We start from the raw sequence: 111,819 nt of genomic DNA, 5'->3' as shown, positions 1-111,819 counted from the left end.
GAACCGCGAAGGCCCCCGCCGTACCCAGACCCACCGGCGCCACCTCCGCGCCCGCGGCACCAGGCACCGCGACCACACACCCGAACCCCACCAAGACGGCAAGAACCCCCACCGACCAGGAACGGACGCCGTGTCGTCGCACGACACGAGAATTTTTGCTGTTCGTCACCAAATAATCCTTTTCTTTTGACATTTGTCACATCGGCACATTATTGATAATGCGCCGCAGCCTCCGATCTTATTAATTGCCATCTTCGTTCCCGTTGTTCGACATGCCGGAGACTCGACTCCTCATATCATTTATCAACATAAATAGAATTACATGCGTCATCGATGGACATGGCACCTCTTTCGGCAGGGCCGATTTCCGGGGTCTCCCCTCGAAAACGGCGCGGCCGTGTGACGAAACGCCTCGCCTCCGGTCCGGCCGCAGGTCGGCGACGTGCCGCGTCCCACGCCGTCATCCCGTCCTCCCGTCCTCCCGGGGACGGCATGCGGAATCCCCGGGACCGCGCACCGGCGGCGACCGCCCGGAAACGCCGAGAATCCCAGGCCGGTGAACCGGCCTGGGATTCTCGTCCAGGAAAGAGCGGAAGACCTCGCGGCCCCGGCGGCCTATCTGCCGTAGACCTCCAGCTCCCACAGGGAATAGCCGTACGGGGTCGCCCGCTGGGTGCCGTACACCCGCACGTAGCGGGCGCTGGTCGCGGTGAAGCTCACGTCGTCCACGCCGCCGTCACCGGCGGTCGTGGCGTGCGCCTGCGTCCAGGTCGTGCCGTTGGCCGAGGTCTCGATCCGGTACGCCCTGCCGTAGGCGGCCTCCCACTGCAGCCTCACCCGGCTGACCTGCCTGGCCGTGCCCAGGTCCACCGAGATCCACTGCGGGTCCGAGAACGCCGACGACCAGCGGGTGCCGCCGTTGCCGTCCACCGCGTTGCTCCCGACGAACGCCCCGTTCTCCGTGGAGGAGGTCGTGACCGGACGCCCGGACGACAGCAGCACGACACCCGGGCTCGGCGTGGGAGTGGGCGTCGGGGTGGGCGTCGGGTTCGGGGTGGTCCCGCAGTCGCCCGAGACGACCCCGGCCGCGTAGCGGAGCCCGCCGTACAGGTGCGCCCGGAAGTTCGGCTCGGTGTAGGAGGCGATGGTGTGGCCGAGGCCGGTGTACCAGGACCGGCCGCCCTGGTAGGCCTTGCACCAGGAGATCGGGTGGTCGGCCCCCATCGACCCGCCGGAGTAGGTCGACTCGTCCAGCGTGGCGAGCACGTGGGCGGTGGAGCGGGGGTTGGTGCGGTAGTTGTACAGCTCGTCGGTGCGCACCCAGTTCGCCGGGAGGTGGGCCGTCGAGGGGTGCGTGCGGTCCTCCACCTTCACGGTCACCTGCTGGATGGCGGGGTGGGAGGCGAAGTAGGCGCCGACGAGGCCGCCGTAGAAGGGCCAGTCGTACTCGGTGTCGGCCGCGGCGTGGACGCCCACGTATCCGCCACCGCCCGCGATGTAGGACTGGAACGCGGTCTGCTGCGTGGCGTTGAGCACGTCGCCGGTGGTCAGCAGGAAGACGACCGCCCGGTACTGGGCCAGGTTGGCCGTGGTGAAGGCGCCGGCGTCCTCGGTGGCGTCGACGGTGAAGCCGTTCTCGGTCGCCAGCCCGCGCAGCGCGGTGATGCCCGCGGGGATGGCGTCGTGCCGGAATCCGGCCGTCTTGGAGAAGACCAGAACCTTGTATGCCGGATCGGCTGCCAGGGCCGGAGCACCCAGACCGATCATGACGACGAACAACGCGGTGACAACCGCGATGATGTTACGCACCGTAGACCTCCATTTCCCAGAGGGAGTAGCCGTACGCGGTCGCGCGCTGGGTGCCGTACACCCGCACGTATCTGGCACTGGTCGCGGTGAAGGTCACGTCGTCCACGCCGCCGTCACCGGCGGTCGTCGCGTGCACCTGCGTCCAGGTCGTGCCGTTTGTCGAGGTCTCGATCCGGTACGCCGTACCGTAGGCGGCCTCCCACTGCAGCCTCACCCGGTTCACCTGCCTGGCCGAACCCAGGTCCACCGAGATCCACTGCGGATCGGAGAACGCCGACGACCAGCGGGTGCCGAGGTTGCCGTCCACCGCGTTGGACCCCGCCGAAGCGGCGTTCTCCGTCGAGGACGCGGTGACCGGGCGCCCCGCCGACAGCAGCGTGCCGGTGGGCGGGCCCGTCCCGGTGGTCAGGGTGAAGTCGTCCACGTCGAACAGCGGGCCCGTCCCCCCGGCGAAGACCAGGAAGAGCCTGGTGGTTCCCGCCGGGGCGTTCGTCAGGGTGGCGGAGACGTCGACGAACGTCTCCCACCCGCCGGTCGGTGCCACGGTGGCGGTGCCCAGCAGGGTCCCGGTCGCCGACCCCGCCCTGACCTGGATCGTCCCGCCGGCCCCGGCGGAGGAGACCCGGGCGGTGAGCCTGGTGGCGCCGCTCAGGACGTAGGGGTCGAAGGAGATCCAGTCGCCGTTCTCGATGCTGCCCACGGTCTTCGCCCCGTGCGCGGCCGGCTTGTCGTACTGGACCACCCCCTGGGAGGTGGTGTAGTGCTCGGCCTGCCGGTTCCTCGGCTGGGTGACGTGCTGGGTGTGGGTGGTGAGCGCGCCCGCGTCGGTGTACTCGGCGTCCCAGACCCCGAACAGGTTGGCGGCCCCGTCGTGCTCGCCGTTGCCGGGCGTCTGGATCGTGCCCGAGCAGCCGTTGGCGGTGGCCATCGGGTGCCCGTGGGTGTCGTGACCGAGGATGTAGGTCATCTTCACCTTCGCGCAGTCGATCGTCGTGTCCTCCGCGTCGGTCACCGTGATCCGGTACGGCACGGCGTCGCCGAAGCCGAACACCTGCCCGTTGAGCGGCAGGTCGATCCTCACGACGGGCGCGGTGTTGCCGACGTTGATCTCGACGTTGGCCGTCGCGGTGTTGCCGGTGCCGTCCCGCACGGTCAGCGTGACGATCCGCCTGCCGTCGGTGGTGTAGGTGTGGGTGGGGTTGGCCGCGGTGGAGGTGCCGCCGTCGCCGAACGCCCAGGAGTAGGTGAGCGCGTCGCCGTCCGGGTCGGAGCTGCCCGCCGAGGAGAACGCCACGGTCAGCGGCGCCTTCCCGGAGACCTTGTCGGAGGTCGCCTTGGCGATGGGCGCCCGCCCGCCGTCGCCGATGTGCTCGATGCGGTACAGCGCCGAGTCCTGGTTTCCGTTGAACCAGCCGGTGCCGTAGTCGAGCACGTAGAGGGCGCCGTCGGGGCCGAACGCCATGTCCATCACCAGCTTGCCCGACCAGGGGAAGGGCTGGATGGTGCCCCGGGTGCCGTTCGCGTTGACCTCGATGTCCTTGATCCACTGACGCTGGAGCTCACCGGCGAGGAAGTGCCCGTCGAGCGACTGCGGGAATTTGACCGGCGAGTTCAGCGCGGCGGAGTAGCGGTAGACGACGCCGCCCATCGGCGACTCGGCGCCGCAGCCGAACTCCGGAACCAGGGTGCAGCCGTCGTAGGTGATCCAGGCGGCCTTGGCCGCGGGCAGCTTGACCAGGCCGGTGTTCTTGCGCGAGGTGTTCTCCGGACCGCCCGCGCAGTCGTACTTCGCGCCGATCGTCGAGGTGTCGTAGTCGTAGCGGGCGTAGGTCTCGGCCGGGGTGTTGTCGCCGGTGCAGTACGGCCAGCCGTAGAAGCCGGGCCCGGTGATCCGGTTGAACTCGACCTGGCCGCCGGGCCCGCGGGGACCGGCGGTGCCGGCGTCGGGGCCGTAGTCGCCGAGGTAGACGACGCCGGTCGCCTTGTCGACGCTCATCCGGAACGGGTTGCGGAAGCCCATCGCGTAGATCTCCGGGCGGGTGTTCGCGGTGCCCGGGGCGAACATGTTCCCGGCCGGGATCGAGTACGACCCGTCGGCGTTCACCTTGATGCGGAGCACCTTGCCGCGCAGGTCGTTGGTGTTGGCCGCGCCGCGCTGCGCGTCGAGCGCGGGATTGCGGTTCGGCCTGTCGTCCAAGGGGGCGTAACCGTCGTTGAACCCGGGCTCGCTGTCGTCACCGGTGGTCAGGTAGAGGTTGCCCGCGGCGTCGAAGTCGATGTCGCCGCCGACGTGGCAGCAGGCGCCGCGACTCGCCCTCACCTCCAGGACGCTCTTCTCGCTCGCGAGGTCGAGAGTGCCGTCGGTGTTCAGCCTGAAGCGCGAGAGCCGGTTGACGCCGTCGAAACGCGCGAACTCCGCCGGGGTGCCGTCCGGCGGGGAGCCGTTCGGCGGCGTCGACAGCGGCGGCGCGTAGTAGAGGTAGACGAACCGGTTCGTGGCGAAGCCGGGGTCGACGCCGATGCCCTGCATGCCCTCCTCGTCGTTGAAGTAGACGGAGAGCTTGCCCGACACCTTGGTGTTCCCGGCGGCGTCGGTGATCCGGACCGTGCCGTCGCGGGCGGTGTGCAGGACGGAGCGGTCGGGCAGCACCGCCATCGTCATGGGCTCTCCCACTTCGGCGACCCCCTTGGCCAGCGTGACCTGCTGGAACTTGGCGGGGTCGACGGGCGGGGCGGCCGCGCTCGCCAAAGCCGCGCTGGTTGCCGTCGCGGTGGCCGGGAGCGGGTGCAGGAGGGCGGTGAGGGTGAGGAGAGCGGTCAGGGGTGGTAACCATCGGCGGAGCGAGGCCATGGGCGAGACTCCAGGTCTCTGTGGGGGGTGAAACCGGTGGTCAAGGTCTCGGGACGGGGGTTCGGGACCCCTGGCGGGGACACCGAGGAAAAAGCTGAGGGAGCGCTCTCCCAACCCGAGATTGCTCTTGCTCGACAATCCTTGTCAAGGGGCTGTTTAACCTGACGGAAACAGCCCGCACACGATGGGCGTACACCGGCGCGTTTCAGGGAACGTTCCCTGAGGGCCTTTTGTACCGTGCCAGGCGCCGCTGACCTGGCCGAATCGGGATCCCTTAGAGGAAGCGCTTTCCCGGTTTCGCCCGGCCTGCCGGCGGGCCGAGCGGGGGCCACCGTTGACAGGAAACGTGAACGCAATCACCCTTTGTCAGGGAGCGCTCTCTTCATGATCGCAAAAATCGTCGACGGTTACGCGCACGCCGCCCAGCCGTACGTCAAAATCGATCACGAACGACTGCCGGACATCGTTGTCCGGCGGATACACGCCCAGAACGGTATCGCCGAAATTGAGGGGCGGCGGCGTGGGCAGGACACGACTGTCACCCGCGGGTTCGACGAACGTGGCCGGAGAGTTTCCCGTTGGGGTCGAAACATTCAGGTGACAGTTCGCCAGACCGGAGGACTCGAAGCGCTCGGGCTGCAGGCATTCGACGACGGCCTGTTCCTGGCTCTTCGATGTCGAGGGTGAACGTCCCCCTCGACGTCGAAGCGCCCGAATACCTCCCATGGCCTGCGACGACACAGGACAATCACCTGGGTCCCACAGAATGCGAGGTGTTTCATCCAAAGACCCGACGGCCGGAGAATCAACCGAATCGCATTCCGAATAAAGCACATCAGTGGATATGGTGACGCACGCCGGTATCTACGGCAGAATCAGTGACCTGCCATGCGGCACGGCGAACAACATCGATCCCTGCGAGGTTTCATGGTTGTGGTGGCGGTTCCGAGCGCCTCCGGTCACGGGGTCATCAACATAGAGCTCGACGAATTCACGGCGAACGACCACGCCTCGATCTACGGCGACCAGACCCGAGGGGTACGGGAAAAGCCGTTGGAGATCGGCCGCCATCTGTTCAACGAGGCACTCCAGATGGTGGCGAACTGCGCCTACGAGGTGCGCGACCAGATCCAGGCCATGGAGGAGAAGGCGCGCCCCGACGAGTTCGAGATGCAACTCGCCGTGAAGGTCGACGGCAAGGTCGGCGCGAAGATCGTGGAGCTGAGCTCGGGGGCGCAGCTCATGGTGACGCTGCGCTGGAGGAAGCCCGCTCCATGACCAAGGTGCGGATTCTGCCCTACAGCCACGTCGTCGGACAGACCGACCTGCTCCGATGCCTGGAGCTGGCCTTCGTCGCACCGGGCATCGGCGGCGTGCTGATCAGCGGCGAGCGCGGTACGGCCAAGTCGACCACCGTGCGCTCCTTCAGCCTCATGGCCTACGGCGGGCTTCCGGTCACGCTGCCCATCAACGCCACTGAGGACCGCGTGCTGGGCGGCTGGAGCATCGACGCGCTGATGACGGGCAAGACCGAGTGGCAGGCAGGCCTGCTCGAAGCCGCCGACAAGCAGGGCCTTCTCTACATTGACGAGGTCAACCTCCTCGACGACCACCTGGTCAACATCATCCTGGACGTCACCTCGACCAACGTGCTCGTGGTCCACAGGGAAGGGCTCGACCGGCCGACGATCGCCGTCAAGTTCACCCTGGTCGGCACCATGAATCCGGAGGAGGGGTGGTTGCGCCCGCAGCTTCTCGACCGGTTCGGCCTGCTGGTGCCCGTGAGTGCCGAGACGACGGCCGAGCAGCGGCACGAGATCCTCCGCACGGTCCTGCGGTTCGAGGAGGAGATCACCAAGTCGAGTTCCCCGTGGCTGGAGAACGGCGCCAGGCAGGATCGGGAGATAAGGAAGCGGCTCGACCAGGCCAGGGCGAGGGTCGACGAGGTTGAGATGCCGGACGAGATCCTCGGCCTCTGTTCCCGGATCTCGGCGACGTTCGAGGTGGCCGGACACCGCGGTGAGAAGGTGATGGCACTGGCCGCCAGAGCGCGAGCGGCGCTGGAAGGACGTGACACCGTCACGCCCGACGACGTCCGCGCGGTCGCCGAGTTCGCCCTCGCGCATCGCCTGCCCGAGGCGGTGTACGGCGAGTCGATCACATGGACCGCCAAGGAGCGAGACCAGCTGGACACGATCATCTTGGGGTGACCATGGCCATGCCGACCGCGTCGCGTGTGAGGTACGTCCTGGCGTGCGCCGCGATCGATCCACGGCTTCGCGGGGTGCTCCTGTTCGACCTTGAGCCCGCCCTGCTGCTCGACATCGGGCAATGGCTCGGCTCGCTCCTCGGAAACCCCCACCCGTACGTGCTGGGAGCGTCGGCCGTCGCGGACAGCGCGTGGATCGGCCTGTCCTCCGGACCCACGTTCGGCGTCTCCCCCGGGCCACTGGTCGACAGGTCCGGCGGTCCCCCTCTCACCGTCCTCGTCTCCGATCTCGCGAAGCTCTCGCTCACCGGGCAGCGGGCCGCGCTCACCCTCCTGGACGCCGACGTGGCCCACCTGGAGCGCGAAGGGCTCGGCGTGACCTGGGCGCCACGAAGCCGGTGGGTGGCCGTCTGCGCCCGCGCCGACATCGGCCGGGTCCCGCCACATCTGCTCGACCGCTTCCCCCTGCGCGTCGACGCCTCGGGACTCTCCGCGGATCTGAAACCTCCGTCGGAGAATCTGGAACCTCCGTCGGAGAAGTGGCGTCACGCGCTCGCCGCCGGCCGGCTCGCGACCGTACCCGACGAGGTGGCGAGAGGGGTCATCGGCCGTACCGCGAGAGGCATGGCCGGTGCGCGCCGAGACCTCGCCCTCGCCAGGATCGGCCGAGCGCTGGCGACCCTCGACAACCGTACGCGGACCACGAACGCCGACATCGAGCGAGCGGCGTCGCTCCTGCGTCTCCCCCCACCACGCGACCGGGGTCACGGCGACGGCTCCGGTCCCGACGGCGCCCACGGGGGGCACGGGGGGCACGGTCTCGCGGGGGGCGGAAGGGCCGAAAGGCTCGGCGAGAAGGAGTCGTCCTCGCCCGAACAGGCGGACAGGTTCGACGTCGTGCCCCCGCCTCCCGCGGAACCACTCCCTCCGACCCCCACCCCTCCCGCCGACCTCGGCGGCCCCTACCCCGAGGACGACATCGAGCCGGAACGGGACCCGGGGTCGCTTCGCTCCCAGACGACGCGGCACTCCTCGTCACGGCCGAGCCACGGCAGGTCCATCGGGTCACGACCCGGCGCCTTCGGCGACCTGGCGATCGTCGCCACCATCCTCGGCGCCGCTCCCCTGCAGGCCAGGCGGTGCGATGATCACTATTCGCGTCCCCCGCACCCCCTGCACCTGATCCCGCCGGATCTGAGGGTCCATCGCCGCGGCGCCGACCCGGCCAGGCTCCTCGTTCTCGTCCTCGACCACACGTGCAGGGCGGGCTGGAACTGGCTCGACGCCCTCGCCCCCTACCTGCAGTGGGCCTATACCGGCAGGGCCGGCGTCTGTGTGATCGAGGTCGGCGCCGCGGGCGTCGCCAACGAACTCCGCGCCCAGCGGTTCAGCGCGTCCAGCCTGCTCGACCCGCGGGTCGTACGGGCCCTGGAACGACCCGTCGGCCGCTGCACCCCGCTCGCGCACGGACTCGACCTGGCCGTCGAGACACTACGCCACCGGCTCCACCTGGGAAAGGTGCCCGCCGACGACGTACTGCTCGTCATCGTCACCGACGGGCGCGGCAACATCCCGTTGCGCGCGAGCGCGACGGGCGAGCTGCCCGACCGCGTCGGCAGGGAGGGCGTGGAGGACGCGCTCGCGATGGCACGAGAGCTGAGCAGGATGAAACGGATCCATGCCGTCGTCCTCGATCCCGGGCCCCGGCCGGGCGCCGCCCTGACCCGCGCGCTGGCCGAGGCCTGCGGCGCCCGGCTTCAGCAGGGCGGTGAGCCCCGGTGACCGGCATGCCGAACGGGCTGCGCAGGGCACTGCTCAACGGCGGGCGTCCCTTCAACCCGCACGCCGCAGGACCGACGCGTGCGCGGACCCCCTCGATGGGGAATCCCGAGGCGGCGGGGGCGCGGGTTCCGCCGGTCGGTGACCCCGGGGCGGAGGTTTCCACGGCCACCGCCCTTCCCCCCGCCCCCGTCGACCCCACCGCCGGTCTGCCCCCCAGGACCGCCCGCCTGAACGTGTGGCGGGAGAGCGGCACCGGCAGGGAGAGTTACGGGCTCGCGGGGATCTGCTGCTGCGGCATCGCACTCACCTACCAGAGGCAGCCGCAGCAGGTGAGGCCTCCCAGGCTCACCCTGGGAGACCTCATCCACGGCGGCAAGGGAGGAGAGTCTCCGGCCAAGACGTTCCTGCGCCTCCGGAGCTGGTCCAAGGACGCCGGCGAGGGTCTCAAGAACTTCATCTCCGCGATCCGCCGGGCGCACGGCGACGACGTCCGTATGATCATCGAGGATTTCACGGGCTACGACCTCCCTTGGGAGTTGCTGCGGCACCGCGACAGGGGCCTGGCCGGTGAGTGGCTGGGCGCGCTGTTCCCGATCGCCCGCTCGGTGGGGACACCGCCCGCCCCGGTGACCGACTGCGCCGGCGAGATCCTCGCCTACGTCGCTCCCGACATGTCCGGCGACCGTGCCCTGCTGGATCGGTTCCGGACGACCACCACAGACGTCACCCTCAAGGGCCTGCTGAAACTCCTGGACACCGAGGGCGACCCCGTCTCGCTGGTCTACGTGGCCTGCCACGGAAGATACGGGAACACCGGCGACCCCTCCTCGGGAGCCGAGATCAAACTCATCGAGGGCTCCATCGACTCCAAGCAGGGCATCAGCCTCCGCGAGGTCCACGCGCACGATCTCCTCCGCCTGGAACGGACCGGCGGGCTTGTCTTCCTCAACGCCTGCCACTCCGCCAGGGAGAGGGTCGACCCCGACCTCGACAACACCGTCCTGCGTAGCTTCGCCAGGGTCTTCCTCGACGCGGGGGCCTCCGGGTTCATCGGGACCATGGGATATGTCGGCCTGGAGCACGGGTACGACCTGGCGAAGAACCTGCTCGACGCACTCTCCGAGAACCCGCGGACGCCCGTGGCCGTGGCCCTGCGCGACTATCGGAGAAGGATCTCGGCCTCGATCGTGGACATCCCCGGTGAGAACGAGGACGAGGCCGCCGCGAAACTGCTCCCGTTCTTCTACGCCTTCATGTACGCGTACTTCGGAAGCCCGGAGACCACCCTGAGGCCGACGCCACGCGGGGAGACCCGGTGAGCCCGCCCACCATCCAGCTGGAGCCGCTGGTCAGCTGGCCCCGAACCATGACGGTGGGCCAGGAGTATCTGGTCACGGTGGATCTCAGGCTCGCGCGGCCCGGCGACGAGTGGCCGTACAGGGAGGAGGAGTTCGCCTTCGGCTGCATGCTCGACGGCGGGGAGCGGATCGCCGTCGAGTCGGTGGACGACGTCTCGGTGATCCTTCACCGGTTCGGTGGCACGTACGGACCCGCCAGGTTCGTCGTGACCGCGCGAGGAGAAACCGGGGACCACGAGCTCCGGCTCAGCCTCAGTACCCAGAGGGGTGCCACCGTCAGGACCGACACCCTGCCCGTGCGCATCACCGCGCTCGCGTCCGATGAGGAGGATCGCCGGGTCGACCGCCAGGCGATATCCGGGGGTCCCGGGCCGGGGACCCCGTCGAGGCGGGAGAGGACCTGGGTCGCCGCGATCCATCGGGGAGACGATCCGAGGCCGGTGGGCGCCGGAGTCCTCGTCGGCGAGAACCGCCTGCTGACCTGCGCCCACGTCGTCGCCACCGGCCACCGGTCCACGGACCGGTTGTGGGTGACCTTCCCCTGGTCGAACACGCCGACGCGCCGACACGGCGCCCTGGTGGTCTCGGTGGCGGGGACCTCGGACGCGGTGTCGGAGACGTCTCCGGGCGACCCCGCGTTCCTGATGCTCGCGGATCCCCCTTCACCGGAGGTGGTCGCGGCGCCCCTGCGTCTGGAGGAGGTGGACGACCTGGTGGGGCGGCGGTGGCTGGTGGAGGGGCCGGCCGACGCCGAGGGCCGGAGTGTGATCGTCAGGGGGGTGATGGACCCCGCTCCCGCTCACGGGTGCGTCACGCTCACCACCGACCCCGGTCATCGGCTGGATCCCGGCCTCAGCGGCGCCGCGGTGTGGTCGCCGGGCTACGGAGCCGTCATCGGAATGGTCACGAACGTCGGCGGGCCGGGCGGCGGTGTGGCGATCACGATACGGGAGGTGAACGCGTTGTTTCCCGGACAGCTGCCCGAGGCGCCAGGAGGAAGGCCGGGCGGCCAGGGCTGGGAGAACGGCCCGAACCGCGGGGGACGCCTCGCCGACGTACGGGAACCCGTCGTGTCGTACCCCGATGTCGGTGTCCCGCCGCTCGTCGACGCCGATTTCCTGGACGAAGTCGCCAACTACCTGGACGAAGACGCCGACCTGCTGGACGAAACGGCCGGGCGGCCCGCCCCCGTCCTGCGGGAGCGGGCAGACGTGATCTTCGCCATCGAGATGTCCGGGGGGCACGAGGCGGTCCAGCGACGCAGGCAGCTGGCCTCGAACACCATCGAGCAACTGGCGGTCACCTACCCCGGCGAGGTGAACGTCGCGGTCATCGGCTACACCTACCACGACTACAAGCGTCGCGGCGACGGACGCCGGCCAGTGGTCACCGGCTCCTGGCTGGAACCCGCGGAGGACGCCCTGGCGTCACTGGCGGGTCTGGAGTCGACGTCGTCGGTCTTCCCCGGGGCGGCTCCTCTGGAGGACGCGCTGCATTACATCGATCAGCGCCTCCCCCTCGGTGAGCAGGACCGGCCCGTCGTCCTGCTGGTGATCGCGAGGCAACCGCCCCACCCGGCCAGGGCGAGCCGAGACGCCGCGCTTCCGTGTCCGAACCGCTACGACCATCGGAAGCTGACCGATCGGCTCGCCGAGCGCGGGGTGCGTCTCATGGCCGTCACCGACGACGTACCCCGCCGGGTGTCCCCGCAGCTGCGAAGGATCGGCGCCGACCACTCCGTGGAACTGCGGCGGGCCGACCCCGCCGCCCTCGTGGACGCGATGGCCATACGGCATGGCACGCCCGCAGGAAGACCCACGCGCAGGATCACCACCGATCCCGACCCGGCACCCGAAACCGGACAAATCGTGCGCCGCATCGGGCTGCTGGGCGCCACGGGCAGCGGCAAGTCGGCCTTTCTCGGCGCGCTCAACGTGGCGGTCCTGCGCCAGAACTCCGGCCTGTCGGTGCTGGGCGCCGACAGCGCGTCGGCCGCTCGGCTCGTCGAACTCACCGACATCCTCGTACGGGAACACAGGCTCCCCCCGGCGAGCGCCGACCTGGACGACATTGAGGTGACGATCCGGGCACGTCGGCTGTCCCGGGGCTTTTGGGGGATGGGACGCCGTGAGACCGGCGTCGTCCTCCATCTCGGCTCCATGGCCACCTCCGGCACGCCGCGCGAGAGCATGGCACGATGGCTGGCCGCCTGCGACGATCTGATCTATCTCTTCGATCCCCTCCGCGAATCGAGGTGGGACGACGCCTCCCGCTTCTTCCTGAGTACGCTGCCACGGCTCGGCCTGCCTCTCGACGAGGCCGGCCGCCTGCCGCACCGTCTCGCGGTCTGCGTGACCAAGTTCGACGACTTCAAGGTGCTGGAGACGGCGAAGCGGCTGAGGTTGCTCACGACCGACCCCGAGGATCCCTTCGGGTTTCCCCGGGTCGCCGACGAGGACGCCCAGGAGTTGTTCAGGAAGCTGTGCGGGTGGTCGGCCGACGGATCGGGCGTGTTGCCGAACGTCCTGGAGCGCCTGTTCCACGAGCACCGGACCAGATACTTCGTGACCTCGTCGATCGGCTTCTACATCGACCCGAGGGAGCGGCTTTTCACCATGGACGATTACCAGAACCTGATTCCGGTCACCTCCGGGCCCGCGGGTGGCCAACCGGCGCCCTCCTCGGAATCCGGCACCGCCCCCGGCCGCGAGGTCCGGATACGCGGCGAAGTGCACCCGATCGACGTGGAGAAGCCCTTCCTGTGGCTCGCACAGCCGTGAGACAGACCGGTCCGGGTCCTTCCTTCCCTGATCCGGGACCGGAGGCGTTCGCGGTAGGCGACCCCGAGACGGCGCGGGAGTGTGCTGCTCCTTTGGGATGTCGTCGCTAGAACTGGAACTTCTCGAAGGTCTTTGACGTGATGCCCCCCTGGTCGAGGAGCTCGCGGAAGACGAGCTGCGCGAGCAGCCGGCGGGCGGGGACGTCACACAGCAGTGCGAGCGCGGCGAGCCGCGGCACCGGCAACACCTCGGTATGAGAGGTGAATGCCTCCCGCAACTCGACGGAGTCGATGGATGAGCCGTAGTCGGCCACCAGCAGGACGAGGCATTTCTCGAACCGGCTGTCCGCGTCGGTCCCGTCGAGCCGCTCGATCGCGGCCCTGAGGCGTGCGCGCCCCCGCAACGCCGTGCCGATGCCGGCCCGCTGGGAGGGTTTGGCGCAGCGGGTGGCGAGTTCCGAGCACACCAGCCGCACGATGGAGGTGTCGATCGGCTCCCGCTCCCCCGCCTCGACCAGTTTCTCGACGGACAGCGACGCGAGGGCCGGCGCGGACCGGCGCGGGTCGAGGCGGCCGGCGAGCCTCACCGTGACGGCCGGGTCGGCGGCCGGCATCCGGGCCATCGCGGTCAGAAGCCGTGCGGGAACCGGATCCACGTCCTTGAGAATCTGCTCAAGCCCGTCCACGGTGAGCTTGGGCCCGTAGGCCACGCTCAGCACCAGGTCGTAGAGATGCTCCTGAACCGTCGGAGCGAGGACGGGACTCCTGGCCAGGAGGCGGCGGTCGCTCACGATGTTGCGACGGCGACGCACGCCGCCGTTCACGGCCGCCGAATCCCGCAGCGCGTCGAGCCGGGACAGGTGACCGGGGACGAGGCCGGCCTGCCCCTGCTCGATGCTGTCGGCGCAGGCGATCAGCAGGTCGTCGATCGACGTGTGGGAGGGCTCGCCACCGGACTCGACGATCGGCAGGACGGCCTCCAGGGTCTCCGTGGAGAACTTCCTCTGCCCGGTGTCGCGGGCGAACCGCGCGATCAGCCCGGCGAGCCCCTTCTCCATCCTGCTCGTCAGCAGCTCGTGGTAGCGGTGGGCGACGACGCGGCTTTCCGGAATGCTCACCTCCTGCCTCCAGGTGATGGTGAGCGCGTTCTCCGAGGGGTGGTCGGCGAAGAACAGCCTGTTGCGGTGGCCGGCCGCAAGGGGAGCCCAGGTCGAGGCGATCAGCTTGGTCCTGAAACCGTACGGGAGCAGCGCGGCCACCGTGTCCAGGAACCGGATCCGGTCGAGCAGCGACGCTCCGCCGCCTTCGACGACGCAGACCCGTTCCCCCGCGAGCAGGAGGGCCGCCGCGCCCATGACGGTCTGGTCCACGGCCTCGGCGGTGGCCTCGGCGTCCAGTGCCGGGGGATCGACGACGAGCACACCGCCGTCGGACGGCGGTTTTTGATCGTCCAGCGCCTGGTAGAGCCGCTCGTAGGAGACGGGGCCCAAGGCGGCCTGCGCGTAGGGCACGCAGAAGCAGCGGGTGACCGCTATCTCCCTGCCCAGCCCGTCAAATGTGCCGGACCACTCCTGGACGGCCAGGAAGATGTGCGCGTCATCGGCGGCTCCGGCCCTGGCGATCGTCACCTGGGGAAGCTGCCTGGGGGTCGTCATCGCGTATCGCTCGACGAGTTCGGAGAAGCCTGAGCGGGGAATCCGTCCCTGGCTGCAGGACAGAACCTCGGGCAGGCCCTTGCTTCCCGGGGGCATGCCCCACAGCGCCCACTCGACGTTTATCGGCATGACCGGCCTCCCACTCAGGGACCCGGGATGAGCATGAAGAACTCCACCAGCGCGATGAACGCGAGCACGATGATCACGCCGTAGAGGGTGAGGACGGGCACGGGACGCTCGGTCCTGTTGCCCCGGCGCCCGTGTCCGAACCACCGCCTCCACTTCTTCCTCGGCGGACCGGCGGCGATCAGGTGGCTCACACCGGACTCGGATTCGAGCAGCCGCCTCTCGACCCCTTCGAAGATCTCGCGGTCGAGCCCCGAATCGCGCACGAGGTTGATGGCGGACTTCTTCAGCGCCTCCCCCGCGCCCCCACCGAACAGGAACACCGCGGCGGCGAGCAGGGTCGGCGACTGCCCGGCCGGGGAGCGGATGACCTCCTCGAACTGCTTGTGGCCGAACTCCGGCCCGTAGGCCGCCCTCAGCAGGTCATAGAGCCGGTCGAACCGGGCTCGGTCTCCGGCCGGGTGAAGCCCGCTGATCGCGTCGGCGAGATAACCGTACTCGCGCAGGGCCTCGGCGATCTCCGGGTCCTCGGCATGGCCGCCGCCCCGGATGACGAGCTCGTCACAGGCGATCTCCACCACCCGCATGTCGTAGGGCTGCCGCGCGGCCACCGCGACCAGCTCCCTGGTCTGCAGTGGCCTGAGCATCTCCTCCCGCTCCTCCCTGCCCTGTTGGTACGCCGTCTTCATGGAGGCGACCGGATCGGGAGGGGATCTGCGGACCGTCGCCGTCGTCGACACCCTGGCCGGCGGGGCCACCTCCTGGGTGACCCCGTCCGTCCGCGGCGCGGACGTGGCCGCCGGACCGTATCCGGCCATCTGGATCACCGCGAGCAGGTAGGCCCGCAGTTCCTCGGGCAGTCCGTCCTTCGGCGGCAGCAGTCGGCGGTCCCTGATGATTTTCTGGTATCGAGCCCGCTCGTCGTCCGAGATCATCAGCCCGCGACTCGCGACAACGCCGTCCAGCCTGTCGAGAACACCCCTGATCTCGGCCGTCCCGCCGCGTTCGAGAATGTCGGCGCACTCGGTCAGCAACCCTTCCACCGGGTCCTGAGCGGGTGAGGGGGAGGGCGGGGGCATGAGCGCGAGTACGGGCGAGGGGTCGAACCCCCGCAGGAGGTCCAGCGCGCGGGCTCTGCCGTTCTTGCCGAACGTGAGCGGCTCGGTCCGCGAGGCGAGCCAGTCGAGCAGGCCGGCGTTCAGGTCCTGACGCGCCAGCAGGGTGAGGTAGCGGTAGGCGTCCTCCTCCTGATCAGGGATCTCCACCGGCTGCCCCCAGGCGACCGGATACGTCCCCACCGGGACGTGCTGGGTGAACGCGAGCCTGATCTTGTGGTCGGCGGTGCTGCTCGCCCAGGTCGACGCCGTCAGCCTCGCGCGCATGCCGTACGGGAGCAGCGCGGCCACCGTGTCGAGGAATCGCAGACGCTCGATCATCGGAACGGCCTCGCCACCCACGACGCAGACGGGCTGGCCGGTCATGAGCAGCGCGGCCGTGCACAGGGCCGTCCCGTCGATCCTCGCCGCGACCACGCCGGAGTCGAACGCGGGAACGGAGACCACGAGTTGCCTCTCCGTGGGCACCGGGAACGCCCCGAGAGCCTGATAGAGATCTTCGTAGGACACGGGGAAGGCGGGCTGGGTGATGTGGGCGTACGGCACGCAGAAGTAGCGGGTGCGGGCGATCCTGCGATGCCGTCTGTCCTCCTCGTCCGACCAGCTCTGGATGGCCAGGACCAGGCGCGCGTCATCTCCCTTGCCCACCCACGCGATCATGACCTGGGGCAGCTCCTCCGGGGTGCCGATCGTGTAGACCGTTCTGATGTCCTCGAAGTCGTCACGGCTGAGCAGCCCCTGGCTGCAGGCGAGGATCCTGTAGTCGTCACCGCTGCCGGGGAGCTTTCCCCCGACCGCCCATTCGAACGGCAGTCGCACCGTGCTCATCGGCCAGTCCTCCTGATCGGCTACGGCGCGGAAATCCGCTGCCCGAGCCAGAGCATCGGCTCCATCACGTTGATGGGACGCACTTCACCGCGTATCCGGATCTCGGTGTTGTATCGGGTCTCGAAGGCCGACTGACCGTCCACCGGCCGGAAAACCGTCGGAACAAGGTTCTGATAGTCGTCCATGTCGAAGAGTTTGTTCTTCGGACCGACGTAGAAACCAATCGACGAGGTAACAAAGTACCTAATTCGGTCTTCACGGAAAAATCGCCCAATAGCATTCAGGACCATATCTGCGTTTCCGCTGGCCGACACCCTGCACAGCTGCTGGAACAACTCTTTCGCGTCGTCGTTGGCCACCCGGGGAAACCCGAAGGGATCCTCGGGGTCGGTCGTGAGCAACCTCAGCCGCTTCGCCGTCTCCAGCACCTTGAAGTCGTCGAACTTGGTGATGCAGACCGCGAGATAGTGCGGCAGCTTGCCGTCCGTCACCGCGGATCCGGCGATCACCTGCTCGGCGAGCTGGGCGAGGGCCCCGTAGAAGTATTCGAACGCGTCGCCGTCCTCGTTCTCCCTGATGGGATCGAAGAGGAAGACGATGCCCCTGCTGTGCACCAGGTTGCGGAGCAGGTCCTGCTGTGAGGTGCCACCCCCTCGCTGGTTACTGAAGGCCCCACCGGGCGGGTCGAGGAGATTGATGCCGATCTTGAGGGCGCGGGCCGCCCTCGACCTGCGGAGCCAGCGTGCGCGCCGCTCGTGCCGCCCCACCAGGAACCAGTTGTAGTTGTCCAGGCCCTGCGTCGCCGGAGGGAACACCTTGTCCCGCGACAGCGCCGTGGTCTTCTCCGTCAGAAAGCTGGTGGACTGGGCATCCGCGCCCACGACGCTCCAGTCGCCCTCCTGGCGGAGCAGGGCGATGTTGAGCGCGGCGAGAAGCGTGGTCTTCCCGCTGCCCGGCGCACCCCACATCGCGATGTTCGGCAGCGAACGTCCGGATCCGAGGTCGGGAGCCGTGCGCTGCCCGCTCCACATGTTCGTCATGAAACCTCAATCAGGGGAAAGGGGATCGGTTGGTCCTGAGGCGCCGTCAGGCCGAGCTCGGCACCGAACTCGCGGATGTCCAGGGCGTCCAGCCAGGTCAGCGCGGTGGCACCCAGACGGGACCAGACGGGGTCGGTCTCTCCGACGTCTCGGTCGCAGATCGCCCCGAACGCCATGCCCGGATGCTGGGCGAGCCGGTACAGCAGCGCACGCCAGTCGTGCCGGTACGGGCAGGGCAGGATCGTCCCGTTCACCCTGGCCGGATGCGGCGGCCGATCGCCGACCGTGAGGAGCACCGTCCGCTCGGCATCTCCCTCACCGATCCGGCCGGCCACCACGGCGAGCATGTCCTCCAGCTGAGCACCGTGCGGATGGCCCTCCGGCGCCGGGTCGCGCTCCTCCAGGCGAGACAGCGAGGCGAGGGCCTGCCCGGGAGGGACCAGCCAGTCCGCGACCTCGACCTTCCCATCGGGAACCCTCCGGTCGTAGGAGTGCGCACCGTAGGCGACCAGCGACACCTGGAGGAACCCCGAGGGGTCGGCGGACATCTTCGTGATCATCTGGCGGATGCGGTCGAGCCGCCTCATGACGTCACCCGGAGCACCGCTGATCTCCACCGCGCAGATCAGGTGTCGCGAGCCGTCTCGGGTGTCGAGCCGGCGCGGCACCGCCTCGACCAGGTCGGCCCAGCTACGGTCGTCGTCCACCAGGCCCGGCAGGCCGAGGAAACGGACCCGGCCAGGTCTCTCCAGCTCGACCGTGAAATCGTGACGGCCGGGGACGAGCCTCGCCGACTGCACCGACAGCAGCAGCGGCCTCCGCCCCCAGGCCACCACCGCGAACGCGGTGCCCCTGTCGTCACCCGCCTCGCAGCGAGCGCTGACCTCGACGACCGCGCCGGGCCTGGCCCCGATGCCGAACAGCTGGTGGGCGGCGAGCTCGAGCCCGCCCGTCACCGCGCTCCGCTTCAGCACGACCAGCTCGTACGGACGGTCCAGCGGGTCGTTCCTGACGACCTCGCGCAGCAGCGCGTCGACCCGCACGTCCGCCTGGACGAAGGCCGTCGCCTCAGGACACGCCGCATGCAGCCAGGTCAGCGCCTGCCCGGCCAGCGGGCTGTCGGGGAAGGAGCAGACAAGGATCGGCGCGGCATCGGAGTGGACGCCCGCAGCGCGGATGACGGCCTCCTCTGTGGGGTCCTGCCGCGTGACGTCACGCCGCGCGGGATCCTGCCACGTGAGGTCATGTCCTACCGGATCCCGCCTCGCGGAATCCTGCCGCGTGACGTCACGCCGCGCGGGGTCGCGCCCGAGGTCGTCCCACCCGCGCTCACCCGGCAGAGAGGTCCACGGGATCACCGGGTTGAACCGGCAGCGCGGCCTGCCCAGGTCGTCGCGGCGCAGATCGAAGGTGGTGATGCCGTCGGCGGCCACCTCCACCACGGTCAGCCGCCCGGACTCGTCGAGCCCCGCGACCGCCCCGGCGAGGGCCTTGCGGAGCGGAACCTCACCCGGCTCGGTCACCTGCGGGCCTCCGTAACACGTCTAAAGAAGGGCATCGAGCAGTGTCGGCGCGACGGCTCCGCCCGCCCCCCGGAAACCCCCCGGCGAATTCCCGAACGCCTGCGGTGTAATTCTCTTTCTGTCCTTTGTCAAGGTCCTGACAGCCTCACAGTGATCATCTCCGGGACGTTCCACGGACTTGATTTCCCTGCGGTATAAGGAATCACACCTTACGGAATTATAATAGTGTCCCTGTCATGGCGACGCCCCGCGCTCATGATCTAAGGTTCATAACCGCTGGTTCGAGCGCCATTCGGAAGGGGAATAGATGAGGACACTCCTGATTACCCTGTCCGGCGCACGCCCAGAAATCTTGAAGCTCTGTCCGACCGAGCAGGGGAAATTCGAGGGCATCGGCGGAGCCGTGCTCACCACCAGCGTGCTGGCGGTCGTGTCGATGACCTTCGCCCTGAACTCCGCGCTCGACGTCCCCCTCCTCATCGCCATCCCCGCCAGCCTCGTCTGGGGCCTGGCCATCATGAGTCTCGACCGCTGGCTGGTCAGCACCATGCACGCCGACGGGTCGCGCCTCTGGAGGGTGGCCCTGCCGCGGATCCTCATGGCCCTGCTGCTCGGCATCGTCGTCTCCACCCCGCTGGTGCTGCAGATCTTCAAGTCCGAGATCGACGCGCAGATCGTCCAGATCAAACAGCAGCGCGCCAACGAATTCACCATGCGGCAGAGCGCGGGCAGCGTCGCCAAGGAGCTCGACCGCCTCCGCAAGGAGACGGCCGCTCTCCAGAACGTGATCACTTCGGAGGGCGACGTCCCGCTGGACCCCTCCAAGGACCCCAAGGTCAAGTCGCTGACCGCCGAGCGCGACACCCAGCAGAAGCAGGTCGAAAAGCTCTACGACGAGTGGCAGTGCCAGCTCTACGGCGGAAAGACGTGCCCGCGCAAGGGCAACGGCCCACTGGCTCAAGCCAGCGAGAGCACCTACAAGAAGGCCAAGAGCCGGGTCGACCTGCTCAACCGGCAGATCGAGGAGCGCAAGGCGGAGCTCACCGCCACGGACGAGAGCAGCAGGGCCGAGCGCCTCGCCCAGGCGAGGCAGGAACTGCCCAAGACCCAGGAGTTGCTCGACGCCGCCGTACGGCGCCAGAGCGACCTGCAGAACGCGTTCGACGCGGAGAACCGGGCCACCGACGGGCTGCTGATCCGGCTGCAGGCCCTCAACGAGGTGTCCGGCGAGGACGTCACCCTCAGGTTGACCCACCTCCTGCTGATCCTGCTGTTCCTGCTGATCGAGTGCCTGCCGGTCGCGGTCAAGCTGATGCAGAAGCCGGGTAACTACGAGAAGATCCTCAACCTCGCGGCGAAGCAGGAGTTCCGCGACGCGCGAGACAGCTACAGCTCCCAGTTCGGTTCCGCCGCCCCCTCGCCGGGTTCCGCGACGCGGCAGGACCCCGACGACGACTCCGCATCGATATGGGATATCTGGGAGGAGCCAGACCCGTTACGCGCCGCTCACAGGGAGCGGACCCCGGCCAGGCCGTCGAACACCGCGCGTATGCCGCGAAACCCGGACAGCGACCACTACTCCGGCGAGGACGACCTGCTGCGCGCGATGCCGAACACCCGGGTGTTCCGCGGATCCGACTCCGGCGACGGCCCTGCGGGCGAGCGTCCCGGCAGGATCGACCTGTTCCCCGATGACGACGACTGATCCTGCGTGACCCCCGAGACGAACGACCGCGTGGTCAACGGCCGCTACCGGCTCCTGTCCGTGATCGGCAGCGGCGGGATGGGCAACGTGTGGCTGGCCGAGGACGAGGTGCTCGGCCGCCGTGTCGCGCTCAAGGAGCTCGTCCTGTCCCCGAACGGAGAGCCCCTGTCCGTGCGCCGCCAACGCGTGCTGCGCGAGGCGCGGGCCGCGGCGCGGATCAGGCACCCCGGTATCGCCGAGGTCTACGACGTGTTCGTGGAGGACGACCTCTCCTGGATCGTGATGGCCTACGTCAAGGGCCACTCGCTCCAGGACCTGATCGAGCACGGCCCCCTCGACGAGCGCCGGATCGCCGAGATCGGCGGGCGGGTGCTGGCCGCGCTGACCGCCGCGCACCGGGCCGACGTGCTGCACCGTGACGTGAAGCCCGCCAACATCCTCCTCGGCGAGGAGGGCGAGGTGTTCCTCGTCGACTTCGGCATCGCCCACATCGTCGGCGAGAGCCGCCTCACCTCGCAGAACTCCTTCGCGGGCACCCTGGAGTACATGGCGCCCGAACGGATCAACGGCCTCCCTCCGGGACCGCCCGCCGACCTGTGGTCCCTGGGCGCCACCTTCTTCCACGCCCTGGAGGGACACTCCCCGTTCTTCCGCGGCAGCGTGCCGGCCACCATGAAGGCCATCACCTTCGACGACCCTCCTCCCCTCACCCGTACGGGGGCGCTGTCCGACGCGGTCGTCAGGCTGCTGCGCAAGGCCCCCGAGCGGCGGATGGACGCCCGGGAGCTCAAGGAGGTTCTCAGGTCGATCGTCGCCATCCCCCTGCCCCAGGCCTCACAGCACCGATCCGGGCCCGCCCCCTCGCCTCCCTCCCCCTCACCACACCGTCGCGAGGCCGCCTCCGCATCTCCCCCACCCGACCTCGCGTCCGCGTCCCCATCGCACCGTCGCGGGGCCGCCCCCTCACCTCCCTCTCCCCACCTCTCCCGCTCCCCCTCGCGCCGCCCCGCGCCCGGAGTCGCGGATCGCACGCCGGAGAGGTCCGTGGACCTCGGAGGGCTGGATCCGGCGGAAACCGCACGGGTTCTCGGCGCCATGGCGCCCTCACCCGCGGCGCGACTGCTCACCCGCCTTCCCACGGAGACCGTCCAGCGGGTGCTGATCCGGATGGAGCCGGACGTCGCGGCGGCGATCCTGCTGGAACTGCCCGTGGCGAGGGCCGCCTCGATCCTCGACGCGGCTCCTGCGAGAGCCGGCGGCGCCGTGCTGAACGTGATGGCGGCCAAGCCGCAGGAGGCCGCCGCGGTGCTGCGAGCGCTGGGGACAACCCGCGCGGGCCAGATACTGAGCCACGTCGACCCCCGGCGGGGCAGCGCGCTGCTGGGCGCCCTTCCCCCCGGCGAGGTCGCGAAGATCCTCGCGTGTACGGCCACCCGGACCACGGCCGGCATCGTCCGCGCCCTCTCCGCTAGCCCGCTCGCCGTCCGCCTGATCGAGACGATGCCGGTGAAAAGGGCGTGCAACGTGCTCGGTTACCTGCCCCCCGCCATCATCGCCGGACTGCTCGGATCCTCCTCCGACGGCCGCGCCGATCGCCTGCTCAGCGGGCTCGACGACGCCGTACGCGCTCAGGTCCTGCTCCACCTGCACCCGGCGAGAGAACAACGATCACGTGGGGAACGGGCTCGGCCAGAAAACCCGGGTGGGGGCCGGAAATGACCTCCTGGGGCCGGAAGACCCCGAGGGGGGCCGGAAATGACTGCGGGCACCTCCGCGATGCGGAAGGTGCCCAGGTCATCGGCTTCAGCCGGTGGTGCGCCGCCAGGGACTCGAACCCCGGACCCGCTGATTAAGAGTCAGCTGCTCTAACCAACTGAGCTAGCGGCGCTTGCAACGGAGGTAACTCTAGCAGCAGCTTCAGCGCGCTCGCACCCCGGTTGATCCCGGCCGGCTCCGGTCCGTCCTCTGGAGAAACCGGACCGGCCGGACGCCGTCCGGTCCTCCACAGACTCGGGGCCGGACAGTCCCCCAACTGTCCGGCCCCGGTCTCTTCGCGGGCTTTGCCGTCGTCTCCCCCAAGACTTCGGCGGCTCCGCTCAGGAACGCGATCCCCCTCGCGTTCTTATCCGGTGAAAAGTCTCTGCAACGCTCCCCCCGGGCTTCGCAGACCCCTCGACCTGCAACAACACTACCTAGCCAAATGTAACGGGCGCGTCATCCAAAGGTTGATTTTGCGCCTACACCCAACCTTGACCCGGTATCACCGAAGCGCCGTCAGCGGGTCACCCGGTGGGGACCGTCAGGGGAGTTCGAGGTCGATCTCCATGTTGTCCCGCAGAGCCCGGCTCACCGTGCAGTACTTCTCCTCGACGCGGTGGGCCACGGCGCGGAGGACCTCGGCGGCCTTCTCGTCCCCCTCGGGCAGCTCCACGTCGTAGGTGATCGTGATCGTCCCCAGCCTGGACGACTCGACCTTCTCCGCCTGGACGGTCATCGCCAGGCGGGTCATCCGATGGCCGCGCTGGGCCGTCAGCGGCTCCACGGTGACGATGTTGCAGCCGCCGAGCGCCGCGAGCAGCAGCTCGACCGGGGTGAACACCCCCTGCTCGTCACCGCCGCCCATGGCGACCTCGGCTCCGCGATCGTTGCGCGCCACGAACCCGTCGTCGGTCCGCTCCACTCTCACCTGTGCCATGGCGTTCCTCCCCTGAATCTGCGGATCACCCTACAGAGGCCCGCGAAGGGAGGAACGCCCGGGTGAGGGCCGGAACGAGGCCCGCCTCAGGCCTCTGGATGTTTGGACAGGTAATCGATGTAGAACGGCCGCAGCGCCTCGCCCAGTTCCCCGTGGCCCGAGGCCATCGCGTCGCTAAGCAGGGCCGAGACCCGGCTGAGGTCGTTGGTCGTCTGGTCCTCGTTCCCCGCGGACGCCTCCGCCGCGGGAATCAACGTGAGCAGCTCCCACAGGAAGCCGAGATCTCCGTGGTGCACGGCGTAGTGGACCGCGCGATCATGCAGTTCCTGGGCCGACAGCGACTCAAGCTCGTCCGTTTCCAACAGACCCACCCCCTCACGCCCCTTCTGCCCCGAGAATATGGCCATCATGCGCAATTGACGGTATGCACCGTCAGGGCACCAGCCGGACCAGCATCTTTCCGGTGTTGGCCCCGCGGAGCATGTCGATGAACGCCCGCGGGGCGTTCTCCAGGCCGTCGACCACGGTCTCGGTGAAGGTGATCTTGCCCTCGCGGAGCCAGGTACCCACCTCGGCGATCATGTCGGGCAGGCGCGCCTGGTGGTCGGACACGATGAATCCGCGCAGGGTGAGCCGCTTTCCCACGGTCAGGCCCATGTTTCTCGGGCCCGGGACCGGCTCGGTGGCGTTGTAGGAGGAGATCGAACCGCACATCGCGGCCCTGCCGTACGTCCTCAGCTCGTCGATGGCCGCCTCCAGGTGCTCGCCGCCGACGTTGTCGAAGTAGACGTCGATCCCTCCGGGGGCGGCCCTGGCGAGTTGCTCGCGGATTTCGCCGTCGCGGTAGTTGAAGGCGGCGTCGAAGCCGAGGTCGCGGATCAGGTGGGTCACCTTCTCCCGTGACCCGGCGCTGCCCACCACGCGCGAGGCGCCCTTCAGCCGGGCGATCTGCCCGGCCATGCTGCCCACCGCGCCCGCCGCGCCGGACACGAACACCGCCTCACCCTCCTTGAAGCGGGCGATGTCGAGCAGGCCCACGTACGCGGTGAGGCCGGTCATGCCCAGCGCGCCCAGGTAGGCGGAGAGCGGTACTCCGGGGATCTCCTCGACCTTGCGGGCCTCCTTCGCGTCGAGGACGGCGTACTCACGCCAGCCGTACCGGTGGGTGACGGTGTCTCCGGGCGCGAGGCCGGGCGCGCGTGACACGACGACCTCGCCGAGCGCGCCGCCGTCGAGGGGCTCGCCGACCTGGAAGGGCGGGATGTAGGACTTGCCCTCGTTCATGCGTCCCCGCATGTACGGGTCGACGCTCATGAAGAGGTTGCGGACGAGGATCTCCCCTTCGGCGGGGGCGGGCAGCTCGACCTCCACCGTCTCGAAGTTCTCCGGAGCCGGCCACCCCGAGGGCCGCGACGCGAGCCGGATCTCCCTGGAGACCGTACGTCCCTCCCCGCGCGGCGTACGGCCGGTGGTCCCCGTTCCCGGGTCGGGCCTTGTGCCCGGGGCGGGCCCCGTTCCCGGGTCGGGGCCGGGAGCGGGCCTGGGAGGGGGACCGGGCTTGGGCGGACCGGGCTTGGGCGGGGGGCCTGGCTTGGGGGGCGGGCCGGGCTTGGGGACGGAATGGGCCTCGGTTCCGGTTCCGGGCCCCGTCCTGGCTCCGGCGGACGGCTTCTCCGGTCGGCCGGTGAATGATCGGGCGTTGGACATGATGAGGTCCCCTCGGCGATTCGTGCTCCTCACCTGGGACTTTCCCACCCGGCGGCGTTTCTCCACGGCGGGGAGCGGCGCACCTGACATGATCTCGCCACTTTCATGACCGCATACGGTCACGGATGCGAAACTTTCCGCGGCAGCCGGGTCGGCTCACCGTCCCGGCGATCGCGGCGGCCGCCGCGTCCTCGTCGCCCGAGGTGACCGGACCGGTGGACACGCGGCCGACCGGAAAACACCTGTTATGCGTATATATCCACATCAGGGGCGCAAACCTACCGTCCGTCCGGCTATTCATGCGAGGATCCCGAAACGTGAAAGTAATCATCAAAATATTGGTCGTAGCAGCCGCTCTGTGGGCGGCGACCCGGTTCGTGGACGGCATCACGGTGTCCGCACAGACCCCGGTCAAGGAGATCGGCACGCTCATCGCCGTCGCTCTCGTCTTCGGGATCGTCAACGCGGTCCTGAAGCCGATCATCGCGACACTCGGCTGCGCCTTCTACATCCTCACGCTCGGCCTGTTCGCCCTGGTGGTCAACGCCGGGCTGCTGCTGCTGACCAGCTGGATCGCCGGCGAGCTCTCGCTGCCCTTCCACGTCGACGGCTTCTGGGCCGCGTTCTGGGGTGCGATCGTCGTCGGCCTGGTCAGCTGGCTGCTCGACCTGATCCTCGACGCGATCGTCGGCGACTGAGCCGATGACCGTCGTCCTTGACGGCGCCCACCTGACCTGCGAGCAGGTCGACCGGGCGGCCCACGGCTCCGGGATCGCGCTGGGCTCCACCGGCCGCGCGGAGGCGGCATGGCGGATGGCCGGCCTGCTCAACGGGCCCGTGTACGGCCGGACCACCGGCGTGGGCGCCAACAAGGACGTGGCGGCCGAGGACACCGGCCTGGACCTGCTCCGCAGCCACGCGGGCGGCGCCGGACCGGCGATCGAGGCGTTCCGCGCCCGCGCCACCCTCGTGGTCCGGCTCAACCAGCTGCTCGCCGGCGGCTCGGGGGTCGATCCCGCGCTCCTGCCGGTGCTCGCCGCCGCCGTCAACCGCGGCCTCACCCCGCCGATCCGCACCTACGGCGCCATCGGCACCGGCGACCTGACCGCCCTGGCCACGACCGCGCTCTGCCTCCTGGGCGAGCTTCCCTGGACCTCGCCCTCCGAGGACGTACGGACCGGGGCGCGGGACGGAGACACCGGAGACACCGGAGACACCGGCGTACGGAACGGGAATCCCCCGTCCGGGAGCGAAGCCGGGAGCGGAGCGGGGAACGCGGGGGGCGGCCCGCCGGGGACGCGGGCGGGAGATCCGGTACCCAGGTTCGCGCTCGCCTCCGGTGACGCGCTGCCGTTCATCAGCTCGGGCGCGGCGACCCTGGCGGACGCCGCGCTGGCCTGTCACCGCCTGGGCGTCCTGCTGTCCGCCGCCACGGCGGTCGCGGCCCACTCCTTCCGGGCGATCGAGGCCTCGCTCGAACCGCTCTCCCCCGTCGTGCAACGCGGCCCCGAGCAGACCGAGGTCGCGACCGAGCTGAGGGCACTGGTCGGCTCCACCAGCCCGCGCCGCGTCCAGGACCCGTACGGCTACCGCGCCTTCCCGCAGGTCCACGGGGCCGTCCTCGACGCTCTCGGCCGGGCGGAGCGGACGATCGTCGAGGAGATGAACGCGGCTCCGGAGAACCCGCTGATCGCCGACGGCCAGGCCTGGCACAACGGCAACTTCCACTCGGCGCGGGTCGCGCTCGCCCTCGACGCCCTGCGGGCCGCGCTCGTGCAGACCGCGACGCTGAGCGCCGCCAGGCTCGCCACCCTGAACGATCCGGCCCACACGGGCCTGCTCCCCTTCCTGGCCGAACGTCCCGGGCTGTCCGGGGTCATGATCCTCGAATACGTCGCGCACTCCGCGCTGGCCGAGCTGCGCCACCTGGCCGCGCCGGTCACCCTGGGCGGCGCCGTGCTCTCCCTGGGCACCGAGGACCACGCGAGCTTCACCCCGCAGGCGGCCCGCTCCGCGCTCGCCGCCGCCGAACCGCTGGAGATCGTCCTGGCGTGCGAGCTGGTGGCCTCGGTACGGGCCCTGCGGCGGCGCGGCCTGCCCTGCGACCTGCCGCTCGATCCCGCGATGGAGGACCGTCCCCTGGACGCCGACCTCGACGCGGCACGCGGGCTCCTGCCCGGCCTCGTTCCCCGAGACCTGTGAGTCAGCCGACCGAGCCGCGCTCGCGGAGCTGGGGTGCCTGGACGATGCGGCGGCGGCGCGTGTTGCCGTCGGCGGCCGCCACGACGATGCGGACCGCGGCCCGGACGATGCCGTCGATGTCCCAGTCGACCGTGGTCAGGCCGGGGGTGAGCAGACCCGACATGGGATGGTCGTCGTAACCCATCACGGACACCTCGAACGGGATGCCCAGCTTCCGCTCGGCCGAGGCCGCGTAGACGCCGTAGGCGATCGAGTCTGCGAAGCAGAAGAACGCCCGGTGGCCGGCGTCGAGCATCTCGCCCGCGACCCGGGTGGCGGGTCCCAGCGACTGCGAGGCGGTGACCATCTCGATGTCCAGGCCCAGCCGCCCGGCCTCGGCCAGGACGTGCACGTCGGCGGGCCGGTCGGGGGTGCTGGCCCGCGTCGAGGTGAGGACGGCCAGCCGCCGGTGGCCCCGCCGGCGCAGATGCTCCAGGGCGAGGGTCACCCCGGCACGGTTGTCGAAGACGACCTCACCCGCCGTGCGCGCCCCGGCGAGGGCGTCGCCGATCGACACCACCGGCAGTCCCTCGCACAGGTCGGCCCAGAGCGGCGCCGCGGGGTCGACCGGTTGCACGATCAGCGCGTCCACCCGCTGGTCACGGAGCTGCCTGGCGAGCGTGTTCTCCCTGGCCGGATCTCCCGCGGCGTCCAGGATCAGGGCGTAGCGGTCGTTGTCCTTGAGGGCCCGGCCGATGCCGACGGCCAGCGCCTGCTGCCAGAGGTCCTCCAGGGAGCCGCAGAGCAGGCCGATCATCCCGGTCCGGCCGCTGGCCAGGGCACGGGCGATGGGGTCGGCCTCGTAGCCGAGCTCGGCCGCGGCCTGCCGCACCCGCTCGATGGTCTCCTCCGACACCTGCAGGCCGCGCAGGGCGTACGAGACGGCGGCGGGCGAAAGACCGGTGGCCTTCGCCACCTCACGTATGGTCGCTCGTTTCCGGGGCCGGGACATCGGACCAGCCTATTCCCCGGGGCCTTCGAAGGCGCGTTCCCCGCGCGATCGGCGGCGTCGCGGGACATCGGGAGGTATTGACACCAAGCCAGGTGAAGCGGTTCACTGAAACGGTTCACTGAACCGTGTCACTGTTGGATGTGGCGAGGTGAAGGCGTTTACCCATATTCTAGGTAGGGAATGCCTTGAAGGCGTGAAAGGAGGGGACCCGCCGTGACCGTCGACGTTCACCAGCATCTGTGGACGCCCGCGTTCGTGGACGCGCTCAGACGTCGCACGACCGCGCCCCGGCTCGACGGCTGGACCCTCCACCTGGACGGCGAACCCGCCTACGAGGTCGACCCCGCCGACCACGACCTCACCGGTCGCCTCGCGCTGAACTCGGGGCTCGACCTGGCTCTCGTGTCACTGTCCAGCCCGCTCGGCATCGAGTCGCTGCCCCCCGACGAGGCCTGGCCGATCATCGACGCCTACCACGAGGACGCCCTCGCGCTGCCCGCGCCCTTCGGCGCCTGGGCGGCGACCTGCCTCAGCGAGATCGATCCCGCCAGGCTCGCCAAGACCCTCGACGCGCGGGACGGCGTACGGAACGACGCGAAGAACGACGGCCGCGCGAAGGACGAAGGCCGCGCGTGGGACGTGCGGCCGGGATTCGCCGGGCTCCAGCTGCCCGCGACCGCCGTGCGCGACGCCGCCGGCCTGGCCGGGGTCGCCCCGCTGCTCGACGTGCTCACCGAGCGCGACCTGCCGCTCTTCGTGCACCCCGGCCCCGCCGCCGAACCCGAGGGGCCCGGCTGGTGGCCCGCCGTCGTGCCGTACGTGCAGCAGATGCACGCCGCGTGGTACGCCTTCGCCGCCTTCGGCCGGACCCGCCACCCCCGCCTGCGGGTCTGCTTCTCGCTGCTCGCCGGGCTGGCCCCGCTCCACTCCGAGCGCCTGGCCAACCGGGGCGGCGAGAGCCGGGGACGGGTCGACCCCGACCTGTTCCTGGAGACCTCCTCCTACGGCCCGCGCGCCATCGACGCCGTCGTCCGCGAGCTCGGCGTCGACATCGTGGTCAGCGGTTCCGACCGGCCCTACGCCACCGCACCCGACCCCGCGCTCGGCGACGCCGCCTGGCACGCCATCGCGGTCACCAACCCGAACCGCCTGCTGAACGGAAAGGAGTCGCGCAAGTGAACCAGTACCAGGGCCGCGAGAGCTGTGTGCTCCCGGCGAGGAGAGCCGTGAGCGAACGGCCCGCGCGAGCCGCCGGGCCCGCCGACCGCGCCGGTCACGCCCGTCATGTCGGTCACGCCTGGCGAGTGGCCATCGCGGGCTTCTGGCCGTTCGGCGGTGAGACCTCATGAGCTACATGAGCTACGAGGCCCTGCCCGCCCGCGCCCTCGACCGGCGCGAGCTCCTCGACCTGGTCAACGATCTGGCCGCCGACCCGTCCACCTGGCAGAACCAGGTGGAGTTCCCCGAGGAGGGAGGGCGCCACTTCGCCTCCCTCTACCGCGACTCCCACGTGGACGTCTGGCTGCTGTGCTGGCGCCCCGAGGACGACACCGGCTGGCACGACCACGACACCTCCTCCGGGGCGGTCCGCGTCGTGGCCGGGACGCTCCTGGAGTGCAACCCCCGCATCGGCGGCGAGCACCTGGAGACCGTGATCTCGGAGGGCGAGTCCTTCTCCTTCGGCCCCGACCACATCCACCGGCTGACCGGCGCGGTGCACGGCAGCGTCTCGATCCACGCCTACTCGCCGCCGCTGTGGCGCCTGGGCCAGTACTCCATCAGCGACAGCGGCGTGATGCGCCGCGTCTCGGTGAGCTACGCCGACGAGCTGCGTCCCATGGACGACGTCGAGAGGATGGTCGAGGTCGCCTGACACGGGTTCCGTTGAAAATTTGACAAGAAGGTAATCCCGGACCGTTGCCGGATTTGATCAAAAACGCTTTGATCAAATCTGGTAACGGAAGGGGACCTGTGAACATCCCGACGATCGTCCGTAGCTCGCTGGCAGCCTTATGCCTTCTGGTTGCGAGCGCGTGTGCGAACGCCGACACCGGCAGCACCTCCGCGACGGGCTCCGGAGCGCCGTCCGCGCCTGCGGCGGCCACGAAAATCAACTATCTGACCTCGTTCAACGTCTTCGGGCGCGACGCCTACGCCTATGTCGCCCTGGAGAAGGGATATTTCAGGGACGCCGGGTTCGACGTCACCATCAGACCCGGCAGCGGCACGGCCGACTCCCTCAAACTGATCGCGAGCGGCCAGGCCGACTTCGGGATCACCGACCTGACCGGCTCCATCGTCACCCTGGCGGGGCAGAAGCTGCCGGTCACCGGCGTGGCGGCGATCCAGCAGCGGTCGCTCACCGCCGTCATCGCCCTTGAGGGCTCGGGCATCGCCGCGCCCAAGGACCTGGAGGGCAAGAAGATCGCCGACCCGCCCGGCTCGGCCGTGAAGCTCGTCTTCCCCGCGTACGCCAAGGCCGCCGGGATCGACCCGGCCAAGGTCACCTTCGTCCCCGCGCCGCCGCCGTCGCTCCCGCAGCTGCTGTCCTCCGGCAAGGTCGACGCCATCGGCCAGTTCGTGGTGGGCAGGCCGACCATCGAGCAGGCGGCCCAGGGACGCAAGGCCGTGGTCCTGCCGTACAGCGACCATGTCAAGGAGATGTACGGCAACATCCTCACGACCACCGCGAAGATGGCGGCAGAGAAGCCCGAGATGGTGACGAAGTTCCGGGACGCCCTGCTCAAGGGGCTGGAGTACGCCGTCGACAACCCCGACGAGTCCGGAAAAATCCTGAACAAGTATCACCCGACCCAGAACCCGGTCACCGCGGCCGCGGAACTGAAGGAGATGGCCGCCTTCGTACGGCCGTCGGAGGCCGGGGTGCCCGTGGGCGCGCTGGACGAGAGCCGTCTGGCCGCCGTCATCACCATCCTCGAAGACGCGAAGGTGATCCAGCCCGGTTTCAAGCCCTCCGACATCGTCACCTTCGGCCTGGCCCCCGGATCCTGACATGATCGAAATATCGGATCTGTCCTGCGTGTTCCCGGGCAGGGCCGGACCGGTGACCGCGCTGGAGGGAATCGGCCTGCGGGTGCACGAGCACGAGTTCGTGGCGGTGATCGGGCGCTCGGGCTGCGGGAAGTCGACGCTCCTGCGGCTGGTCGCCGGTCTCATCCCGGCGACCGGCGGGGAGGTGCGGGTCGCGGGAGAGCCGGTGACCGGGCCCCGTCCCGATGTCAGCCTCATGTTCCAGCGGCCCGCCCTGCTCCCGTGGCGGACGGTCCTCGGCAACGTGCTGCTGCCCGTGGAGTTCCTCGGCAGGTCGAAGGCCGCCCATCTCGGCCGCGCGCGCGAGCTGCTGCGCGTGGCCGGGCTGGAGGGGTTCGAGAAGCGGCTCCCGCACGAGCTGTCGGGTGGCATGCGGCAGCGGGTGGCCCTGTGCCGGTCGCTGATCTGCGAGCCGAAGGTGATGCTCATGGACGAGCCGTTCTCCGCGCTGGACGCGCTCACCCGCGAGGAGCTCTCCGCCGAGCTCCAGCGGATCCGGGCGGAGAGCGCCGCGACGGTCGTCCTCGTCACCCACTCCATCGAGGAGGCGGTACTGCTCGCGGACCGGGTCGTGGTGCTCAGCCCACGGCCCGGCAGGGTCAGGGAGATCGTGGAGATCGACGTGCCCCGGCCGCGCTCCCTGGGCCGCGACGCCCACGCGGAGCGGCTGGCCGGGTACGGCGCGGAGCTGCGCTCGCTGCTCGCCGAGCCGCTCGGCGAACGGACCGGCGAGCCGGCTCCCGGCTCGTCCGGGGAACCGACGGGGAGAACCGCCGGATGAGGGTCTGGGTGCTTCCCGCGGCCGGCGCGGCACTGACCGTGGCGGCCTGGTGGCTGGCCACGGTCGCCTTCGACATCGCGCCGTACGTCCTGCCCGCGCCTCCCGACGTGCTCGCCGTCTTCGGTGAGCACGGCGGCTACCTGCTCGACCAGACCTGGGTGACGCTGGTGGAGACGCTGCAGGGGTACGCGCTCGCCGTGGTGGCGGGCGTGCTGATCGCGGTCCTGATCGCCACGTTCCGGATCGTCGAGGAGAGCGTCTACCCGCTGCTGATCGCCGTGAACGCGGTGCCCAAGGTGGCCGTCGCGCCGATCCTGGTCGTGTGGATGGGATTCGGCCAGCTCCCCAAGGTGGTGATGGTCTTCCTCGTCTGCTTCTTCCCCATCGTGATCTCCACGGCCACCGGCCTGCGGTCCACCCCGGCGGAGTTCGTCGAGCTGAGCAGGTCGCTCCGGGCGAGCTGGTGGCGACTGTTCCTCCAGGTGCGCTTCCCGCACGCCCTGCCGCAGATCTTCGTCGGGCTGAAGGTCGCGATCTCGCTGGCCGTCATCGGCGCGGTGATCGGCGAGTTCGTCGGCGCCCAGGCGGGGCTCGGCTACGTCATCGTCCAGTCCGGCGCGAGCGCGGACACCGCGCTCGCGTTCGCCGCGATGGTCCTGCTCGGCGCGATGAGCATCGCGCTGTTCTACGTCCTGGTCGCGATCGAGCACCTCCTGTTGCCGTGGGCGCGCGAGACCACCGCCTGAACCCGGCTCTCCCGGCAGGCACCCGCCACATCATCCGAGTCGACACGGAGGTATCCGATGAGTGATCCAGAAGCGGGCGAGACCGGGCTGGGCCCGGTGGGCCAGCACGTCGTCTTCGAGAACGAGCTGGTCAGGGTATGGCAGATCGAGCTGGAACCGGGCCAGACCCAGCCCCTGCACCGGCACGACCACCCGTACCTCGTCATCGCGGTCGAGGAGGCCCTCAACGTCATCGAGACCGCCGACGGGCAGCTGATCGACGCGCCGGAACCGCGCGGTTCGGTGATCTTCAGGGATCCGGGCGCGGTGCACAAGCTGACGAACGTGGGAGAGACGAGATACGTCTCGCGCCTGGTGGAGCTGAAGAATGGCTGACCACCCGACCGTCGGCGAGCGGCCTGTCCCGGCCCCCGGTGAACGCCCCGCACCCGCCTCCGGTGAGCGGGCCTCGTCGGCCGGCGGTGAGCGGCCCGCTCCGATCGTCGTGGCCGGCGCGGGTCCCGTGGGGCTCATCACCGCGCTCGGGCTCGCCCACCACGGCCTCCCGGTCGTGGTGCTCGAGGAGGACGAACGACTGTCCCCGGACACCAAGGCCGGCTCGCTGCTCACCCGCAGCCTGGAGATCCTGCACCGGTACGGGGCGCTGCCCCCGGTGCTCCGCGCCGCGCTGCGCGTCGACGAGATCGGCGAGTTCGAGCGTGCCACGGGCCTGCCCAGGTTCCGGGTGCGTACGGACGCGCTGGCCGGGGACACCCGGTTCCCCTTCCTCGCCAACATCCCGCAGCACCACCTGGAGCCGGTGCTCCGCGACGAGCTGGAGCGCAGGGTGCCGGGCGCCCTGCGCATGGGACACCGCGTGACCGGTTTCCGGCAGGCTCCGGACGGGGTGGAGGTGACCGCGGAGACGGCCTCGGGGCCGCGGGTGATCCGCGGGTCGTTCCTGCTGGGCTGCGACGGCGGGCGGTCGTCCGTCCGGGGGGCGCTCGGGGTGACCGTCGAGGGCCGCACGCTGGAGGAGCGGTACGTGCTCGTCGACCTGGAGGTCGACCTCGACGTCGACACCCCGCGCGACTATCCCTACCTGGGTTACTTCTCCGACCCGGAGGAGTGGGTGGTCGTGGTGCGCCTGCCGCACTGCTGGCGCTTCGTCTACGCGCTCAAGCCGGGCACGCCGGAACCGGACGAGGCGGAGCTGCGGGACAGGGCGCTGCGCTTCCTCGGGGAGGTGGGCCCCTCGCGGCTGGTGGGCTGCAACGTCTACCGCGTCCATCACCGGATCGCGAGCCGCTGGCGTGACCACCGGGTCTTCCTGCTCGGGGACGCCGCCCACCTGATCACGCCGATGTGGGCCCTCGGCCTCAACACCGGGGCGCTGGACACCTCCAACCTGGTGTGGCGCCTGGCGTGGGTGCTGCGGGGGTGGGCGGACGACCGGCTGCTCGACGGGTACGAGAGCGAGCAGTTCCCGGTGGCCTCCCTGGGCTCGGGCAAGATGGCCGAGGCGGCCCGCGCCGTCATGGCCCATCGCGGTGCGGACGCCGCGGCCATGACGGAGGGCGGCTGGGGAACCGCCCAGACGCGCACGCTGCTGGGCGTGCGGCTCGACGTGGACGGCACCGGAGACTGGGGCATGGTCAAGACCGGTGACACCCCCGCGCCGGTGCGGCGCGGTGACCGCGCCCCGGACCTGCCGCTGTTCGGCCCCGCCGGGGAGGTCCACCTGCACGACCTGTGCGCGGACTCCTTCGTGGCGCTGTACTTCACCGACGCCCGGCGGGCTCCCCTGGTCCCGCCCCCCGACTCGCCCGCGCTGCGGCAGTACGTGGTCAGCAGGTGGGACGTGCCACCGGGCTCGGAGCTGCGTGACCGGCTCCTGCTCGACCCCGGCGAGCGGGTCCGCCTGCGGTTCGGCGTCCCCGACGACACGCTGGTGCTGGTGCGGCCCGACGGGCACATCACCGCGATCAGGCCGTTCGCCCCCCGGGGAGGCGAGGGCCTGGCCGAGGACCTCTACACGGCCGTCACGGACAGGCGGCCGCCGACCACCTCCCCCGTCCGCTAGCCGCGTTCCCGGCCCGCACGGGGTCCCGCCGTCGCGAGACCCCCGTGCGGATCGCCGTACCCGGGTGATCGGGGCCGGGGGATGCTAGAAGACGCGCTCCCTGACGGCGTTGGCCATGCCCGGGTCGTCGGCGAAGACGCCGTCGACGCCGAGGGAGTAGAGCCTCTCCAGCCAGCCCATCACGTTGCCGGTGGCGCGCGGGTAGGCCGGGCTCGCCGGGTTGCCGAACCGGAAGTCCACCGGGAGCTGCGAGTTCTCGTTCCTGACGGTCCAGGTGTGGACCTTCAGACCGGCCCGGTGGGCGTCCTGGATGAGCGGGGTGGGCGGCAGGAGGCGTCCGTCGGGGCCGGCGGGCACGATCCGCCTGGTGTCGACGCCGACGCCGTCCGCGTAGCTCGCCACGTCACGGAGCCCGGCGGGGGTGACCATGGTGTCGTAGGTGCGCGGGTCTCCGGCGGCGACCCAGTCGTACGGGGCGCCGGTGGCGGTGATGAGCTGGATCAGCGGCAGCTTGGTCCGCTTGCTCAGCTCGCGCAGGTTGGCGGTCTCGAAGGACTGGATGAAGACCGGGTCCCGGCTCCCGCGCCAGCCGTGCCGGCCGAGCACGTCGAGCAGCGGCTCCTCCAGGGAGAGGCCGATGGAGTCGAAGTAGGTCGGGTGCTTGGTCTCGGGGTAGACGCCGACCCCGCTGCGCTTGGCGAGCGCGACGACCTCGTCGAAGGTCGGGATCTCCGCGAGGCCGTTGAAGGCGGTGTTGTCCGGACGCAGGTCGGGAACGCGCTCCTCGGCCCTGAGCGTCTTCAGCTCCGCGAGCGTGAAGTCCTCGGTGAACCAGCCGGTGATCGGGGTGCCGTCGATGGTCTTGGTCGTCCGGCGCGCCGCGAACTCGGGGTGGTTCTCGACGTCCGTGGTGCCGCCGATCTCGTTCTCGTGCCTGGCCACCAGCACGTGGTCCTTCGTCGAGACCAGGTCGGGCTCGATGTAGTCGGCGCCGAGCGCGATCGCGGTCTCGTACGAGAGCAGGGTGTGCTCGGGCCGGTGCGCGCTGGCGCCCCGGTGGGCGATGACGAGGGGTTCGCGGCCGCGCGGCTCGGCGGTGGCGGGTTCGGGTTGTTGCAGCACAACGGCGACGGTACCGGTCGCGAGGACCGTCAGCGCCGCGGCCAGAAGCCTACGGATCATGTTCAGGAACGTAAGCCGCTCGGATGACCATTGGAACAACGACTCGCGAAGGGAACGGGACGTGCGGGCGGCCGATGATCCGCGCCGCCCCGAAGGACGGGCGGCCGATGACGCGTGCCGCCCCGGGGGGCGGGGCCATCGTGCCGTCGCCCCTCCCGGGAGGATGTCACTCGAACGATTCGAGGCGCAGAACCGCATCGAGGCTCTCGTTGTCGCCGTAGTCGACCGGCACGTCGACGACGACGGGACCCGGCGTGTCGAGGGCCCGGCGGAGTACCGCGGGGAGCTCGTCCGCGCAGGTCGCCCGCATCCCGGCCGCGCCGAAGCTCTCGGCGAAACGCACCGTGTCGATCGGGCCGAAGTCGACCCCCGACGTCCGCCCGTACTTCAGCCGCTCCTGGAAGGCGACCATGTCGTAGGTGCCGTCGCGCCACACCAGATGCGTGAGGTCGGCGCCGACGCGCACGGCGGTCTCCAGTTCCATGGCGGAGAAGAGGAAGCCTCCGTCGCCGGAGACGGACACCACCTTGTGGCCCGGCCGCACCAGCGCCGTGGCGACGGCCCGGGGCAGTGCCACGCCGAGCGTCTGCTGACCGTTGGAGAACAGCAGGCCGCGTGGCCGGTAGGTCCGGAAGTGACGGGCCATCCAGATGTAGTGGGAACCGACGTCGCAGACCACGGTGGTGTCGTCGTCGACCGCCTCACGCAGGGCGCGGACGATCCGCAGAGGATGGATCCGGCCCGGACGGGACTCGGCGGGCGCGCTGTCCAGGCCGGCGAGCCTGGCGCGCAGCCTCGCGACACGGGCCGCGGCGCCGCGTGCGAGGGCCAGCCCGTCCAGCCGGTCGGCCAGCGCCGTCACGGTGGCCGCCACGTCGCCGCGCAGCTCGACCGACGGCCGGTAGCGATTGTCGATCTCCGCCGGGCAGTCGTCCAGGTGGACGATCTCCGGTCCCGCCCCGGGTCCCGGGTTCCACAGCCCGGGGTCGTACTCGACGTGGTCGTACCCGACGGCGAGGACGAGGTCCGCCTGGCCCAGCGCCTCGTCCCCCGGCTGGTCGCGGAACAGGCCGACCCTGCCGAGGAAGCGTTCCTCCAGCTCCCCTCGCGGCACCACCCCGGCGGCCTGGAAGGTCTCCACCACCGGCAGCCCGGTGCGCGCCATCAGGCCGCGCACCGCCTCGGCCGTGACCCGGTCGCCGGTCCGGGCCCCGAGCAGCACGACCGGCGTCCGGGCCCGCCTGACGGCGTCCGCGGCCCGGTCGACCGCCTCCGGAGGGGCGGGCCCGAGCCGCGGCACGTCCGGAGCCCCGGCGGGTGACTCCGTGGTGGCGTCACCGAGGAGGTCCTGCGGGAGGATGACGGCCACGGCCCCGCGGGGCGAGGTGGAGGCCGCCCGGTAGGCGTTCGACACGACCTCGGGCAGGGCCGCCACGTCGTCCACCTCCCAGGTGGACTTGCAGACCGCCCGGAGCAGGCCGACCGGGTCCATCGACCGGCGCGTCCGCTTCAGCCGGTCGGCGCGGGGCACCGCCCCGGCGAAAGCGACGACCGGGTCGCCCTCCGTGGTCGCCGTCGCCAGGCCGGTGGCCAGGTTGGAGGTGCCGGACCCGGAGGTCACCAGCACCACGCCGGGCCGTCCGGTGAGCCGGCCGGCCGCCGCCGCCATGAAGGCGGCGTTCTGCTCGTGCCGGCACACCACCAGTCGTGGCCCCGCGCCGACCAGGGCGTCGAACACCGCGTCGATCTTGGCGCCCGGGATCCCGAAGACGTGCTCGACCCCCGACCTCTCCAGGCAGTCGACCAGCAGGTCAGCGCCGGTGGCGGGAACCCGCCTCACGAGCCGTCGCGCCGTCGCGACCATGTCCGCCCCCGTCCACATCGCGGGGAGCCCCGGTGACACGGGGTCGTCGTCGCGAAGAGAGTCGCAAAGAGACAAAGAGAATGCAATGACGGCCACCCCGGATCCGGGTGAACGCGATGCCGTACGGCGTGCCGCCGATCGCGGCTCCGCCCCTCGTCGTCCGGTGGCGGCCCCGTCCCACGCTACGCGCCCGCCAGGAAAGCCACAAGAGGCCGCTTAACCCCGCTGACCAGGGCTTTTACGGCACACAGGTCAGGCCAGGGAGGGCGAGCCCTCGGCCGGGCGAGACTCGCCCGCGCCGGACGGCGCGACCGGGCGCCCGGCCAGGAAACCGGCCGCCAGCTGCAGGCCGCACGCGCCGATCCCGGCCAGCAGCGGCAGCGTCCAGCCACCCGAGAGCTGGTGGAGCGCGCCGATCAGGAGCGGTCCGAGCGCGGCCAGCGTGTAGCCGACGGACTGGGCGACGGCCGACAGGGCGGTGACCGAGACCGGGTCGGGCGCGCGGAGCGTGATGATGAGCAGGGCCAGCGCGATCGAGGCGCCCTGCCCCACTCCGAGGACGATCATCCAGAGCCACGGCAGGGCGGCGGGGGCGATCAGCACGCCGAGGTATCCGGCGATCGTGAGAAGGGTCGCGGCGGTGACGTACGGCACCTGCGACCGGGCCCGGCCCGCGAGCACCGGGACGGTCAGCGTGGCCGCCACCTGGGCCAGGTTGGTGAGGCTGAGCATGTATCCGGCCTGGTCGGCGGGGAGTCCCGCGTCCTTGAAGATCGTCGGTATCCAGGCCAGCATGATGTAGAAGGTCAGCGACTGCAGGCCCATGTAGACGGTGACGTACCAGGTCACCCGGCTGCGGAGCAGCAGGGCGAACGGCCTGGGCGCGACCTTTGGACGGGCGGGGCGGCGTAGCGCCTGGGGCAGCCAGAGCGCCGCCGCCGCCAGTGCCGGGATCGCGGTCATCGCCGTCACCTCGCGCCAGCCGAGCCCGGTGGCCCGCTCGATCGGGACCACCGAACCGGACGCCACCGCGGCGCCCAGCACCAGGCCGGAGACGTAGATCGCGGTGAACGGCCCGACCCGCGTGGGGAAGTGCTGCTTGACCACGCCTGGCATCGCGACGTTCATCACGGCGATGGCCGTACCTGCGACGGCCGCGCCCGCGTAGAGCGCGGGGACGCTTCCCGTGCCGCGCAGCGCCACCCCGGCCGCCAGGATCAGCAGCCCGGCCATGAGCGTGCGGTCCAGGCCGAAGCGGCGGGCGAGCAGGGGGGCGAGCGGGCCGAGGACGCCCAGGCAGACCACCATGACCGTGGTGATCGCCCCGCCCCCGGCGGCGCTCAGCCCGAGATCGTCCATGATCTCGTCCAGTACCGGGGAGATGCCCGCCAGCGCGGGCCGCAGGTTGAGCGCCGCGAGCACGAACCCCGCGACGAGCAACACCCGCGACATCCACGACACCCGTGACACACCGACTCCCCGCTCGAGCATTGCCCAACTCTCCCATAGGCCTCACAGCGCATCATCGGGGGAGGTTATGCAGCCCGTCGGTAGGGAGTCAGAAGGGATACGTCGCGATATTTCCTTGCATCGTCACCCAGCGGGTCTCGGTGAAGGCCTCGATGTTGGCCCGTCCCCCGCCGAAGCGCGAGCCGGTACCCGACGCGCCGACCCCGCCGAACGGGGCCACCGCCTCGTCGTCCACCGTCTGGTCGTTGACGTGCACGATCCCGGTGGGAACGAGGTCGGCCAGCGCAAGGCCGCGCATCGCGTCGCGCGTCAGGATGCCCAGCGACAGGCCGTACTCGCTGTCGGAGGCCAGCGCGGCGGCCTCCTCGATCGTGGAGAACGGCACGACGGGCGCGACCGGCCCGAACACCTCCTGGACGTACGCGGGAGCGTGCGCGGGCAGGTCGGCCAGGACCGTGGGCCGGTAGAAGAGCCCCTCGTAGGTGCCGCCCGCGGCCAGCCGCGCCCCGGCGTCGACGCTCGCGGAGACCAGGCCGTGGACCTTGTCCCGCTGGCCGGCGTCGATCAGCGGGCCGAGCGCGACCTGCCCGCCCGCCGGGTCGCCGACCGGCAGGTGGTCGGCCTTCTCCGCGAGCCGCGCCACGTACTCCTCCGCGATCGAGGAGTGCACCAGGTGGCGTCCGGTGGTCATGCAGATCTGCCCCTGGTGCAGGAAGGAGCCCCAGGCGCCCGCCGAGACGGCGAGGTCCAGGTCCGCGTCGTCCAGGACGATCAGCGCGCTGTTGCCGCCGAGTTCCAGGTGCGCCCGCTTGAGCAGCCGCCCGCACGCCTCGCCGACCGCGCGCCCCGCCGAGGTCGAGCCGGTGAAGGAGATCACCCGTACCAGCGGATCGCCGACCAGCGCCTGCCCCGCCGCCACCCCTCCCGGCAGCACGTGGAGCAGCCCGGGCGGCAGGCCCGCCTCCTCGAAGACGCGGGCGACGGCGACGCCGCCGGAGACGGCGGTACGCGGGTCGGGCTTGAGGATCACCGCGTTCCCCAGGGCGAGCGCGGGGGCGACCGAGCGGATGGCGAGGACCAGCGGGAAGTTGAACGGGGCGATCACCCCGACCACCCCGGCGGGTACGCGGCGGGCCAGGCTGAGCCGCCGCTTGACGGTGGGCAGGATCTCCCCCAGCGGCTGGGACGCCAGCGCGGCGGCCTCGTGGCACTCCTGGGCGGCGACGTGCGTCTCCACGCCCGCCTTGGGGCGGATCGACCCGGCCTCGCGGACCAGCCAGTCCTGGATCTCCTCCGCGTGCTCCTCGAACAGCCTCCCGGCCCGCCGCAGCACGGCCGCCCGCTCCTCGAACGAGGTCGCCGCCCACTCCCGCTGTGCCCGTACGGCGCGCACGGCCGCCGCCGCCACGTCCTCGGGCCCGGCCACGCCGACCCGGCCGAGCTCCGCGCCGGTGGCGGGCTCGACCACGGCCGCGTCACCCGCGCGCGAGGTGATCCAGCCGTCCCCGAAAACCTGCCCGGTCCACGTCTTGGCATCCATCAGCGACATGGCGTCTCCTTTGTCATGTTGAGGCATGTTGAGGCATGTTGAGTCACGGCTGGTCATGGCCGGCCAGGAGGGCCGGGGAACGACGCGCGGAACCTTCCGGAGGGAAGAAGTTGGGAATGGGCGTGCGTTATGCGAACAAAGATTCCCTGAACGCACGATGCGTATCGCGGAAGCTACGCCCCGGCATCCGGCGTGTCAAGGAATGTCGGGCGGCTAAGTTGACCGCTCGAATGACACCTCAGTATGTTCATTTGGAGAACATTCGTACGCATGACGAACGTCCACCGATCCGGGTATCCAGGACGCGCGGGGAGGAACGATGGCCACGGTGGCCCCGCTCGCCGAGCCCCCGGCCGACAGGAGCCTCCGAACGTGAACGACGTCTACGTCCTCGACGCGGTCCGCACGCCCATCGGCCGGTACGGCGGGGCGCTGTCGGGCGTCCGCCCCGACGACCTGGCCGCGCACGTCGTCCGCGCGCTGGCCGACCGCGCCCCCGCGCTCGACCCCGCCGCCATCGAGGACGTGTTCTTCGGCGCGGCCAACGGGGCGGGCGAGGACAACCGGGACGTCGCACGGATGGCCGTGCTCCTGGCCGGGCTGCCGGTGACGGTGCCCGGCACGACCCTCAACCGGCTGTGCGGCTCCGGCCTGGAGGCGGCGATCGCCGCCTCCCGCGCGGTGGCCGTGGGCGACGCCTCCCTGGTGGTCGCCGGAGGTTCCGAGTCGATGAGCCGGGCGCCGTGGGTGATGCCCAAGCCCGCGCGGGGCTTCGACCGGGGAGAGCGGACCCTGCACGACACCGCCCTCGGCTGGCGCATGGTCAATCCCCGGATGCCCGCCGAGTGGACGGTCGCCCTGGGTGAGGGCGCCGAGATCCTCGCCGACCGCTACGACATCGGCCGCGAGGCCCAGGACCGGTTCGCGCTGCGCAGCCATCGGCGCGCGGCGGCGGCCTGGGAGCGCGGCGTCTTCGACCGCGAGGTGGTCCCGCTCGACGCCCTCGGCCACGACGAGTCCGTCAGGGCCGACTCGACCGAGGAGTCCCTGGCCGGTCTGAAGCCGGTCTTCCGCGCCGGCGGCACCGTCACCGCGGGAAACGCCTCCCCGCTCAACGACGGCGCGGCCGCGCTGCTCGTCGGCGACGAGGCGGGGGCCGCCCGGTCCGGACGGGCCCCGCTGGCCAGGATCGTCTCCCGCGCGGTGATCGGCGTCGAGCCGCACCTGTTCGGCATCGGGCCGGTCGACGCGGCCCGTACGGCCCTCAAGCGGGCGGGCGTCGGCTGGTCCGACCTGAGCGTGGTCGAACTCAACGAGGCGTTCGCCGCCCAGTCGCTGGCGTGCCTCGCCGAGTGGCCCGACCTCGATCCCGAGATCGTCAACGTCAACGGCGGCGCCATCGCGCTCGGCCACCCCCTCGGCTCCTCGGGGGCGCGTATCCTCGGCACCCTCGCCCACGAGCTGCACCGCCGGGGCGGCGGGTACGGCCTGGCCGCCATCTGCGTCGGCGTCGGCCAGGGACTCGCCGTCGTCCTCGAGGGAATCGGTTCCTGAGCGGCCATGACCGGCGTCCGAACCACCCGGAGGTGGACATGACCTCTCCCTCTCCTGCCCCCGCTCCCGCGAACGGCGGCCCGGTCTCCGGCCTGTTCTCCGGGATGTTCGCCAGGGGCGAGGCCTCGGCGGAGGTGTCGGACGTCGCGTGGCTGGCCGCCATGCTGGACGTCGAGGCCGCGCTGGCCGGCGCGCAGGCCGGGATCGGCCTGGTCCCCGCCGGGGTGCCCGCCGCGCTGGCGCGGGCCTGCCGCCCCGAGCTCTACGACGTCGCCGAGCTGGGCGGCAGGGCCGCGCGGACCGGCAACCCCGTCATCCCCCTGGTCGCCGCCCTGCGGGAGCGGGTCGAGCCCGGCCTGCGGCGGTTCGTCCACTACGGCGCCACCAGCCAGGACATCAACGACACCGCCGCCATGCTGGTCGCCCGCCGCGCGCTGACACCGATCCTGGCCGACCTGTCCGCCTGCGCGGACGCCTGCGCGCGGCTGGCGTCCGGCCATCGCGGCACCGTCATGGCCGGGCGCACCGTCCTGCAGCACGCCGTGCCCGTCACGTTCGGGCTGAAGGCGGCGGGCTGGCTGAGCGCGCTGGACCGCTCGCGGTCCTGGCTGGCGGAGGTGCCGCTGCCGGTCCAGTACGGCGGGGCGGCGGGCACCCTGTCGGTCCTCGGCGAGCGGGGCCACGAGGTGCCGCCGCTCCTGGCGGCCGGGCTGGGACTGGCCGAGCCGCTCGTCCCCTGGCACACCGACCGGACCCCGGTGGCCCGGCTGGCCTGCGCGCTCGGCACCGCGGCGGGGACGCTGGGCAAGGTGGCGAACGACGTGAAGCTGCTGGCCCAGACCGAGGTGGCGGAGGTCGCCGAGCCCACCGGGCCCGGCCGGGGCACCTCAAGCGCGATGCCGCACAAGCGCAACCCGGTGGGCTCGATGTCCGTGCTCGCCTGCGTCCAGCGCGTCCCCGGGCTGGTCGCCTCGATCCTGGACGGCATGGTCCAGGAGCACGAGCGCGCCGCGGGCCCCTGGCAGTCCGAGTGGGAGACGCTGGGCGAGCTGCTCCGGCTCACCGGCAGCGCCGCCTCCTGGCTCCGCGAGGTGCTGGAGGGCCTGACCGTCGACCCCGCCCGGATGCGCGCCAACCTCGGGGCGACCCGCGGGCTGCTGATGGCCGAGCAGGTCGTCGTACGGCTCGGGGGCACCCCGCAGGCCCGGCGGCTGGTGGACGCCGCCTGCGCCCGCGCCACCGAGGAGGGCGCGGAGCTGCGGGAGGTCCTGCTCGCCGATCCCGGCGTCTCCCTGACCCCCGGGGAGATCGACGCGGCCCTCGACCCGGCGGGCGCCCTCGGCTCCGCCGCCGCCTTCGTCGACCGGGCGCTCGCCGCCCACGAGAACCTCACGGGAGCCGGCGGATGAGCGGACGGGACACCGAGGAGAGACGAACGCCACGAACGGACGGGAGAGCGGGCGGATGAGCGGGGAGACCGCGGAGGCAAACGGCACGAACGGGCAGATCAGCGGGGAGACCGCGGAGGCGACCGGCACGACCGGGTGGGCGGCCGGGGACGCGACGCGCCGGGCCGTACTCGGCGACGAGCACGTGGACCGCGCCGTCGCGGGCACCACCCCGTTCACCGCGGACTTCCAGGAGTTCATCACCACGTACGCGTGGGGTGAGATCTGGACCCGTCCCGGCCTGGACCGGCGCACCCGCAGTTGCATCACGCTGGCCATGCTCGCCGCGCTCGGGCACGAGCACGAGCTGGCCATGCACGTGCGGGCGGCGCTCCGTGTCGGCCTGACCGAGGAGGAGATCAAGGAGGTGCTGCTGCAGACCGCGATCTACGCGGGTGTGCCCGCCGCCAACCGGGCGTTCGCGGTGGCACGGGCGGCGCTAGAGTTCGACCGGAACGAGGAGGGCGGGGATGGTCGAACCGGTTGACCGTGGCTCTGACCACGTGCAGTCGCTGGCACGCGGGCTCTCGGTGATCAAGGCGTTCAGCGCGACGAGCCCCGAGCTGACGCTCAGCGAGGTGGCCCGCGCGACCGGCCTGACCCGGGCCGCGGCCCGGCGGTTCCTGCTGACGCTCGTCGACCTCGGCTACGTCAGGACCGACGGGCGGCTGTTCGCCCTCTCCCCCCGCATCCTTGACCTCGGGTACGCCTACCTGTCCAGCCTCTCGCTGCCCGAGGTGGCCGAGCCGCACCTCGAACGCCTCGTCGCCGAGGTGCACGAGTCGGCGTCGGTGGCGGTGCTCGACGGCGAGGACGTCGTCTACGTTGCCCGGGTGGCGACCAGCAGGATCATGCGGGTGACCATCAACATCGGCACCCGTTTCCCGGCGCACTGCACCTCGATGGGCAGGGTGCTGCTGGCCTGGCTGCCGCCCGACGACCTCGACGCCTACCTCGGACGGGTCGAGCTCCACAGGTTCACCTCCAACACGATCACCTCTCCCGCCGCCCTCGGAGCCGAGCTCGACAGGGTGCGCGCCCAGGGCTGGGCCATGGTCGACCAGGAGCTGGAGGAGGGCCTGCGCTCGATCGCCGTCCCCGTCAGGGAACGCTCGGGACGGGTGACCGCCGCGATCAACATCTCCTCCCACGCGAGCCGTACGACCTCGGAGTCCGCCCGCCGTCACCTGCTCCCGCCGCTGCTCGCCACCGCCGCGCGGGTGGAGGCCGACCTGCACGCCTCGGGTGTCAGGGGCAGCGCCCTGTCCCCCCGCTGACCCCGGCCACCGCCCCCGGCACGATCCCGTCAAGGCGGCCAAGCCTCTCCAGAGGGCAAGAACGCATGGCCGCCCCACGGTTGTTCGATTCGCCTACCGTCCGCACGCTCACCCCTCGATGAACTGGTAGTCGGTCCGAATCCGGCCGTCCCCGCCGAGGACGAGAATCTCAAGACCGACGCCTACCGGCTCACCACCGCCCGCGGGCACCATCTCCCAGTTGAACTTGACGACATCGGCGAGACGATCGGCGTTGTCCCGCCTCCTGAAGAAGAACTTTCCGGGCGCGATGAACTCCTCGTACGAGCGGGCCACCCTGACCTCGAGTGCCTCGTGTCCGCGAGCCTCGAGGACGGGGGTGAGGCCCAGCACCGCGGCGCTCTCCCGGATCTCCTGAGGTGGCTGGAGTATCTGCACACCGTCCTCGGTCCACAGCTCGGCGACGGCCTTGCGGCGCAGCTCGGCGTCCGGCTCGTTCCAGACCGCCACGTAGCGGCCGACCAGATCCTCGACATCGATCACAGCTTTTCCTCCGTCGTGATGTGTTCGTGAACGCTGCCGATCCTGACCGCGACGCCGTGGCCCGACAATTCCCTCGAAGGAATGGCTGTACGCCGCTCACTGCGTTAGACAAGGTCAGGTGACCGGCACTTCGGAACGCGGCGGGTTCGCCGGTGTCCTGCGCGCGTGGCGCGGACGCCGCGGCGTCAGCCAACTGGACCTCGCCCTGCGCGCTGGGACCACGCAGCGGCACGTCAGCTTCATCGAGAGCGGCCGATCGACCCCTGGCAGGGCCATGGTCGTGCGGCTCTCCGAGTCGCTGGAGATACCGCTTCGGGAAAGAAACGCGCTGTTGCTGGCTGCGGGCTACGCCCCCGCCTACCCGGAGACCCCGTTCGACGACCCCGAGCTCGGACCGGTCCGCGTCGCGCTGGAAGGCGTCCTGCGAGGGCACCACCCGTACCCCGCGGTGATCGTCGATCGGCACGGCGATCTCGTCTCGGCCAACGACGCGTTCCGGGCGCTGACCGAAGGGGTGGCGTCCCATCTCCTCGCGTCGCCTGTCAACGTCCCCCGCTTGTTGCTGGATCCTCGAGGAATGGCGCCGCGGATCATCAACCTGGACGTATGGGCCTGGCACGTGATCGACCACATCCGGCTGGAAGCGGCCCGCAATCCCGACGACCGGCTTGAGGCGCTGGTCACCGAGCTCACGAAACTGGTACCCGATCGCCTCCGGAAACCGAGGCCGGATCATCTCGGCTTCGCGGTCCCGCTGCGACTTCGCTCCGGCGACGGCGAGCTTCGGCTCCTGACCACTCTGACCCACTTCGGGACCGCGGCCGACGTCACCGTCGCCGAGCTGCGGATGGAGGCCTTCCTGCCGGCCGACGCGGCGACGGCCTCCGCCCTCGCCGAACTCGGGCGGGCCGTGCCCAGCGGCGCCTCGGACAGGCCCTGACCAGGTGAACACCTCAGCTTCCACCGCCGGTGGCCGTCCTGGGACTGTCGGCGACGGCGATGACCGCGAGCGCCGTCCCGCTCACCGCGCCGCGCCCGACCGACCCGCACGAGTGGAGCGCGTCGTCACGGGTGTCCGACATCGTCCCGCACCTCCCCCACGGCCTGATGGCCACGACCGCGTACGACCGCCCGACCCGGCCCCCCGCGTGCACTGCCGTCGGCGCCTCTCCGGTGAGGGCGCCCACCGATCGTTCGCCCGTGGCGGATCCGATCAGGGCGACGCGGCGCGGCGAGCAGCATGTGACGCATGACGATAAGACTCACTAAATACGCGTCGTCGACGTGCCGACACTGCTGGTGCCCGGCCAGGCTCCCTGGATGACGGTTCCCGACATGATCGCCTACCTGCGGACGACGGCGCCCCGGCGCGCGTACGCGATCCACGACGGTTTGATCAACGAGTGGGGCGTCAAGGTGCTGGAGGGCGTGCTCGCCGGCGAGGCCGAAAGACTCGGGGCCGACATCCGGCGGCTCAGGCCCGGCGAGAGCGTCGAGCTCTGACCCCCGGACCGACCCCCGGACCCCGGCGGCCGAGACCTCGCCGGCGTGCCGCCCGGCGGCACCCATCACCGCTAAATCACGACATAACGCGAAAAACAGGAAGAGCCTTGCAGCCCACCCTGTTTTGTACGTAGGCTTATACGTATACGGGATGAGGATGGAACGATGCCCAATAAAACGATCTACGTCTCGGACGACGACCTGCCCCTGTTCCAGCGGGCGCAGGAGCTCGCCGGGGGCAAGCTGTCGACGGCGATCAGCGTGGCGCTGCGGCGCTACGTCGAGATGGAGGACGGCCGTCAGGAGGGCTACGACGAGATCATCGTGCAGGTCGGCCAGGGTGGCACGGGCCGCAAGCAGCGCTTCTCCGGGGTGCTGCTCGGCGAGTGGGGACGCACGACGGGAAGCCGGGTGGAGATGTTCCGGGTGTACCGCTCGCGCAAGGACAAATACGTCCTGCACGTGGACCGCTCGCCCGACTGGACGGACAGCCTGACGTCGGGAGCCGACAACTGGCTGGAGGGTCTCCTCTCGCGTGGCGCGTGGCGGAGCTATCTCGGCCTGGCCGACTCCAGCTGGGGCTTCATCCAGGGCGAGTCCACGCTTGAGGTCGTGAACACCTTCCAGGAACTGCGCGGCAGGATCCCGGACGAGTTCTACGACCTGATCGCCGACATGGCCGAACGTCCCGCCGTGGAGGACCTCGACATCTAACTCCATCCGACGAACGCAACCGGACGGTCGACAGGCGACCGCCCGCTACCCCCTCACGCCCTCATCCCGCTCATCCCGCTGTCCCCCCATGCCCTCATCCCGCTGTCCCCCGGCACGAACGAACGAAGGAGAAACCCACATGCCCCCCGCGATAACGGCCGAAGGGCTGGTCAAGAAGTACGGCGACGTCGTCGCCCTGGACGGGATGGACCTGTCCGTCCCCGAGGGCACCGTGTTCGGCCTGCTCGGCCCCAACGGTGCGGGAAAGACCACGGCCGTACGGATCCTGACCACCCTGTTGAAACCGGACGCCGGCCGCGCCACGGTCGCCGGGTTCGACGTCGTCGCCGACGCGTACCGGCTGCGCGCCCGCATCGGCGCCTCCGGCCAGTACGCCGCCGTCGACGACCACCTCACCGGTGCCGAGAACCTGGAGATGGTCGGCCGCCTCTACCACCTGGGCGTCAAACGCAGCAGGCAGCGGGCCCGCGAGCTGCTGGAACGCTTCGACCTGAGCGAGGCGGCCGACCGCCCCGTGCAGGGCTACTCCGGCGGCATGCGACGCCGCCTCGACCTCGCCGGAGCGCTCGTCGCCGCCCCGCCGGTGCTGTTCCTCGACGAGCCCACCACCGGCCTCGACCCCCGAGCCCGCACGAGCCTGTGGGACGTCATCTCCGAACTCGTCGCCGACGGCACCACCGTGCTGCTCACCACGCAGTACCTGGAGGAGGCCGACCGGCTGGCCAGGACGATCGCGGTCGTCGACCACGGCCGGGTGATCGCGCTCGGCACCGCCGACGAGCTCAAGGACCAGGTCGGCGGTGACCGCGTCGAGCTGACCATGACCAGCGCGGCCGACCTGCACACCGCGCGGCGCGTGCTCGCTCCCCTGGCCGTGGGTAACGCGCGGACCGACGACGCCACGCTCCGGCTCACGATCCCGGTCGCCGACGGCACGGCCTCGCTCACCACGGCCCTGGGCCACCTGGCCGCCGAACGCGTCGCCGTACGCGACGCCGGACTGCGGCGGCCGACGCTGGACGAGGTGTTCCTCACCCTCACCGGACACCCGACCGCCGGACCGACCACGACGAAGACGAAGGAGCACACCCGATGAACGCCCTCCAGCTGGCGGTCTCCGACGGCATCACGATCACCAAGCGCAACGTCCTCAAGATCAAGCGAGCGCCCGACCTGCTGGGGGGCGTGATCATCCTCCCGATCGTGTTCGTGCTGCTGTTCGCGTACGTCTTCGGCAGCATGATGGCGTTGCCGGGCATGTCGTACCAGGAATACATGATCCCCGGGATCTTCGTCCAGACGATCGTGACGAGCGCGCAGATCACCGGCTACACGCTCACCCAGGACCTGCAGAAGGGCATCTTCGACCGGTTCCGCACGCTGCCCATGTCCCCGTCGGCGGTGCTGACCGGCCAGACCTCCAGCGACGTCCTCATGAACGTGAGCAGCATCGTCGCGATGGCCCTCGTCGGGCTCGCCGTCGGCTGGCGCATCCACTCGGAGCCGCACCGGGCCGTGCTGGGCTTCCTGCTGCTCCTGCTGTTCTCGTACGCGTTCTCGTGGGTGACCGCGACGGTCGCGCTGGCCCTGCGCAAGCCCGAGATCTTCAACAACATCGCCACCATCGTGTCGATGCCGCTGGTCTTCCTGTCCAACGCCTTCGTCGACAGCACCCGCCTGCCCGGACCGCTGCGGGTCGTCGCCGAGTGGAACCCCGTCTCCACCGTCGTCCAGGCCGCCCGCGAGCTCTTCGGCAACACCAACACGGCCATGCCGGTGCCCGCCGCCTGGCCGCTCCAGCACGCGGTGCCGGCGACGCTACTGTGGTCGGTACTGCTCCTGGTCGTCTTCGTGCCCCTCTCCATCCGGCTGTACAAGAGGGCGGTCAGCCAGTGATCCGGCTCGACGAGACAGGGCAGGTGACGGAGCGGATGGAACCACGGATACGCGTCTCCGACGGAGAACGCGACAGGGTCGTGCAACAGCTCCAGCAGGCGTTCGCCGACGGTCGCCTCGGCCCCGGCGAGATGGAGGAACGGCTCGAACGCGCGCTCACGGCGAGGTCCCACGGCGACCTGCTGCCGCTGATCGCCGACCTGCCCGACGCCCCGGACGGCCCGGACGGCCCGGACGACGTCCTCCGGCTGACGTCCACGGGCGGACGCATCAAGCGGTCGGGCGACTGGCAGGTCCCGCGCCTGCTGCGCGTCGAGTCCGAGTACGGCGGGGTGAAGCTCGACCTGTCCCAGGCCCTCGTCCGGTATCCGGAGATCGACATCGAGCTCCGGCTCCCCTACGGCTCCGCCACGATCATCCTGCCGCCCGGCGCGACCGCGAACGTCGACAGGGTACGCACCGGGTGGGGCAGCGTGACCTGCGCGCTGCCCGGCCGTGCGCGTCCGGGCGCGCTGCACGTCCGGATCACCGGAGAGCTCGAATACGGCCGCCTGCGCGTCCGCACCTCGCGCGACCGGCTCGGTGCCCGCCGCTGAGACCACCTCTCGCCGGACGGGGGGCGCCAAGATCGTAGAGTGACCCGCGGGTTCCCGGAGTGCGGCGAGCAGATATGCCCGCCGAAGACGTCACGAGTGGGACCGAGAAGCTCACGAAGAACAATAGCGACGCGTGAGGAGCCGAGAGTGAGTGAAACCTGCGAGGCGCCGACCCGAGTGAGTGAACGAGACGGTGATCCCGCTGTTGCCCCCTCGGCCGTGCCACGGCCCAACGATGGAACCATCGACCCGCTCAGTCAACGAGCCCTGGGTAGGCGAACAGGTTCTCCTCGATCAGAGACAGGGACTGCGCGGGTAATCGTCCCAGGTAGTCGCCGAGTTCCTCCTTGAGGAACGGCTGGGCGCAGACCGTACGCACCCAGCACTTGCTCAGCAGGTTGCCGACTCCCTGGGCGAGCTTGACGCAGTATTCGGTCTTGAGCGTGGTCGACGTCGACGTGGGGACGACGTACACCAGGGGCCAGTCCGCCTGCTCGTTCTTCGCGTCACCACTGAGAACGATCACTGGTCGTTTCGGATGGAGGTTGCGCTGGTCGTTGGGAGGCATCGAGAGCGACCGGTCGGGCACGAGGTAGACGCCACCCTTACGGATGGAACCCTTCACTGATCATCCAGCGTATTCGCGTTGGCCCGACGAAGGCCGTCTCTTGTCTCCCGGAACTCCACCTCAAGCACATCGCCGACCCCCGGATCGTCCCGCTGCGGAGGTCGCGCTCCGCGCCGGGACTTGATGTCACGGTACTCCTGTCAGCTTTTGTCATCTCTGATCGGCGCCGGACCACCCCGGGGCGGGTCGCGACTCTGCGTTGAATCATCATCACGCTGAGATGCGTCGAAGTCAGCTGATTACGAAACCGTGCCCCCGCCGTGGGACGTCGTCACGCGGGTCGCTGTCCGCCGGCTCTCAGGGACCGGTGCAGGGCGAGGGCGGAGACGACGGTCGCGGCTCCCGTGAGGACGATGGCCATGTGCGGGGAGGTCAGCTCGGCGGCGACGCCGACCAGGGCGCCGCCCAGTGCCTGGCCGGTCATCATTCCCGCCGAGGCCAGACCGAAGGCCTGCCCCCTGACGGCTTCGGGGACCGCGTCCACGAACCACCGCTGCAACCCCAGCTGGCAGGCGGTCGACGCCGCCGTGGCGAGCAGCACGATCAGCGCGGCTCCCGCGAGTCCCGGCCGGGCGGCGAAGGCGAGCAGGGGAACGCCGGACACCACCGCGAAGGGAAACGCCAGCCGTTCCCGGCCGGCGGGCGAGACGAACCGGCCGACGACGAAGTTGCCGGCCGCCAGGCCGACTGAGGCGGCGGCGAGCGCGAACCCGGCGGCGTTTCCCAGGTAGGGGACCATCATCGCCTCGGCACCCACCACGAGCGAGATCGGCAGCCACTGCGCGAGCAGCAGGCCGCGCACCCGGGGGTCCGCCAGCAGGGCCCGGTTGACCCGCAGCGTCTCCCGTACGGGGCCGTCCCCCTTCGGGGTCGCATTCTCCGCGTTCCTGGCGGGGAAGTCGGGCAGGCCGTAACGCAGCACCACGGCCGCCAGGGCGGACAGCGCGGCGGTGACGGCCAGCGCCCCCGTGGGTCCCGCGAAGGCGAGGATGGCGCCGCCCGCCGCCAGGCCGCCGACCTGGGCCCCGGCGGCCGTCACGTTCAGCACGGACCTGGCCAGGACGAACGCGTCACCCGGCAGCAGGTCGGGCAGGAGTGCGCTGCGGGCCGCCCCGAAGACGGGCGAGAACAACCCGGTGGCCAGGACCAGGACGAGCATCGCCCAGACGGGCAGGCCCGTGAAGGCCAGGAGCAGGCAGGTCACCACCCGCACCAGCTCACCGGCGACCATCAGCGCACGCGGGCGGATCCGGTCGGCCAGCGAGAGCAGGAACGTCCCGCCGACGATGTAGGGCAGGAACCCCACCATGTACGCCGCCGCCGACAGCCCCGGCGAGCCGGTCCGCGCGTAGACCAGCGCCGACAGGGCCAGCATCTTGACCTGGTCTCCGGCCACCAAGAGGGTGAAGCTTCCGAACAGGACACGGAACTCCCGGTTCGCGAAGACCTCCGTGTAGGTCGCGCCGCGCTCTTGTGTGGTCATGGACACGATGGTGGGAGGTGCCCGGACGGCTGGCTAACCTTTCGGATATATCCGAAAGGTCGTTCCATGATCATCCGCATCGAGGTCACCCCGCAGGACATCATGGCCAGCAGGTTCGCCATCTCCCCGCTCATCGTGACCAAGCACGCGCTCTGGATCCTCTCCGGCAGGAGGGAGGCCGGGGAGTGGCGATCGTGGGCCGGCAGGATGCGGGAGCCGTACGGGAGACTGCTGCTCGCGCACCCCGGGCTGGGGCCCATGGTGGCGCTGTTCCGCGAGCGGCACTACAACGCCGACTTCCCCGCGCCGCCGCCGACCGGGGTGAACACCCCGGTCGAGGCGGAACTCGCGGTGGTGCGCGCCACCCCGGTGGCGCGGGCGCACGCCGAGATCGCCAGAAACCTGGAGGGAATGCCGCGCCTGCCGAGACCCGTCAGGGACGTGCTGTTCTCACCGGACGTCGTGCGGCTGTTCGCCGAGGCGCTGACCGCGATCTGGGAGGAGATCGTGTCCCCCGCGTGGCCGCGCTTCCACGCGATCCTGGAGCGGGACGTGGTCCAGCGGGCGGGCCGCCTGGCCACCTACGGCTGGGCGGCGGCACTGGACGACCTCACCCCCCGGGTCCGCTGGCGTCCCGACGGTGTCATCGAGGTGCTCTCCAGGGACGCGGACGAGACCTGCCGGCTCGACGGGCGCGGGCTGCTCTTCGTGCCGACCGTGTTCCCCACCGGGATCGGCTTCTACCTGGAGACCGACTGGCCGTACGCGATCAGCTATCCGGCCCGGGGCACCGGCATCCCGCCCGAGGCGCCGGACGGCCTGGCCGGGCTGATCGGCAGAACCAGGAGCCGCCTCCTGCTGGAGCTGGCGACCCCGGCGACCACCACCCAGCTCGTGACCCTGCTGGAGCTGAGCCTGGGCACCGTGGGCGGCCACATCGCCGCCCTGCGCAGGGCGGGCCTGGTCACCGGGAGCCGCACCGGCCGAGGCGTCCTGTACCACCGCACCGCGCTGGGCGACTCCCTGGTCAGCCCCTCGGGACTCCTGCCTTGAGGAACCACCCGGAAACGGACCCCCGGCGACACGAAGCCGGAGCGCCGAGACCGGTTCAACCTTCCGGAGGCCGCCAGGGCGTGGAGCCGGGCGAGAAACGGCCGAGGAGAGTGTGGACGGCCGTCGCGGAGACGGATGCGGGCGGGCCGGAGCACCGGGGCGCCGGAGGTCCCGTCCGCGACGACGCGTTCACGTCGTGTGCGACGGGAGCGGGACGCCGGTCAGCTTGGCACACGCGTCGAGGAGGCCGTCCTGCACCTCGGGCGACCTCGCGGCGGGGTGGGCGAAGCGCGTCTCCTGGTGGTGGAAGTAGCTACCGGTCACGGTGGCCTCGGGGTCCTGGCTCGTGGCCAGCCACACCTGCGTCACGGGGCCCAGGGAGAGGTCGTCGGGCGCGCCCGGACCCCCCATCTTCGTCGCGACCCAGCCGGGTTCGAGCGCGTTGGACAGCACGTCCGGCCATCGGCGGGCGACCGCGAACGCCAGGACGACGTCCAGCAGCTTGCTGTCGGCGTACGCCCGCGAACCGTCCCAGTTGCGGGTGCTCCACTGGAGGTCGTCCAGCTTGGGGTCCCCGCCGCGATGCATGCCGGAGCTGACGTAGACCAGCCGGTCGGGTGGGGTGATGAGCGCCGTGAGCAGGTACGGGGCGAGCACGTTGACCGCGAACACGTGGGACAGGCCGTCGGCGGTCTCGATCCTGCTCGGTTCCCGGTATCCGACGGCGGCGTTGTGGATGATCGCGTCGTAGCGGCCCAGCTCGTTGGCCTGAGCCGCCACGGACCGCATCCCCTCGATGGTGATCAGGTCTCCGACGACGACGGCCTCCGCCTCCGGCAGCGCGTCGCGCGCGTCGTCGGCGCGGGTGTCGTTGCGGGCGTGCAGCGTGACGTCGTGGCCGTCGTGAACCAGCAGCCGGGCGGCCATGAGCCCGAGGCCGTCAGTGGAGCCGGTGATCAGAATGCGCGCCATGAGAACGATCCCCTTTGCAGAACATGCTGGTCGTTAACTACCCAGGGGACGGGCGCACACGCCGTCGAACACACATCAAGCCAGTTCAGGACCCGGTCAGCCGCCTCCTGATCGCCTCAGACGCGCTGGACGGCCCCGTCGGACAGCGCCACGACGGTCACGCCGAAGTCGTGGATGGTCGCCGACAGCTCGTCGGGCGAGAGGCCGGGGGCCACGACGACGAGGGAGCCGCGCATCAGCGCCAGCCCGATCAGGGTCGTCATGGCCAGGCTGCACCGCAGGGGCCAGGTCACCAGCAGGACGTCGGACTTCCCCAGCTCGGCGCCCTCGTCGAGGACGTTCATCCGCACGATCAGGTCGTGGTGGGTGAGCACGCCCCCATCGTCGACCAAGAGGGCGGGCTGCACCGCCGGGTCGAGGAAGGGCAGCGGGACGGGCTCCAGGAGCAGCAGGTCGGCGAAGTCGACGGTGTCACGGGCCTGACCGAACGCGATCACCTGCCGGACCCGCGAGTCCTCCACGGCCCGCAACGACGCGTCCGCCAGGCGCGGGGTGGTGATGAGCAGCCGCGCGTCCCACTCGGCGAGCAGGTCGGCCATCTCCTCGCATCCGGAGGTGATCGGCGCCGCCACCCCGCCCGCCGCGATGACCGTGTGCACCGCCAGCGTCTGGGCCACCGCGCTGTCGACGTGGATCCCGGCCACCTGGCGCCGCCGAGCACCCCGCCTCACCAGGCCCGACGCTCCCCGCGTCACCTCCGCGGCCAGCCGGCGGTAGCCGTACACCACTCCGGCGCCGAGGTCGATCAGGGCGGGCCGGTCACCTCGACCGTGCGCGTAGCCGAACACCGCTTCGGTGAGGGTGCAGCTGGTGGACGGAGAGGTGGGTCTCATTCCGCCGACGGTAGGGCCGCTCGATCCACGCGGGCATCCGCAGATGTATGTAGATGACTGTGTATTCGGTCCCCTCGCCTTCGCCGGTGCCCGGTCCCACCCCTTCGGACAGTGCCCGCCTCCCCCCCTGGACGGCGTTTCCCTCTCCCGGAGGAGCGCCCGCCTCCCCCTGGATGGCGCCTGGTTCCCGCTCGGGTAACGCCCGGTTTCCCCTCGGACGGCGCCCGCTCCGCGGGTCCCGACGCCGCGGCTGAAAAAGGAGAAACCAGGACAAGAGCCTGGAAAAGCTATGGGCGGGCCCGAGCCCTGCGCGACTCGAGCCCGCTGTCACGTGACCCATGGCCAGGGCCCCCACCCCTCCGAGGAGACCCCGGCCATCAACGGGGACACGCGACGTCCGTAGCGTGCTCGACCGAGACGCCCGGGATGGTGTGGACCTGCCGTCCCGGGCCGGAACGGTGGCCGGCACGGTGCGGAAGGCTGGACGTCATCGGTCGAACACCAGGAAAACGTACGGTGTGCGGCGGGCACGACACATGCTCCGGACTGCGTATCCCGGGATGTATCTTCACCCCCGCGAAACCCCCGCGAATGTGTAGTCCGGAGTATGTAAAACTCACGGCCGCCGGGTGGGGCCTGTGAACGGGCGAGCCGGTCGCGCCGGTCAGGGGCGGTTCTGCTCGATGACCCAGGTGGCGACCTGCGTCCGGGAGGAGAACCCGAGCTTGGCCAGGATGTTGGCGACGTGCCGGGCCGCGGTGGCGGGACTGATCACCAGCTCGTCGGCGATGGCCTTGTTGCTCATCCCCCTGGCGATCAGCTCGGCGATCTCCCGTTCCCGGCAGGTGAGCGTGGTCATGGGGGCGACGACCGGATGCTTGCCGAGCAGCAGGGGCGTCTCGTGGGGCTCGTCGAACTGCAGCGCGTAGCGGACCGCCTGCTCCTGGGACATCTCCTGGCCGTGCGCCCACAGCTGCGCGACCAGCGCGTCGCCGAGGCGCACCCGGGCGGGCTGGAGCAGCTCCTCCATCCGCGCCCCGAACCCGGGCGGCAGCACGGCGCCGCCCATCGCGCTCCTGATCGCGGCGGAGGCCCCGGCCAGGCGCACCGCCCGGCGGTCGTCCTCCTCGGCGAGCGCGAGCTGCGCGAGCGTCTCGATGCGGCGGGCCACGCCGAGCCGCTGGCCGGTCCCGATGCAGAGCCGCAGGCTCTCGATCAGCCTGCCCCGCGCGGTGGGGAGGTCTCCTTGGGCCAGCGCGATCCGGCCCAGCCCCGACAGGCAGGTGATGGCCTGCCAGTGGGCGGTGATGTCCTGGAGCATGTCGAGGGCGCGCTCGTAGTGGGCGCGGGCCTCCACCAGGTCGCCGCGGAGCCAGGCGACCTGGGCCAGGCCGATGAGGGCGACCGGCGCGGCCCAGTGGTTGTCGAGCTCGTGGGCGATGGCGAGCGCGGCCTCGAAGGACCGCTGCGACTCCTTCGCCCTGCCCTCGGACAGCGCGAACGTGCCCTCCATGGACCGGATGACCGTCTCGTGCCAGGGGTCGTCGACCGTGCGTACGGCCTCCAGCGCGTCGTCCAGCAGGGATCTGGCCCTCTCGGGGCGCCGCTGGTAGATGGCCACCCAGGCGAGGATGGCGAGCGCGCCGCTGAGCGGTCCGTACAGGCCGGCCTCGCGGCACAGGCCGACCGCGGCGGCGCAGGCGATCTGCGCGGTGTCGGGGTCGCCCTGCCCGAAGGCCACCTGCCCGCGCAGCGCGAGCGCGTCGCCGCGCACGGCCGGCGTCAGGTCCTCGGGGGCGGCGTCGAGCAGGCGGTCGAGCCACTTGTCGGCCGGGGTGAACCTCCCCCCGGCGATGATCGGCCAGCGCAGCAGGACGAGGAGGCGCAGCGCGCTCTCGGGGTCGCCCGCCGACTCGATCGACCAGCGCACCGCGGCCCACACGTTGGCCTGGAGCTCGTCGAGCATGACGAGCATCGGGCAGATCTCGGTCCAGGCCGGGCGGGGGCGCCGGACGATCGTCCGGTGGATCCGGGCGGCGATCTCGATCATGTGGTCGCGGTGCAGCCGCCGGAACTCGGGCTCCTCGCCCGAGGCGTCGAGCTGCTCGGTGGCGTACTCGCGGATCGTCTCCAGCATGCGGTAGCGCGTCTCGCCCGCCACCTCGGCGTCGGCCAGGACCAGCGACTTGTCGACCAGGTCGCAGAGCACCCCCAGGACGTCCTCGGCCCACAGCGCGTTGCCCGCGCAGACCTGCTCGGCCATGTCGAGCGTCCACCCGCCGGTGAAGACCGCGAGCCGGCGCAGGAGGATCCGCTCGGGCTCGTTGAGCTGCTGGTAGCTCCAGTCGACGGTCGCCCTGAGCGTCTGCTGCCTGGCCGGGGCCGTCCTGTCGCCCGCCGACAGCAGCCGGAACCTGTCCCTGATCCTGGCGTTGATCTGCTCCACGGTCAGCACCCTGCACAGGGCGGCGGCGAGCTCGATGGCGAGCGGCATCCCGTCGAGCGCCTCGCAGAGCCCGGCGATGTCGGCCGCGTTCTGCTCGGTGACGGAGAAGGCCCGCGAGGCGGCGGTGGCGCGGTCGGCGAAGAGGCGCACCGCCTCGCTGGTGCCGAGGAAGAGCCGCACCGCCTCGCTGGTGCCGAGGTCGTGGCCGTCGCTCCTGGGCAGGGTGAGCGGCGGCACCCGCCACACGGTCTCCCCCGCCACCCGGAGCGGCTCGCGGCTGGTCGTGAGCACGCGTACGTCGGGACAGACGGTGAGCACGGCGCGGCAGAACCTCGCGGACTCCTCGATGAGCGACTCGCAGTTGTCCATGACCAGCAGCAGCCGCCGGTCGCCGAGCGCGTCGATCAGGGTGTCGGCCAGCGCGCGGGACGGCTCGGCCTTGACCCCGAGCACGGCGGCCACCCGGGGCTCGACCTGGTCACCGCGCACCGCGTCGGCCAGCTCGACCAGCCAGACCCCGCCGGGGAACTCCCCCGCCACCTGGCCGGCGACCCGGACCGCCAGCCTGCTCTTGCCGATGCCGCCCGCCCCGCAGAGCGTCACCACCCTGGCGACGCCCAGCAGGTCGGTGAGCTCTTCCACGTCGGCTTCACGCCCCACGAAGCCGTTGGGTTCGAGGGGAAGGTTGCCTCCGGTGAAGGAGGAGTGTGCGGTGTCCTGGGTCATCGGCTCTTAGAGAGGTCGCGGGTAGAACCGTCACAGAAAGTGTGACATCAATTACCGAACCATGCCCAGTCTTAGACCTTTTCCGGCCCATGTATTACCCTGCCCCGCCGTGACCGCCCACGGCCATCCGATGGCCATCGCCGGTGCGGCGACTCACACTGCTCCCATGACAGACTCCCCCGCCGGCCCGGTCCCCGAGATCGGCGAGATCAGCGTCTCCGGCTGGTACGCCCACACCGACAAGATGGCGAAGGTCGGCTTCCTGACCATCGCGCGCAGGCTTCCGGCGCTGGTGTCGCAGGCCGTCAGGCTGGCGTGGCTGGCCAGTCCCCGCGACACCGTCATCGCGATCGCCCTGAGCCTGCTGAGCGGGGTGTTCACCGCGTTCGGGCTGCTCGCCACGACCGGGGTGCTGTCGGCGCTGTTCGAGGCGGGGCCGACCCCCGAGCGGGTACGGGCCGCCCTGCCCAGCCTGATCCTGGTGGGGGTGGCCGCGACCCTGCGCACCCTCACGCAGGCGGGCGCGGGCTGGGCCCAGTCACGGCTGGAGCCCCAGGTAGGCCGGATCGCCGAGGAGCGCCTGTACGGGCTGACCGGCCGGGTCGGCCTCGCGTCCTTCGACGACCCCGACTTCCACGACGCGCTCCAGCGGGCCAGGTCGCGCGGGGTCGCGGTCGCGGACGAGGTGGTGGGCACGGCCATCAACACGCTGACCGCGGTCATCGGCATCGTCGCCGCGGCGGGCGTGCTGGGGGTGCTCCACCCGGTCCTGCTGCCGCTGCTGGTGCTGGCGGTGCTGCCCGACGCGTGGGCGGCGGTCCGCTCGGCGCGCATGCGCTACACGACGATGTACGCCCTGATCCCGGCCAGGCGCCGTAAGTGGATCATCGCGGAGCTGCTCGCGGACCGCGATCCGGCCGCGGAGGTGCGCTCGTTCACCATGCGCGGCTTCCTGATGCGGATGTACGACGCGGTGGCGACGGCCGAGCAGGCCGTCATGCTCGGCCTGGCCAGGCGGCAGGTCCTCGCGCGGGTCGTCGGCGAGGCGCTGGGCGGCGTCGGCACGGCCGTGGTCTACGTCGCCCTGGGCGTGCTGCTGGCGGTGGGGGCGGTCCCCCTGGCGGTCGCGGGCACCGCCGTACTGGCGATCCGTTCCGGCCAGACCTACCTGGCCAACCTGATGTACGCCACGAACCGCCTCTACGAGGAGGGCCTGTACTTCACCGACTTCCTCGACTTCTGCGCCGAGGCCGAGAGCAGGCTGCCCGCCGGACGCCCGGCGGGGGCGCCGGAGGGCTTCGAGCGGATCACCGCCGAGGACGTCGTCTTCACCTATCCGGGCTCCGAGAGTCCGGCGCTCCAGGGGCTCACGGTGACCATCGGCAGGGGCGAGGTGATCGCCCTCGTCGGGGAGAACGGCTCGGGCAAGACCACGCTGGCCAAGATCCTGTCCGGGCTGTACGAACCGGACGGCGGCCGGGTCCGCTGGGACGACACGGACCTGGCGGACGTCGATCCCGACGAGCTGCGCGACCGCATCGCGGTCATCGCCCAGGACCACACGCGCTGGCCGCTGACCGCCCGCTACAACATCAACATGGGCACCGACAAGGGAGAGCCCGCGCTCGTGGCGGCGGCCGAGGTCGCGGGCGCCGACCAGGTGGTGGCCGAGCTGCCGAACGGTTACAGCACCCTGCTCGACCGGCGTTTCAAGGACGGTCAGGAGCTGTCCGGCGGCCAGTGGCAGCGGATCGCGATCGCGCGCGGCTTCCACCGGGACGCCCCGCTGCTGATCTGCGACGAGCCCACCGCGGCCCTGGACGCCCGCGCCGAGCACGCCCTGTTCGAACGCATCCGCCAGCACGCCGACGGGCGTACCGTGCTGCTGATCACCCACCGGCTGGCGAGCGTCCGCTACGCCGACCGGATCTACGTCCTCGACCACGGCAAGGTCGTCGAGCACGGCACCCACGACGAGCTCATGACTCTCGACGGCCTCTACGCCGACCTCTACAGCCTCCAGGCCAGGGCCTACTCGGCCTGACCTCCCGGGACGGCCTCGACGACGACCTCGACGGCCTCCGTCACCCCCGGGCCTGGCCCTACTCGGTCTGGCCGCCCAGGAACGCCTCGATGACGGCCCTGGCGATGGGGGCCGCCACCCGCCCGCCCTGCCCGCCGCCCTCGACCAGGACCCCGACGGCGATCCGGGGAGAGACGGCCGGGGCGAAACCGGTGAAGATCGCGTGGTCCTCACCCGAGACGGCGTTCTCCGCCGTGCCGGTCTTCCCCGCGACCTTCACCCCCCGGACGGCCGCGGCGACGCCGGTCCCTCCCTTCCCGGTGACGGCGACCATCATCTCCGTGAGCCGTTCGGCCTCCTCTGCGCCGAGCGCGCGGCGGTACGCCGAGGGTTCGGTCACGTCGATCACCGTGCCGTCGGCGAGGCGGACCTCGTCCACCAGGTGGGGACGCATCAGCGAGCCGTCGTTGGCCACCGCCGCCGCGATCATCGCGATCATGAGCGGGGTGGCCCGGACGTCGAACCGGCCCAGCGCCGACATCGCGGTCTGCGCGTCGTCCAGCGCGGAGGGATAGACGCTTCTGGCCACCGGCATGGGCACCTGCAGGTCGTCGGTGTCGAACCCGAAGGCCTCGGCCTGCTCGCGCAGCGCGTCCTGGCCGAGGTCGACCCCCATCTTCGCGAAGGGGGTGTCGCACGAGAGCCTGAACGCCTGGAACAGCGGAAGGGCTCCGCCACCGCAGGCGGCGCCGCCGGCGTTGCGCAGGTAGGTGCCGGTGCCGGGGAGGCGGAAGGACTTCGGGGCGCTGACGCGGGTGCCGGGGTCGTAACGCCCCGAGCCGAGCGCCGCCGCGCCGGTGATGATTTCGAAGGTGGACCCCGGCGGGTAGTTCCGCTGGATCGCCCGGTTCAGCAGCGGGTCCTCGGGGTCGCCCTGCAGCCGCTTGTCCACCCGGTCGAGCTTGGCCGCGTCGAAGCTCGTGTAGAGGTTCGGGTCGTACGAGGGCAGGGAGACCATGGCCAGGATCGCGCCGGTGCGGGGATCGATCGCGACGACGGCGCCGGGCTTCCCGGTGGCGCGCAGCCCGTCGTAGGCGGCCCGCTGGGCGCCGCGGTCGACGGTGAGCCTGAGCGTGGCGCCGCCGCGGGTGCCGTCGACCAGCCCGCGCATCTTCACCCGGGGGTCGCTCCCGGACAGCAGGGCCTCCTCGGCCTGCTCGATGCCACCGGTGCCGTGGAGCGAGAAGTGCCCGGTGATCGCCGCGTAGAGCGGCCCGCCGGGATAGACCCTGCGGTACCGGTACGTGGCGTTCCTGGCCTTGCGGCTGGTCGCGACGACCGTGCCGTCGCGGAGCAGGATCCTGCCCCGGGGACTCTCGAAGCGCGCGATCATCGTCCGCTTGTTGCGCGGGTCCTCGTTGAGCCGCTCGGAGTCCAGCGCCTGGAGGTAGGTCACGTTGGCGAGAAGGGCGAACAGCATCCCCCCGCACATCAGCGCGACGTGGCGCAGCGGAATGTTGATCCGGCGCGCGCGCGGTGCGACCATGGCCCCTCCCCGGACACCCGACCTCGATACCGGTTTAACAGCCGGACCGAAAAGGGCACCTCGACCAGGGGCAAAGCCGCCGTACGGCTTCCGAACGGCCATAAGCCCCAGGGCTTGTGGCCGGCACGAACCGCGCGGCCTCTAGTCGACCACCGAGTGGTAATACGAGATCTTGTTGCGGATCGCCACCTGCTTCTCGCGCAGGTTCTCGACCTGCTCCTGCACCCGCCGGTCGTGGGCTTCGAGCAGCGCGATGCGGTCGCGGACCGTGTGGTCACCCGCCCTGGTCATCTCGGCGAAGCGGAGCATCTCCGCGATCGGCATGCCGGTGTCGCGCAGGCAGCGGATCATGCCGAGCCAGCCGACGTCCTCCTGGGTGAACCGGCGCTGCCCGGCCGCGTTGCGGCCGATCGGTTCGAGCAACCCGATGCGCTCGTAGTAACGAAGCGTGTCGAGGCTGAAGCCGGTCTCCTCCACCACTTGTCCTGGTGTGTACACACTCACATCGGGCAGCATTTCATCTGGAACCCACTCAAGGTCAAGTTCCGATGTTTCCCGGCGACCCACTTGCCCTGGAGTCCACTCCAGCATTCAGGGTGTCGTTCATGACACACATTCCCCTCGCCCTGGGCACCATCCCCTTCGGCACCGTCCTCGACGACCGGGCCGGCTTCGCGATCCTCGACCGGTTCGCCGACGCCGGAGGCGCCCTGCTGGACACCGCGAACAACTACCCGTTCTGGAACGAGGGCGCCACCGGCGACGAGAGCGAGCTGGCCATCGGCCGCTGGCTGGCCGCCCGGAACAACCGCGACCGGATGGTGCTGAGCACCAAGTGCGGCGCGCGCCCGACCGTCCCCGGCGACCGGACGCTGGACTCCGCCGAGGGCCTGTCGGCCACGGCGATCGCCGCCGCCGCCGAGGGCAGCCTGCGACGGCTGGGCACCGACCACGTCGACGTGTACTGGGCGCACATCGAGGACCGCTCCGTTCCCCTGGAGGAGACCCTGGGAGCCTTCGCCGAGCTGGCCCAGGCGGGCAAGGTCCGCGAGATCGGCGCGAGCAACGTCCCGGCCTGGCGCCTGGAGCGCGCCCGCGCCACCTCGCGGGCGAACGGCTGGCCGCTCTACACCAACGTCCAGCTCCGCCACACCTACCTGCGGCCCCGGCCCGGGGTACGGCTGCAGGAGGCGGGTCACGTCCTGACGCAGGACGACATGCTCGACTACCTGCGCTCGGAGCCCGGCCTGACCCTGTGGGCGTACAACACGCTGATGTTCGGCGCCTACACGCGCGAGGACCGGCCGATCCAGGACATCTACGATCACCCGGGCACCGAGCGCGGGCTGGCCGTGCTGCGGGAGATCGCGGGCGAGCTGGGCGCGACCGTCAACCAGGTGGTGCTGGCCTGGCTGATCGGCGGTGACGTGACGACGGTCCCGATCGTCGGTGTGAGCTCCATGGCGCAGCTGGAGGAGGCGCTGGGCGCGCTGGACCTCAAGCTCGACGGCGAGCACCGCGCCCGCCTGGACGCCGCCCGCTGACGGCGTCCACCTGCCGCGTCCGCCGACGACGGCAGGTGCCCCCGGCCCCGCCGACGGTGAGCACCGGCGGCGGGGCCGGGGGCCGGCGCCGTCACTCCTGCGGCAGGTGCGCCGACAGGTAGCGGCGGACCAGGTGCTTGCACTCGGCGATCAGCTCGGGGTCGCCGTCGGGCAGGGAGCGGAAGGCGAGTTTGAGCACCGCGTCGGCGGCCTCGACCGCGACGAAGAGCACCCGGTCCAGCTCGGGGCCGAGCGGGGCGCCCAGCAGCTCGACGGTGATCGTGCGGAGCCGGTCGGCCACGATGGCGTTGTTCTCCAGGGCGGCGTCGAGCATGCGGCGGGTCCCCATGAGGATGGGACCGCCGGGCGAGGCGAGCACTCCCCCGAAGTCGACGACCGCGAACCCCGGGGTGGACCGTTTCATCGCGACGAACTCGTCGATCGCGAGATCGACCATCTCCGTCCACTCGGACAGCTGCACCTCGGAGAGCCTGGCCGTGACCCTGCCGAGGAACGCCTCCAGATTGCGTAGTGCCAGCGCGCGTACGAGCCCCTGCTTGTCGGGAAAGAACTGGTAGAAAGTGCCGATTGGAACCTCTGCGCGGCGCGCGACCTCCTTGGTGGTCAGTGCCTCGTAGCCGACCTCGTCCAGTAACCGCGCACACTCGTCCAGCATGCGCTCCACCCGTTCCAGGCTGCGCCGCTGAGCGGGCCGGCGGCGAAGCGTTCCCCCGGAGACGTTCGTCATCTCCCCATCATCCCCTACGACAAGCCCGGGGGATTAACATGAGCCAGACTCACGCTAATTGGAGGCCGGGATGTTCCTCTGGGGTACGGCGACCGCGTCCTACCAGATCGAAGGCGCCGTCGCCGAAGACGGGCGGGGCATCTCGATCTGGGACACCTTCACCCGCGAGCCCGGCCGCGTCCGCGGCGGCGACACCGGCGACGTGGCCTGCGACCACTACCACCGCTGGCCGGAGGACGTCGCGCTGATGTCCGGCCTCGGGGTGAACTCCTACCGCTTCTCCATCGCCTGGCCGCGCGTCCAGCCCGAGGGGAAGGGCGCGATCAACCGGGCGGGCCTCGACTTCTACGACCGGCTGACCGACGCGCTCCGCGAGAAGGACATCGTCCCCGCCGCCACGCTCTTCCACTGGGACCTGCCCCAGCCCCTGGAGGACGAGGGCGGCTGGCTGAACCGCGACACCGCGTACCGTTTCGCCGAGTACGCCGCGGCCGTGGCCGACAGGCTCGCCGACCGGATCCCCCTGTGGATCACCCTGAACGAGCCCTTCATCCACATGGTCTTCGGCTACGCCCTGGGCACCCACGCCCCCGGCAGGACCCTGGTCCTGGACGCGCTCCCGGCCGCCCATCACCAGCTGCTCGGGCACGGCCTGGCCGTACGGGAGCTCAGGGCGCGCGGCGCGGAGAAGGTCCTGATCACCAACAACTGCACCCCGGTCCGGCCCGCCTCCTCCGACCCCGCCGACCTGGCCGCCGCCGACGCCTACGACGTCCTGCACAACCGCCTGTTCAACGATCCCGTGCTCCTCGGCGCCTACCCCGACCTGTCCGCGTACGGGGTGAGCCTCGACTGCGTCCGTGACGGCGACCTTGACCTGATCGGCACCCCTCTCGACGGCCTCGGCGTCAACTACTACAACCCCACCCGGATCGCCGCGCCCACCGGCGAGGGGCTCCCCTTCGAGGACGTGGGCGTCACCGGCTACCCCACCACCGCCTTCGGCTGGCCCGTCGTCCCCGACGGCCTGCGCGAGCTGCTCTCCGGCCTCAGGGCCCGGTACGGCGACGCCCTCCCGCCGGTCTACGTCACCGAGAACGGCTGCTCCCAGCCCGACGAGCCCGGTCCCGGCGGCACGGTCGACGACCAGGACAGGATCGCCTTCCTCGACGGCCACATCGGGGCCGTCGAGCGGGCGCGGGCCGAGGGGGTGGACGTGCGCGGCTACTACGTCTGGTCCCTGCTGGACAACTTCGAGTGGGCCGAGGGCTTCAGCCAGCGCTTCGGGCTCGTGCACGTCGACTTCCCCACCGGGACGCGCACCCCGAAGGCCTCCTACCACTGGCTGCGCGACCGCATCTCGCGGGGCCTGCCCGGCGCGCCCTCCCGGCCGTAGTCCGAAAGATGTACGGCGGCCTCGGTGTCGCGCAGGAGGTCATCCGGGTTCCGGCATCGCATGATCGGAGGTGAGGAGAACCGGAACCCGACCGATCACCCCCCCGTACCCGCTCCCACGGTCATGGCCGGAAGCGCCCGCGGATACGCGGGGCACGCGGGGCCACCGCGCCCCCGGCGTCACCGACGGAGAGCGAAGTTGACCATCGAACTGGTACTGACCCTGGGAGCCCTGGCGCTCGTCGACAGCACGAGCTTCGGGACCCTCGGCGTTCCCGCCTACCTGCTGCTCGCCTCGGACCGGTCACCGGCCGGCCGCCTGCTGGTCTACCTCGCCACGGTCGCCACCTTCTACTTCGGCGTCGGCGTCGCGCTGATGCTCGGGCTGGCCGCGGCCCTCACCGCCTTCGAGGAGGCGCTGTACAGCCGCACCGCCTACTGGGTCCAGCTGGTGATCGGCGTGGGGCTGTTCCTGCTCAGCTTCCGTTTCGACTCCAAGCGGCATAAGGGGAAGGAGAGGCCGAGCCGCTGGGAGCCCCGCCTCGGCGGGCCGGGGGCGATGGTCCTCCTGGGGCTGACCGCCGCCCTCCTGGAGGTCGCGACGATGCTTCCCTATCTCGGCGCGATCGGTTTCATGACCGGCGCGAACCTGCCCGCCGCCCAGTGGGTACCGCTGCTCGCGGGCTACGTGCTCGTGATGATCCTGCCGCCGCTCGTGCTGCTCGGCGTCAAGACCGTCGCCGGAAGCCGGCTGGACCCGAAGCTGGAACGGCTGCGCGACTGGATGCGCAGGAACTCGGCCTCCGCGCTCGGCTGGACCCTGGGCATCGTCGGTTTCCTGGTCGCCTACGACGCGGTGGGGCGCCTGTTCGGGAGCTGATCCCGGCGTTCTCCGGCCCGCCCCGGCCTCTCCCGCCCCGGCCCCAGGCCGGAGCGACGGCCGGGGCCGGGCACGTCCTCTCCCCGAGCCGATCCCACCGGCCACCCCGCCCGAGGGGAGCCGGCGGAAAACCCGTTGCGAAGTAACGAGACGGGCCGTACCGTCTAGTGCCATGTGCATATACTTCGCCTGCCACCTGGCCGGCTACGTGATCCGTCCCCGCGACAGCCGGGCTCTGGCCCGCTAGGGACGCGTCACCCCTCCTCCGTTCTCCACGCGTCCCCGATGCGCGCCCAGGGCCTCCGAGACCTTTCCTCACCTCGGACCCGAAAGGGCGAAAGCTGTGGCGCACTCCTTCGCGCAAGGAAACCATTCACACACCCAGAGAAAGGTAAGGAACGGCGGTGACCGCGACCGGGCCAGGCGCGCCCTGTCGCAGAACTTCCTCGTCGATCCGCGGGCCGTCCGGCGGATGGCCGGGGCGATCGGATCGCACGGGCTGCTCCTGGAGCCGGGCGCGGGCCAGGGCGCTCTCACCCTCGCCCTCGCGGAAAGCTGCGCCAGGGTCGTGGCGTACGAGATCGACCCGCTGTACGCGGGCAGGCTCGCCGCCCGTACCCGCGACGACGACCGGATCGAGGTGGTCAGGGGTGACTTCCTGACCGCGCGGGTCCCGCGAGAGCCGTTCGCGGTCGCCGGGAACATCCCCTACTCGATCACTTCCAGGATCGTCGACTGGTGCCTGCGCGCGCCCGCGCTCACCTCGGCGACCCTGCTCACCCAGCTGGAGTACGCGCGCAAGCGTTCCGGCGACTTCGGCCGTTGGAGCAAGCTGACCGTGCTGACGTGGCCCGGCCATTCCTGGGAGCTGGCCGGGCATGTCGGCCGCGAAAGCTTCCGGCCGGTGCCCGCCGTCGACTCGGCGATCCTGCGGATCGTGTCGCGCCCCGTCCCGCTGCTGGCCGGCGGCCGGGACGCGGCCTGGCGGGAGTTCGTCGAGTACGGCTTCACCGGGCTGGGCGGTTCGCTGCACGCCTCGCTGCGGATGCGGTACGCGGCCCGGCGGGTGGACGCCGCGTTCGCGCAGGCGCGGGTGAACCGTGACACCGTGGTGGCGTTCGTCCACCCCGACCGGTGGCTGACGCTCTTCGAGCTGCTCCACTGAGGCACCCGCCCGGTCGGACACCCGGGACCGCCCGGGTCCGGCCCGCCCCATCGGCCGGACCCGGGCTCCCACCTTCACGACGAACGGGAGTCCCCGGAAACGACATCTCCCGTCCACCGATCCTCGTCCGTCCACCCGGGGCTCACGGAGCCTCAGGCCCCCATGGCCGCCCGGCGGATTTTGGCCGCGCCGTACTCGCCGGGCGCGAGGCAGCAGGGACACGGACGCCTGCCGTGGGCGTTGGGCATGTATCTCCAGCCGGTCACCTGGTTCACGGCGCGGACGCGGTGGATCTCCTTCGCGGTGATCGCCCGGGGGATGAAGACCTCGTATCCCCGGGCGTCGTCGCACCCGGCGATCAGGGCGGCGGCCTCGGCGCTGGGAAGCCGCTCGTGCTCCCACCCGTAGTGGCCCACGAACACCGGCTCGTCGTCGGGCACCCGGAAGTCGACGGCCGTCAGCGTGCGGCGTCCACCGCGTTTCAGCTCGCGGACCCACTGGTGGGTGAGCTGGTAGGAGGGCAGGACCGGCAGGCAGAACAGACCCGGCAGACCGTCGCGGCCGCGGCTTCGCGCGCCGATTCCGGCCCGCCGCACCGATCGGATGTTCTTCGCCGCCGTGAGATGGACGAACATCGTCATGCGGTCACCCCTCCGGGATATGACGTCCGGTCTTCCAGAAGCGCCCCACCTCCTCCTTGAAGGCTCCGTGAAGGCTCCGTGAAGGTCCATGAGATCCGTGAAGATCGACCGGAGCGTGACGGCAGCCTAACCCGGTGTACGGCTGCGGCAAACGGATTTTCCGGCGGGCCCTACCCGGCGGTGACGCGCGGGCGGTCGCGGCGGGCGTCGTGCAGGACCGAGCCCCACCAGAGGAGCTGGTCGAGCAGCGCCTTCGCGGCGCGCTCGGGGCCCTCGGGATCCTTGAGGGCGCCGTCGGGGCCGAACAGCTCGTAGTACCGGGGGAAGGTGACGTAGTCGCGGACGGTGTGGGCGTGCAACTCGCCGAAGACCTGGCGCAGCTGCTCGACCGCCAGGAGGCCGCCGCTCCCCCCGCTGTAGCCGACGAAGCCGATCACCTTCGCCTCCCACTCGGTGTAGTGCCAGTCGATGGCGGCCTTCAGCGAGGCCGGGAAGCTCCGGTTGTACTCCGGCGTCACCACGACGATCGCGTCGGCCGCCCCGATCCGCCGGGTGAGGTCCGCCATCTCCGCCGGACGGGCCATGTCGGGTTCGAGCGCCGGCGGCAGGGACGGCAGTTCGAGCGGCAGCGGCGTGTCCGCCAGGTCGATGAGATCCACCGCGAACCGGCCGTCGCGCTCGGCCCGCTCGGTGAACCAGTTCGCGACCACCGGGCCGAACCTGCCCTCCCTGACGCTGCCGATGATCACTGCGAGGTTGAGGGTCTCACTAGGCATGGTTGTACTCCCTGTCGGGGGTTCGAGGTCCGAGGTGACCGTGAAGGTCACGTTCCCCAACCTGCCGGGCGGGGCGGAGACCAGGAAGACCGGGCCGAGACTGGTAGTGGCAGGGCCACGACCCCGGCGTCCACGGCTGTTACGTTCGAAACGTGAGCGACAACGAGCTGGGCATGTTCCTGCGCATCCGCCGCGAAGCCGTCACCCCCGCCGAGGTGGGGCTGCCCACCGGCCCCCGCCGCCGCACACCGGGCCTGCGCAGGGCGGAGCTGGCCACCCTCGCCGGAGTCAGCGTCGAGTACCTGACCCGCCTCGAGCAGGGACGCGACCGCCGCCCGTCCACACCCGTGCTGTCCGCGCTGGCGAGCGCGCTGCGGCTGACCACGAGCGAACGCGTCCACCTGCACCGGCTCTCCAAGTCGGCCGACGGCGGCTTCACCTGCATGGGCGCCACGATGCCGGCCCGCGAGGTCCGTCCCACCGTGCGGGCGCTGCTCGACCGGCTGGAGCCCGCCCCCGCCCTGCTGCTCAACCGGCTGAGCGAGATCCTCGCCTGGACGGCGGGCTACGAACGGCTGGCGGGACCGATCGGCATGCTGGACGGCAACCCGCCGAACCTCGCCCGCTTCGTGTTCACCGACGGCCGGGCGCGGACCGCCTACCCCGACTGGGACCATGTCGCCGACGAGCAGGTCGCCGCCCTCAAGCAGGGGCCGTTCCGGGCGGACTGGCACATCGCCACGCTGGCCGACGAGCTGGCCGTCACCGCCGGGGCGGCTTTCGCCGGGCGGGTGGACACCCTGCCCGGCCTCCCGAAGTCCAGCGGCGTCACGCGGCTGGTCCATCCCGACGCGGGTGAGCTGCGCCTGGCGTACGAAACCCTTGAGCTGCCCGCCGACGACGACCAGCGCCTCATCGTCCATCTCCCCGCCGACAGCGCCACCTCCGCCGCGCTCGACCGCCTCACCGGCCGCCACCCGGGTGCCCTGCGCGCGGTCTCCGGCTGACACGGGGCCCGCCGCCCGCCGGCACAGGCCGGGTGAGCACGCGATGACGCCGCCGGGTCGCCTCCTTCGGGGCGCGGCGCAACAGCCCCGACGGCCTCTCGTGTGAACGACGGCCCCGCAAACCCTTCCGGCCACGGCATCCGGGCCGGGGCCCCATCAGCGTGGCTCCCTCCGTTGCGCGCCCCGACCGGCATAATCGAGACGATCAGCCTGGTCAGGCCGCGCGACGCCCTCGTCCATGGCCGTCCCCGGCAGGTCCCCCCTCCACCGACACCCATGTCACACCACGTGACGACCGTACAGCGACCCGGGCGTCCGGCAGGAGGAACGTATGCGTCTCGCCATACGGATCGCGGTGGCGGCCGTTCTCACGGCGGGCCCGAGCGGCCCGGCCGGACCGGCCGCCCCGCCCCCGCCACCGACCCCGCCCCCGGCCCCGCCCACTCCCGCCCCCGCGCGTGCGCCCGCCGCCACGGCCGGCGTCGACGCCACCCCCACGCCCGCCGTCGCGCCCGGCGCCACCCCCATGCCCATGGCCACCCCGACCCCGGTGTCCACCTCCACGCCCATGGCCACCCCCACCCCGGCGGCCACCCCGACCCCGGCGGCCAGTGCCGGTTCCAGTTCCGGTGCCACCGCGACCGCGACCGCGACCCTCACCACCAGGACCGACCACACCGTCTCGCTGCCCCCCATGGGCGGCAGGAACACCATCCCCCCGTGGCTGAAGAAAGTCCCCTCGCTCCGCGTCCTGCCCCTGTGGCCCCGCCAGGCCGGCCACGTCCGGATATTCGTGCACTGCCCCCCGAAGTCGAACCACGCGCTCATCGGCTCCACCGCGTTCAACCTGAAGGGGTCGAGACGCGTCTACCGGGAGGTGGGGCTGGGGCTCTCCGACCGGGGGCTGGGGCACCGCGCCGCGTCCATCTCCTACTACGCCCTGCCGGGATTCCACGAGGCGTGCCTGACGTGTGTGAAGGTCACGATGAACCAGCAGACCCGCATCAGGCGGATCCGGGTGCTCGGCCGCGACTCCACCCCCCTCTACGTGCGAAGGTTCAGCATCTGGCAGTTCTTCGACTAGCGCGTGTCCCCTCCCGGCCAGGGGCGATGATTTTTCGGACCTCCGCGGGTTGTACGCGGTGACGGAACCCGTCGACCCACAGGAGGCAGGAATGGCACGCGCGGAGAGCCGGCAGACGGACCCCGGGCACGGAACCGCGCTCTGGTCGTCGGCGGCCTGGCGGCAGGGCGCGGTGTCATGGCTGGACGAGCGGCTCGCCGCGGCGGGGACGGAGCGGACCGGCGAGGTCACCCAGCCGCACCTGCGGCCGTGGGGGACGGTGCTCAGGGCGCCCACCACCCGCGGCCCGGTGTGGCTGAAGGCCCCCGGGCCGGACACCGCGTTCGAGGTGGCGCTCTACCGGCTCCTGCTGCGGGTCGCGCCGGAGCGGATCCCGCCCCCGATCGCCGTCGACGTCGAGCGCGGCTGGCTCCTGCTGCCCGACGGCGGGACGCCGCTCGGGGAACGCGTGGACGGCGCCGCCCTGGCCGACGCCCTGGTGACGGTCCTCCCGGAGTACGGCAGGCTCCAGCGCGACCTCATGCCGCACGTCGAGGACCTGCTTCCGCTCGGCGTCACCGACATGCGCGCCGCCGTCATGCCGCGGCGCTTCGACGAGGCGGCGCACGCGGTCGGACGGTACGTGGAGCGGTACGGCGACACGTCCGGCGAGGAGACCCACCGGCGCGTGACCGCGATGCGCGGCACCTTCGTCTCGTGGAGCGAGCGGCTCGCCGCCGCGTCCGTACCGCCGAGCCTGGACCACAACGACCTGCATCCCTGGAACATCCTGGTGACCGGGACGGCCCCGGCCCGCCGGGTGCGGTTCTACGACTGGGGCGACAGCGTCGTGGCCCACCCGTTCGCCAGCATGCTGGTCGCCCTGGGATTCCTCCGCCTCCGGCTGGGGCTCGCCTCCGACGACCCGGCGATCCTGCGCGCCAGGGACGCCTACCTCGACGTGTTCCGCGACCTCGCCCCGCACGCGGAACTCGTCGAGGAGCTGGAGCTGGCCTGCCAGGTGGGCAAGATCGCCCGTACCCTGGTGTGGGAGCGGTCGATCCGCGCCCAGGGCCATGCACGGGCGGGCGAGTTCGCGAAGGCACCGCTGAACTCCTTCGCGTCCCTGGCGGCGGACTCGTGGATCGCGCTGGGAGCCTGAAGGTGCCCGATCCCGCCCGCCGGGGCTCGCCGGTGGGGTTCCGCGAGATGCCGGTAGGGTTCCGCGAGATGAGCGAGACCGGGTGGGGATCCAAGGCCGGAGCGGCCGGAGCGGCCGGAGCGCGGCTGCTGGACGCCGCGAGGAAGGGCGACCCCGACGCCTTCGGGCGCCTGGTCGATCCGTTCCGCGGCGAGCTGCACGCGCACTGTTACCGGATGCTCGGATCGGTGCACGATGCCGAGGACGCCCTGCAGGAGACGCTGGTGCGCGCCTGGCGGAGCCTGGAGCGGTTCGAGGACCGCGGCTCGATCCGGTCGTGGCTGTACAAGATCGCGACCAACAGGTGCCTGACGCTGATCGAAAGCCGGGGCCGCCGGGAGCTGCCCACCGATTTCAGGCCGGGTGCCGCGCCGCTCGCCGAGACCTCGTGGATCGAGCCGTACCCCGACGAGCGGCCGGGCCCCGAGGCCCGCTACGTGGCGCGTGAGGGGATGGAACTGGCCTTCGTCGCCGCGCTCCAGCACCTGTCGGCTCGCCAGCGAGCCGTCCTGGTCCTGCGCGAGGTCCTCGGATTCCCGGCGCGCGAGGTCGCGGACCTGCTGGAGACCACGGTCGCGTCGGTCAACAGCGCGCTGCAGCGCGCCCGCAGTGCCCTCGGTGCCCGGCTTCCCGGCACCGGCCGGCGCTCCCCGGACGAGGAGGGGCTCCGGAAGCTGGCGGACCGGTACGCGGCCGCGTGGGAGGCCGGAGACGTCGAGGCCATCGTGGCGATGCTGACCGACGACGCCAGGTACGCGATGCCGCCGCTGCCGGAATGGTACGAGGGGCACGAGGAGATCAGGGCCTTCCTGGTCGAGGGGCCGCTGACCTGCCGGTGGCGCTTTCTGCCGGCGTACGCGAACGGGCAGCTCGCGTTCGGCACCTACGCGTGGGACGAGGACGGGAAGGTCTACGTCGCGGCCGGGCTCGACCTGCTCGCGCCGCGGGGCACGAGGATCGCCGAGGTCGTCTCGTTCCTGACGCCGGAGATCTTCCCCGCGTTCGGCCTCCCCGCCGAGATCGCGGGCTGATCCGGCCCCGGCCCGTCTCGGCGCGGGCCCTCGCCGCCTCCGGCCGGGCCCGCGCCGTGACGGGGGCGGCGATCGACACCACCCGCGGCGCGGTCCCGGGCCGGCGGCCGGGTCACGATCCGCCGGCCGGACCGGTGTCCGGCCGCCAGATCCAGTTCCGCCGGTTGTACAGCGTCCGCAGCCCGGCCGCGAGCATGTTGTTCAGCGACGGATTGGCCGAGCCCTCCGCCGGCAGCCCGGCCTCGGCGACGAGCCGGCGGCAACCCGCGTTCGCGGCCTCCTTGGCGCGGGCCGCCAGCAGGGCCGACTGCGCGCCGCGGTTGCGGTGGCCGGGCAGCGTCGAGGCGGCGTTCAGGGAGCCGGTCTCCCCGTGGACGAAGAGATTGGCTCCGGCGACCATCTCGTCGCCGTCCCAGACCGCGAACGGCCGGAAGGCCGGATGCTCGACGCTCGCCGCCAGCATCTCGGCGAGTCCCTCCTCGGGCATGCCGAACCCCCGCAGGACGACCGAAGCCCACTCCGCGGCGGCGTCGGGGCCGACCGGCCCGACGCGCATCTCGGTCCGGCCCGGCCGGAAGGCGTCGATCGGGCACGCCAGCTTCACCCAGGACGAGCCAGGAATGATGCCGTGGCCGGCGCGAATGTCGTCCCAGTCCGGCGGCAGCACGTCCGGGGCGACCTGGATGACCGCCCCCTCGCTGTCCTGCGCGCGGTAGAAGTCCACCACGCGGTCGACGAGGTCGCGAGTGATCGGCTCCTCGAAGCCGAACCCGAGCGCCTTGCTCCAGTAGCCCGTCACGTCGTGTCGCATCGACAGGGCGACACCACCGCCGATCCGCGTGGTGGTGATCCCGAGCAGGGACGCGGCGGACGGCGGTGCGAACGATTCGTACTGGTACATGAACTCCGCCTCGACGCCTTCGGCGAGAGCGGTCAACCGATCCTGCGACATGCTGTTTCCCCTCGGATGCATCGGATCCCTCGATATCCCCCACGGCCGCGTCTCACGTCCCGGGGCCTTACGCCTGCAAGATGCATCGGCCACCCCGGAAGTTCGATCCGTCGGCGAGATCAGATGAAATTGTGTGAAATTAGGGGAAATTGGGGGAAACGGCCGCACGCCGTCGTGCCCCGCCGTGACGGATCAGCGCGACGCACCCGGGACACCGGCGTCGCGCGGGAGATGGAACAGCCGGAACCGCCGTACCCGGCCCTCCTCCAGGAACTGCACCCACACGGCCGCCGGCGGGCAGTGGAAGGGGTCGTCGGGCGGGTTTATCAGGTCGGTCTCCCAGATGACCACCTCACGGCCGGCCACGACGTTGGCCAGGCGATGGCGCACGCCGTCGTCGAGATCGCGGTTCATCGCCCGTACGAGGTAGTCGAAGCCCTTCGTGCGCCGGCCCCGGGGCCAGGTGATCTCCACCTCCGGGGACCAGCGCGCCGCCAGGGCCTCGGCGAACGAGCCGCGGCCCGCGGCCCGCAGTGTCTCCTCGGCGTCCCGGCGGCGCGCCTCGGTCAGCACCGCCACGTCGTCGTGCGCCAGGCTCGCGGTCGCCAGCAGGGCCTCGGACAGTTTGGCGCGCGCCTGGTTGAGCCGGCTGCGCACCGTGCCGACCGGCACCGCGCACAGTTCCGCGATGTGCTCGTAGGCCGTCACGTCGGTGAAGTAGCGCAGCATCGTCACCAGCCGCAGGTTCGGGGACAGCTCCTCCATCGCGCTCCAGACCCAGTCCCGCGTGGCGTACCGGTCCAGGAGCTCCCCGGGATCGGGCTCACCACGCGGCAACACCAGCGACTCGAGATCGTCGACCGGCACCGCCTTCCTGCTCCGAAGGTGCATCCGGCAGACGTTGCGGACGATCGCCCGTAGCCAGGGCGCCACCGCACGCGGATCCCGGACGTCCCCGATTCGGCGCAACGCGACCAGGACGGCCTCCTGGACGGCGTCCTCGGCCTCGGGGACACGGCCCAGGACGCCCAGCGCCACCGCGCGCATGTCCGCCTGGTACCGGGCCAGCAGCAGCCCGAGAGAGCCGACATCACCGGCCTGCGCCTCGCGGACCAGATCAACCTCTGCCGGCGCCCCGTCTCCCATGCCCGCGAGGTTACCCACGGCCTCCTCACCAGCGGTAAAGGGCGCCGTCTGCGCGCCCGGCACGGGGGCCACGCCGCGAACCCGTCCTCGTTCCCGCGAAGCGGGCGCCGGAAGACCCTCCTCGTACGACGACGGCGAGAGATCGTCGCACGACGGCGGCGAAAAATCTTCGCACGACGGTGAGAGATCTTCGTACGACGACGGCGAGGGATCGAAGCCGGCACGGATCACCCCGCCAGGGCTTTTCGCACCTCAGGACACAGGATTTCACCTCACCGAAACCTAAGGGGACATCACACTGGGTAGATTTCCGCCATCCTCGACAACGTTGACCCCTTCATCGGCGTAGCGGCCACCGACCTGCCTCGGGCACACGGTCTGGCCGCCACTTGGTGGTGGCCGAAACCCCAGGTGGGCAACACCCACCCGGGTGCCACCTCGCCGCTGGGCATGGTGTCGGCCTGCGCCTACTCCGGCGCGTACCCGACCGGATACGGAAGGTACACGAAGAACACCGAGGGCGTGCCCGAGGAGATGTTCGGGCGGCTGCAGGCGTCCGGGTTCAGCCACTTCCAGCAGTCCGGCACCGGTGCGATCCGCAAGTACTACAACTACGTCCGGGTCACCCCGATGGTGCAGCCGCTGGACGCGCTGGGGGAGGCCTGGCCGCTGCGCGACGAGGTGGCGGAGGCGGGCTACTACGCGGCCACCCTGGACACCGGGATCCGCTGCGAGCTCACCGTGGGCACCAAGGTCGCCGTTCACCGATACACGTTTCCCGAGCACGGCAGCGCCCGCGTGGTGATCGACCTGTCCTGCGGTGGCCTGGCCATCGAGCACGGCCGTACCGTGCCGTTGCGGGCGCAGGTGGAGAGCATGGGCCACGGCCGGGCCCAGGGCACGGTGGTGATGGAGGGCGTCCCGCTGTCGGTGTACCTGGACGTCGACAGCCCAGGCTGGCGGCAGATGCTCTGGTACGACCGCCGGCTCATCGACGGCGGTACCCGCCTGGACTTCGACAGCATCCGGCACACCACGCTGCGCCCTTTCGGCATGCTCTTCATGGGCCCGACCGAGGCGGGGCAGACGATCGAGGTGCGGCTCGGGTTCTCGCTGCGCGGATGCGACCAGGCGCGGCAGAACCTGGAGAGCGAGTGCGGGCACGCGCGGCAGGCGTTCGACGCGGTACGCTCCCGGACCCGGGTGCGCTGGGGCGACCACCTCGGCCGCGTCCAGGTCGAGGGTGGCACGCCGGCCCGGCGCACCGTGTTCGCGACGGCGCTCTACCACTCGCTGATCAAGCCGTGCTTCGCCGACGACGAGAGCCCGTTCTGGCCCACCCCCGGGCCGTTCGCGTTCGACGTGTGCACCATGTGGGACATCTACAAGACGCAGTTGCCGCTGCTCGCGGCCATCGTCCCTGACCGGGCCGCGGACCTGCTGGAGTCACTGATCCGGGTCTGCGAGGAGGAGGGCAACTTCCCCGTCGGCTACCGGATGGCCCGCGGCGCCGACCGGTTCTACCGCCAGGGAAGCGCGCTCGCGCACACCGCGCTGGCGGACGCACACGCTCTCGGCCGGGCGGGCCTGGACTGGAACTGGGCGCTCGTGCACATGGTCGACGACCTTCGCCGCATGTACGGCGAGGAGTTCTTCGAGCACGGGGTGGTGCACCCGATCACCCACACCCTCGACCTCGCCTACGGCCACCACTGCACCGCACAGGTCGCCCGGGCGCTGAACGACCGGCGCCTGGCCGACGATCTCGAAGAGCGCGGCCGCCAGTGGTCCAACGCCTTCGACCCGGGCACCGGACTGCTGCGCGACTCGGAGTTCTACGAGGGCGGCAAGTGGAACTACTCGTTCCGGCTGCTGCACGACATGGCCGCGCGGATCGCCCTGGCCGGCGGCGACCGGGCCTTCGTCGGCATGCTGGACAGGTTCTTCGGCTTCGGCGCCGCACCGGTGACGCAGCCCGGCCTGCGCCCCCGGGCCGCGGAGATGGCGGCCGGATACGCCCTGAACCGGTTCGAGGGGTTGAACAACGAGCCCGACATGGAAGCGCCCTGGGCCTACCACTACGCGGGGCGGCCCGACCGTACGGCCCGGGTGGTCCACGCGGCGCTGACCTGGCAGTTCGGCACCGGGCCCGGCGGGCTGCCCGGCAACGACGACTCCGGAGGCCTGAGCTCCTGGTACGTCTGGGCCTCGCTGGGGCTGTTCCCGATCGCCGGTCAGAACCTGTTCCTGGTCAACGCGCCCGCGTTCGCCAGGTCCGTGCTCCGGACCGGTGACGGCGAGTTCGTCGTCGAGACCAGCGGGCACCGCGAGACGCCGATCGGTGTCGACGGCGTCGATCGCGACCTGCCGGCGCAGTACGTCCAGTCGGCGACCCTCGACGGCAAGCCTCTGCACGCGACGCACCTGAGCGCCGCCACCGTACACCGGGGCGGCGTGCTGCACCTGCGGCTGGGTCCGGAGCCGTCGGGGTGGGGGCGGGAGGCCCGCCCGCCGTCCCTTTCCGATCCTCCCGCCGAACCGAAGGAAGCACGATGACCAACCCTCGCCGCCGTCTCGTCATCGTTGTCAGAGCCGACCCGGTCATCTGCGGCCACTCCGGCGAGGCCCGCAACCTCGCCGAGGTGGCGCTGACCCGCGGTTTCGACGACGTACGGCTGTTGACCTGGACGATTCCGACGCTGCGGGCGGCCGGGCTGCCCCTCAAGCCGCTCGACCGGCTGCTGCCGTACAGCCCCGGGATCACCGTGGAGCGTCCGGAGGCGGTCGGGGACTACCGGGTGCCGGACGGGCGCCACCAGGCAGGCCTCACCGGCCGCCTCGTGGAGTTGCTCGCCGAACCGGTGCCCACGACCTGCCTGTCCATGTACACCGTCCCGCACGCCTCGATAGTCGTGGACGCGGTCGCGGCCGCGCGCGCGGCCGGGTTCGCGCCCGACGTGCACACCGTCGCGAAGGCGGTCGGCTCCGACGTGACCAACGTGATCCGGTCGTGCCTGCGGGAAGGCCGGTTCGGCGCGGCGACCGTGCTGTTCACCACGTTCCTGGCCAACGACGAGGTCGTCGCGGTCTCCGAGTACACCCGGGAGGAGATCGTCGCCTCGGCCGAGCAGGTGGACGCCCACTGCGGCACCACGTTCGCCGAGCAGTGCCGGCGCCGCGTGACCGTCAGCTACCCGCCGATCGACTCCGCCGCCTTTCTCGACCTGGACCCGGCGCACGTGGACGCCGCCCTCGCGGAACGCGGGCTGGAGCGTGACGGGTACATCCTGTTCCTGTCCCGGGTGACCCCGGCCAAGGGCGTCGACGACCTGCTGACCGCCTTCGGCCGGATGCGCTGCCGGTCACGCGTGAAACTGGTCGTCGCCGGCACCGGGCCCGCGCTGGAGGAGGTGCGGGCGATGGCCAAGGAGGACGACCGGGTGATGATCCTCACCGATGTCGACGACCACGAGAAGCCGATGCTCATGCGCGGCTGCGCGGCCTACGTGCTGCCGACCAGGCCCGAGCCCGACTTCGTGGAGACGTTCGGCATCGCCCTGGCCGAGAAGATGCTCGCCGGCGGCGGACCGATCGTCACCACCATGACGGGCGGGACCCTGGAGGCGGTCGGCGACACCGCCGTCATCGTCGAGCCCAGGGACATCGGCGGCCTGGCCGCGGCCGTGGACCGGGTGGTCCTGGACATGCCCGCCGCCGAGCGGCGGGACCTGGAACTCCGCGCCCGCACCCGCGCGATGGCCTTCGACCGGACCGCGGTGTTCGACGACCTGTTCCCCCAGGAGGTGCTCGCCGCCGGGGCCCGCTGACCTCGGCACGGCCCCGGCGGCCCATGGTCCCCCGGCCTCGGCACGACCCCGGCGGCCCGTGGTCCCCCGACCGCACCTCGGGCGCCCGTCTCGCCGATGCGGTTCCGGCCGGGGTGCGGTTCCGGCCGGGCGGAGTGACGGAGCGGCCGTGAGCCCCGTCATCGGCCCTTGCCGTTCTCGCTACTCGTCAGGCAGCAGGTACCGCCAGGACAGCATGAAGAGCGCCCCCGAACCGGTCTTGAAGAGTGACCTGCTGTGCTCCGGCCCGGCGGGCACCGCCTTGGTGATCGCGCCCACCGTCGCCCCCTCGACGTCCTTGCGCCAGACCGGGTCCACCGTGCCCGAAGGCTCCGGGACCCCCGCGGGCCACGGCGCCGGCGTGCCCTCCGCCGACGCGGCCCCCTCGGCGACCATCCGTGCGCGGGTGGCGACGTAGTCGGTGCCCGAGGCGGCGGCCCGGGTCGCCAGGCCGTCCATCAGCTTCTTCGCGTCCAAAAGCTCCTTCGGGTAGAAGCCCGCGACCTGGTCCAGTGCCGGGACCCGGACCTCCCGCATCTTCCCGTCCTTCCCCCTTACCCCGAGGACGGTGGCCGGCACGTCCGTCACCATCGGCGCACCCGGCCTGGGCGTCGCGGTCGGCGGCTGCCCGGCCAGGTACGTCTCCATCGACGCGACCGTCTCGTCCACCTCCGCACCGGTGAGTCTCAGCTGCCTGCGCGCGTCAACGATCACCAGCCCGTCGCCGTACAGCACCACCCTCGGCGGACGCAGCACGTTCGTGGTCGGGGTCACGAAGCCGCCTTCGGAACCCCACAGGGCGACCGGCTTCGCCGGCCCGTCATCGGCCGGGGTCGCCGACATATCCGCTTCCGCTCCTCCGCAGGCCGCGGTCAGCGACAACAGTGCGACAAGCAGGGTCATTCGTAGTCTCATGCCCCATAAACGTACTTTTCCCCCAGGTGGTTCAGCCTGCGTCGTTCGAGGTCAGGCGCTTCCACCGGCACACTTCCACCGGCACGCTTCCACCGGCGGGCGGACGTCGCGCCGGCCTCGCCGCGGAGGGCCGGTCCGCGCCCGCGGCCGGTCGGGGTCGACGGGGTTGGCGCCGCCGGCGGGGTCGGCACGGTCCGGCGGAGCCGGTCGAACCGGCCCCCTCCTTCCGCGCGAGGCGCCGGGCTTCGGTGCGACCACGCGCCGGGCTTCGGCGCGGCCACCGGACATGAACTTCTGTATTGGATCTCATCGTCGAAGATTCATCTCTTATGACCGGATTACGCCACACAGGAGGGATTTACTCCCGATTGATCGATTCATCGGATAACGGGAGGAAGTCCTGTCCAGGAAGCACGCGAACCGGGGACGTAGGGCGGCGCTCACGGCGCTTGTACCCGCATTGGTCCTCGGGCTCGCCGGAACAGCAAACGGGGCACCGGCGTCACCCGCCGACCCCGTCGCCGACACCGCGCTGCGGGCGTCTCTCGCCTCGTCCTACCCGCCTGCGTTCACCCCGTTGCTCGACACCTCGAGCAGCCCGGCCGCACCCCCCGGGGCCCGGTCCGGCCAGACGGCGCAGGCGACGCCGGGCAGCCCGATCGAGACCTACAGCTCCGGCCGGCCCGTGGCCCCCGGCGTGCGGATCGACTCGCTCGACACGCTGGACGCCCGCGGCTGGCAGCGGTCCGACGCGCTGTCCGTCGACCTCACCCAGGGCTCCACCGTCGGATACCTCGACAGTGGCGCGGTGGCCAAGACCGGCCGGATCTCGGAACTGGCGGACGCCAAGGGTGCGGTGGCCGCCGTCAACGGCGACTTCTTCGACATCAACAACTCCGGCGCCCCCGTCGGCGCCGCCATCGCCGACGGCAAGCTGGTCAAGTCGTCGTCGGGCCGCGACATCGCCGCCGGGTTCGACACCTCGGGCGCCGGCCGCATCCTCGACATCCTCTTCGAGGGCAGCGTGCGCGTGCCGGGCGAGGAGCGGCCGGTACCGCTCGCCCGCCTCAACAGCCACGACCTGCCCGCGGACGGCATCGGCGCCTACACCTCCCTGTGGGGCACCTACACCCGCACCCGCGCCGTACAGGGCGTGAGCAAGGTCACCGAGGTGCTGGTCGCCGACGGCAAGGTGCGGAGCGTCACCCAGGGCGCGGGCGAGGGCGAGATCCCGGCCGGCGCGACCGTGCTGCTCGGCCGGGACGCCGGGGCCGACCGGCTCGCGAAGCTCGTCCCGGGCGACGCCGTCGAGGTCGCCTACCGTCCCCGGACGTCCGACGGCTCCGAGCCGGCCACCGCGATCGGCGGCGGCACCTTGCTGGTCAAGGACGGCGTCGCGCAGAACGTCGACGACTCCACCATGGCCGCGCGCATGGCGATCGGCTTCAGCGCCGACGGCCACAAGATGTTCCTCGTCACCGTGGACAACCGGACGATCGACAGCCGGGGCGCCACGCTGAAGGAGATGGCCGGCCGGCTCGTCAAGATGGGCGCCCACGTCGGGCTGGAGATCGACGGCGGCGGCTCGGCGACGATGGTCACCCGCAAGCCCGGCGCCGGCAAGGTGCAGATCGACAACGAGCCGAGCGACGGCGAGGAACGGCTGGTCGCCAACGGCCTCGGCATCTACCGCAAGCAGGGCAGCGGCAAGGTGCACGGCGTGTGGGTCGAGCCCGCCGTCGACCCGGCCGCCGCGGCCGGAACCGGCCCGGTGCCCGGCGGCCGTCCCGACCGCGTGTTCCTCGGCCTCACCCGCACGGTGACCGCCACCCCGTACGACGAGGTGTACGGCCCGGTGCGGGGCGAGCCCGCGGTGCGCTGGACCGCGACCCACGGCGACGCCAGGGACGGCGTGTTCCGCGCCAAGCTGCCCGGCACGGCCACGGTCACCGCCTTCTCCGGCTCCAAGCACGGCAGCACGAAGATCGAGGTGCTCGGTCCCGCGGCCCGGCTCGACGCCACCAACTCCTCGGTGAACGTCGCCAACGCGACGGCCACCGCGAACTTCGGCATCGTGGGCTACGACCAGCATGGCAACTCCGCGCCGATCGAACCGTCCGACCTGCGACTGGAGTACGACGACACGCTGCTGAAGGTGACGCCCGGCGCGACCGGCGGCTTCACCGTCGCGTCCGCCAGGGAGTCCGGCGCGGGCCTGATCACGGTCAGGGCCGGCAAGCTCACCACCGTCGTGGCCGTCACGGTCGGCGTGGAGAAGAAGATCCTCGCCGACTTCGACGACGCCGCGAAGTGGACCGCGGGATCGGCGCGCGGCACCGCCAAGGTCACTCCCGTGACGGAGGGCGTCAACGGGCAGGGCATGAAACTGGAGTACGACTTCACCCAGTCCACCGCCACCCGCACCGCCTACGCCAACGCCCCGCAGCGCCTCGGCGTGAGCGGGCAGTCCCGGGCGTTCGGCATCTCGGTGTACGGCCACGGCCAGGGCGAGTGGACGGCCTTCACGATGATCGACGGGCTCGGCAGGTCGACGTCGGTCTACGGCCCCTACGTCACCTGGGAGGGCTGGCGCGAGATCGAGATCCCCGTGCCGGCCGGCCTGACCCAGCCGGTCAGCGTCAACCGCTTCTACACGATCGAGATCAAGGCCGACCGGAGCTACAGGTCCGAGGTCCTGCTCGACGACCTGTACGTCAAGGCCGCGCCCTCGATCGAGGCACCGCCCGCACCGCGCGTCCAGGACCGGCTGGTCGTCACCGACGGCACCGTGGACGGCGAGCCCTGGCGGTTCGCGGTCATGTCGGACGCCCAGTTCGTGGGCCGCAGCCCGGACTCCCCGATCGTGGCCGCGGCGCGCCGGACCATGCGGGAGATCAAGGCGGCCAAGCCCGACTTCATGATCATCGCCGGTGACCTGGTCGACGAGGCCTCGGAGGCGGACTTCCAGCTCGCCAAGCGGATCCTGGACGAGGAGATCGGCAGCTCCCTGCCGTACTACTACGTACCGGGCAACCACGAGGTCATGGGCGCGAGCATCGACAACTTCACGAAGTACTTCGGTGCGACGAACCAGACCTTCGACCACAGGGGCACCCGGTTCGTGACCCTCAACACCTCGCTGGGCACGCTCAACGGGGGCGGGTTCGACCAGCTCGAACGGCTTCGCCAGGCGCTGGACGACGCGGCGAAAAACGACCGGGTCAACTCCCTGGTCCTGGTGGAGCACCACCCGCCGCGCGACCCCACCCCGGCCAAGACCAGCCAGCTGGGCGACCGCAAGGAGGCGGCGCTGATCGAGAGGTGGCTGGCCGACTTCCAGCACGAGACCGGCAAGGGCGCGGCGTTCATCGGTGGCCACGTGGGCACCTTCAACGCCTCGAGGGTGGACGGCGTGCCGTACCTGGTCAACGGCAACTCCGGCAAGGACCCGTCCACCGCACCGGCTGACGGCGGCTTCACCGGCTGGTCCATGCTCGGCGTCGACCCGGTCTCCCGCGCGGAGCAGCTCCTGGCCCGGCTGCTGCCGTTCGGCGGCGGCCCGACCTGGCTCACCGCCCAGATCCGCCCGCACGTCGACGCCCTGGCCGTCACCGCACCGGCGCAACTCGCGCCGGGCTCCTCGGCGAAGGTCACCGCGACGATCACCCAGGGCGGCCGCCAGGTCCCGGTGGCCTACCCGGTGAGCGCCGACTGGAGCGCCGGCTCGAACGTCCACATCGGCGACCCCGGCAAGGCCCGCTCCTCCCATGTCGCGACCTTCGACCCCACCACCGGGACCCTGACCGCCCGCCGCGCGGGCAAGATCGTCCTGTCCGTGGTGGTCAACGGGACCAAGCAGGAGGCGGCGATCCGTATCGCTTCCTGACCAGACCGGCGAGACGGGAACGGGTGGAGGCCGCACGCCTCCACCCGTTCCGCCTGTTTCCAGGCAACCGCCTTTCCAGATGTCCGACCAGACGGCGAACCGACGAGCTTGCTGCGCGCAGGGCAGTGGCGAACGTCGGCGGCGGCGTCCACTCCGAGGTGTCAGCCCATGCTTTTGGCGCCGTCAAGGGACTCGCGGATGATGTCGGCGTGGCCGGCGTGCTGGGCGGTCTCGGCGATGATGTGCATCAGCACCCTGCGGGCCGACCACCGCGCGCCGGGCTCGAACCACGGGGCCTCCGGCAACGGCTGGGCGGCGTCCAGCCCGGGCAGGGCGGCGACCAGCTCGTCGGTCCGTTGAGCGACCTCGGTGTAGTCGGCCAGCACACCGGCCAGCGTCTCGCCGGGCAGCAGCCGGAACTCGTCGGCCCTCCGGGCCCAGTCGGCCTCGGTCATGGTGGCGAAGTCGCCCATCGCCGACGGGCCGTCCAGGATGAAGTCCACCCAGTTCCGTTCGACCGCCGCGACATGCTTGATCAGCCCGCCCAGGCACAGCTCGCTGGCGGTGGTCCGCAGCCCGGCCTGCTCGTCGGTGAGGTCACGGGTGGTGAAGCGCAGGAAGTGCCGGTGCTTGGCCAGCATCGCCAGCAGGTCGGCGCGCTCGCCGGTGACAGCGGGCACGCCGGAGGCGGGGGGCGCGCCGGTGATGTCGCGGGTGGTCAGCTCGTCAACGCTCGTGGTCTCGCTCACGGTCTTCGCCTTCCGTTGTTCCGTCGGTCAGGGCCCACGTTAGGCCGGATAGAGGTCACTTTCTGACCTGAATTGCGAAAGAATCAGACATGGCCAACATCGGCACCCGGATGCTGCGGCTGCTCTCCCCGGACGTGCGGAGTGTCGCGCGGGCGGAGCTACGGGCCGCGGGACTCGACGTGATCGGACCACCGGCCGTGACCGCGCCGGCCGACGGACTCAGCGGGCGGTTGCGGTCCGCCGCCACGGTGCTCGACGGTGATGCCGTCCTCTCCGCGATGCGGCCACCGGACTGGACGGTGCTGGCCGCCGAGCAGCGGCGGGAGCCCTTCGGCCGCGTGCAGCGCCGTGCCCTGATCGCGCGGCCCGACTGCCCCGACGCGCTGACCGGCGCCCTGCTCACACCGTGGGACTCCCTCGTCGCCGGTCGGCTGGTGGCCCGGCGGCAACCCGTTCCGCGGTGGACGTGGCAGGCCGCCCTGACCCGCATCGGTGAGACGCGCCCCTCGTTCCTGCGCCACGTGCTCTCGGACGGGACGGTGGAGGAGATGATCCTCACCACGCCGCGTCTGGACCTGCTGGTCCGGGCCGTCGACGGCTATGACCACAACCACCACCAGGCGGCACGGACCTTCTGGGAGTGTGCGGGAAGGCTGTTGCGACATCGGCTCGGCACCGACCGGTCCGCCTGGCCGGCAGCCGCCGCGGCGTTGCCGTCCCACCCGGGGACGTTCTCGAACCTGCTCCGCCGGGCCGGGAGGACGCCGGGCCCGGTGCCGGCGGAGCAGGCGGATCTGCGGATCCTGGCTCACGCGCCCGACGCGGTGCTGGCCGATGTGGTCGCAGGCCTCCCCGACCCGCTCCTGGCCCACATGGAAAGACGCGACATTCACCCGCGGCGGACCGGGGGGCACCTCACCTCCATGGTCCTGGACCGGTTCGTCTCGGCCGGAATACCCCCTCGCGCGCTCTTCGCCCGCTGGGCCTACAACACGCAGGCGTGCACGCCTGCGGCACGGGCGTGGGCACACGGGCTGAATCCCCTGCTGGACCGGGCCAACAAGCGTTCAGCCGCGTACGACGTGACACTGCGCCGGCTACTCGCGGCCGGCTCGTCGCCTCCGGAGGCGGTATCGGAAGCGGCACCGGACCCGGTCGTCGCGCTTCGGGCATGCGCCGACCCGATCGAGAGCGAAGCGTTGCTGACATCCGTACTCGATGAGAACGGTTCGCCCCCCTGGCGCGAACTCATCGACGCTCACCGCGATGCGGCGTTGCCGCCGCATCTCCTGTGCGCCCTGGCCGCCCGTGAGGGCTTCCCCGAGACACTCGCCCAGGCGCTGCCCGCCGACCTGCTCCCCATACTCGCCGGCCAGAGCCCTGCGGCCGCGCGCACCGCCGTGACCGCACTGCACCACATCCACAACCCCTGGGGACTCCTCCACCGAATCCGCGCCGCGCGAGTCCTCACCGACGAAGAACTGCTGGCGAGGAGCCGCCCCGCCAGGCAAATCCTCCAGTACGCCTCCACGCTGCCCACCTCCGCGCCCTCGTCCGAGGGCAAGCACGGCGACGAATTCCTCGATCACTGCGCTCGGCTGTTCGACACGGCCGCGCGGTCGGCACCGGCGGGGTTCTGGCCGGCACTGCTGGAACTGCTACCGGCGTTCGAGGGCACGCTCCCGGAACTGCTCGACGCCGCTGCCGCACGCCCCCGCCCCTCCCGCGCGCAACAGCCGGGCGACGACGCCGGCAGCTGACATACCGTCCGGACGTCCGTATACACCGGCCCGCTGCCAACCTTCCGAGCAGCACACCGACGCCGTACGACCCGCGTCACTTCTCGCTGGTTTTCGTGCTCTCACCGGACGGCGACGCGACAAGGACGTCATCCGCCGGGCGGCCACGATTGACCGGTCCGTAGGTTCATCGGTCGCAGGCGGCCCAGATCCTCGAAGAACTCACGCTCGCCGACCTCGTACGGAGCGAACTCGTCGAAATCCAGCTGAGCGTAGGTCAGACCGCCGTACCGGTCCTTGTCGTGCTCCGCGTCATAGGCGATCACCGTGCCGCCGGCGTAGGCCTCGACCTGCACGTGGGCATACCCCTCGTCATCGAGCGCCAGGTAGAACGTGGACGTTCCCCAGCTCGCGTACTCATCTCCCCGATTCTCGTCCCACCCTCGCCGGAAGTACCTCACCTCATCAGCTCCTTTGCCCACGGCCTCACCTCCACGAGGAGCCCGGAGGCTGGAGCGAGCAGCCCGGCCGATGAAATGCGATCTTGTCATAGGCGGTTGCCACCTTCCCGGCCATGGTGAAGGCCGGAGACGTCGCGGCCGTACCCCTTCCGCTGGGCGGCCACGGCGCGTGCCGGGTGGGCGGGATCAGCGCCGACGGCTGGGTGACGGTGTGCACCCTCGACTGGTTACTACGAGGTGATTGCCCATGCTGGACGACCTCGCCTCGGCCGGCCCGGTACGGGCTTGCCGCGGCCACCCTCGTCGACGACTGCTCGTACTGGCAGGTGGTGTGGCTGGACCCGCGCGCCGTACGTCTCCTCGACGTCCACGCGCCTGCTCGCCGGGTGCTCAGCTGGGAAGAGCTGCGGGAGAGGCCGGAGAGGCCGCCGGTAGATCCGATCGGGGCGTGGAGCCCGGTGCGGGAGGTGGCGGTCTCGGTGGCGCCGGCCCACCTGCTGGCCGCGTCGGGCGGTGCGCGGGTCGTGGTTCCCCACGGCCCCGTCGCGGTCACGGACATCGCCTTGGTTCCGCGGCGCCCGCAGACCGGGGGACATAGCCGTCCGGCATGGAGGCGGCGGTGCCACTGGCCGCCGACGTGGGGACGTATATGGCCTTCAGCCGCAATCGGCGACTCCGCCCTGCAAAGGAGACATCGCTGTCGGCACCGCTCGAGACCTGCCGAGGTCGTTCCGGTCCGTAGGACCATGTCCTCATGTCAGTGACCGAGTTCGCCGGCGTGACGAAGGACAAGGATCGCGGCATCACGTCCAAGGGAGGGCTGTACGAGTTCCGGACCGAGGAGGGTGCCCTCGTCCACCTTCATGACACCGACTTCAGGCGCCTGACCTATGAGCCCGGCAGGCCGCCAACGCTGGAGCTGGAGTTCGTCCACGACCCGCAGTGGACTCCGCCCGAACTGTCGGAGACGCCTGTCGTGGTCTTCCGGTTCGAGGACGTCCGCCTCGTCGAGTGGCACGAGGACCAGGAGGGTCAAGACCGCGTGAACGCCAATCCTGATGCTCCGCCGGGGCAGGTCGGGCAGTTCGACTGGGACGGCACCGACATGTTCACGCTGGACACCTTCACACTGCGCCTGGTCTTCCACGCGCCGCGAGCAGCGGTGACTGTACGCGCGAAGTAGAGCAGGGAACCCATCACGGCCTGTCCGCTCGAACCTCTCCGTTACGAGGTAGAACACGATCGTCCATAGCCGTCTTCCGGACCTGGTGGGGCGGGTCATCGGGATCCCTCAGCCCATGGTCATCCAGGTCCGTCCAGCCCTGTTGCCGGCATCCGCGTCAGCACGATGAATGTCAGGCGGCCAAAGTCAGCGCCGGAGGCAGGTAGGTGATGTCGCTGGTGGCGGTGTAAAGGCGCCAGTTCAGCGAAGCGGGGCGGCTGACCACGGTCACATGCAGTCCCGCCGCCGCCAGCCAGGCGGCCAAGTCGGCGAAGTACCCGTCTCCCGAACCGATGACGACTCGCTCGAACCGCAGGTCGATCCTGCCGCTCACGGCTGCTTCGGCGAGGGCGCTGTCAGCTCCGTCGGCGCCCGAGCGGATCAGCAGCTGTACCCCATGGATCGCGATTCCCACACTCACCATGGAGCGAGGATTCACCGCAACGACGAACTGATCCATGGGGCCGATCGGGACGTGTTCCCGATACTCGTTCATCGTCTGCCTCACCTCAGCCGTCGTCGGCAAGGAGGACGCCGTCAGGTTCTCGATGTCCAGAAGGTGGATCGACCGTCCGTCACGCATGGATCGCATAGCCCGCCCCACTCACTTCTCTCTGTGGCAAGTGCGTTAAGAATAGTTTCTGTGAACTTAGTATGCAACTTTTTTACCAATGATGTGTTCACAGTGAAGCTGCCTGGAGGCCGTGAACATCAACTGCTCCGCAGAGGGCCGACGCTCTGAGTCCTCGCGCAGACAGGAGGCGATGACGTCGCGAAGCGACGACAACAGGGCGTGAATTTCCGAAGGGTGATGCATGATCTGGCCGGCCATCGTGTAAGGCGAGGGACCGTCGCACGAAGAGGCTCACATCCACGGCTCCGTAACCAGACACGACGGTTCACAAGGTACGGCTTCGCAGCCAGTAAGCGGCGTGGGCGATCATGAACGGGAGCGTCGCTCCGTAGGAGAACACGGGCCCATAGCTCAGATCAGACTTCCCTGCCGCACGACGGCCCGGCACCCCACGTCCCCGACCCGGACCAAAAGCCGTGAGCCACATAAAGCGTTCGCCGCAGCGCGACGTGAACCCCTTACAGTGACCCTCGTGGATCGAACTGAGGTCGTCGTGCGAAGGCCACGGCAAGACGATGAACCGCTGCGCGTGGGAAAGGTCCTCGACCGAGCGGGAACGACCGCCACCGTTCAATGGCACGACGACGGCTCCATCGAGGAGAACGTACGGCTCGACAGTCGGAATCTGCTGGCCCCGGAAGGAAGCCTGCGCCACCTGTACCTGGTCGATTCGGCAGAGTTACAGAGGCGGTTCACGGCCGATCCGATGGGAATCGTCATTCATCTGCTGCGCGAACGCCCCAAGGGACTCAAAGGGACGGACATCAAATCGACGCTGGTGGGGTTCGGCCTCGAAAAAGCGACTGTCGACAAGAAGTGGAAGGTCCTCCAGCCTCAGCTCACCGGTCGGGATGACGTCACGTTCAACTCGAACGTCTATATGTGGAAGCCTTCCGGGAAAGCACCCGAGCCGGACGAGCCTCTGTCGCTCCCCGATTCCGGGGAACAACCGAGGAAGCGGCCGAGCGAACCGTTCGCGACCCGGTCGGGCAAACCCTTCGCGACCCGGCTGAGCGAACTCCTCGATGCCGCGCAGCCCCGGCCCGTCCAGGACTTTCTCGCCACGCCTCTCCGCACGGGCGTCCTACTGGGCCGACTGAACCACTCCGCGATCGACGAGCTGCTGTCAGAGCTGCAAGAAACCGATCGCCAGGCTTTCTCGGTCATGCTGCTCGCCGTACCGGGGAGAGCCCCGGGTGACCCGCTGTCGACGGAGATCTATCGTGACGTGCTCATCGCCGCGACGGCCGAGCTTCGGGCAGACCCCTCTCCGGCCCTACGTCCCGCCGTGGTATGGCTGCTGCGGAAAGTGGCGGACAGCGCGACGTTACCCGCCGAGGCGGTCGAGCCATTCGTCCAGCTGGCGCTCCTTCTGACCCAGGACCCGCAGAAAGCGGAGTTGAAAGCGTTGGAGGCCGCAGCATGTGCAATCAGCGGGGCGTTGCCCGCCACGCACCACGGCTTGCTCAGAATCGCCGAACGACTGCCGTTCACTCCCGAGGGCGGCCGGACCAAGCTGACGGCAGCGGTCGGAGAGAGATGGCCGACGGACGTTTTGGACGAGCGATGGTGGGCCGGGATGACGGTGCAAGACCTCGTCGACTGTGCCCAAGGGAGGTTCGGGCGGCTGACACGTTCGCCGGAGGTGGTCGAGGCGATCATCCGGCCGCTGCTGGAACGTGAGCTCGCCGGGGCGACAACTCGTGCGCGTCTCAGCCTCTTCCTGGGAATGCCTTCACAGTACGCCGAGCTTTTGCCGGTCCCCGCGGTCGCCGAGGCGTTCGCGAGGGTCGGGCAGCGGGACCCTCTCGCCGCCTCCTGGATTGACGCCCTGCGTGAGCAGGACCGGCTGGACGCACTTAAGGAGGACGTGCGGCGAGCGCGGGAGGAGGCCGCGGCGGCGGCCGAACGCGCCGAGGCAGCCGAAGAACGCCGCCGTGAGCTCGCCGACCGGCTCCAGCGGCTGGAGGAGGACCTGCGTGACTTGCAGGGCGCAGAGGTCACGATCCGGGCCGCCCAGGAACGCCAGATCAAAATAGACGTCATTCGAGCGCTCGCCGACCTGGCCGCGGAGGTCGAGGAACTCACCGCCGCGAAGGCCGCACCGGAAATCCTCGTGGAGCGGGTTCGCGGTCTGGCGGCCACGCATTCGCTGAGGCCGATCGGGAACGCGAACGGCGAGGTGATTTTCGACCTCGAACTCCACGAACCCATCTACGGCGCCCCGGAGCCTGGAGTCCCGGTTCTCGTGATTCGTCCGGGTTACATATGGAATGAACTAATACTCCAACGAGCTCTTGTCGACCCAAAAGAATAAATATGGAAAATGTCAGCCTCGTGCCGTAGTTTGACCGTGGTTTCCACAGGCGGACGACGGAGGTAACCGGGTGGCCGGGCGGCGTGTGATCGGTGTGGATTTCGGGACCTCGACCTCGTTGGTGGCCGAGCAGGTCGGCAGGACATCGGTGGAGATCACGCCGCTGGGGCGTCGCGGCACGCCGTGGTTCCCCTCGGTCGCCGGGTTCCGGGACGGATCCCTCCTGGTCGGTGAGGAGGCCGAGCTCCTGCCGGTCGGTCAGGTCATCAGGTCGGCGAAGCGGGCGATCACGGAGAACAGCGAGACACTCCGCGCGGGCGACGTCGAACTGGACGCCAACACGGTGATCGTCGCGCTTCTCGGTGAGATCGCGAGGCGCGCCAAGACCGCCGGCCTCTCCCTCTCGGACGCCCACGAGCTCCGGCTCGGATGTCCCGCGATGTGGACCGGTGACCAGCGAAAACGCCTGCTCACCCTGGCCGCGGAAGCGGACGTCCCGGTCAGCGCCGCCAGCCTCGTCGACGAGCCCATCGCGGCCGGTGTCGCCTGGGCCGCTCACCGCTTCTCCCGGTCGGGTCCCCGGCCCGAAGGAAAGCTCCTGGTCTTCGACATGGGCGGTGGCACCCTCGACATCGCGGTGCTGAACATCGCGGGCAAGGACCACCCCGAGATCACGGTTCTGTCCGCCCTCGGCATCAACCTCGCCGGCGACACCCTGGACGGGGCCATCGCGCGGCAGTTCACCGATGAGCTCGGCGGCCTCCTGGACGGCTTCACCGACCGGGGGAACGTCCAGGCGAGGCTGCTCAGTGTGGCACGCCAGGCGAAGGAGGCCCTGTCCACCCGCGACTCCTTCCCGGTCGTCTTCCGGGCGCTGGGTGATCTCCCGTCGATCCGCTACCTGCGTGAGCAGTTGGTCGAGGCGTTCACCCCGCAGATGAACGAGGCCGTGGAGTACGTCCAGGCCGCTCTCCGCACCGCGAAGCTGACCGAGATGGTCCCCCGGCAGGGCGGCTCGGGCGGATACACCATGCACTCCCCCGACGTCCTGCGGAGCAAGGGAGGGTCCGATCTGACCAGCGAGATTGGCTATGTCCTTTTCGCCGGAGGCATGAGCCGCATCCCCCACGTCGGCGAGCGGATCGGCGCGCTCTTTCCGCACGCGGAGATCGCCCACGAGGTGGGGGTCGGCCCTGAGCAGGCCATCGTGGCCGGGCTGGCCAACACCGCCGAGTACGAGCGGCTCAACCTCCACCGGCCCAGCGCCGATTTCATCCTGGAATGGGACGGCGGCGAGCAGCTGCTCTACCGCGCGCACACCCCGCTGTACGAGGGCTGGGAGCTCTCGTCCAAGGCGAGCGTCTACTACGAGCGGCGCGGGCGTGACTTCACCTGCCCGCGCCAGGGCATGGGCCGGCTCCGGGTCAGGTCGCTGTACGGCGAGACCATCAAGATAAAGATGACGGATACCGGCCGGACGGTGGACACCCTGCCGTTCCAGCTCGGTGACGACATGTGCTTCCGTATGCATCCGAACGGCCTGATCTCCCTCACCAACGCATCCGGTTACCGGCAGAGTTTCCGGGTGGACCGCTGGCCGGTGATGCGGGGAGGTGACTTCGCGACGCTGGAACTGCGGCGGCTCACCGCTCCTCCGCCGCCCTCCCGCGAGGACGACTGGGGGTACGGCCAGAAGGACTGGGCGCCACCGAAGCGCTGACCAGCGCGGCGGCCACGGGTCGCATGGACACGCTGAGCTCCTTCTGGGGGCTCAGCTCCTCCTCCACGGCCCGCCGCGCCTGGATGAGTTTGGCCAGGTGGCTTTCCCGCATCCGGCGCACCCGCGCCTCCCGGATGCCTTCGAGCACCTCCCGGTTCTTGCGGATCTGCAGGTCGAGGGTGTGTTCCTTGGCCTGGATCCGTGCCTCGACGAGAGCCTCGTTCTCCTGCCGTCGGACCCGCTCGGTCTCCACCAGGCGCGACTCCACGTGTCGCTGCGCCACACGCCAGATCCCGGCGGCATCGCGCGGCGCTTCCACCTCGCCGTCGCCAAGCGAGCCGTCGGCGAGGGCCGTGAGCAGGGCGTCTCCGAGGCCGTCGACGATCTCTCCGGTCTCCAGGTCGACGGCGGTCACCCAAAGTTCAAGCGTGGGGCGCAGGCCGCTGGTCTCCGCGAGGTGGATGGCCATCAAATACGTGCGTCCTTCGGGCACCCCCGGGATCCCGAGCGTCCCGAACCTCGGGAGCGCGAGCCGCTCCTCCGCCAGCACACTGACTGCCAGCCGGACGAGCGGGTGCCTGGCCGAGAGCAGCTCGGTGTCGTACTTGCTGGCGGTCTCCGGATCGAAGGTGCACTTCAGCGGCTCACTCGTCTGCAGCAGCCAGGCGAGCCTTCCCGGCGAGAGCGTGCTGCCGGACTGGTCGGGCATGGCCCGGAACCGGGCGGCGAGATCGGGGGTGCCGACGATCTCCAGGATTCCCCCGTCGTCCGGCTCACCGCGCTGGGCGCCGTACAGCGCGAAAAGCCTGTCGATGATCCGCTGGATCTCGGAGGAACCGATGAACCGGCCGTTTCCGGGACCGTGCTCGGTGAATCCCTCCACCAGCAACCCGTCCAGGCCGGACAGGATCGCCCGCGACGCCTGCAGGTCGTCGGTGTCCTGGCTGCGCTGCTCCACCGCGATCGCCAGGTTGTCGACCTTCCGGCCGAGTTCGGCCGGGCTGAGCCGCAGCCCGATCAGTTCCGTGAAGTGGTCGCGCAGAATGGGCTCCAGCTCCCCGACCGAGCTCTGGAAGATGCCGATCCGGTCGTACAGGCGCTGGAAGATGTCGGTCTCGATGGTGCCGGGCACCCGCATGTTGTAGATGAGGATCTTCTCGTGCTCCTGGCCGAAGCGGTCGAGCCGGCCGATCCGCTGCTCGACCCGCATCGGGTTCCACGGCAGGTCGTAGTTGACCAGCACGTTGCAGAACTCGAAGTCGAGACCCTCCGAACCGACCTCGCTCAGCAGGAGGACCTCGAAGGCTCCGTCACGGAACTCCTGCATGATCCGCTGGCGGTCGGGCTGCTCGACGCCACCGTGCATCACCCGGTAGGTGAAGTGGACGCCGAGGCGATCGGCCAGGTACGCCAGGGTCCGGCGGAAGTAGGAGAAGATCATCATCTGGCGGACCCCGAGCTCACGGAGCCTGAGCAGCTCCTCCTGGAGCCGGTCGTACTTGGTGTCCTTCTGGACCCGGCCGAACTCCTGGGAGAGCAGGTCCTTGAGGTCGTCGGCGTCCAGCTCCCCCATGTCGCCGTCGGGGTCGTCGGTCTCCTTCTCGAAGAGCGCCGCCTCCCTGGCCCGCATCGCCTCCTGGGACGCGGGAATGCAGCTCGCCGCCTGCCGCAGCGGCATCTGCATGATGAACCCCGGCGGAACCCCCTTGCGCGATGCGCGGGCGAGGGCCCACGCGTAGACCGCGTCGTAGTAGGCGCGCTCCTCCTCGGTCCACTCGACGTCGATGTTCCGCGGCTCCCGGACGGCCTTGTGCTCGGGCACGTCGGCCTTACGAGTGCGGGTGAGATGACCGCTCAGTACGTTCAGGCCCGCCAGCAGCCTGCGGACCCGCGCCTTCTCCTCCGCGGTGAGCGGGCGGTCCACGTCGAGCACCCCGCGCAGGATCTCGTAGTCTGGCCGATCGGTGACGCTACGCCCGAACCTCAGCCCATCGAGCCGGTCGAGGGTGGTGAGCAGCTCTCCGGGGGCCCGGTTGTCGACCAGGGCCCGTGCCACGTCGTTGAGGACGGCGTTGGGCTCCATCTGGCGTTCGAAGGTGTCGCGGTCGTCGAAGCTCCCCTCATCGAGCAGGTTCATGAGGGTGAACAGGTCGTCGTTACCCAGGTTGAGCGGGGTGGCCGACAGCAGCACGAGGTGGTCGCTCCAGCTCGCGAGCAGCTCGCCCAGCAGATGGGACTTACTCCCCCGGTTCCGCATGTTGTGGGCCTCGTCGATGATGACGAGATCGAAGCGGGGCTTGAGCTCGGCCAGCCTCTCCAGCACCTCGTCCGCGGTGCGCAGCGACTCGATCGATATCACCGCGCGGAGCGATCTGTCCTCTCCCTCTTCCAGCGCCCCCGCGAACTCCGCCAGGTCACCCGCCTTGATCAGGTCGAGCGTCCGGTCGAACCTCCGGCGCATCTCGGCCTGCCACTTGTGTTTGAGCACCGACGGGACCACGACGAGGACCCGGTCGAGCCTGCGGCGCTGTTCGAGCTCGCTCCAGATCAGCCCGGCCTCGATCGTCTTGCCGAGGCCGACCTCGTCCGCGATCAGGATGCGCCCGGAGGAGCCGGTGAGCATCTTCAGCACCGGCTTGAACTGGTAGGCGCGAAAGACCGTCTTGCTCGACGCGAAGGAGTACAGGGTGTCGGTCAGCGGGTGAATCAGCTTGGTCCAGGTGAGCGTGAGCGACAGATCGGCGGCGCTCGCGGGAGGCTGACCGAGCCAGAACCCCGGCTTGCTCGGGTCGCCCTGCACCCGGATGAGCGAGGCTTCCGTGTAGGTGTGCGTCTCGCCCCGGAGGTCGACCTCGTACAGGTAGCCGGTGTCTCGTGGGCTCACACCCGTCACGGTCCCGACGAGCGACCCGCCCTTGGGCCGCACCATGTCCCCCGCCTGGAATCTGGCGTTCCCGGCGAAGGGCCGGGCCTCGCTCCATTTGGCCGCACGGAACATCCGAGCGAGGGCGAGGTGACCTTCCAGGGTGAACCGGAGCTCCCCGGCCTCCTCCGCGACCGGGGACTGGGCCGCCAGGACGATCATCCCGTGCCAGGCCCCCTTCTCCTCCACCGCGTAGATCCCCCGGTGGAGGTTGTGACTGATGACGGGATCGGCGCTCATCTGGCGGACCTCCGGGGCGAGCCTCCGGAAGACGTCGCGGTCCTTGTCGAGCAGGTCCCCGACGACGAGGCAGGTCGCGAGGGGGAGGTCGGCCAGCCAGCCGAGATCCTGGAGCGAGGGTCGGTACCGCAGGTCATCCGTCATGAGGGAGTCCCGTCGTTGCCTGTGAATCTAAGACACAGGAGTTATAGATGTTAAGAGTTTAACGATGCCTTGACGGCGGCTCCACTGTCAACAGCTGATGGCATCGCTCTCGAACAGGCGCGCAGCCGTCGATAGGACGCCTGTACGCATGAGCCGGATGACCGCCGCATCGGCGCCGGAGGTCACCTTGGGCCTATACGCAAATCACCCCGCCCCTCGAGAAGGGGCGGGGTGATTCGTGCTCTTCGGTCAGGTGACGGCGGCCTTCCACTGGCCGCGTCGCAGGTGGATCGTCCCGTCGGGGCTGACGCGGATGTCCGCGCCGTCCGCCGCGTACGCGCCGCGCAAGCCGTCGCCATGACGTCTGGATCAGGGGCACACCGGCCTATGTCCAGACGCGGGTCTCGTTGACCTGCTCTTTTTCTCGCAGAGCTTCGGAGAGGTCGACTCCGGCACGGTTGGCGATCGCCGCGACATAGATGAGGACATCGGCGAGCTCGGCGCCGACGCTCCCCGTCGAGCTGGTGGGGTCGATCGGCAGGGAGGAGTGCTTGCGCACGGCCTTGCACACCTCGCCGGTCTCCTCGCTGAGCTTCAGACATTGCTCGATGATCGTGCTGTCGGAGAAGCCGCGTTCTTTCTCCATCTCCGCGACATAGCGCTGAAGCGTCTCCAATGACGGGGAATGTGTGCTGGGAAGAGGCTGCATGGTGATCCCGGGTGTGACGGGTGAGAACGTCGCCACGCTAGCAGCACCACCTGCGGCCCTTCGTGAAAACCAGCGCTTCCTTACGCCTCGATGCGCCTTAGCCGGATCCCGCGTGTCGCCACGTGATCAAGGGGCCGGAGCCGGTGTGGCGTAGACGCGTTCGGCGATCCGGCGGGCGGCGTCGGCGAGGTCGGATACTGGGGCGTCCTCCATAGGAATGCCCCCTCCTTTGAAGGACGAAGCGGTGGAGCCCGTGACCACGAGAGCGCCGCCCTCCTCTTTCACCCCCTGTGGGATGAAAGTCGGCGTCTCCCGTGGTCACGGGGGTCGTGCCCGGCCGCCTCTTGCCCGGCGGCACCGGGTGGAGGTCCGGTCGTCTCTCCCGTACGGCCCCGGGTGCGCGACATCGCACACCACCGCGTACGGAAAAGCGGAGTCGTGGCGGCACGCTGAGGTCCGGCTCCACGTGCCGCCACGTGATCAGGGGGCCGGGGCGGCGTAGACCAGTTCGGCAATCCGGCGTGCGACGTCGGCCAGGTCGAAGGCCGGGACGTTCGCGGCCGGAGCCCCCAGTCCGGGCCCCCAGTAGATGACCTCACCGCTGTAGCCGGTCCACACGGTCAGCGTCTCGCCCAGCAGCAGTCGGGGCTGTCCGCCCTCCCGGACGAGTTCGGGGAAGATCTCGTGGTCGGAGAGCCTGGCCCGCAGCCGTTGAAGGGCCGCGATGGCGAGTTCCCGCTGCGTGACGTGTCGGAGCCGGTCGCTCGCCGGGGTGGCCGGTGGCGGAATCATCGGGTACGTCCTCTCGTGCGGTGAGAGCCGGTGAAGGAGATGAGCGGCCCCGGGGTCTTCCGGCATCGGAAACCGGTGATCGTCCCGGGGCCGCCTCTGGCGGGCGTCCGGGGGCCGGGCGGGCGGGGTGGGGCGTAGGCCGCGCCCTGTGCGGAGCCCGCCAGAGCTAAAGGGTCAGACGGGCGATGCCTCGGCGGGCTCCATGAGCGCCTCCAGGCATTCCCGCTGATATCGCAGCCACGGTTGACGGTCGAACAGCTCCACCAGCAGGTCGGCGGCACCAGTGGGGTCGGCCGAGGGGTGCAGGATCATGCAACCGGCACTGAACCAGCGGAACGTACTTGGAACGCTCCATACGAGCAGGCCCGGCGCGAGGCTCAGCACGTAGTGGCCACCGGCCGTTCTCATGACGTCACCCTCCAGCGTCACCACCCCGCGATCGTGGAGGGCCTGACGAAGGAGCTGCACCGTGTTTGCGGGGGTGCCGGAGGCAGGTTCCGGTTCGGGGAAGCCGTGAAGGCCGCGCCACTCATCCGCTCGGTAACGGGTCATGCACCCATGGTGAGATTATGCGGGGTTGATCACCAGGGACGGGATGTCCCGCCCCCTCGTCCTTCTGTCGTCAAGGGAGGACGCCCTGTCCTACCGGCCCAGGTTGAGGGAATGCACCAGCGACCGGACGGAGGGCGACGGGCGCGTCTCCTGTTCCCGGATCTCGGTCACCAGGGAACGGGCGACGCCCTGATGCCGGAACCACACCGGCGAGAGCGCGTGAGCCTCCTGCAACCGCTCGACGGCCACCTGCCGGTGCCGGGCATCGAGGTGCGCCTGGGCGACATCGAGCAGGTGACGACCATAGGAGATGCCACCGACCGCACCGGACTTCACCCGCCGAGCCGCTCCCAGCGCCTTGTCCGGCTCCCGCCGTACGGCATAGGCATGGGTGGCCTGCACCGCCACCTCGGCCGGGCCGAAGAAACTGTTGTAGACGCGAGTCCTGCCGCCGAGCCGCTCGGCCGCTGCGGACGCCATCCTGATGTAGTCGGCGACGTCCCGCCCACCAGCAGCAGCAGGTGCGAGCGCCCACATCAGCAGGTTGCCCCATACGGCGACATGCGCGACCGGTGCCGAGAAGGACGGTTCGACACGAGTGGCCATGGTAACGGCGAGGGCTTCCGCGTCCTCAGGCCGCGCCTGGTGCAGCAGTACCCACGCGTACGTGCCGTGCAGAGTCGCCCACAGCAGTTCGTCATCGCCACTGTGTGCGACGGTGATGGCCCGTTCCGCGCCGATCGCTGCCAGGTCGTCCCGGCCAAGATGCACCATCACGCTGGCCGCCAGGTCATAAGCCATGGCCAGCGCGTAAACGGCAGCCTCGCCGTACGCCGCGTGGGACAGTCGCGCCTCGGCGATCAACCCCGGAAGCTGAGCGACCAGGGCGGGAAAGTCACCGGCCCAGTAGCGGCGGCACGCGTCGTCCACTGCGGCCCGCACGTCCACCACTGGTGTCGGCTCGCCGTCGTGACCGTCGTCCGCCCCGGGCAGCAGAGACGCCGACAGCAGTGCGTCCCGCAACTTCAGGACACTGGCGCCGTCACGTTCGCCGCCCATACGGTCGCGCTTGCCGGTCAGCGCCGACAGGTCCACGTCGAGGGCGTTCGCCAAACTCATCAGGGTGGTGAGCCGCGCCGACTCGCGGCGCCCCTGCTCCAGCTTCGCGATGATGTCCCTGCTGACACCGGCCCGCTCCGCGAGCTCCTCCTGCGTCCAGGATCGGTCGTCACGGATCTTCCTGAGCCGGTTTCCGATGGTGCAACCGTCGTCCATGGGTCCCGCCCTTCCCTGGTGGTGTCGCAGCTCCAGGCTAAGCCGCAGGACCCGCTTGTTGACAGGTATTCCCTTATGCAGAGGCCCACTCATCCTCGTGGCGTCAAGGATGCGCATGGCCGTTGATATGACGGGGGCACGGAGGACCGTCCAGCGCGAGCTCGCCGATCGGCGATGACATCAGGCTCCGAAGGACCTGGCCACGCCTTGCGTGGCCTGACGGAGCATCCGGGCGGAAGCCGGTGGCGCAGGTCACTCGCTACGAGGAGCCTTACTATTGCCTGTGAACTCTAAACACAGAGCATATTGAAGGTGTAGGCATAACCAAGGCTGAGTGATAGTGTCACCGTCAACGGTTGACGGCATTGCGGTCGACGAGGCGACATCCCCTCCTTAATAGGACGCCCGCAAGCCTGAGCCGGATGTCCCCCCGAAGCGAAATAGAAGGGCCACCCCGTGGCGAAGCTGACGTTGCCGCAGCTTGAGCGGCATCTGTTCGGAGCGGCCGATATTCTCCGCGGCAAGATGGACGCCTCGGAGTTCAAGGAATACATCTTCGGAATGCTCTTCCTGAAAAGAGCGTCCGACCAGTTCGACGTGGTCCGCGAGGAGCTCATCCGGAAGTGGCTCTCCCAAGGCAGGAGCCGGGAGGAAGCCGAGCGGATGGCCGCCGCGCCGGCCTTCTACCGGGGTGAGAGCTTCTACGTCCCCCAGGAGTCCAGCTGGCGATACATCAAGGACCACTCCCGGGAGAAGAACGTCGGCAACCTGCTCAACAAGGCGCTGGAGGGGCTGGCGACCCACAACTCCACCTCCCTCGAAGGCGTGCTGGAGCACATCGACTTCATGCGCAAGGTTGGCCAGTCCACCATCTCCGACAAACGGCTACAGCAGCTCGTCGACCACTTTCACCGAGTACGGCTGCGCAACGAGGACTTCGAGTTCCCCGACCTGCTCGGCGCGGCCTACGAGTATCTGATCGCGCAGTTCGCCGACTCGGCGGGCAAGAAGGGCGGCGAGTTCTACACCCCGCGCGGCGTGGTCCGGATGATGGTCCGCCTGCTCAAGCCGAGGCCAGGCATGCGCGTCTACGACCCGTGCTGTGGCTCGGGCGGCATGCTCATCCACGCCAAGGAGTACATCGACGAGCACGGCCTCGACTCCCGTGACCTGACCCTGGCCGGGCAGGAGGCGGCGGGCACCACCTGGGCCGTCTCCAAGATGAACATGATCCTGCACGGCGTGCTCAACGCCGACCTGGAAAACGAGGACACCCTCGCCGACCCCCGGCACCTGGAGGGCGGGGAGCTCTCCCGCTTCGAGCGGGTGCTCACCAATCCGCCGTTCTCGCTGAACTACTCGGCCGCCGATATGAAGCATCCGGAGCGCTTCATCTACGGCTACGCGCCGGAGTCTGGCAAGAAGGCGGACCTCATGTTCGCCCAGCACGTGCTCGCCGTCCTCACCCCCGACGGCATCGGCGCCACGGTCATGCCGCACGGCGTGCTCTTCCGCGGCGGCAAGGAGAAAGACATCCGCGAGGGCATCATCAAGGACGACCGCCTGGAGGCGGTGATCGGCCTGGCGCCCAACCTCTTCTACGGCACCGGCATCCCGGCCTGCATTCTCGTGCTGCGCGGCACCGACCCGCGACCCGCCGAGCGACGCCGCAAGGTGCTGTTCATCAACGCCGACCGCGAGTTCACCGCCGGACGCGCGCAGAATTCTCTCGACCCGCAGCACGCCGAGAAGATCGTCGCGGCCTACGAGGAGTATCGCGACATTCCCGGCTTCGCCCGCGTGGTGGACGTCAAGGAGCTGCGGGACAACGACTTCAACCTCAACATCCGCCGCTACGTCGACAACACCCCGCCGCCCGAACCCCAGGACGTCCGTGCCCACCTGCACGGCGGCGTCCCCAAGGTCGAGGTCGCGGCCAAGGCGGGGTTGTTCGAGGCGTTCGGCATCGACCCCGCCGCGCTGTTCGCCGAGCGCGACGCCAACTACCACGACTTCCTGCCCGAGGGATGGCGGGCGACCGCCGAGCGCATCCCGGCCCTCGCGTCTCCCACCGAGGAGCGGCTACGCCGGGCGTTCTCCGAGTGGTGGACCCGGCACAGCAAGCGGCTCGTCGAGCTGCCTGACACGCACAAGGTCATGGAGGTCCGGGCCGAGCTGCTCGACTCCTTCGTTGACGACCTCCTGCCGCTGAAGGTGCTTGACCGGTTCGAGCTGGCCGGCATCGTCGCCGCGTGGTGGGGCGAGGCGCAGTACGACATCAAGACCCTCGGGCTCAACGGCTTCGAGGGCGTGGTCGAGGGCTGGCTGACCACCATCGAGTCGGCGTTCGAGCTGGACGAAGAGGAGGTGGAGTACTGGGACAAGCAGAAGATCGCCGCCGAGAAGCGCAAGGCCCGCGACCACCGGGTCGTCCCCGCGCTGATCCCCGACTACCTCGCCGAGCTGGAGGAGGCCGAGGCGACGTACGCCGAGCTGAACGCCCAGTTCAAAGCGGCTACCGCCAAGCCCGCCGAGGAGGACGAGGAGACCGACGAGCCCGATGAGTCTGCCGAGGACCGGCTCTCCGACGACGAGCTAAAGGACCTCAAGGCGCGCACGGCCGCCGCCCGCAAGAAGGTCAGCACGCTGGAGAGCCACTTCCTGCCCCGGCTCCGAATGGCCGTCGGCGCCCTCGACGGCGACGCGCGCCGCGACCTGGTGATCGGCGTCCTGCGGTCACAGCTCACATCTCGCCTGGAGTCCCGTACGGTTGCCGCCCGCAGGCTGGCTGAGGCGGCTTTCCGGACTTGGGTGGACAAGTACGCGGTGACCCTGCGAGATCTGGAGGCCCAGCGCGAGGCGGCTGCGGCACGGCTGAAGAGTTATCTGAAGGAGCTGGGTTATGCCTGATCAGGCTATGGGGGTTCCTAACAACGCGGGCTGGCTGGAAGAGTCACTGCAGAGCCTCTGCACAATGATCTCTCGGGGAACCGCACCCACCTATGTGGACAACAGCTCGGTCCTCGCAGTCGGACAGCGATGTGTTCAACTTTCCGGCTTCGACGCCAGCGTTGCCCGGCCTCATGACAAACGATTCAGGCGCGTACTTTGGGCCTCCCCTGGAGACGTGCTCCTCAACTCCACTGGCACAGGCACGATCGGACGCAGTTGCGTTTTCGACCAGCCTGGCAAGTTTATGGTAGATAGCCACGTGACTATCCTCCGCAGCGACCGCGCCAAGGTTAATCCTCGGTGGATCGAAAGCTTGCTTCGGTCACAGTGGGGTCAGGGACATCTGGAGTCCCGCTGTTACACGGGATCAACCAATCAAATCGAACTTTCCCGCAGCGAGCTAATGCGGACAACGGTTCCCGTTCCACCACTTGAGGAGCAGCGACGGATCGCGGGGATCCTCGACACCCTCGAAGCCCTAATCAGCTCTTCAAATCTTCTAATCAATAAACTCTTCAATACAAGAAGTGCCCTCCTAAGCCACCTCTTCAATTTGAAAGTGTGGCCAATTTTACGCTTGGGAGATATCTGCAGAATCAATTCAGGAACAACCCCTTCGCGCACCGAAGGCACGAAGTACTTCGCAAGCGAAGGAACTCTATGGGCAAAAACCCTTGACCTAAATGAGGACACTATCGTCGATACTGACGAGAAGGTCACGCCCCTTGCCGTTCAAAGCCTGAACCTGAAGGTTTTTCCGTCCGGAACTGTCCTTGTTGCCATGTATGGAGGATGGGAACAGATCGGCCGCACCGCATTGTTGGGATTACCCTCCGCAACCAACCAGGCCATTTCCGCCTTGGAGCCAGACACTAGACTGCTGCCAGAATTTCTCCTTAGAGCGTTACAGCAACGGCGTGGCGAGTGGCGAAAACTAGCTGCAAGCACCCGAAAAGACCCAAATATCACAAAGCATGACGTTCACGAGTTTCAGGTTCCTGTGCCGCCAATTTTAGACCAAGAGTATGTATTGAAATCCTACGCATCTCATCTCGATCGGATTAGAGATGAGATCAGGGCCAGGAATCGCTTGGAGATATTCAAGAAAGGCCTCACAGAGGACCTGCTAACAGGACGAGTCCGGGTTTCCGAGGCGGAAGCCGTACTGGAAAGTCTTTGACCCCGCAGCCGGGGCGGGCGAGCACAATGCCCGCCCCGGTGTGGCGGTGATGTGTTTCGGGGGTTGACGATGTCCGATCGTTTACCGAGGGGAGTCGGACGGTGGCCGACTACGAGTACGAACTTGTCGAACGTCCGCTTATAGAGCAGCTCAAGGCCATGGGGTGGAAGCACGCGGCCGGTGCCAAGGAAGGCGCGGTCCTGCCCCTCATCGCGCGGGACTCGCTGCGCGACTCCTTCAACGAGGTGGTCCTTGAGGAACAGGTGCGGGAAGCACTCTTCCGGATCAACCTTGACGACCAGGGCCGGCCGTGGCTCGACGACACCAGGGTCAGCCAGGCGTTCAACGCGCTGACCCGGGTGCCCGCCGCCGGACTGCTGGAGGCCAACACGCACGTCACCGAACTGCTGATCAAGGGTGTCGCGGTGGAGGGGCCGGACGGCGGCCGGGACCGTACGGTCCACTTCATCGACTGGAAGAACGTCGACAACAACGAGTTCTTCGTGATCAACCAGTTCCGGGTGGACGTCCCCGGCACCGGTGGGAGCAAGCAGATCGTTCCCGACCTCGTGCTCTTCGTGAACGGCGTCCCGCTCGTCGTCGTCGAGTGCAAGGCTCCCACGCAGAGCGACCTGCGCCCCGCGATGAACCAGATCCGCCGCTACAGCGACGGCCAGACCGGGAGCCCGAAGCTCTTCCACCCGGTCCAGCTGACGATCGCGACCAGCGGTGAGGACGCCAGGCTGGGCACGTTCACCGCCGCCCCCGAGCACTACGTGCCCTGGCGCGACCCCCACCCGCTCACCAAGGCGGAGCTCGCCGCGCGACGGGGTAAGACCGAGGAACAGCTCAGCAAGCAGGAGATCCTCGCCGCCGGTGTGCTGGAGCGGGCCAACCTGCTGAACATCGTGCACAACTACGTGACCTTCCTGACCCTCGACAGCGGTGTGACGGTCAAGATCGCCCCCCGGTACCAGCAGTTCCGCGCGGTGGAACGGACCGTCGAGCGGCTGCTGACCGGCGGACCGGGGCGGCGCGGCGGGATCGTCTGGCACACCCAGGGCTCCGGCAAGAGTCTCACGATGACCTTCCTGGTCCGCCGGTTGCGTTCGGCCGACGAGCTGGCCCACTACAAGGTCGTGGTCGTCACCGACCGGACCCAGCTCCAGGACCAGCTCGGCGAGACCCTGGGGCTGAGCGGCGAGAAGGTGGACATCGCCAAGAGCGGCGCCCGCGCCAGGACGTACCTCGGCCGGAGCGGTCCCGGCGTGGTCTTCGTCATGATCCAGAAGAACCAGGACGGCTCACCCGCCGGCCGCCTGGACCTGGGCGAGGTCAACACCGACGAGTCGATAGTGGTGCTGATCGACGAGGTGCACCGCTCGCACACCTCCTCCCTCGGCTCGAACCTGCGCCAGGCGCTGCCCAACGCCGCCAGGATCGGCTTCACCGGTACGCCGATCATGACGAAGAAGGGGCGGCGCAAGACCAGCGTGGAGCTGTTCGGCCCGTTCATCGACACCTACCGGCTCCGCGAGGCCGAGGAGGACGGCGTGATCGTGCCGATCCTCTACGAGGGCTTCAAGGTCAAGGGTGCGCTCCGGGACGGCCAGGACATGGACGAGCTCTTCGAGGAGGAGTTCGAGGACCTGACCGCCGAGGAGCGGCAGCAGCTCCAGCAGCGCTGGGCCACCAAGGGAACCGTCTCGACCGCCCAGAAGCTCGTCGACGTGAAGGCCAAGCACATGCTCCGCCACTACGTGGACAAAGTGCTGCCCGAGGGCTTCAAGGCCCAGGTGGTCGCGCACGACCGGGACACCACACTGCGCTACCGGGAGGCGCTCATCGCCGCCCGCGACGAGCTCGTCCGGGACGTGCTGAACCTTCCGCCGCACCTGCTGAACCGTGCCCTGGAGGAGCTGAAACCGCGCCAGGCCCAGCTCGTGAAGGCGTACGGGCAGCTCGACCTGATCCGGCGGATCGACTTCGTGCCGGTCATCTCCGAGGGCAAGGCAGAGGACGAGCACCGCTTCGCCGAGTGGACCGATGAGGCCAAGCAGAAGGCCAGGATCGACGGCTTCACCCGTCCCTTCGGGGAGAACGACATCGCCTTCGTGATCGTCAAGTCGATGCTGCTCACCGGCTTCGACGCGCCCATCGAGCAGGTGATGTACCTGGACCGCAAAATGGAGATGCACGACCTGCTCCAGGCGGTGGCGAGGGTCAACCGGACCGCGGACGGCAAGCCGTACGGCTACGTGGTCGACTACCGCGGTGTGGCGCAGAACCTGGTGGACGCGCTGCGTGTATACGCCGACGAGGACTTCGACGACGAGGAGGGCAGGGACGTCGCGGGAGCGCTGCGCGACCTGCGGACCGAGATCGCCAAGTTGGGGCCGCAGCTGCAACGGCTCCGGAGGATGTTCCGCGATCCGGACGACGTGGAGAAGTGTGTACTGGAACTGGCCGATTCCCGGCTGCGCGACGAGTTCGGCGCCGAGCTGGCCCGGTTCGCCCGGACGGTCAACGTGGTGATGCCCGACCCGGCGGTGAAGCCGTACCTCCCGGACCTCAAGCGGTTCATGGTGATCAGGCTGACCGCGAACCGGCGCTACCGGGTGGACGGCGGCGAGTTCGACCCCGGGGCCTACGGCAAGAAGATCAAGCTGCTGATCGACGAGCACGTCACCTCGCTCGGTATCGAGCAGCAGCTCCCGCCGATCGAGCTGACCGCCGCCAACTTCGCGGCGAAGGTCGAGGCGATGACCGGCGGCACGCGGGCCAAGGCCTCGGAGATGGAGAACGCCATCCGGCACCACATCGAGGTGCACCGCGGCCAGGACCCGACCCGCTACCAGCTGCTCAGCGAGCGACTGGAGCAGATCCTGGTCGAGCTCAAGGACGACTGGGACCAGCAGCTGCTCGCGTTCAGAAATCTGATGACCGACATCAAGGAGGACCGGCGGGACAACCCGCACGACCTCAGCCCGGCCGAGAACGCACTGTACGGCCTGCTGTTGAGCGAGCTGGCCACCTCCGCCGAGGACATCGACGACCCGCGGTTCGTCGAGGCGTGCAAGGAGATCCACCGGTTGGCGGTGCGGACCGTCCATCTCCGTGACTTCTGGAGGAAGAGAACGGACGTCGAGGATTTCCGGAAGGAGATCTTCGAGATTCTGGTCACCCGGAATCTGGGAGACTTTCACCGGCTGGACCAGGTCGCCGACAAGGCGTGTGACGTGGTCCGGAACAACCAGGCGGATATTCCGAAGCCCTGATACTGGCATGCTGGTGACCGTGAGTGAGTTCCCTGGAGTGCTGCGGGTCGGTGACCTCGACGTCACCGTCTCGGTGAGCGATCGCCGCAAGAGCGTGCGGCTCACCGTGGAGCGGGACGCCTCGGTCACCGCTGTCGTCCCCCCTCAGGTCTCCCGGGCCGAGCTCACCAAGCTGGTCGAGGCGAAACGGTCATGGCTGTACGGCAAACTCGCCGAGAAGCGGGATCTCGGCGAGGCCGCGCCGGAGCGGGAGTTCGTCTCCGGTGAGGGGTTCCTCTATCTCGGACGCTCCCACCGGCTGCGCGTCGTCGACTCCGGCGAGGTGCGCCTGATCCGCGGGCGGCTGGAGCTGGCCAGGGGCGGCGGCGCGAAGGAGCTGGTCGACTGGTATCGCCGGGTCGGCGCGCGATGGCTGACCCGGCGGATCCAGCCCTGGACGACGCGGATGGGGGTCGAACCGGCCGGGCTGCGGGTGCGGCCACTCGGCTATCGGTGGGGCTCGTGCTCACCCGACGGTCAGGTCAACATCCACTGGGCGACCATGCAGCTTCCGCCGAGTTTGATTGATTATGTGCTGGTGCACGAGCTCGCGCATCTCCATCGTGCCGATCACGGTGCCGAGTTCTGGCGGATCGTCGAGCGGGCGCTCCCCGGTCACGAGGACCACCGGGAGCGGCTCCGCCGCGCCGGTAATGATCTTTGGTTGCCCGAGGAAGGGCGATGATGCACGACGAGGTCATGGTCAACGCCGCCGACATCGCCCGGCTCGCCGATGTCGGCCGGGCCGCGGTCAGCAACTGGCGCAAGCGGTTCGACGACTTCCCCCGGCCCGTGGGCGGGACCGCGTCGAGTCCGGCGTTCTCCCTGGCGGAGGTGGAGACCTGGCTTCGCCGCCACGACCGCTACGTGGAGGTGGCGCCGATCGAGCGGCTCTGGCAACGGCTGAGAGCCACCACCGACGACCTGCGGCTCGGCGACGCCGTGGGATTCGCCGGAACCGTGCTCCTCCACCAACGGCAGGACCCAGGCCTCAACGCGAAGACGTTGTTCAGACGACTGTCCCCGATGGTTCCCGACGGCTTGGACGTCAGCACGGAACTGGTCGGGGCGATCGCCGAGGTGGGCCGGGCCGAGGGGCCCGTCGCGACGTTCGACGGCATCTGTGACCGCTACGTGAGCCTGCACTCCCGCCGGTTGCCGACCACTCCCCCGGACGTGGCCGACCTCATGGCACGCATCGGTGACACGGCCGGGCGTGTCGTGCTGGATCCCGCGTGCGGGATCGGAACCCTGCTCCTCAGGTCCGCCGGGGCACGAACGCTCGGCCAGGATGTGAGCGAGAGCGCCGCCCGCCTGGCCGACGTTCGGCTGAAGCTCCACGGCCACGACTCGTGCGTCGAGACGGGCGACTCGCTACGCGCGGACGCCTTCCCTGCGGAGCAGGCCGACGTGGTCGTCTGCAACCCGCCGTTCAACGAGCGTGGCTGGGGATATGAGGAGTTGGCCAACGACCCGCGCTGGGAGTACGGCCTGCCGCCCCGCGGTGAGTCTGAGCTCGCCTGGGTGCAGCACTGCCTGGCGCACGTCCGGCCGGGCGGCCTGGTGGTCATCGTGATGCCGGGCGTCGTCGCGAGCCGCCGGTCCGGCCGCCGGGTCCGGAGCAACCTGCTGCGCGCCGGAGCACTCCGAGCGATCATCACACTCTCCGCAGGCGCCACCCCGGCTTCCAGCGGGGCACCGGACCTGTGGGTCCTGCTCAGGCCCGAGCCCGGTGCCCAGCCGCCGTCCGAGGTGCTGATGGTGGACGCCGGAGAGGACCTCGCCCTGGCCGAAACGTCGTGGAAGGCCTTCCGCGACGGCAAGGACCTGCCCGAGGGCGGCGACACCGTACGGATCATCGACCTCCTGGACGAGGAGGTCGATCTGACGACGGGCCGGCGAATCCCCGTCCTCGACCAGTCGGGTTCGTCGAGCTTCTCCGCACTGCGCGAGAAGGCGATAGCCCTGGCCTCGTCGCTGAGCTCCACCCTGCCGCGCCTGTCCGCGGTCCGGGGTCGTGAGCCGGCGATGTCCAGCGTCGGGGAGCTCGCCCGCGCGGGCGCCGTCACCATCTTTCAGGGCCCGCTCAAACTTCCCGGCGACGGCGACCTTCACGTCCTCACCGCGAAGGACCTACTGCTCGGCAGGGCGCCCACGGGGCGCAGCGCCGACGCACCCGGCCTGGTGCGGGTGGAGCGCGACGATATCGTCGCGCCGGTGTTCACGGGCAGCGGTTCGGTCCCGCGGGTCATGACCGAATCCGGAGCCGTTCTCGGCCCCCAGCTCCTCCTCATCCGCACCGACCCCGACCGCCTGGATCCCCATTTCCTGGCCGGCTGCCTGCGCGCCGCCGGTGGCTCCGGCCCCCGGCCCGGTTCCTCGATGCGGTTCGATCCCCGCCGTGCGCGACTGTCCAGGCTTCCGATCGACGAGCAACGCCGGTACGGCGAGGTCTTCCGCCAGTTGCTCGCCTACGAGGACGCCACCCGTGCGCTCCGCGAGATCAGCGATAATCTTGTGGCGGCCGGTATCGACGGCCTCTTCGACGGGAGCCTGCGTCCCGAGTGATCCCCCTGGAGGCATGGGTGACCCTCGTCCTCAATCGCTACCGGCTCGACCCCGTCCACCTGGGCAAGGGTGGCATGGGCGTGGTCTGGGGGGCCCACGACGAGAAGCTCGGCCGTCGGGTGGCGATCAAGTTCATCCGGTTCCCCGACGGGGTGCGCGACCCGGAACTCGAAGCCAGGTTCACCCACGAGGCGAAGATCATGTCACGGCTCGCCCACCCCGGCGCGCCGGTGCTGCACGACTTCGGCGAATACCGGGATCCGCAGCTGGGCGACCGGCTGTTCATGGTGATGCAGTTCGTCGAGGGGACGGGCGTCGACGACGTCGTCGCCGAGCACGGGCCGCTCCCGCTGGGCTGGGTCGCGTCCATCGGCGCTCAGGTGGCGGCGGTCCTGGCGGCGGCCCACGGCCTCGGCATCCTGCACCGTGACCTGAAGCCGTCCAACCTCATGCTGCGCAGGGACGGCTCCATCCAGGTGGTGGATTTCGGCCTGGCCCTGATGCAGGACCCCGGGATGACCAAGCTGACCAGGACCGGTCAGCAGCTCGGCACCGCCGCGTACATGTCACCCGAGCAGGTCAACGCCGAGCAGCCCTCCGAGCGGAGTGACGTCTATGCGCTGGGCGCCGTGCTGCACGAGCTGCTCACCGGACGGCAGCTGTTCACCGGCCCCTCCGAGTACAGCGTGATGAACCAGCACGTCAACACACGTCCCACGGCGGTCGGACGACTCCGGCCGGATGTGCCGAAGGAACTGGACGAGCTCATCCTGGCGATGGTGGAGAAGCGCCCGGAGGACCGCCCGGCGACGGCGGCCGAGGTCCACGATCGGCTCATGCCCTACCTCGCGGGGACCGGACCGCTCGGTGACATGACCGCCCCGATTCCCAGCCCTGTCCGGATGTACGCGCACGCGGTCAGCCGCACTCTCACAGCCGGAGCACCACCGTCCACGGTTTCCGCCGGGGGCAACGGCCCGGTGGACGGCGACTTCAGCCGCGGTGACATCGGGCGTGCCCGCAGGCAGGCGGTGTCACTGGTCAGAGAGTCGCGTTACGGCGACGCGGCAGGAATGCTCGCGGGGGTCGCCGTGGCGGCGAGCCGGAAGCTCGGCATCGCCGACACGGAAGTGATCGATCTGCGCGGGCAGCTCGCGGACGTCCTGCTCATGGGTCAGGATTACCGTCGCGCGGCCCAGGAGTTCCGGCAGATCGCCGACGACCTGCTCCTGCATCCGGAGCCCGACTACGAGCGGGTCTCCCAGTGCAGGCTGCAGGAGGTGACCTGCCATGTCCACGCCGGTGATCCCGGGCTCGCGCTGCACATCATGCGTGAGCTGCTGGCGGATGAGGGAAGCCGCTTCCCCGAGGATGACGCGCGACTCCTGGAGTTGCGTCGCCAGATCGGCGAACTGGAAATCAGCGTCGGCACCGTGGACAGGGCCCGAGTGACGCTCACGAGCCTGTGCGAGGACCTCACCAGGCTCTACGGCTCGGGGCACGGCGCCACTATCCGCGTTACCGACCTCCTGACCGGCCTGGGCGGTTGAATTTCCGTCCGGATACCCAGCAGCCGCTTATTCAACGTCCGCCCCCGCAGAGCGCGCTGCATCCAGACATAAAGGAACAGCCCGCCCAAGATGGCCAGTATGGAGATCGCCGACAATCGGGCGCGCATCGACGAAGCCCGGAAACGGGGCGGGTGTGACCAGCGGCCGAGAGTCGCCGGAGCCGGTGCGGCCCACCCGC

88 protein-coding genes and 1 tRNA gene are annotated in these 111,819 nt (G+C 70.3%); 49 read left to right on the top strand and 40 right to left on the bottom strand.

The window, feature by feature from the left end; translation table 11 throughout:
- Nucleotides 1–615 precede the first annotated feature (615 nt).
- The 3 genes from ACTOQ1_RS35640 to ACTOQ1_RS35630 all read right to left on the bottom strand — a co-directional run bounded on the left by ACTOQ1_RS35640 (nucleotide 616) and on the right by ACTOQ1_RS35630 (nucleotide 5,401).
- Entirely contained in the window at nucleotides 616–1,809 is a 1,194-nt protein-coding gene (locus ACTOQ1_RS35640; protein WP_440072383.1) for a ThuA domain-containing protein, read from the bottom strand.
- Entirely contained in the window at nucleotides 1,802–4,660 is a 2,859-nt protein-coding gene (locus ACTOQ1_RS35635) for a PQQ-dependent sugar dehydrogenase (RefSeq protein WP_440072382.1), read from the bottom strand. Before ACTOQ1_RS35635 ends, ACTOQ1_RS35640 begins: the two co-directional genes overlap by 8 nt.
- 366 nt (nucleotides 4,661–5,026) lie before the next feature.
- A complete protein-coding gene (locus ACTOQ1_RS35630) occupies nucleotides 5,027–5,401 on the bottom strand; it encodes a hypothetical protein (RefSeq protein WP_440072381.1) in 375 nt (124 codons plus the stop codon).
- Between the two features lie 195 nt (nucleotides 5,402–5,596).
- Between ACTOQ1_RS35630 and ACTOQ1_RS35625 the strand changes: the two genes are divergently transcribed.
- From ACTOQ1_RS35625 to ACTOQ1_RS35605, 5 genes are read left to right on the top strand one after another with little or no spacing between them, the layout of a single operon-like run.
- Complete coding sequence (locus ACTOQ1_RS35625) at nucleotides 5,597–5,938, top strand: CU044_2847 family protein (RefSeq protein WP_440072380.1); 342 nt, start codon at nucleotides 5,597–5,599, stop codon at nucleotides 5,936–5,938.
- Nucleotides 5,935–6,870 carry an ATP-binding protein gene (locus ACTOQ1_RS35620; RefSeq protein WP_440072379.1) on the top strand — a complete coding sequence of 312 codons (936 nt, stop codon included), beginning with the start codon at nucleotides 5,935–5,937 and terminating at the stop codon, nucleotides 6,868–6,870. The genes ACTOQ1_RS35625 and ACTOQ1_RS35620 overlap by 4 nt, the downstream gene beginning before the upstream one ends.
- Entirely contained in the window at nucleotides 6,867–8,651 is a 1,785-nt protein-coding gene (locus tag ACTOQ1_RS35615; RefSeq protein WP_440072378.1) for a hypothetical protein, read from the top strand. The genes ACTOQ1_RS35620 and ACTOQ1_RS35615 overlap by 4 nt, the downstream gene beginning before the upstream one ends.
- A gap of 5 nt (nucleotides 8,652–8,656) precedes the next feature.
- A complete protein-coding gene (locus ACTOQ1_RS35610) occupies nucleotides 8,657–9,970 on the top strand; it encodes a CHAT domain-containing protein (RefSeq protein WP_440072386.1) in 1,314 nt (437 codons plus the stop codon).
- Nucleotides 9,967–12,789: a trypsin-like serine peptidase gene (locus ACTOQ1_RS35605; protein WP_440072377.1), complete on the top strand. Its 2,823-nt coding sequence runs from the start codon at nucleotides 9,967–9,969 to the stop codon at nucleotides 12,787–12,789. The genes ACTOQ1_RS35610 and ACTOQ1_RS35605 overlap by 4 nt, the downstream gene beginning before the upstream one ends.
- Nucleotides 12,790–12,895: 106 nt before the next feature.
- Here ACTOQ1_RS35605 and ACTOQ1_RS35600 read toward each other — a convergent pair whose 3' ends face one another.
- From ACTOQ1_RS35600 to ACTOQ1_RS35585, 4 genes are read right to left on the bottom strand one after another with little or no spacing between them, the layout of a single operon-like run.
- Complete coding sequence (locus ACTOQ1_RS35600; protein WP_440072376.1) at nucleotides 12,896–14,572, bottom strand: hypothetical protein; 1,677 nt, start codon at nucleotides 14,570–14,572, stop codon at nucleotides 12,896–12,898.
- 14 nt (nucleotides 14,573–14,586) lie between these two features.
- On the bottom strand, nucleotides 14,587–16,512 hold the full coding sequence (locus ACTOQ1_RS35595) for a hypothetical protein (protein ID WP_440072375.1): 1,926 nt from the start codon (nucleotides 16,510–16,512) through the stop codon (nucleotides 14,587–14,589).
- 20 nt (nucleotides 16,513–16,532) lie between these two features.
- The gene (locus tag ACTOQ1_RS35590) at nucleotides 16,533–17,543 is read right to left on the bottom strand and encodes a hypothetical protein (protein ID WP_440072374.1); all 1,011 of its coding nucleotides are present in this window, start codon (nucleotides 17,541–17,543) and stop codon (nucleotides 16,533–16,535) included.
- Between the two features lie 5 nt (nucleotides 17,544–17,548).
- Nucleotides 17,549–19,075, bottom strand: a complete 1,527-nt coding sequence (locus ACTOQ1_RS35585) for a hypothetical protein (protein ID WP_440072373.1) — start codon at nucleotides 19,073–19,075, stop codon at nucleotides 17,549–17,551.
- A 307-nt stretch (nucleotides 19,076–19,382) separates the two neighbouring features.
- Here ACTOQ1_RS35585 and ACTOQ1_RS35580 point away from each other — a divergent pair, with 307 nt between their 5' ends.
- Complete coding sequence (locus tag ACTOQ1_RS35580) at nucleotides 19,383–20,780, top strand: DUF4407 domain-containing protein (RefSeq protein WP_440072372.1); 1,398 nt, start codon at nucleotides 19,383–19,385, stop codon at nucleotides 20,778–20,780.
- Nucleotides 20,781–20,786: 6 nt separating this feature from the next.
- Nucleotides 20,787–22,499 (top strand): protein kinase domain-containing protein, encoded by a 1,713-nt coding sequence (locus tag ACTOQ1_RS35575; protein WP_440072371.1) that lies wholly within the window; start codon nucleotides 20,787–20,789, stop codon nucleotides 22,497–22,499.
- 92 nt (nucleotides 22,500–22,591) lie between these two features.
- Here ACTOQ1_RS35575 and ACTOQ1_RS35570 read toward each other — a convergent pair.
- The 4 genes from ACTOQ1_RS35570 to ACTOQ1_RS35555 form a co-directional block, all read right to left on the bottom strand.
- Nucleotides 22,592–22,668 (bottom strand) — tRNA-Lys (locus ACTOQ1_RS35570).
- A 411-nt stretch (nucleotides 22,669–23,079) separates the two neighbouring features.
- Nucleotides 23,080–23,475, bottom strand: a complete 396-nt coding sequence (locus tag ACTOQ1_RS35565) for an OsmC family protein (protein ID WP_362841513.1) — start codon at nucleotides 23,473–23,475, stop codon at nucleotides 23,080–23,082.
- An 86-nt stretch (nucleotides 23,476–23,561) separates the two neighbouring features.
- Complete coding sequence (locus tag ACTOQ1_RS35560; RefSeq protein WP_440072370.1) at nucleotides 23,562–23,846, bottom strand: hypothetical protein; 285 nt, start codon at nucleotides 23,844–23,846, stop codon at nucleotides 23,562–23,564.
- A gap of 61 nt (nucleotides 23,847–23,907) precedes the next feature.
- Nucleotides 23,908–24,900 carry an NADP-dependent oxidoreductase gene (locus ACTOQ1_RS35555; protein WP_440072385.1) on the bottom strand — a complete coding sequence of 331 codons (993 nt, stop codon included), beginning with the start codon at nucleotides 24,898–24,900 and terminating at the stop codon, nucleotides 23,908–23,910.
- Between the two features lie 599 nt (nucleotides 24,901–25,499).
- Between ACTOQ1_RS35555 and ACTOQ1_RS35550 the strand changes: the two genes are divergently transcribed.
- Nucleotides 25,500–25,880, top strand: a complete 381-nt coding sequence (locus ACTOQ1_RS35550) for a phage holin family protein (RefSeq protein WP_440072369.1) — start codon at nucleotides 25,500–25,502, stop codon at nucleotides 25,878–25,880.
- A gap of 4 nt (nucleotides 25,881–25,884) precedes the next feature.
- The gene (locus ACTOQ1_RS35545; protein ID WP_440072368.1) at nucleotides 25,885–27,384 is read left to right on the top strand and encodes an aromatic amino acid lyase; all 1,500 of its coding nucleotides are present in this window, start codon (nucleotides 25,885–25,887) and stop codon (nucleotides 27,382–27,384) included.
- Between the two features lies 1 nt (nucleotide 27,385).
- Here ACTOQ1_RS35545 and ACTOQ1_RS35540 read toward each other — a convergent pair whose 3' ends face one another.
- On the bottom strand, nucleotides 27,386–28,375 hold the full coding sequence (locus ACTOQ1_RS35540) for a LacI family DNA-binding transcriptional regulator (RefSeq protein WP_440072367.1): 990 nt from the start codon (nucleotides 28,373–28,375) through the stop codon (nucleotides 27,386–27,388).
- 213 nt (nucleotides 28,376–28,588) lie between these two features.
- Here ACTOQ1_RS35540 and ACTOQ1_RS35535 point away from each other — a divergent pair, with 213 nt between their 5' ends.
- From ACTOQ1_RS35535 to ACTOQ1_RS35505, 7 genes are all read left to right on the top strand, one after another.
- Complete coding sequence (locus ACTOQ1_RS35535; RefSeq protein WP_440072366.1) at nucleotides 28,589–29,554, top strand: amidohydrolase; 966 nt, start codon at nucleotides 28,589–28,591, stop codon at nucleotides 29,552–29,554.
- A gap of 166 nt (nucleotides 29,555–29,720) precedes the next feature.
- Entirely contained in the window at nucleotides 29,721–30,248 is a 528-nt protein-coding gene (locus ACTOQ1_RS35530) for a cysteine dioxygenase (protein ID WP_440072365.1), read from the top strand.
- Between the two features lie 98 nt (nucleotides 30,249–30,346).
- The gene (locus tag ACTOQ1_RS35525) at nucleotides 30,347–31,387 is read left to right on the top strand and encodes an ABC transporter substrate-binding protein (RefSeq protein WP_440072364.1); all 1,041 of its coding nucleotides are present in this window, start codon (nucleotides 30,347–30,349) and stop codon (nucleotides 31,385–31,387) included.
- 1 nt (nucleotide 31,388) lies between these two features.
- Nucleotides 31,389–32,207, top strand: coding sequence for an ABC transporter ATP-binding protein (locus ACTOQ1_RS35520; RefSeq protein ID WP_440072363.1), 819 nt, complete (start codon nucleotides 31,389–31,391; stop codon nucleotides 32,205–32,207).
- Nucleotides 32,204–32,953, top strand: a complete 750-nt coding sequence (locus tag ACTOQ1_RS35515) for an ABC transporter permease (RefSeq protein WP_440072362.1) — start codon at nucleotides 32,204–32,206, stop codon at nucleotides 32,951–32,953. Before ACTOQ1_RS35520 ends, ACTOQ1_RS35515 begins: the two co-directional genes overlap by 4 nt.
- A gap of 57 nt (nucleotides 32,954–33,010) precedes the next feature.
- Complete coding sequence (locus ACTOQ1_RS35510; protein WP_440072361.1) at nucleotides 33,011–33,328, top strand: hypothetical protein; 318 nt, start codon at nucleotides 33,011–33,013, stop codon at nucleotides 33,326–33,328.
- On the top strand, nucleotides 33,321–35,015 hold the full coding sequence (locus ACTOQ1_RS35505) for an FAD-dependent monooxygenase (RefSeq protein WP_440072360.1): 1,695 nt from the start codon (nucleotides 33,321–33,323) through the stop codon (nucleotides 35,013–35,015). Before ACTOQ1_RS35510 ends, ACTOQ1_RS35505 begins: the two co-directional genes overlap by 8 nt.
- Nucleotides 35,016–35,099: 84 nt before the next feature.
- On the opposite strand, the gene ACTOQ1_RS35500 is transcribed toward ACTOQ1_RS35505, so the two are convergent.
- The 4 genes from ACTOQ1_RS35500 to ACTOQ1_RS35485 form a co-directional block, all read right to left on the bottom strand.
- Nucleotides 35,100–36,197, bottom strand: coding sequence for a glycerophosphodiester phosphodiesterase (locus tag ACTOQ1_RS35500; protein WP_440072359.1), 1,098 nt, complete (start codon nucleotides 36,195–36,197; stop codon nucleotides 35,100–35,102).
- Nucleotides 36,198–36,363: 166 nt separating this feature from the next.
- Nucleotides 36,364–38,100 carry an acetolactate synthase AlsS gene (alsS, locus tag ACTOQ1_RS35495; RefSeq protein WP_440072358.1) on the bottom strand — a complete coding sequence of 579 codons (1,737 nt, stop codon included), beginning with the start codon at nucleotides 38,098–38,100 and terminating at the stop codon, nucleotides 36,364–36,366.
- A 213-nt stretch (nucleotides 38,101–38,313) separates the two neighbouring features.
- Nucleotides 38,314–39,552: a CynX/NimT family MFS transporter gene (locus ACTOQ1_RS35490; protein ID WP_440072357.1), complete on the bottom strand. Its 1,239-nt coding sequence runs from the start codon at nucleotides 39,550–39,552 to the stop codon at nucleotides 38,314–38,316.
- A gap of 67 nt (nucleotides 39,553–39,619) precedes the next feature.
- A complete protein-coding gene (locus ACTOQ1_RS35485; RefSeq protein WP_440072356.1) occupies nucleotides 39,620–41,080 on the bottom strand; it encodes a benzaldehyde dehydrogenase in 1,461 nt (486 codons plus the stop codon).
- Between the two features lie 372 nt (nucleotides 41,081–41,452).
- Between ACTOQ1_RS35485 and ACTOQ1_RS35480 the strand changes: the two genes are divergently transcribed.
- From ACTOQ1_RS35480 to ACTOQ1_RS35465, 4 genes are read left to right on the top strand one after another with little or no spacing between them, the layout of a single operon-like run.
- Nucleotides 41,453–42,634, top strand: a complete 1,182-nt coding sequence (locus ACTOQ1_RS35480) for a thiolase family protein (protein WP_440072355.1) — start codon at nucleotides 41,453–41,455, stop codon at nucleotides 42,632–42,634.
- A gap of 38 nt (nucleotides 42,635–42,672) precedes the next feature.
- Nucleotides 42,673–44,043 (top strand): 3-carboxy-cis,cis-muconate cycloisomerase, encoded by a 1,371-nt coding sequence (pcaB, locus tag ACTOQ1_RS35475; RefSeq protein ID WP_440072354.1) that lies wholly within the window; start codon nucleotides 42,673–42,675, stop codon nucleotides 44,041–44,043.
- A gap of 55 nt (nucleotides 44,044–44,098) precedes the next feature.
- Entirely contained in the window at nucleotides 44,099–44,569 is a 471-nt protein-coding gene (pcaC, locus tag ACTOQ1_RS35470; RefSeq protein WP_440072353.1) for a 4-carboxymuconolactone decarboxylase, read from the top strand.
- Entirely contained in the window at nucleotides 44,553–45,359 is an 807-nt protein-coding gene (locus ACTOQ1_RS35465; RefSeq protein ID WP_440072352.1) for an IclR family transcriptional regulator, read from the top strand. Before pcaC ends, ACTOQ1_RS35465 begins: the two co-directional genes overlap by 17 nt.
- A gap of 108 nt (nucleotides 45,360–45,467) precedes the next feature.
- On the opposite strand, the gene ACTOQ1_RS35460 is transcribed toward ACTOQ1_RS35465, so the two are convergent.
- Nucleotides 45,468–45,881 carry a hypothetical protein gene (locus ACTOQ1_RS35460; protein ID WP_440072351.1) on the bottom strand — a complete coding sequence of 138 codons (414 nt, stop codon included), beginning with the start codon at nucleotides 45,879–45,881 and terminating at the stop codon, nucleotides 45,468–45,470.
- A gap of 118 nt (nucleotides 45,882–45,999) precedes the next feature.
- Between ACTOQ1_RS35460 and ACTOQ1_RS35455 the strand changes: the two genes are divergently transcribed.
- Nucleotides 46,000–46,821 carry a helix-turn-helix domain-containing protein gene (locus ACTOQ1_RS35455; protein WP_440072350.1) on the top strand — a complete coding sequence of 274 codons (822 nt, stop codon included), beginning with the start codon at nucleotides 46,000–46,002 and terminating at the stop codon, nucleotides 46,819–46,821.
- Nucleotides 46,822–46,834: 13 nt separating this feature from the next.
- On the opposite strand, the gene ACTOQ1_RS35450 is transcribed toward ACTOQ1_RS35455, so the two are convergent.
- Complete coding sequence (locus tag ACTOQ1_RS35450; protein WP_440072349.1) at nucleotides 46,835–46,963, bottom strand: hypothetical protein; 129 nt, start codon at nucleotides 46,961–46,963, stop codon at nucleotides 46,835–46,837.
- 202 nt (nucleotides 46,964–47,165) lie between these two features.
- Here ACTOQ1_RS35450 and ACTOQ1_RS35445 point away from each other — a divergent pair, with 202 nt between their 5' ends.
- From ACTOQ1_RS35445 to ACTOQ1_RS35425, 5 genes are all read left to right on the top strand, one after another.
- Nucleotides 47,166–47,384, top strand: coding sequence for a hypothetical protein (locus tag ACTOQ1_RS35445; protein WP_440072348.1), 219 nt, complete (start codon nucleotides 47,166–47,168; stop codon nucleotides 47,382–47,384).
- A gap of 165 nt (nucleotides 47,385–47,549) precedes the next feature.
- The gene (locus ACTOQ1_RS35440) at nucleotides 47,550–48,098 is read left to right on the top strand and encodes an EXLDI protein (RefSeq protein WP_440072347.1); all 549 of its coding nucleotides are present in this window, start codon (nucleotides 47,550–47,552) and stop codon (nucleotides 48,096–48,098) included.
- 139 nt (nucleotides 48,099–48,237) lie between these two features.
- Complete coding sequence (locus ACTOQ1_RS35435) at nucleotides 48,238–49,215, top strand: ATP-binding cassette domain-containing protein (RefSeq protein ID WP_440072346.1); 978 nt, start codon at nucleotides 48,238–48,240, stop codon at nucleotides 49,213–49,215.
- The gene (locus ACTOQ1_RS35430; RefSeq protein WP_440072345.1) at nucleotides 49,212–50,015 is read left to right on the top strand and encodes an ABC transporter permease; all 804 of its coding nucleotides are present in this window, start codon (nucleotides 49,212–49,214) and stop codon (nucleotides 50,013–50,015) included. Before ACTOQ1_RS35435 ends, ACTOQ1_RS35430 begins: the two co-directional genes overlap by 4 nt.
- A 35-nt stretch (nucleotides 50,016–50,050) precedes the next feature.
- Nucleotides 50,051–50,611 (top strand): DUF1707 SHOCT-like domain-containing protein, encoded by a 561-nt coding sequence (locus ACTOQ1_RS35425; protein ID WP_440072344.1) that lies wholly within the window; start codon nucleotides 50,051–50,053, stop codon nucleotides 50,609–50,611.
- Nucleotides 50,612–50,864: 253 nt separating this feature from the next.
- Here the strand turns inward: ACTOQ1_RS35425 and ACTOQ1_RS35420 are convergent, their stop codons facing one another.
- Nucleotides 50,865–51,236: a type II toxin-antitoxin system PemK/MazF family toxin gene (locus ACTOQ1_RS35420; RefSeq protein ID WP_440072343.1), complete on the bottom strand. Its 372-nt coding sequence runs from the start codon at nucleotides 51,234–51,236 to the stop codon at nucleotides 50,865–50,867.
- 274 nt (nucleotides 51,237–51,510) lie between these two features.
- Nucleotides 51,511–52,722, bottom strand: a complete 1,212-nt coding sequence (locus ACTOQ1_RS35415) for an MFS transporter (protein ID WP_440072342.1) — start codon at nucleotides 52,720–52,722, stop codon at nucleotides 51,511–51,513.
- Nucleotides 52,723–52,788: 66 nt separating this feature from the next.
- Here ACTOQ1_RS35415 and ACTOQ1_RS35410 point away from each other — a divergent pair, with 66 nt between their 5' ends.
- The gene (locus tag ACTOQ1_RS35410; protein WP_440072341.1) at nucleotides 52,789–53,775 is read left to right on the top strand and encodes an ArsR family transcriptional regulator; all 987 of its coding nucleotides are present in this window, start codon (nucleotides 52,789–52,791) and stop codon (nucleotides 53,773–53,775) included.
- Between the two features lie 189 nt (nucleotides 53,776–53,964).
- Here the strand turns inward: ACTOQ1_RS35410 and ACTOQ1_RS35405 are convergent, their stop codons facing one another.
- The 3 genes from ACTOQ1_RS35405 to ACTOQ1_RS35395 all read right to left on the bottom strand — a co-directional run bounded on the left by ACTOQ1_RS35405 (nucleotide 53,965) and on the right by ACTOQ1_RS35395 (nucleotide 58,812).
- Entirely contained in the window at nucleotides 53,965–54,747 is a 783-nt protein-coding gene (locus ACTOQ1_RS35405; protein ID WP_440072340.1) for an SDR family NAD(P)-dependent oxidoreductase, read from the bottom strand.
- Between the two features lie 116 nt (nucleotides 54,748–54,863).
- Nucleotides 54,864–55,640, bottom strand: coding sequence for an AMP-binding protein (locus ACTOQ1_RS35400; protein WP_440072339.1), 777 nt, complete (start codon nucleotides 55,638–55,640; stop codon nucleotides 54,864–54,866).
- A gap of 664 nt (nucleotides 55,641–56,304) precedes the next feature.
- On the bottom strand, nucleotides 56,305–58,812 hold the full coding sequence (locus ACTOQ1_RS35395; RefSeq protein WP_440072338.1) for a tetratricopeptide repeat protein: 2,508 nt from the start codon (nucleotides 58,810–58,812) through the stop codon (nucleotides 56,305–56,307).
- Between the two features lie 166 nt (nucleotides 58,813–58,978).
- On the opposite strand from ACTOQ1_RS35395, the gene ACTOQ1_RS35390 reads away from it, so the two are divergent.
- Nucleotides 58,979–60,856 (top strand): ABC transporter ATP-binding protein, encoded by a 1,878-nt coding sequence (locus ACTOQ1_RS35390; protein WP_440072337.1) that lies wholly within the window; start codon nucleotides 58,979–58,981, stop codon nucleotides 60,854–60,856.
- Nucleotides 60,857–60,914: 58 nt separating this feature from the next.
- Here the strand turns inward: ACTOQ1_RS35390 and ACTOQ1_RS35385 are convergent, their stop codons facing one another.
- Together ACTOQ1_RS35385 and ACTOQ1_RS35380 are read right to left on the bottom strand one after the other, a co-directional pair.
- Complete coding sequence (locus tag ACTOQ1_RS35385) at nucleotides 60,915–62,381, bottom strand: peptidoglycan D,D-transpeptidase FtsI family protein (RefSeq protein WP_440072336.1); 1,467 nt, start codon at nucleotides 62,379–62,381, stop codon at nucleotides 60,915–60,917.
- Between the two features lie 141 nt (nucleotides 62,382–62,522).
- Nucleotides 62,523–62,885: a MerR family transcriptional regulator gene (locus ACTOQ1_RS35380; RefSeq protein WP_440072335.1), complete on the bottom strand. Its 363-nt coding sequence runs from the start codon at nucleotides 62,883–62,885 to the stop codon at nucleotides 62,523–62,525.
- Between the two features lie 101 nt (nucleotides 62,886–62,986).
- On the opposite strand from ACTOQ1_RS35380, the gene ACTOQ1_RS35375 reads away from it, so the two are divergent.
- On the top strand, nucleotides 62,987–63,925 hold the full coding sequence (locus ACTOQ1_RS35375; RefSeq protein WP_440072334.1) for an aldo/keto reductase: 939 nt from the start codon (nucleotides 62,987–62,989) through the stop codon (nucleotides 63,923–63,925).
- A 91-nt stretch (nucleotides 63,926–64,016) separates the two neighbouring features.
- On the opposite strand, the gene ACTOQ1_RS35370 is transcribed toward ACTOQ1_RS35375, so the two are convergent.
- Nucleotides 64,017–64,673 (bottom strand): TetR family transcriptional regulator, encoded by a 657-nt coding sequence (locus ACTOQ1_RS35370; RefSeq protein ID WP_440072333.1) that lies wholly within the window; start codon nucleotides 64,671–64,673, stop codon nucleotides 64,017–64,019.
- A gap of 70 nt (nucleotides 64,674–64,743) precedes the next feature.
- Between ACTOQ1_RS35370 and ACTOQ1_RS35365 the strand changes: the two genes are divergently transcribed.
- From ACTOQ1_RS35365 to erm, 3 genes are all read left to right on the top strand, one after another.
- Nucleotides 64,744–66,069 (top strand): GH1 family beta-glucosidase, encoded by a 1,326-nt coding sequence (locus tag ACTOQ1_RS35365; protein WP_440072332.1) that lies wholly within the window; start codon nucleotides 64,744–64,746, stop codon nucleotides 66,067–66,069.
- Nucleotides 66,070–66,267: 198 nt separating this feature from the next.
- Nucleotides 66,268–66,948: a GAP family protein gene (locus ACTOQ1_RS35360; RefSeq protein ID WP_440072331.1), complete on the top strand. Its 681-nt coding sequence runs from the start codon at nucleotides 66,268–66,270 to the stop codon at nucleotides 66,946–66,948.
- A 343-nt stretch (nucleotides 66,949–67,291) separates the two neighbouring features.
- Nucleotides 67,292–68,113: an ErmE/ErmH/ErmO/ErmR family 23S rRNA (adenine(2058)-N(6))-methyltransferase gene (erm, locus tag ACTOQ1_RS35355; RefSeq protein ID WP_440072330.1), complete on the top strand. Its 822-nt coding sequence runs from the start codon at nucleotides 67,292–67,294 to the stop codon at nucleotides 68,111–68,113.
- 152 nt (nucleotides 68,114–68,265) lie between these two features.
- Here erm and ACTOQ1_RS35350 read toward each other — a convergent pair whose 3' ends face one another.
- The gene (locus ACTOQ1_RS35350) at nucleotides 68,266–68,754 is read right to left on the bottom strand and encodes a hypothetical protein (protein WP_440072329.1); all 489 of its coding nucleotides are present in this window, start codon (nucleotides 68,752–68,754) and stop codon (nucleotides 68,266–68,268) included.
- Between the two features lie 170 nt (nucleotides 68,755–68,924).
- Nucleotides 68,925–69,530: an NADPH-dependent FMN reductase gene (locus ACTOQ1_RS35345; RefSeq protein ID WP_440072328.1), complete on the bottom strand. Its 606-nt coding sequence runs from the start codon at nucleotides 69,528–69,530 to the stop codon at nucleotides 68,925–68,927.
- Between the two features lie 152 nt (nucleotides 69,531–69,682).
- On the opposite strand from ACTOQ1_RS35345, the gene ACTOQ1_RS35340 reads away from it, so the two are divergent.
- The 4 genes from ACTOQ1_RS35340 (at nucleotide 69,683) to ACTOQ1_RS35325 (ending at nucleotide 73,832) form a co-directional block, all read left to right on the top strand.
- A complete protein-coding gene (locus ACTOQ1_RS35340) occupies nucleotides 69,683–70,537 on the top strand; it encodes a helix-turn-helix domain-containing protein (RefSeq protein WP_440072327.1) in 855 nt (284 codons plus the stop codon).
- 331 nt (nucleotides 70,538–70,868) lie between these two features.
- Nucleotides 70,869–71,621 carry a hypothetical protein gene (locus ACTOQ1_RS35335; protein WP_440072326.1) on the top strand — a complete coding sequence of 251 codons (753 nt, stop codon included), beginning with the start codon at nucleotides 70,869–70,871 and terminating at the stop codon, nucleotides 71,619–71,621.
- A 91-nt stretch (nucleotides 71,622–71,712) separates the two neighbouring features.
- On the top strand, nucleotides 71,713–72,762 hold the full coding sequence (locus ACTOQ1_RS35330; RefSeq protein WP_440072325.1) for a phosphotransferase: 1,050 nt from the start codon (nucleotides 71,713–71,715) through the stop codon (nucleotides 72,760–72,762).
- A 68-nt stretch (nucleotides 72,763–72,830) separates the two neighbouring features.
- Entirely contained in the window at nucleotides 72,831–73,832 is a 1,002-nt protein-coding gene (locus tag ACTOQ1_RS35325) for a sigma-70 family RNA polymerase sigma factor (protein ID WP_440072324.1), read from the top strand.
- 112 nt (nucleotides 73,833–73,944) lie between these two features.
- Here the strand turns inward: ACTOQ1_RS35325 and ACTOQ1_RS35320 are convergent, their stop codons facing one another.
- Together ACTOQ1_RS35320 and ACTOQ1_RS35315 are read right to left on the bottom strand one after the other, a co-directional pair.
- Complete coding sequence (locus ACTOQ1_RS35320; RefSeq protein ID WP_440072323.1) at nucleotides 73,945–74,784, bottom strand: GNAT family N-acetyltransferase; 840 nt, start codon at nucleotides 74,782–74,784, stop codon at nucleotides 73,945–73,947.
- Between the two features lie 192 nt (nucleotides 74,785–74,976).
- Nucleotides 74,977–75,930 (bottom strand): RNA polymerase sigma factor, encoded by a 954-nt coding sequence (locus tag ACTOQ1_RS35315; protein ID WP_440072322.1) that lies wholly within the window; start codon nucleotides 75,928–75,930, stop codon nucleotides 74,977–74,979.
- A gap of 306 nt (nucleotides 75,931–76,236) precedes the next feature.
- Between ACTOQ1_RS35315 and ACTOQ1_RS35310 the strand changes: the two genes are divergently transcribed.
- Nucleotides 76,237–78,486 (top strand): GH92 family glycosyl hydrolase, encoded by a 2,250-nt coding sequence (locus tag ACTOQ1_RS35310; protein ID WP_440072384.1) that lies wholly within the window; start codon nucleotides 76,237–76,239, stop codon nucleotides 78,484–78,486.
- Nucleotides 78,483–79,757, top strand: a complete 1,275-nt coding sequence (locus tag ACTOQ1_RS35305; protein ID WP_440072321.1) for a glycosyltransferase — start codon at nucleotides 78,483–78,485, stop codon at nucleotides 79,755–79,757. The genes ACTOQ1_RS35310 and ACTOQ1_RS35305 overlap by 4 nt, the downstream gene beginning before the upstream one ends.
- Nucleotides 79,758–79,937: 180 nt before the next feature.
- Here the strand turns inward: ACTOQ1_RS35305 and ACTOQ1_RS35300 are convergent, their stop codons facing one another.
- Nucleotides 79,938–80,678, bottom strand: a complete 741-nt coding sequence (locus ACTOQ1_RS35300) for a hypothetical protein (protein WP_440072320.1) — start codon at nucleotides 80,676–80,678, stop codon at nucleotides 79,938–79,940.
- Nucleotides 80,679–81,150: 472 nt separating this feature from the next.
- On the opposite strand from ACTOQ1_RS35300, the gene ACTOQ1_RS35295 reads away from it, so the two are divergent.
- The gene (locus tag ACTOQ1_RS35295) at nucleotides 81,151–84,576 is read left to right on the top strand and encodes a phosphodiester glycosidase family protein (protein WP_440072319.1); all 3,426 of its coding nucleotides are present in this window, start codon (nucleotides 81,151–81,153) and stop codon (nucleotides 84,574–84,576) included.
- 161 nt (nucleotides 84,577–84,737) lie between these two features.
- Here ACTOQ1_RS35295 and ACTOQ1_RS35290 read toward each other — a convergent pair whose 3' ends face one another.
- Nucleotides 84,738–85,325, bottom strand: a complete 588-nt coding sequence (locus ACTOQ1_RS35290) for a DinB family protein (RefSeq protein WP_440072318.1) — start codon at nucleotides 85,323–85,325, stop codon at nucleotides 84,738–84,740.
- Nucleotides 85,326–85,414: 89 nt separating this feature from the next.
- Between ACTOQ1_RS35290 and ACTOQ1_RS35285 the strand changes: the two genes are divergently transcribed.
- On the top strand, nucleotides 85,415–87,085 hold the full coding sequence (locus tag ACTOQ1_RS35285) for a hypothetical protein (protein ID WP_440072317.1): 1,671 nt from the start codon (nucleotides 85,415–85,417) through the stop codon (nucleotides 87,083–87,085).
- Nucleotides 87,086–87,213: 128 nt separating this feature from the next.
- Here ACTOQ1_RS35285 and ACTOQ1_RS35280 read toward each other — a convergent pair whose 3' ends face one another.
- Together ACTOQ1_RS35280 and ACTOQ1_RS35275 are read right to left on the bottom strand one after the other, a co-directional pair.
- A complete protein-coding gene (locus ACTOQ1_RS35280) occupies nucleotides 87,214–87,525 on the bottom strand; it encodes a hypothetical protein (RefSeq protein WP_440072316.1) in 312 nt (103 codons plus the stop codon).
- Nucleotides 87,526–87,550: 25 nt separating this feature from the next.
- Complete coding sequence (locus ACTOQ1_RS35275; RefSeq protein WP_440072315.1) at nucleotides 87,551–88,078, bottom strand: hypothetical protein; 528 nt, start codon at nucleotides 88,076–88,078, stop codon at nucleotides 87,551–87,553.
- 201 nt (nucleotides 88,079–88,279) lie between these two features.
- Here ACTOQ1_RS35275 and ACTOQ1_RS35270 point away from each other — a divergent pair, with 201 nt between their 5' ends.
- Entirely contained in the window at nucleotides 88,280–88,708 is a 429-nt protein-coding gene (locus tag ACTOQ1_RS35270) for a hypothetical protein (RefSeq protein ID WP_440072314.1), read from the top strand.
- Between the two features lie 172 nt (nucleotides 88,709–88,880).
- On the opposite strand, the gene ACTOQ1_RS35265 is transcribed toward ACTOQ1_RS35270, so the two are convergent.
- Nucleotides 88,881–89,330, bottom strand: a complete 450-nt coding sequence (locus tag ACTOQ1_RS35265; protein WP_440072313.1) for an NYN domain-containing protein — start codon at nucleotides 89,328–89,330, stop codon at nucleotides 88,881–88,883.
- A 523-nt stretch (nucleotides 89,331–89,853) separates the two neighbouring features.
- On the opposite strand from ACTOQ1_RS35265, the gene ACTOQ1_RS35260 reads away from it, so the two are divergent.
- Together ACTOQ1_RS35260 and ACTOQ1_RS35255 are read left to right on the top strand one after the other, a co-directional pair.
- Nucleotides 89,854–91,698 (top strand): hypothetical protein, encoded by a 1,845-nt coding sequence (locus ACTOQ1_RS35260; RefSeq protein WP_440072312.1) that lies wholly within the window; start codon nucleotides 89,854–89,856, stop codon nucleotides 91,696–91,698.
- 70 nt (nucleotides 91,699–91,768) lie between these two features.
- Nucleotides 91,769–93,418: an Hsp70 family protein gene (locus ACTOQ1_RS35255; RefSeq protein WP_440072311.1), complete on the top strand. Its 1,650-nt coding sequence runs from the start codon at nucleotides 91,769–91,771 to the stop codon at nucleotides 93,416–93,418.
- Here ACTOQ1_RS35255 and ACTOQ1_RS35250 read toward each other — a convergent pair.
- The 5 genes from ACTOQ1_RS35250 to ACTOQ1_RS35230 all read right to left on the bottom strand — a co-directional run bounded on the left by ACTOQ1_RS35250 (nucleotide 93,342) and on the right by ACTOQ1_RS35230 (nucleotide 100,053).
- Nucleotides 93,342–96,725, bottom strand: coding sequence for a DEAD/DEAH box helicase (locus ACTOQ1_RS35250; protein ID WP_440072310.1), 3,384 nt, complete (start codon nucleotides 96,723–96,725; stop codon nucleotides 93,342–93,344). The two genes, ACTOQ1_RS35255 and ACTOQ1_RS35250, sit on opposite strands and share 77 nt — an antisense overlap.
- Nucleotides 96,726–97,110: 385 nt before the next feature.
- The gene (locus ACTOQ1_RS35245) at nucleotides 97,111–97,371 is read right to left on the bottom strand and encodes a MazG nucleotide pyrophosphohydrolase domain-containing protein (RefSeq protein ID WP_440072309.1); all 261 of its coding nucleotides are present in this window, start codon (nucleotides 97,369–97,371) and stop codon (nucleotides 97,111–97,113) included.
- A 543-nt stretch (nucleotides 97,372–97,914) separates the two neighbouring features.
- Nucleotides 97,915–98,226 (bottom strand): hypothetical protein, encoded by a 312-nt coding sequence (locus ACTOQ1_RS35240; protein ID WP_440072308.1) that lies wholly within the window; start codon nucleotides 98,224–98,226, stop codon nucleotides 97,915–97,917.
- 174 nt (nucleotides 98,227–98,400) lie between these two features.
- Complete coding sequence (locus tag ACTOQ1_RS35235) at nucleotides 98,401–98,634, bottom strand: hypothetical protein (RefSeq protein WP_440072307.1); 234 nt, start codon at nucleotides 98,632–98,634, stop codon at nucleotides 98,401–98,403.
- Nucleotides 98,635–98,868: 234 nt separating this feature from the next.
- Nucleotides 98,869–100,053 (bottom strand): helix-turn-helix domain-containing protein, encoded by a 1,185-nt coding sequence (locus ACTOQ1_RS35230; RefSeq protein ID WP_440072306.1) that lies wholly within the window; start codon nucleotides 100,051–100,053, stop codon nucleotides 98,869–98,871.
- A gap of 456 nt (nucleotides 100,054–100,509) precedes the next feature.
- Here ACTOQ1_RS35230 and ACTOQ1_RS35225 point away from each other — a divergent pair, with 456 nt between their 5' ends.
- From ACTOQ1_RS35225 to ACTOQ1_RS35200, 6 genes are all read left to right on the top strand, one after another.
- A complete protein-coding gene (locus ACTOQ1_RS35225; RefSeq protein WP_440072305.1) occupies nucleotides 100,510–102,963 on the top strand; it encodes an N-6 DNA methylase in 2,454 nt (817 codons plus the stop codon).
- A complete protein-coding gene (locus ACTOQ1_RS35220; protein ID WP_440072304.1) occupies nucleotides 102,956–104,185 on the top strand; it encodes a restriction endonuclease subunit S in 1,230 nt (409 codons plus the stop codon). The genes ACTOQ1_RS35225 and ACTOQ1_RS35220 overlap by 8 nt, the downstream gene beginning before the upstream one ends.
- Before the next feature lie 101 nt (nucleotides 104,186–104,286).
- Nucleotides 104,287–107,463 carry a type I restriction endonuclease subunit R gene (locus ACTOQ1_RS35215; protein ID WP_440072303.1) on the top strand — a complete coding sequence of 1,059 codons (3,177 nt, stop codon included), beginning with the start codon at nucleotides 104,287–104,289 and terminating at the stop codon, nucleotides 107,461–107,463.
- Between the two features lie 19 nt (nucleotides 107,464–107,482).
- Entirely contained in the window at nucleotides 107,483–108,187 is a 705-nt protein-coding gene (locus ACTOQ1_RS35210; RefSeq protein ID WP_440072302.1) for a M48 family metallopeptidase, read from the top strand.
- Nucleotides 108,184–110,070 carry an N-6 DNA methylase gene (locus ACTOQ1_RS35205; protein WP_440072301.1) on the top strand — a complete coding sequence of 629 codons (1,887 nt, stop codon included), beginning with the start codon at nucleotides 108,184–108,186 and terminating at the stop codon, nucleotides 110,068–110,070. Before ACTOQ1_RS35210 ends, ACTOQ1_RS35205 begins: the two co-directional genes overlap by 4 nt.
- Nucleotides 110,071–110,087: 17 nt before the next feature.
- The gene (locus ACTOQ1_RS35200) at nucleotides 110,088–111,620 is read left to right on the top strand and encodes a serine/threonine-protein kinase (protein ID WP_440072300.1); all 1,533 of its coding nucleotides are present in this window, start codon (nucleotides 110,088–110,090) and stop codon (nucleotides 111,618–111,620) included.
- Nucleotides 111,621–111,819: the final 199 nt, after the last annotated feature.

It is taken from the genome of Streptosporangium sp. OZ121, from assembly GCF_051918885.1.
Classification (GTDB): Bacteria; Actinomycetota; Actinomycetes; order Streptosporangiales; family Streptosporangiaceae; genus Streptosporangium.
The sequence above is the reverse complement of the archived record's forward strand: the minus strand, read 5'-3'. Positions and strand labels throughout refer to the sequence as shown.

Coding starts and splice junctions, on each gene's coding strand:
- ACTOQ1_RS35635 (WP_440072382.1), bottom strand. CDS start 4,660: ATGGCCTCGCTCCGCCGATGGTTACCACCCCTGACCGCTCTCCTCACC.
- ACTOQ1_RS35620 (WP_440072379.1), top strand. CDS start 5,935: ATGACCAAGGTGCGGATTCTGCCCTACAGCCACGTCGTCGGACAGACC.
- ACTOQ1_RS35610 (WP_440072386.1), top strand. CDS start 8,657: ATGCCGAACGGGCTGCGCAGGGCACTGCTCAACGGCGGGCGTCCCTTC.
- ACTOQ1_RS35600 (WP_440072376.1), bottom strand. CDS start 14,572: ATGCCGATAAACGTCGAGTGGGCGCTGTGGGGCATGCCCCCGGGAAGC.
- ACTOQ1_RS35595 (WP_440072375.1), bottom strand. CDS start 16,512: ATGAGCACGGTGCGACTGCCGTTCGAATGGGCGGTCGGGGGAAAGCTC.
- ACTOQ1_RS35590 (WP_440072374.1), bottom strand. CDS start 17,543: ATGTGGAGCGGGCAGCGCACGGCTCCCGACCTCGGATCCGGACGTTCG.
- ACTOQ1_RS35580 (WP_440072372.1), top strand. CDS start 19,383: ATGAGGACACTCCTGATTACCCTGTCCGGCGCACGCCCAGAAATCTTG.
- ACTOQ1_RS35565 (WP_362841513.1), bottom strand. CDS start 23,475: ATGGCACAGGTGAGAGTGGAGCGGACCGACGACGGGTTCGTGGCGCGC.
- ACTOQ1_RS35545 (WP_440072368.1), top strand. CDS start 25,885: ATGACCGTCGTCCTTGACGGCGCCCACCTGACCTGCGAGCAGGTCGAC.
- ACTOQ1_RS35540 (WP_440072367.1), bottom strand. CDS start 28,375: ATGTCCCGGCCCCGGAAACGAGCGACCATACGTGAGGTGGCGAAGGCC.
- ACTOQ1_RS35530 (WP_440072365.1), top strand. CDS start 29,721: ATGAGCTACATGAGCTACGAGGCCCTGCCCGCCCGCGCCCTCGACCGG.
- ACTOQ1_RS35520 (WP_440072363.1), top strand. CDS start 31,389: ATGATCGAAATATCGGATCTGTCCTGCGTGTTCCCGGGCAGGGCCGGA.
- ACTOQ1_RS35515 (WP_440072362.1), top strand. CDS start 32,204: ATGAGGGTCTGGGTGCTTCCCGCGGCCGGCGCGGCACTGACCGTGGCG.
- ACTOQ1_RS35510 (WP_440072361.1), top strand. CDS start 33,011: ATGAGTGATCCAGAAGCGGGCGAGACCGGGCTGGGCCCGGTGGGCCAG.
- ACTOQ1_RS35505 (WP_440072360.1), top strand. CDS start 33,321: ATGGCTGACCACCCGACCGTCGGCGAGCGGCCTGTCCCGGCCCCCGGT.
- ACTOQ1_RS35500 (WP_440072359.1), bottom strand. CDS start 36,197: ATGATCCGTAGGCTTCTGGCCGCGGCGCTGACGGTCCTCGCGACCGGT.
- ACTOQ1_RS35490 (WP_440072357.1), bottom strand. CDS start 39,552: ATGCTCGAGCGGGGAGTCGGTGTGTCACGGGTGTCGTGGATGTCGCGG.
- ACTOQ1_RS35485 (WP_440072356.1), bottom strand. CDS start 41,080: ATGTCGCTGATGGATGCCAAGACGTGGACCGGGCAGGTTTTCGGGGAC.
- pcaB (WP_440072354.1), top strand. CDS start 42,673: ATGACCTCTCCCTCTCCTGCCCCCGCTCCCGCGAACGGCGGCCCGGTC.
- pcaC (WP_440072353.1), top strand. CDS start 44,099: ATGAGCGGGGAGACCGCGGAGGCAAACGGCACGAACGGGCAGATCAGC.
- ACTOQ1_RS35465 (WP_440072352.1), top strand. CDS start 44,553: ATGGTCGAACCGGTTGACCGTGGCTCTGACCACGTGCAGTCGCTGGCA.
- ACTOQ1_RS35450 (WP_440072349.1), bottom strand. CDS start 46,963: ATGTCGGACACCCGTGACGACGCGCTCCACTCGTGCGGGTCGGTCGGG.
- ACTOQ1_RS35440 (WP_440072347.1), top strand. CDS start 47,550: ATGCCCAATAAAACGATCTACGTCTCGGACGACGACCTGCCCCTGTTC.
- ACTOQ1_RS35435 (WP_440072346.1), top strand. CDS start 48,238: ATGCCCCCCGCGATAACGGCCGAAGGGCTGGTCAAGAAGTACGGCGAC.
- ACTOQ1_RS35430 (WP_440072345.1), top strand. CDS start 49,212: ATGAACGCCCTCCAGCTGGCGGTCTCCGACGGCATCACGATCACCAAG.
- ACTOQ1_RS35425 (WP_440072344.1), top strand. CDS start 50,051: ATGGAACCACGGATACGCGTCTCCGACGGAGAACGCGACAGGGTCGTG.
- ACTOQ1_RS35415 (WP_440072342.1), bottom strand. CDS start 52,722: ATGACCACACAAGAGCGCGGCGCGACCTACACGGAGGTCTTCGCGAAC.
- ACTOQ1_RS35410 (WP_440072341.1), top strand. CDS start 52,789: ATGATCATCCGCATCGAGGTCACCCCGCAGGACATCATGGCCAGCAGG.
- ACTOQ1_RS35405 (WP_440072340.1), bottom strand. CDS start 54,747: ATGGCGCGCATTCTGATCACCGGCTCCACTGACGGCCTCGGGCTCATG.
- ACTOQ1_RS35400 (WP_440072339.1), bottom strand. CDS start 55,640: ATGAGACCCACCTCTCCGTCCACCAGCTGCACCCTCACCGAAGCGGTG.
- ACTOQ1_RS35395 (WP_440072338.1), bottom strand. CDS start 58,812: ATGACCCAGGACACCGCACACTCCTCCTTCACCGGAGGCAACCTTCCC.
- ACTOQ1_RS35390 (WP_440072337.1), top strand. CDS start 58,979: ATGACAGACTCCCCCGCCGGCCCGGTCCCCGAGATCGGCGAGATCAGC.
- ACTOQ1_RS35385 (WP_440072336.1), bottom strand. CDS start 62,381: ATGGTCGCACCGCGCGCGCGCCGGATCAACATTCCGCTGCGCCACGTC.
- ACTOQ1_RS35375 (WP_440072334.1), top strand. CDS start 62,987: ATGACACACATTCCCCTCGCCCTGGGCACCATCCCCTTCGGCACCGTC.
- ACTOQ1_RS35370 (WP_440072333.1), bottom strand. CDS start 64,673: ATGACGAACGTCTCCGGGGGAACGCTTCGCCGCCGGCCCGCTCAGCGG.
- ACTOQ1_RS35365 (WP_440072332.1), top strand. CDS start 64,744: ATGTTCCTCTGGGGTACGGCGACCGCGTCCTACCAGATCGAAGGCGCC.
- ACTOQ1_RS35350 (WP_440072329.1), bottom strand. CDS start 68,754: ATGACGATGTTCGTCCATCTCACGGCGGCGAAGAACATCCGATCGGTG.
- ACTOQ1_RS35345 (WP_440072328.1), bottom strand. CDS start 69,530: ATGCCTAGTGAGACCCTCAACCTCGCAGTGATCATCGGCAGCGTCAGG.
- ACTOQ1_RS35335 (WP_440072326.1), top strand. CDS start 70,869: ATGCGTCTCGCCATACGGATCGCGGTGGCGGCCGTTCTCACGGCGGGC.
- ACTOQ1_RS35330 (WP_440072325.1), top strand. CDS start 71,713: ATGGCACGCGCGGAGAGCCGGCAGACGGACCCCGGGCACGGAACCGCG.
- ACTOQ1_RS35325 (WP_440072324.1), top strand. CDS start 72,831: ATGAGCGAGACCGGGTGGGGATCCAAGGCCGGAGCGGCCGGAGCGGCC.
- ACTOQ1_RS35320 (WP_440072323.1), bottom strand. CDS start 74,784: ATGTCGCAGGATCGGTTGACCGCTCTCGCCGAAGGCGTCGAGGCGGAG.
- ACTOQ1_RS35315 (WP_440072322.1), bottom strand. CDS start 75,930: ATGGGAGACGGGGCGCCGGCAGAGGTTGATCTGGTCCGCGAGGCGCAG.
- ACTOQ1_RS35305 (WP_440072321.1), top strand. CDS start 78,483: ATGACCAACCCTCGCCGCCGTCTCGTCATCGTTGTCAGAGCCGACCCG.
- ACTOQ1_RS35300 (WP_440072320.1), bottom strand. CDS start 80,678: ATGACCCTGCTTGTCGCACTGTTGTCGCTGACCGCGGCCTGCGGAGGA.
- ACTOQ1_RS35285 (WP_440072317.1), top strand. CDS start 85,415: ATGGCCAACATCGGCACCCGGATGCTGCGGCTGCTCTCCCCGGACGTG.
- ACTOQ1_RS35270 (WP_440072314.1), top strand. CDS start 88,280: ATGTCAGTGACCGAGTTCGCCGGCGTGACGAAGGACAAGGATCGCGGC.
- ACTOQ1_RS35265 (WP_440072313.1), bottom strand. CDS start 89,330: ATGCGTGACGGACGGTCGATCCACCTTCTGGACATCGAGAACCTGACG.
- ACTOQ1_RS35250 (WP_440072310.1), bottom strand. CDS start 96,725: ATGACGGATGACCTGCGGTACCGACCCTCGCTCCAGGATCTCGGCTGG.
- ACTOQ1_RS35245 (WP_440072309.1), bottom strand. CDS start 97,371: ATGGAGAAAGAACGCGGCTTCTCCGACAGCACGATCATCGAGCAATGT.
- ACTOQ1_RS35240 (WP_440072308.1), bottom strand. CDS start 98,226: ATGATTCCGCCACCGGCCACCCCGGCGAGCGACCGGCTCCGACACGTC.
- ACTOQ1_RS35235 (WP_440072307.1), bottom strand. CDS start 98,634: ATGAGAACGGCCGGTGGCCACTACGTGCTGAGCCTCGCGCCGGGCCTG.
- ACTOQ1_RS35230 (WP_440072306.1), bottom strand. CDS start 100,053: ATGGACGACGGTTGCACCATCGGAAACCGGCTCAGGAAGATCCGTGAC.
- ACTOQ1_RS35220 (WP_440072304.1), top strand. CDS start 102,956: ATGCCTGATCAGGCTATGGGGGTTCCTAACAACGCGGGCTGGCTGGAA.
- ACTOQ1_RS35205 (WP_440072301.1), top strand. CDS start 108,184: ATGATGCACGACGAGGTCATGGTCAACGCCGCCGACATCGCCCGGCTC.